Source organism: Streptomyces sp. NPDC007205 (genome assembly GCF_040634095.1).
Classification (GTDB): Bacteria; Actinomycetota; Actinomycetes; order Streptomycetales; family Streptomycetaceae; genus Streptomyces.
The window spans coordinates 115,165-226,446 of sequence record NZ_JBEYEW010000003.1 but is presented as its reverse complement, the minus strand read 5'-3'; the positions used below and the strand labels follow the sequence as shown (position 1 = coordinate 226,446).

The following is a 111,282-nucleotide window of genomic DNA, read 5'->3' as shown; positions in this document are numbered from 1 at the left end:
TCGAATAGGCATTCGATAGTCTGCGGCGGCAGTACGACAGCGACAGCAGCGAGTACGAGTACGGCAGTACACCGGTACGAGGCAGGCGGAGCTGGGGGTGCCAGGCCCATGGCGCGGCGCATGGACGTGACGGGAGCGGGCGGTGTGCGCCTGGCCGCCTGGGAGTTCGCCGACCCTCCCAAGAAGGGACTCGCCGGGGCGGACGGCAGCCCGGACCCGGGCCCCGGCGGTGCGGGCGTGCTGTTACTCCACGGCCTGATGGGCCGGGCCTCCCACTGGGCCTCGACCGCCCGCTGGCTCGCCGCCCGCCACCGCGCCGTCGCTCTCGACCAGCGCGGTCACGGCCAGAGCGAGAAGCCCCCGCCGGGGGCCTACACCCGCGAGGCCTATGTCGAGGACGCCGAGGCAGCCCTTGAGCAGCTCGGTCTCGCCCCCGCGCTCCTCATCGGCCACGCCATGGGCGCGCTGACCGCCTGGCAGCTCGCCGCGAAGCGCCCCGAACTGGTCCGGGGTCTGGTCATCTGCGACATGCGGGCCTCCGCGCTGGGGGCCGCCTCGCAACGGGAGTGGGCGGACTGGTTCGGGGCGTGGCCCGTGCCGTTCGCCACGCTCGCCGACGTACGCACGTGGTTCGGTGCGGACGATCCGTGGGTGGAGCGGCCGAGCCCTGCCCGCGGCGCCTTCTACGCCGAGGTCATGCACGAGTCCGCGGACGGCTGGCGCCCCGTCTTCGAGCCGGAGCAGATGCTGCGGACCCGGGAGAGCTGGGTGTACGACGCGCACTGGGAGGAGCTGGCGCAGGTGCGGTGCCCGACGCTGGTGGTGCGGGGCGTGGACGGGGAGCTGGGGCGGGCGGAGGCGCAGGAGATGGTGCGGGTGCTGCCGGCCGGGGAGTATGCGGAGGTTCCTGATGCCGGGCACCTTGCGCATTACGACATGCCGCGGGCCTGGCGGGAGGCTGTCGGGCCGTTTCTTGATCGGGTGCTCGGGGGCTGAGGCGCTTTCCCGACTGCCGGGCTGGTGTTTCGTCGGCGGGCGCGGGGCGTTCGCGGTTGACCGCGCCCACGCGGTCCAGCCGCATATCGGTACAGCCCCGCGCCCCTCGGGCACGCCCCCTACCCCTTGCTGACAGCCGTCAGGATCTCCGGCAGCCGTGCTGCCGTCCTCGGAGCTGCCAGGCGCAGGCCCAGCAGGGTCAGTCCCGCACCGTACGCGCCGCCCACCGGCAGGAGCAGCCACCCCCAGCCCTCCCCGCCCGCGCTCACGTGAAGCCAGATGGCGAGGGTGATGACCGGGGAGCACAGCAGGGCCGCCGCGATCATGCCGCCGAAGATGGAGATCCAGGCGAGACCCGCCTGGCCCGGGACGACGTTCTTGTGGCCCTCCTGGGGGATGGAGTACGGGAAGCGGGCCGAGGTCCAGCCGCCGGTCGCGAGCATCGCCCCGAGCAGTGCGAAGGACAGGCCGAGGACTTCCGGCAGCCGCGCCCAGGTGCCCAGCAGCGCTGCCGTCAGCACGGTCACGAGCGCCGCGTACGGCAGGGTGACCAGCAGCAGGGACAAGGCCCGGCCCCGTAGTTCGGCGTAGGCGTCCCGGGGTGAGGAGATGGTCGTGGCCACCATCCAGAACGCGGAGGTGTCCTGCCCGAACTGGTTGTACATCTGGATGCCGAGCATTCCGGCCGCGAAGCACGCGAAGTAGACCGATCCGGTGCCCTGCACGGCGTTGAGCACCGGCACGATCAGTCCGATCGCCAGCGCGGTGACCCAGGCGGCCTTGGTCTTCGGATCCCGCCAGAGGTAGCGCAGGCTGCGTTCCATGACCGTACCCGCGCGGCCCTGTGGCAGCAGCCGTCCGAGTCCGGCGGCCGAGCGGCTGCGCGTCCCGGCGTCGGCCGGCTGCAGGGTGGACGCGTCGGGCGCGGTCATCAGCCGGGTGAGGCTCCGCGCCCATCCGGCGATCAGTGCGGCCAACCCTGCCGCCGTCACGGCGAGTTGGGCGAGCGCGGTGCCGTACGAGCCCTCGCTCGCCGCGCGCACCGCCGCCACCGCCGACGCGGGCGGCACCCAGGACAGCACCTCCGCGACCGGCTGCAAGGGCCGCAGCCCGGCCGGACTCAGTTGCCGCGCCCCGAAGTTGACCAGCTGCGCCCCGACCGCGACCACCAGCCCGCTCAGAACGGCCAGATCGCGGCCCTTCCTGCTGCTCAGCAGCCGTACGTTGGCCGTGGCGACGGTCCGGGCCAGCGCCACGCAGACCAGCAGGGCGAGGACGACGGCGACGACGGCGCACGGATAGCCCGCCACGCCGTGCGCCACGGACAGCGCGCAGCCCGCGAGGACCAGCAGGGTGAACAGCGGGCCGGTGCCGACCAGGGAGGCCGCGAGCAGCGCCCGGACCAGCGGCCGGGGGCGCAGTGGAAGCATCACCAGCCGGGTCGGGTCCAGTGTCTCGTCGCCGGTCGGGAAGAACAGCGGCAGCACCGCCCAGCCCAGTGCCAGTACGGCCGTACCCGGTACGGCGACGGCGTCGGCGTGCGCGTGCCCGCGCAGCATGAGCAGTCCCAGCAGCTGCAGCAGCGCGAACAGGACCGTGACGACCGCCGAGGCGACGAACGCGGCCCGCCGGCCCGCGGACTGCCGCAACCCGTTCCGCAGCAGTGACAGTTTCAGCCGTACGAGGGTGGAGGTGAGGGTCGTCATCGGGCCGCCCCGCCGCCCAGCCAGTCCAGATCGGACCCGGTGTCCCGGCCGCTCGCCCCGACCAGCTCCAGGAACGCCCCCTGGAGCGTCGGATGCGTGCCGCGCACCTCGGCCAGCGGGCCGGTCGCGCGGATCCGTCCGGCCGCCATCACGGCCACCCAGTCGCACAGCGACTCGACCAGTTCCATGACGTGGGAGGAGAAGACGACGGTGGCGCCGGAGGCCGTGTACCGCTCCAGGACGCCGCGGATGGTCTGCGCGGACACCGGGTCGACGCCCTCGAACGGTTCGTCGAGGAAGAGCACGTCGGGATTGTGGAGGAGGGCGGCGGCGAGTCCGATTTTCTTGCGCATGCCGGTCGAGTAGTCGACGACGAGCTTGTGCTGGGACCCGGCCAGGTCGAGGACGTCCAGCAGCTGGGTGGCCCGCTCGTCGACCTCGGTCCCCGGCAGCCCCCGCAGCCGCCCCGCGTAGCCGAGCAACTCCCGCCCCGACAGCCGCTCGAACAGCCGCAGTCCCTCGGGCAGCACTCCGATCCGCGCCTTGACGGCCACCGGATCCCGCCACACATCATGACCGACGACCTCGACGGTGCCGTCATCGGGCCGCAGCAGCCCGGTCACCATGGAGAGGGTCGTGGTCTTACCGGCCCCGTTCGGCCCGACCAGCCCGATGAACTTCCCGGCGGGCAGCTCCAGATCGATCCCCCCGACGGCGACCTGCTGCCCGAACCGCTTCCAGAGCCCCCGCACGCGCACCGCAACTTCGGTCATGCATGAAGGCTACGGCGGCGATGCCAACCTCAGAATCCATGCGGACGGGACGGCTACCGATCCCGGCCGCACGCATAGGCGATCGGCGAGATCAACTCCTCCGCGTCCGGCAGCCACCGGTTCGCCGGCGTGGGCCGGCAAGCCCACTGCACAGCCCCCCGGGACCCGAACCGGGTCGGAGGAGCGGCCACGTACGCCCCCTCACCCAGGGCGACCAGATCCAGGGACGGAAGCGACCACCCCAGCTTCCGCACCAGCTCCGGCACCTTCGCGGACGCCCCCGGCAGCACGAAGAAGTTCATCCGCCGGTCCGGGCTCAGCGTGACCGGCCCCAGGGTCAACTGCATCCGCTCCATGCGGGCGAGAGCCAGAAACCCCGCGCTCTCCGGGACGGACAGCGCGTCGAACGTGCGCCCCGTCGGCAGCAGGATCGACGCCGTGGGCTGCTTCTGCCACATCCGGCGGGCGACGGTCGCGCTGCCGGTCGCCTGCGTCGCCCAGTCGGGGCGCGCGGGGTGCGCACCCGGCGCAGGGCAGGAGGCGTCGCTGCACGAGCAGCGCTGCTGGCCGGCGACCGCTTCCAGCCAGGTGCCCGGGAACACGTCCCAGTGCCGTTCCTCGGCGTAGCGTACGGCGGTTTCCAGCAGCGATTCCCCGCGTTGCTTCGGAATCTGACCGGCAATCTGAGTGTTCTGGGCGCCCGCGATCGTCTCTTCCACGCCCCTCTCAACTCCCGCGCCCACCTGGAGTTACGGCCGGGGTGCGCGCGGGGGTGGAGCATCGATTCCGCAGGCGGGGCGCATGGGTGCACGGGTGGGGGCGCGCGGGAGGAAGCACGGCGTGAGCTGGGTAGCCAGGGAGGGGGTTGGCAGCCGTCGTTACCCCGGCAAACCGCACATGTCGCGCATTGACGGTATGTCAGCTGGGCAGTGATCTTTGCGGAACCGGTCACGTCCAGGGGATCGCAACGCAGGGGGTAGTACATGGCCGCAAGGCCTCTCGTGGCGAGGCAGCCGAACGAACGGCTGCAGGCGCTCATCCAGGAAGCGGGGTGCTCGAACGCCGGGCTGGCCCGGCGGGTCAACATGTGCGGCGCCGAGCACGGCCTCGATCTGCGCTACGACAAGACGTCCGTGGCCCGCTGGCTGCGCGGTCAGCAGCCGCGGGGCCGGGCCCCGGCGATCATCGCGGAGGCACTCGGGCGCAAGCTCGGCCGTACGGTCACGATCGACGAGATCGGCATGGCCAACGGCAAGAACCTCGCCTCGGGGGTCGGTCTCCAGTTCTCGCCGACGGTACTGGGGGCCATCGAGCAGGTCTGCGAGCTGTGGCGCAGTGACGTGGGCCGGCGGGACTTCCTGTCCGGTTCCTCCGTCGCCGCCTCCGCGCTGGTCGAGCCCAGCCGCGACTGGCTGATCTCGGCGCCGGACGCCCAGGTGGCCCGGCAGGCCGGCCCGCGGGTGGGGCAGGCCGACGTGGCGGCCGTACGGTCCATGACGCAGGCGCTGACCGATCTCGACCACCAGTACGGCAGCGGGCATGTCCGCCCGGTCGTCGTGCACTACCTCAACAGCGTCGTCTCCGGGCTGCTTGCGGGCTCGTACCGGGAGACGGTCGGACGGGACCTCTTCGCGGCCGTGTCCCGGCTGACCGAGCTGGCGGGCTATATGGCGGTGGACACCGGGCAACCGGGGCTGGCCCAGCGCTACTACATCCAGTCGCTGCGGCTCGCGCAGGCCGCCGGGGACCGCGGGTACGGCGGTTACGTCCTGGCCGCGTCCATGAGCCACCTCGCCGCGCAGCTCGGGAACCCGCGCGAGATCTCCCAGCTGGCGCGGGCCGCGCAGGAGGGGGCGCGGGGGCAGGTGACCCCGCGTGTGGAGGCGATGTTCCACGCGGCCGAGGCACGCGGACACGCCCTGCTCAGTGACGCCCGCGCGGCGCAGGCGTCCATCGGGCGGGCGGTGACGGCGATGGAGCGGGCCGACGACTCCTCCGCCGACGACCCGGTGTGGATCCGGCACTTCGACGAGGCCTACCTGGCCGACGAGTTGGCGCACTGCCACCGCGATCTCGGGCAGGCCGAGCAGGCGGCCAGGTGTGCCGGGCAGTCGCTGGCCGGGCACCCCGAGACCCGGGTCCGCAGGCGTGCCATCGGCCATGTGCTGCTCGCCACGGCCCAGGTGCAGCAGCGTGAGATCGAACAGGCCTGCAGCACGGGCCTGAAGGCGGTGGAGCTGCTGGAATCGCTGCGCTCCAACCGGGGCGCGGAGTATCTGGAGGATCTGCAGCAGCGCCTGGAACCCTTCCGGGAGGAGGCGGTGGTACGGGAGTTCGGGGCGCGCCTCGATCTCCAGCAGGCGGCGTGAAGCCGGCCCCGCGGTTGCGTGAACGCACGGCGAACGGCACCCGGCGGCGTGCGGAGTGCCGCATGCCGTGCCATATACAGCGCACCGCGGGACGGTTTTGTTACCGCTGTCACAGGCAGGAAGATCGCGCCCTGAGCTGCGTGGCACCCGGCTCGGGGGACCCGGTAGCGTGAGTCCGATTCACAAGGTCCCCCATTAGTAGGAGTCCCGGTGACGCAGAGTGGACGGGGCGAGGAGCCCTCGGCGCAGCCCGCGCGCGAAGGCATCGTGCTGCCCTCCGACGGAGGCGAGCCCTTGCTGCCCGGCATGACCGGCGCGCCCGCGCCCGCCGCCCCGGCCGGCGGTCAGGCCTGGAGCGGCTCCTGGGGGCCCGGACAGCAGACGCCCCAGCAGGGCCAGGGCTGGCCCCCGGCGCCGGCCCAGCAGTGGCAGGCCCCGGACGCCCCGAACCAGCAGCTCCCGGCCGCGAACCCCGGCCCGCTGCCCCCGGAGGGCGCCCCGGCTCCGCCGTACGGCGGCCGGCCGCCGTCGTACGACCACCCCGGCGCCCAGGGCGGCGGCTACGGCGCCGGCCACCAGTCCGGGTACGGCACGCCGGCGCCGTACCCGCAGCAGCACGACCAGCAGCACCCGCAGCCGCCGGGCGCCGCCGCGCCGCTTCCGCCGGCCGTGCCGGACGCCTATCCGGCCGCCGGCGCCCCGCTGCCCCCGACGGCCGACGGCGCCACCCAGTACCTGCCGCCGGTCCCTGCTGCCCCCGCCGACGAGGGCGCGACGCAGTACATACCTCCCGTACCCGCGGCCCCCGCCGAGGGTGCCACCCAGTACCTGCCACCGGTGCCGGCCGCGGCGGACGAGGGCGCGACCCAGTACATCCCGCCGGTGGCCCCCGGCGCGCTGCCGCCCGAGTCGGCCGGCGAGGAGACGCGGTATCTGGGTCAGGTCCCGCGGCAGGCGCCCGTGCCGTCCGACTCGGAGGCCACCCAGTACATCCCGCCGTACGCCGCACAGGCGCAGGGCGGGGACCGGCAGCCGCCGGCCGAGTTCGACAACCTCTTCCGCGGTGGTCCGGCGGGCGGTGACGGCCCGGCCGGGTCCACCCAGCAGTTGCCCGTCCAGCGGCCGGACGCCCACTCCGGCCCGGTGCAGGCGTCGTACGGCTCGCAGCAGCCCTCGTACGGCACCCCCCAGCCGTCGTACGACTCCGGCTACGACGACGACCGGCCCCGTGGCCGCTCGCGGGTGCCGCTGATCGCCGCCGTCGGTGTCGGCATCGTCGTCATCGGTGTGGGCGCCGGCGTGCTGCTCAGCGGCGGTGGCGGCAAGGACCAGGGCAACGACGGCAAGACGGTCGCGGCGACCTCCCCGGCCGCCGGCCAGGACTCCTCCTCGCCCGCCGCCGACCCGGCCCGTCAGCAGGCGGTCGAGCTGGACAAGCTGCTCGCCGACAGCGGCAGCAGCCGCGCCTCGGTGATCAAGGCGGTGGCCGACGTCAAGAACTGCGACAACCTGGACCAGGCCGCCTCCGACCTGCGCGCCGCGGCCGGACAGCGCAGCGGGCTGGTCACCCGGCTCGGCAAGCTGAGCGTCGACAAGCTGCCGGCCAACGGCGACCTCACGGCCGCGCTGACCAAGGCCTGGCAGGCGTCCGCCGCGGCCGACAACCACTACGCGGCCTGGGCCGGTCAGGCCAAGGGACACAAGGTCTGCCGCAAGGGCCACGCGCGCGTCACGGACCAGACCCGGGCCGGCAACCGGGAGAGCGGCACCGCCAGCGAGCAGAAGGCGAAGGCGGCGGGGCTGTGGAACGCGATCGCGCGGAAGTACGGCCTGACCCAGCGCCAGCCCACCCAGCTGTGACCCGGGCTGCGACCCGGGCTGTGCCCTGGGCTGTGTCCCGGCCCTGAGGGACGCGCCGGCGGGCGTCACTGCACGTCGGCGTTCTCCAGCGTGTTCGTCATGTCGATGATCCCGCCCCGGCCGCCGATACCCCTGCGGGCCGCGACCAGCCTGCCGTCCTGCACCACCTGGAGGGTGACGTCGGCATTGACCAGCCGCGGGAAGCCGACCGCGGCGAGCTTGCCCTCGTAGGGCCAGCGCAGGGTCGGGGTGAGCCCGCCGGTGGAGACCCGCAGGCCGTCGTTGAGGGTGCGCCGCACGCTGTCGGAACTCATCTCGCCGTGGCCGATCCTCTCCAGTACGGCCTTCAGTACGGTGTAGGCGATCCAGGTGGTCTGCACTCCGGCGTCCGCGGGGTCGATGCGGTTGTCGCCGAAGGCCTCCTCGTTGATCACCTTCTTCATCGGGTCCCACCGGGCGTCGGACGCCGGCGGATACCAGCCGGTGATGTACGCCCCTTCGTACGGCCCGGACGCCCCGCCCGTGGCGTTGATCACGGTCTGGTCGACGCTGCCGAGCACGGTCCCGAGCCGCACCCCGGAGTAGTTCTCGCGTGCCCGCCGGAAGGAGTCCATGAAGGTGTCGGTGCGGTCGCCGAGCGCGGGCACCACACAGCCCTTCTTCAGTACGTCCTTGGTGGCGTACCGCAGCGCCTGATCGGCCTGGTCGCCGTACTCGGTGGCGTCCTCGGCGGCGAGGTGGTCGCCCGCGTTCGCGTGTCTGCCCTCCTTCAGGCCGGAGTCGAGCAGCGCGGGCAGCTCGTCGCCGGCGATGCTGTCCGGGCGGACCAGGGCGACATTGCCGCAGGTGTCGGCGAGGGCCCTGCCGAGACCGGCGAGCAGGGCGGGCTGACCGCCGTTGACCGGGTACGACATCTGGCCGGTGAACTCGTCGTTGGTGACGCCGTAGCCGCCGATGTAGGGGATGCCGGCGCCCTCCAGCGGGGCCAGGTAGGAGTCGCCGAACTGGCTGTACGAGCCGACGACCGCGACGACGTCCTCCTGGGCCGCGCGCCGGGCGCACTTGGCGGCGCCCACGCTGTCGTTGTGGTCGTTGCAGGTCAGGACCTGGAGCCGGTGGCCGTTGATGCCGCCGTGCGCGTTGATCCACCGGGCGTAGGCGAGGGCCATCGCGGGCATGCCGGGCTTGTTGGTGGCGTCGGTGTCCTGCGGGGCCCAGGTCATGACCTTGACCGGGTCGTCCCCCGCGCCCCCCGTGACGCCGGGGACGACCCCGCACCCGGCGGTGAGCGACGCACAGAGGGCCACGGCGCCGGCGGACAGCGCGGTGGCTCTGCCGGGGCGGAAGGTCGAGTGGAGGAACGTACTAACGGTGCGTCGCCTGCCGGTCATGCACACGCACGATTCCCTCACACCGCTAACCGGAGAGTGACCCTTGGTCAACGAAGGGTGACAACGAGGTGAATTGCGGGGGGTGGTGAGGCTGGTGTGACGGGGAACGTACGATCGATGACCGTGCAAGGTACGGAGAACTCTTCCCGTCGCGGCCGTCGCTCCTCCACCATGGGCGGCATGCCCCTAAGCGACATGCCGTGGTGGCGCTGGCGCAGCAATGTGCGCTCGGCGCTGCACATGCTCTCCGACCCGGTGTTCCAGCAGGACGTCTGGCTGGCCGGCGTGGACGGGTACGGCGACGTCACCGACGCCGTCTACCGGCTGGTGGAGGACACCTGGCTGGACAACTGGTCCGCGGAGAAATACGTCGGCACGATATTCCGGGACTCGCAGGAGGCGGCGCTCGTCGACACCGCCGTGCTGCGGGTGCTGCGGATCATGCACCAGGTCGGCCCGGACGCGCCGGTCTCCGCCTACCTCGACCACCAGGGGTGGCCGGAGGCGGTGCGGGCGGCGCGGGACGCACACATGCGCCTCGCGGCGAGTGACGGGGACGACCCCGACGCACCGCCGAAGAGTCTGGAAGTGCTGCGGATCCTGACGCGGACCGCGTAGGCGGGGGCTGTGCCCACCCGTCCCGCCCTGCGGGACGACTGCCCGCGGCGGGCGGCCGACGTGAGAACCTGTAGGGCATGAACGAGCAGTCCGCGTCCGTCGCCGCACCGGCCGACCAGTACGTCCTCACCCTCTCCTGCCCGGACAAGCAGGGCATCGTGCACGCCGTGTCGAGCTATCTGTTCATGACCGGCTGCAACATCGAGGACAGCCAGCAGTTCGGCGACCACGACACGGGTCTGTTCTTCATGCGCGTCCACTTCTCGGCCGAGGCTCCGGTGACGGTGGAGAAGCTGCGGGCGAGCTTCGCGGCGATCGGTGACTCCTTCCACATGGACTGGCAGATCAACCGGGCCGACGCGAAGATGCCCATCCTGCTGATGGTCAGCAAGTTCGGGCACTGCCTGAACGACCTGCTGTTCCGGGCCCGGATCGGTGCGCTGCCGGTGGAGATCGTGGGCGTGGTCTCCAACCACACCGATTTCGAAGAGCTGGTGGGCTCGTACAACATTCCCTTCCACCACCTTCCGGTGACGAAGGACACGAAGGCGGACGCCGAGGCGAAGCTGCTGGACATCGTGCGCGAGCAGGGTGTCGAACTGGTCGTCCTCGCCCGCTACATGCAGGTCCTCTCGGACGACCTGTGCAAGCAGCTCAGCGGCCGGATCATCAACATCCACCACTCCTTCCTGCCGAGCTTCAAGGGCGCGAAGCCGTATCACCAGGCGCACGCCAGGGGAGTCAAGCTCATCGGGGCGACCGCGCACTATGTGACCGCCGACCTGGACGAGGGGCCGATCATCGAGCAGGAGGTCGAGCGGGTGGGGCATGACGTCACACCGGACCAGCTGGTCGCGATCGGGCGGGACGTGGAGTGCCAGGCGCTGGCGCGGGCCGTGAAGTGGCATGCGGAGCGGAGGATTCTGCTCAACGGGCGCCGGACGGTGGTGTTCGCCTAGGGCCTGAGGGGCGGGGGGCCGGGGGGGCGGGGGTTCCGTCTCGTCGGGCGGCTGAACGCGACCGGCCCCTACATCCGGCTCAACGACGCGGCAGCGAACAGCACGTCTCTGATCGCATCCCGGTCCCCGAGCTGCCCCGCCGCTGCCTCCTCCGGAGGAATATGGCCGGCGGCCAGCTGACAGAACTCCGTGCCGTCCAGGGCCACATGCGCCACCTCCAGGTCCGCGGAGCCCCGTGCCGCCGGTGAGTCCAGGGGAATCAGCCACTCGCCGCCGCCCGAGCCCTCGATCTCCAGGCGCAGGCTGCGGCCGGGCTCTCCGGCGAGGCCCAGGTGGCGTCCCCGGGCGGGCGAGGCCAGCCCCTGCTGACGGCGTTCCGCCAGCGCGGCGGGCAGCATACGGGCCGCGAGGTCGATCATCTTGTTCAGGTGACGCGGCGCGGGCGGCAGGTACGGGTAGTCCACCGCCTCCGCGATGTCCTCGGCGTGGATCCAGCACTCGAAGGCCCGGTCCAGCATCGCGTCGTGCAGCGGCAGCTCGAAGTCGCCGTACGACACGGCGTGTCCGCCCGCGTGGCCGCCGGTGAAGGACACCGTCCGCACCAGGCTGTGGCTCTGCTCCCGCCAGGGCCCCCGCACCGAGCGAAGCGAGACGGGGTTGCCCCCGCCCGAAGGGTGGGGGACTGGGGGCGGGAAGCGGGAGGTCCGCCAGTACGCCTCGGTGCGCGCGGCCGGGCCCCTCGGGTGCTGCCCCGCCGCCCCGGTGACCTCGGCCCCGGTGACCTTGGCCCCGGTGACGTCGGCCAGCGGGTCCTCCAGGCCGAGCGCGACGGCGATCAGCCCGTCCACGGACAGCAGGTGTGCGATCACCCCGGCCACGGTCGTACGCCGGTTCTGCGCGGCGTCGGCCGCGAACCACCGCAGCCGCACCGGCGCATGCCACTCCGCGTCCCCGAAGTCCTGCAGCAGGGCGTCCAGGCGGGCGGTCTCGGCGTCGTACGGCGCCGCCCACTCCGGCACGGGTATGCGCGGCGGCCGGCGCTCCAGGCAGCTCTCCAGGACGCGGTTGCGCAGCCCGGGGTCCAGGTCGAGGCTCTCCGGCTGGTGCAGCAGGCCGACCGCCTCGCGCAGCCGGCGGGCCTCGTCGGCGCAGCCGCCGCAGGATCCGAGGTGGTCCTCGACGGCCGCGGTCTCCGCCGCCGAACAGGCCGCCAGCGCCCAGGCGCCGAGAAGCGACTTCAGGACGTCGTGCGGCAGGTCGAGCGGCACGGGCGCGAGGTCGGTGAGGTCGGGCAGCGGCAGCCCGCTGTCCTCGACGGAGGCGCGGGGCGTCGGTATGCGCGCGGGCCGGTCCGGCTCGGGTGCGCCGGTGCCGTCCGGGCCCTGTCCCGAGCCGCCGGCGCCGTCTCCGGTGGGGCCTTCGCCGCCCTGGCCGCCGATGCCGTCGTACCCCTCGCGCGGCTTCTCCTCCTCCTGTCCGTCGTGCTCCTGTCCGCCGTGCTCGTCGGGTGCCTCGAACCCTCCCGCTCCGCTCACACCGCACCTCCGTGTCCCGGCGGTGTCCCGGCGTCATGGGCGGTGGAGAGCAGTTGCAGGCCGAGGCGGAGCCGGCGCCGGGCCTCGTCCTCGGTGACACCGAGGCCGGCGGCGGTCTGGCGGTAGTCACAGCGCTGGAAGTAGGCCAGGTCGAGGGCGCGGCGCAGTGGGGCGGGCATGGAGTGGACGATGTAGTCGGCGCGGGCGGCGACCGAGGCGCGGCGCACCTTGCGCTCCAGCTCCGCCAGGGAGCCGCCGCCCTGGGGCAGCGCCGCGGTCTCGCTGTCGCGCAGCCGCTGCACGGCGAGCCGGTGGGTCACCCCGGCGACCCAGGTACGCAGCGGGCCCTTCCCGGGGTCGTAGGTCTCCGGGTGTTCCCACAGGTGCGCGAAGACCTCGCGGGTGAGGGTGTCGGCGGCCTTCTCGTCGCCGAGGACGCGGTGGGCGAGGCCGTGCACGAGCGAGGCGAACCGGTCGTACATCTCGCCCAGGGCGGCTGCCTCGCCGCGGGCGAGTCGCTGCTGCATCTTGCGGTCCCCGCGGGGCGGTACGTCCTTCGTGGCCATGCGGTCCCCTCCCCTCACCCGTGTCCAGCCTGTCGGCGCCGTCTTCCCGAATGTAGTCGGCACCTCTGACAGTGCACGCCCCGTTGTGTCAATGTGCGCCCCACGAAGCGCCGCTGGTGATAGTGCCCTTTTCACATAACCTTCACACAGACTGTGTGCATGCCTGATCGAACAGGACCGATAGTGACCGAAACAAGCCCCTTGTTGATCACGGCTGGTTTGCTGCTCGACGTTTCAGGGAACGGCCGCTGGGCAGCCGCGCGGAAGCAAGCGTAGGAACTGCTTCCGTTTCCGGGCGGTTCCTGGATCCGGCGAGCGGAGGGGCATGGCCGTGGCATTCAACGTGACCGGCGTCGAACAGGGCGAGTGGGCCGTGCTCCGGGTGTCCGGGGAACTGGACCTGATGACCTCGCCGGTTTTGCGCCAACGCGTGCACGACGTCGTCGCAGAGGGCCATCACAGCCTCGTGGTCGACCTCTCCGACGTGTTCTTCTGCGACTCCAGCGGGGTCGGTGTCCTCATCGCCGCCCGCAGGCTCATCCGCTCCTGCCAGGGCCGCCTCCGGCTCATCCTGCCCGACCGGGGCGCCGACGACGGTTCGCACGTCAACCGGGTCCTCGGCGCGCTCGGCATCCGCCGCCTCTTCGACGTCCGCCCCGATCTGAAGACCGCGACGACCGACGAGGCGGACCCGCTCTCCGCGTGAGAGCCACCGGAGTGTGCGCGACAAGGCCACACTGTTGTCGCGGAATTCCCCCGGTCTTGGCACAACCGCCGCATTCCCGCCGTCCGACGGCCCTCCGCGTCGTACGCTCCCTCGCAGATCGACCCCACGCAGACGTAAGGCGGCCCGAACAGACATGGTCAGCACCGAGTACGAGCGCAGGATCGCCGCCCGGTTCGCCACCTTCGACCAGGACGGCAACGGCTGGATCGACCGCGAGGACTTCAGTTCGGCGGCCAAGGCGCTGCTCGCCGAGTTCTCCGTCACCGCCCGCTCCGACAAGGGGCAGGCGCTGTACGCCGGCGCGGAGGCGTTCTGGCAGGGCATGGCCGGGATCGCGGACCGGGACGGCGACCAGCGCATCACCCGCGAGGAGTTCGTCACCGGCGCCGTCAAGCGCCTGCGCGACAACCCCGAGCGCTTCGCCGAGATCGCCCGCCCCTTCCTCCACGCGGCCCTGGCCGTGGGGGACACCGACGGGGACGGCCGGCTCACGGTCGCCGACACCGTGCGCGTGCTGCGGGTGTTCCACGTGCCGCAGGAGACCGCCCGGACGGTCGCCGCCGCACTGGACACCGACGGCGACGGCCTGGTGGGCGAGCCGGAGATCGTTCCGGCGTTCGCGCACTACTTCACCGTCCCGGCATAGCCGTCGTCCCCCTGCCGTCAGTCCGGCTCACCCCGGGCCGAGTACTTCGTCGGCGCTTCGGGGCTCTGTCCGCGGCTGCCGGTTGAGCTTGTGGCGTTGGATGGAGGAGTGCCGGTAGACCTCCTTGCGAGCCCGCATGATGTTGCCGAGGGGGGCGTGCGCGGCGGTGACCCGCCAGGGCGTGAAGGACAGTGAGTCCATCTTCTCCAGGTTTTCCGGGCTGGAAATGTCCTGCTGCGGCAGCCGCAGCCTGGCCACGGTGACGGACGGCGAGAGGCGCTCGGGCCACTCCACGGTGGTGTCCTCCACCGGCATCCGCTCCAGGTCGGTGCAGAGCTGGACCTGGATGTCGAAGGCGTAGGGCCGCTCCTGCAGTTCGGCCTGCAGCGCGGGCCGGAAGACCTCCGCCGCCGAGGACGGGTCGATGGTGCGCCGGACCACCGCGGCGGCGGAGTCCGGATCGGGGGTGATGCGCACCTTGGCGATGTAGTCCCCGTGCCGGACCGCGCCCATGGTCCAGTAACTCGACAGCAGCACGTTCGCCGGAGGGGTCTTTGCCAGGCGCAGGAAGGCCAGGAACTCGTCCCACGCCCAGTTTTCCTGGTCCAGCGTTCCCTTTCCGGTCAGGAACTCGGTGAAGAAGCGGTGTGCGCCGGGCCGGCCCTGGGAGAAGTAGGCCGGCGCGTTCAGGAACAGTTCCTGGATGAACAGGTAGTGCTCGACCGTGTTGCAGAAGAAGATCGGCCCGTTGATGTTGGCGTAGTCGAATGTGCCCGTGTCCGGTTCGTCTTCCAGCAGGGTCGGGCCGGGGATGCCGAACATCTTCAGCGCCAGTCCGGTGGCGGCGCCCAGCCGCGCGTCGGCCCCGGCGTGCGGCGAGCCGTTGGAGAATCGGATGAGTGCGTCGTGGGTTCCCGGTGTCGCGTAGATGCCCTGGGCGTACTCGGCGGGGAGCCCGTCCAGGATCTCCACCTGCCCTCGGACCAGTCCGTAGCCCTTGGCGTGAGCGTCGCGAAGGGCACGTCCGGTGCCACCGCCCTCGACCGAGTCGGCGATGTAGCTCTCGGTCTTCTCGATCACCGTCTGCACGTGCTGGTCGAAGTCCGGGTCCTTGACTTCGACGTCAGGCGTGTAGGGGACGAACTGTGCTGCCATGACTTCGGCCTCTCCTCGGCGACGGTGATCGGAATTTCGAAGGGCGGAAACTCCCCTCAGCCCTCCAGCTCGGCGAGCCAGCGCAGGGCACGCAGACCCGGCACGAAGCAGTACTCGCCGCCGCGGGTGACCACGAAGCTGGGCAGGTTCCGCAGGCGGCGCCGGATCGGCTTCTCCGGGATGGTGACGCTGCCGGTTCCGTCGTGGTGTCCGGCCACCGGGTCCTGCTCGCCGGGGTAGCCGATGAAATTGCCGTCGTTGACCCACTCGGCCTTGATGAATTCGAACTGCCGCTCAAGATGGGCCCCGATGAAGACGCCGACCAGGCCTCGGTCGGCACCGTCGTCCTCCAGTACGCCCTCGGGCAGCGGCGGGCCGTAGGTGGTGCCGCGGCGGATGAGACGGTGCATCCGTGCGTCGCCGACGATGGTGGCATCGCGGGGGTTGGTGCGCCGGATGTGCGCACCGGCGGGGCACCGCAAGCCGCGATCGTCGTTCTCCCGGTACATGAAGTTGTTGACGCGGTGCGGATCGGCCGCCAGTTCCGGATCATCGTGCTCCGGCGCCAGGGCCAACGGCGCCCCGCTGGGCCAGCGCCCGATCATCTTGGCCGCCAGGAGTGCTTCCTCCTCGGCACTGGAACTGTTCGCGCGCAGGTACCGGCGCCAGGCCGCCACGTTGGTGTGGACCTTGCGAACGGCCACGTAGGTTCCGTTGCGTCCCAGCACATCGGGGCTGGGCATGGGCGGCAGATTGCCGGTTTCGTCGGGGTAGCCGAGGATGAACTCACCGGCCTTGATGGGGGCTTCCTGCGGGTTGGAGCCGGGCAGCCCGACGCCCTCGATGTTGGGATGGCTGATGCCGTCACGGAAGCCGAGGGTGGTGCGCCCGGTCGGAAGCTGTTTCACCTCCTGCTGCCAGATCACCTGGACACCGGGCGTGTCCTCGTATGCGACCCGGGCCCGCTCCAGCTCCTTGTCCAACTGCTCCGCGTCGGAAGAGAGGGCGCTCAGCGCGATGTGGACATCGCCCGTTCCGAACGGTGCCTCCCAGTGAGCCGGGGCGTTCTCGCCCACGTCGCCGATCCGGTCCGCTCGGGCGGCCATGCCCTCACGGAACGCACGCGGGAAGCTGTCCAGCGATTCCTGAGGCACCCCCAGGGCCCTCAGCCCCTGGTAGGTGAACGCCACCGCCACCCAGGCATCCTGGCTCAGGTCCACGTTGGGCAGACCACCCGAGGTCACCGGAATCAGCCGCCGCAGCAGGGCCCGCCCGGCGTGGCGGTCGTCGACGCGCAAGAAGATGAACTTCCCCTCGTACGGGACCGGCCTCGGACGTAGTGCCCCGCTTTGGATGTCATCGATTTCAACGTGCACGCTGGCGGCGCTGCTGCTTGCCGTCGTGTTCATGGTTGCTTGTGCCTCCGCATCGGCCCCTGTTAGGCCGAGGCTTCTTCCAGCAGCTTCTGGAAGGCCGGCGTGGCCACCAACTCCGCATTGGCCGGGTTCTCCAGCGCCGCCCGGAACTCAGCGGTGTCCAGCACCTCCTCGAACGCCTCTTCCACTCGGTGGTCCTTCCAGATCTGCTGAACAGTCAGGTCGGGATAGGAACTCACGAAGACTCCCGCGGGCTCCTGGTGGGCGACGAACCAGTCCTTCACCCCTGGATCGCTGACCCCGGGGAACCCTTCGCTGTGCGCGAAGATTCTGTCGAAGTTCGCCCCGACCACGGTCTTGCCGAAGTCGTCGATGTAGGTGTCCCAAGAGCCGTCGAAGACGCTGGCGAACATGAACCGGGTGTCATTGTCGAAGATCACGTGCCGTGCGTCGTGCAGGGTGCCGATCTGGTGCAGCGCCTCACGGTTCTCCGTGCTGGCGATCCTGGCGAGATCCTCGCGCAGGGCATCCGCGTGGCCCGGCTTTATCTTGGTGAACACGGTGAACTCGCTGCAGACCCCGTCCGATCTGCCTGGGCGCTCGGGGTGAGCCGGTTGAGTTGCTCCCGCCGTTGCAGTCATGGTGAGACTCCCCTGCCATGGATCGGTGCGAGGGTCGCCAAGCGCCCGAACATGAGGCGCCATCGCCCTCACATATCGATCCTCTCTGCGGATGCGCTGCCTCGCATCTCGACCCAGGGGCGTCGGGCCCAGCCTGCCCGGTACGGCAGGGCGATGCCCGCGTCCACGCGTCCGAGCAGTTCCTGAAGACAGATCCGGCCAGCGGCAGGAAGATGGAACTGCTGGGATGTGCCGAGTACGGCGTTGTCACCGCCGTTCTCGGGCGGTGGCCCCGTGTGGCCGTGAGACAGCGGCGCAGCCGATCGCCCACTACCCCTGAGCCGCCCGAGCGGCCGGGGCGCCCACTCGCGCCGAGCCCTGCCCCGCCGGATCGCCACCCTGACCCTCACACGGAGGCAACCATGGGCAAAGTTCTCGGTGACGTGCTGGGTTTGGCGGCCGGTGTCGCGGTCAGCCCGCTTCCGATCATCGCCGTCATCCTCATCCTCGCCACGCCCCGGGGACGTCTCAACGGAGTCCTCTTCACCGTCGGCTGGATCCTCGGCCTGTCGGCATTGGGCGCGGTGATGCTGGCGATCGCCTCACCCGCGGGTGCCTCCGCCCACAAGAACCCGGCCACCTGGGTCGGGGCTCTCAAAATTGCTCTCGGCGTGCTCCTCCTCCTCTTCGGCGCCCGGCAATGGCAGCGGCGCCCAAAGGATCCCTCGCAGGCAAAGCTGCCGAAGTGGATGGGTGCGATCGACCGCCTCTCGCCGGTCAAGGTCTTCGGACTCGGAACGGCCTTGGCCGCCCTCAACGCCAAGAACGCCCCGCTGACCATCGCGGCGGGCGCCGCGATCGGCTCAGCCGGACTGCCGGTCGGACAGCAGATCGCATCGCTGGCGATCTTCGTCGTGATCGCCACGCTCGGCCTGCTGGTCCCGCTGGGAGTCTTCCTCCTTGGGGGAGAGCGGGCCAGGACCACGCTCGGGAACTGGAAGGACTGGGCAGCTCAGCACAATGTCGCCGTGATGGCCGTCCTGTTCTTCGTGCTCGGGCTGAAACTGCTAGGAGACGGCATCTCCATCCTCACCTCCTGACAGGCCCACGCGTGGCGGCCCTGAGCGGCCGGTCGTGAAAACCGTAGTGGCGTGAGAACGTCACCGCGGGTTCGAGTCCCACCGCCTCCGCTGGTCATAGACGTGCTGGTGAGAAGGGGTGTCCCTCAAGTGTGGGAAACCGCAACGCCGGTACGAGAAGAGTGACCATGGCACGGACCGAGTACTACGACGACCCGGCGGCACCGGAGCCGAACAGCTTGGTGGTCGCCGCGTCCGCCGTGGTGACCGACGACGAAGGGCGCGTGCTTCTTCAGCGCCGCCGGGACAATGATCTCTGGGCACTCCCCGGTGGCGGCATGGAGATGACCGACTCACTCCCGGGAACGGCCGTCCGCGAGGTGAAGGAGGGAGGAGGAGAAGAAGACCTGGCTGAGCGTGCCGGCCAAGGTCGCTGCGAGCGTGAGGGCGCGGCACATGTGGCGGCAGCCGACGGCGGCCGGCAGCGCGATGAGAACCGCAAGCGTCGTCCGACCAGCACACCGCGACAAGATCGTGTCACGAGCTCCGAGGAACCGGTCGTGAATACCGCTCCCGCAGCTTGTACTTGAGCACCTTCCGCAGCGTCTCGTTGCGCGGCAGCGCCTCCACCACCTCCAGCCGCTCCGGCAGCTTGTGCACGGACAGGCCCGCCGAGCGCAGGTACGAGACGACCTCCGGCAAGGTCAACACGGCGGTGTCCGAAGGCCGTTCGACGACCGCGCAGACCAGCTCGCCCCGTTCCGCGTCCGGCAGCCCGATCACCGCCACGTCCGCCACCGACGGGTGCGCGGCGAGCAGGTCCTCGATCTCCCTGGCCGAGATGTTCTCGCCCTTGCGGATGATCACGTCCTTGAGGCGGCCGGTGAGGACCAGGTGGCCGGAGGGCGTCAGATGGCCCAGGTCGCCCGTGCGCAGGAAGCCGTCGGAGTCGAAGGCGGTGGCCGTCTGCGCGGGGTCGAGGTAGCCCTGGCAGACGGCCTCGCCGCGGAGTCGGATCTCGCCGTCTGCGATCCGGATCTCCATGTCCGCCGGCGGGCGGCCCTCTGTCGTCGCCAGGTTCTCGACACTGTCCTGCGGATCCCCCATGGTGATCATCGGGACCTCGGTCATGCCGTAGCCGTGGGTGAGCTGGACGTTCATTTCGCGGACCACGGAGTGGTAGACCTCGGGCGGCTTGGGTGCGCCGCCGCCCGCCAGCAGGCGCAGGGAGGGAATCAGCTTCTCGCCCGGCTGTTTGCGCTGTTCGGCGAGGAAGAGGGAGTAGAAGGCCGTGGAGCCGCCGGCCACCGTCACCCCGTGCCGCCGGTACTCCGCCAGCGCGTCCGGCAGGGCGAAGTGCTCGAACATCACCGCCGGGAAGCCGTAGAGCAGGAGCATCACCAGGTAGTCGGGGCCGCCTATGTGCGCGTACGGGAAGGCGATCGAGCCCACGTCGGCCGCCGTGAGCCTCAGCGCATGCGCCAGGCAGGAGCCGCCCGCGATCAGGGAGCGGTCGGTGTGCAGTACGCCCTTGGGGTCGGAGGTGGTGCCCGAGGTCCAGTAGATCCAGCGGACCGAGGTGCCCTCGGTGGGGGGAGCGGGGAGCGTCGACGGGTCGCCGTCGGGGAGGGTGTCGTACGCCTCGAAGATCCCCTTCGCGCCCAGCCTGCGGGCCATCTCCGTGTGGTCGTGACCCCGCCACACGCCCGGGACCGCGAAGAACTCCGCTTTCGACTTCCGCAGCGCGAAGCCGACCTCCCGGTCGCGGTGGAAGGGGATGACGGGGGACTGGACGGCGCCCAGGCGGGCCAGCGCGAAGGACAGCAGGGCGGTCTCGATGCGGGTGGGCAGCTGCCAGGCGACCACCGTGCCGGGGCGTACGCCCATGCCGTACAGGCCGGCCGCCACCCGCTCGGCACGCGCGCGCAGCTCGCCGAAGGTGAGGGCCCGGTCCTCCTGGAGCAGCACCGGGCGGTCGGGGGTCAGGGCGGCGCGCCGGGTGACAAGGTCCCACAGCGTGCGGGCGGAGCTCAGGGCGTGCGGGGTCTCGTTCACGTGGGCCCCCTGACCGACTTGGCTGACGATCCGTCAGATGCCATGCTATCTGACGAACCATCAGATCAGTACCGTCCGGCGGAGGGGAAACCATGAGCGAACTGCCCCGCATCATCAGCGTCGACGACCATGTGATCGAGCCCGCCCACCTCTTCGAGACCTGGCTGCCGGCCAGGTACCGGGACCGGGGGCCCAAGCCGCTGACCGCCGGGATCGGGGAGCTGGCCTACGTCGGCGGCAAGTACCGGATCACCATGGACCCGGCGGGCCAGCCGACGGACTGGTGGATCTACGAGGACCTGAAGTTCCCTTACAAGCGCAACATCGCCGCCGTCGGCTTCGACCGGGACGAGATGACGCTGGAGGGGATCACGAGGGAGCAGATGCGGCGTGGCTGCTGGGACCCGAAGGCCCGCCTCGCGGACATGGACCTCAACCACGTCGAGGCCAGCCTCTGCTTCCCGACCTTCCCCCGCTTCTGCGGACAGACCTTCGCCGAGGCGCACGACAAGGAGGTCGCCCTCGCCTGCGTGCGTGCCTACAACGACTGGATGGTGGAGGAGTGGTGCGGGGACAGCGGGGGACGGCTGATCCCGTTGTGTCTCATTCCGCTGTGGGACGTGGAGCTCGCCGTCGCCGAGATCCGGCGCAACGCCGCGCGCGGGGTGCGGGCGGTGACCTTCTCCGAGATCCCCACCCACCTCGGGCTGCCCTCCATCCACTCCGGCTACTGGGACCCGTTCTTCGCGGTCTGCCAGGAGACGGGCACGGTCGTCAACATGCACATCGGCAGCAGCTCCCAGATGCCCGCCGCATCACCGGACGCCCCGCCCGCCGTCCAGGCCTCGCTCAGCTTCAACAACGCGATGGCCTCGATGATGGACTACCTCTTCAGCGGGGTCCTGGTGAAATTCCCGGCCCTCAGACTCGCCTACTCCGAAGGGCAGATGGGCTGGATCCCGTACGCCCTGGAACGCGCCGACGACGTCTGGGAGGAACACCGCGCCTGGGGCGGGGTCAGGGACCTGGTCCCGGAGCCGCCGTCGACGTACTACTACCGGCAGATCTTCTGCTGCTTCTTCCGCGACAAGCACGGAGTCGCCTCGATCGACGCCGTCGGCCGCGACAACGCCACCTTCGAGACCGACTACCCCCACGTCGACTCGACGTTCCCGCACACCAAGGAGGTCGCCCTCGACCATGTGAAGGGCCTCGACGACGAGACCGTCTACAAGCTGATGCGGGGCAACGCCATCCGCATGCTGGACCTCGGCCTGGACCGCTAGTGGACCTCTCCTACACGCCCGAGGAGGAGGAGTTCCGGGCCCGGCTGCGGGAGTGGCTCGCCAAGGTGCTTCCCACCCTCCCCGCCAAGCCGTCCCCGGACGACTGGCCCGCGCGCAGGGCGTACGACCTCGGCTGGCAGCGGATGCTGTACGACGCCGGGTACGCCGACGTCCACTGGGACGCCTCGCCGACCACCCGGCTGATCTTCCTGGAGGAGACGGAGAAGGCGGCCGCGCCCTATGTGGGCGCGAACTTCGTGGGACTGCTGCACGCCGGCCCGACGATCGCCGCCGAGGGCACTCCCGGGCAGCGGGCGCGCTGGCTGCCGCCGATCCTGCGCGGCGAGGAGGTGTGGTGCCAGGGGTTCAGCGAACCGGGCGCCGGCTCCGACCTCGCCGCGCTGCGCACGCGCGCGTGGCGCGACGGCGACGACTACGTGGTCACCGGGTCCAAGATCTGGACCTCCCACGCCGAGGTCGCCGACTGGTGCGAACTGCTGGTGCGCACCGATCCGGACGCGCCCAGGCACCGGGGCATCACCTGGCTCGCGATGCCCATGGACGCGCCGGGCATCACCGTACGGCCGCTGCGCACGCTCGCCGGACCGGCGGAGTTCGCCGAGGTGTTCCTGGACGAGGTCCGGGTGCCGGCGGCGGGCAGGGTGGGCGCGGAGAACGACGGCTGGCGCGTGACCATGGTGACCCTGTCCTTCGAACGCGGCACGGCCTTCGTCGGCGAGGTCGTCGCCTGCCGCCGGGTGCTGCGCGAACTCGCCCGTGCCGCCCGGGGGAACGGCCACTGGGACGACCCCGTACTGCGCCGCCGGCTCGGCCGGCTGGAGGCGGAGTTCCGGGCGCTGTGGCGGCTGACCCAGTGGAACGTGAGCGAGGCTGAGGCGAGCGGCGGAGTGCCGGGCGCCGGCGGCTCGGTCTTCAAGCTCCGCTACTCCCACGCCCGCCAGGACCTCTACGACACCGCGGCCGACGTACTCGGCCCGGACAGCCTCGACCTGGACCACCCCTGGGTCCTGGACCGCCTGTCGTCCCTGTCGTACACGATCGCCGCCGGCACCTCACAGATCCAGCGCAACATCGTGGCGGAACGGATCCTCGGCCTGCCGAAGGGGAGATGAGCGTGCGTTTCCAACTGAGCGACGATCAGCGCGTGTTGCAGGCCGGCATGCGGGCACTGCTCGACCGGCGGTTCGGGCGGGAGGCGTTGCGTGCGGCCGTCGACGCGCCGGGGCGGCTCGACCGGCGGCTGTGGCGGACACTCGGGGAAGCGGGGTTCTTCGCCCTGCGGCTGCCCGAGGCGGACGGCGGGGCCGGGCTGGGCCTGCCGGAGGCGGTCCTCGCGTTCGAGGAGGCGGGCCGTGCCCTTCTGCCCGGCCCCCTCGTGCCCACCCACCTGGCGGCCGGCACCGTCCCGGGCGCGGCCGCCGGCGAGACGGTCGTGACAGCCGTGGACGGGGAACTGGTGGAGTGGCTGGAGACGGCGGACGTCGTCCTCGGGGACACCGGGGGCGCCACCCCGTTGCGCTCGGTGGACCCGCTCACGCCACTGCATCGCGTCACCGCGGGCAGTCGTGCGGCTGGGGAGGCCGGCCTCCTCACCGCCGCCGAGCAACTGGGGACCGCCGTACGCGTGACCGAGCTCGCCGTTCAACACGCCCGCACCCGCGAGCAGTTCGGGCACCCCATCGGCACTTTCCAGGCCGTGCAGCACCTGTGCGCGGACCTCCTGGTACGAACCGAAACCGCCCGTGTCGCCGTCTACGCCGCCGCCGTCACCGCCGACCCCGCGGACATCGCCGCCGCCCGTCTGCTCGCCGACGAGGCCGCCGTACGCGGCGCCCGCGACTGCCTCCAGGTGCACGGCGGCATGGGGTTCGCCTGGGAGGCGGATGTCCATCTGCACCTGAAACGGGCCTGGGTGCGGGCCCGCCGTGGCGGCGGGAGCACGGAGAGTGAGGAGTTCCTCGCTGCCGGCCTGGCGGCCTGAAGGCCGGCGGCGCTCTGGGCTGCATCGGCGGCAAAGCCTTGGCCCAAGGTGTTGCGGATCGTGGCACGTCGGTGTCACGGAGCGTCGATATCGGGTTGTGTCCTTCGCGGGACTCGTCGCGACCCGGAGTCGGGCGTCCGCTCCGGTACCTTGTGTGGGATGCGAGTGGCTGTGAGCACGAGCTTGGCCGGCGATGCCCTTGGGGCAGTGCCGGGTCGCGCGGTGCGCGCCGCTGCTCGCGGGGCGGTTGTGGCTTCGGTCGCCGCCTGTTCGACTCCCTGGAACGAGCGTCGCACAGTATGCCCTGCGCGTACTCCTTCGCGCTGGAATATGCCTGAAGCGCTTGTTGGGGTGACTGTACGTCAACCATGCTGTCGCGTAAGGGAATCACGTTCCGTGACCCTTGCTCTGGCCGTTGTTCTGGCCATGCAGAAAATGGCTACGATCGTGGCCCTCGTGATCGTCGCCACGGCCCCGGCCGTGGCGGCCGGTCGGCGTGGGGTCATGTGTCCGCCGGTTCGGATGGTGTGAGCGGTGCAGGTGCTTCAAGTGCAGCTGGAAATCCGGCCCGATCCCACGGAGGTGGGGCGGGCGCGGAGGTGGGCCCGCTCGCGGCTCGCGGGGCTGGGGATAGCGGCCGACGAGCCACTGGCCGAGACCCTGATCCTGCTGGTCTCCGAGCTGGTGACCAACGCCGTGGTGCACACCGGGCACACGGCCGTACTGCGGCTCTCCCTGCCCGGCGCTACGGCCGGAACCGCCGATCCTGTCGCCACTGTTGACGCCACCGTGACCAATGCGGCCGTGACCAATGCGGCCGTGACGAATGCGGCCGTGACGAATGCGGCCGTGGCGACCGACGCCGCCGGCGCGACCGACGCCGTCGAGCCGCCCGCGGTGGCCACGGTGCGCGTCGAGGTGGCCGACAGTTCCTCCCGCGCCCCCGTGCCGCGCTGCGCCGGCAGTGACGCCACCGGCGGCCGAGGCCTGGCTCTCGTGGACTGCCTGGCCGATCGCTGGGGCTGGAGCCCGGAAGGTGCCGGCAAGAGCATCTGGTGCGAACTGGACCGCTGTGCGCAGCCCGGTCAGAGCGCAGAGATGGCGTACGGGAGCGGAGTGTCGGCGTACGAGGGTCTCGCCTTCGAGGCGGTGTAGCACCCGGCGCGGCGGTGCGCCGGGGATGCATCCGTGCGCGGGTGCCGCGAACAGGGCTTACGTAACAAACCCCCGTACCGGCGTTGACGACCCGTGACCGGCTGATCACGCTTGGGGGCGACGATTCGCCGCGAGGGGACGGCGGGGGCCTGGGCGACGGCGGTCCTCGTCGAGTGTGGGTCGCACCGGTGGGCGGCGCGTGCGCACGACCGTGGGGGGGAGGCGCGCCGCCGGCCGGTCCAGTGGAGCCACGGGTCTCTCAGAGGACGGCCACGGGTGCCACCGGTGTCCCCGTCGCGCCGACGAACGGCTCGGGCATCGCCGACAGCAGGAACGCGTACCGCCCCGCTTCTCCACAGGCTGTGGACAACTTTTCGAGATTCCAGTTCTGGCCCTGCAGCATCCCCATCTCCACCAGATCCAGGGCGTGCACGGGCAGCCAGAGATTCTCCGTCTCGGGCGGAAATATCTCAAAAGTGAGCGTGTCGTTCGCGACCGCCGCCACATCGCGCGCGTGGAACCACTCCGGCGTACGCAGGGACAGCCCCGGTGACGGATAGCCGTACCCATGCCTGTCCCCGGCCAGATACACCTGCACCTGCCCGGTACGGACGAGCACGATGTCCCCCGCCCGGACGCGCACCCCGCCGAACTCCTCCGCCGCCTCCAGATCCTCCGGCGTGACCGCGTGACCCCCCTCCAGCCGCTCGACGCCCCGCGCGCGTGCCACGTCCAGCAGCACCCCGCGCGAGACGATGTGCCGCGCCTTGTCGATCCCGCTGAACTCGGCACCGCCGTGCGCGGTGACGGTGTGCGCCGGGCGGCCGTTGTAGAGCTTCCCCGAGTGCGAGACATGGGTGAGGGCGTCCCAGTGGGTGCCGGCCTGCAGTCCCATGGTCACCGCGTCGTCGCTGCACGCCACCGTGCCCGGCCCGAACAGCTCCTGGTTGATCTGCACCATCGCGTGCAGCGGATTGACGCGGCCCGGGATCACGCCGGTCTGCACGCCGTCCTGCCGGAGCGGGAGCGCGAGGGGGACGCGGCGGCCGGTGCGGATCCCGGCGGCAGCCTGTCGTACGACCTCGTCCGTGATCAGGTTCAGGGTTCCGATCTCGTCGTCGGACCCCCAACGCCCCCAGTTGTTCACGCGCTTGGCGATCTCGTGGAACTCGGCGGGCAGCGACATCGGCCCTCCCCGGGGCTTGTCTCCGACGGTCTGACGGGTCATAAAATCTAACGGTCCGTCAGAAACCGCGGGAAGGGGCCGGGCGTGGGGAACTTCTTGGCAGGGAAGGCCGTCGCCGTGACGGGCGCCGGACGCGGCATCGGCCGGGCGGTGGCGCTGGCGGCCGCCGCCGAGGGTGCGAAGGTCGTCGTCAACGACTACGGCGTCTCCGTGGACGGAGCCTCGCCCACGAGCGAGGTCGCCGAGGCGGTCGTCAAGGAGATAGAGGCGGCGGGCGGCGAGGCGGTCGCGGTCGCCGACGACATCTCCACGATGGCGGGCGGGCAGCGGGTGGTGGACGTCGCACGGTCGGCGTACGGCCGGCTGGACGGGGTCGTGTGCGTCGCCGGGATCCTGCGCGAACGCATGCTGTTCAACATGACCGAGGAGGAGTGGGACCCCGTGGTCGCCACTCATCTGAAGGGGACCTTCACGGTGTTCCGGGCGGCGTCCGCGGTGATGCGGAAGCAGCGTTCCGGCACGCTGATCGGCTTCACCAGCGGCAACCATCAGGGGTCGGTGTCCCAGGCCAACTACAGCGCGGCGAAGGGCGGGATCATCTCGCTCGTCCGCAGCGCGGCTCTCGGTCTGCACAAGTACGGGGTGACCGCGAACGCGGTGGCGCCGGTGGCTCGTACGCGGATGTCCGCGAACGTTCCCATGGAGCTGACGGAGATCGGCGAGCCGGAGGATGTGGCCGCGCTGGTGGTGTACCTGCTCTCCGACGGGGCTGCCGCGCAGGGCGTCACCGGGCAGGTGTACACCGTCGCGGGCCCGAAGATCGCGGTGTGGGCGCAGCCGAGGGAACTCCGTTCGGTCTACGGGGAGGGGGGCTGGACGCCGGAGCGGATCGCGGAACTTCTGCCGGGGTCGGTGGGGGTGGATCCGATGCCCATGCTGTCCCAGCTCTCGGCGATGGAAGAGGCAGCGCGGGGTGAGGCTCGGCCGAACGCCTGACAGCTCGCGGCGCGTTGTCATTGGCCGGGTGCCGGTTCGTCGTGGCTTGCCGCGCAGTTCCCCGCGCCCCTTGTGGGGCGCTCAAGCTGAGGAAGCTTCATGGATTTCGGGTTCAGCCAAGAGGACGAAGAGTTCCGTACCGAGGCCCGCGCCTGGCTCACCGACAACGTCAGCCGGGCAACCAGCCGCCGTGCCTGGGAACGCACCCTCGGCCGAGCCGGCTGGACAGGCCTCGGCTGGCCGGAGGCGGGATACGGCAACCGGACCGCCCCCCTCACCCAGCAGGTCGTCTGGGCCGAGGAGTACGCCCGTTCCCCCGCACCACCCCGCTCCGGGCACATCGGTGAGAATCTGCTCGCCCCCACCCTCATCGCGCACGGCAGCGAAGAACAGAAGTCCCGTTTCCTGCCGCCGATCGCGGCCGGTGAGGAGCTGTGGTGTCAGGGGTACAGCGAGCCCGGTGCCGGGTCGGACCTGGCGGGGGTGCGGACCTCGGCCGTGCGGGAGGGGGACCGCTACCGGATCAGCGGGCAGAAGATCTGGACCTCGCTCGCCCATGAGGCCGACTGGTGCTTCGTACTGGCCCGCACCGACCCGGAGTCCAGGCGCCACCACGGCCTCAGCCTCCTGCTCGTGCCCATGGACCAGCCCGGCCGTGTCGAGGTCCGCCCCATCCGGCAGATGACCGGCACCAGCGACTTCAACGAGGTCTTCTTCGACGGGGCGTACGCGCGCGTGGAGCACGTCGTCGGGGGAGAGGGACACGGGTGGAAGGTGGCCATGAGTCTGCTCGGCTTCGAGCGGGGCGTCGCCACGCTCGCCCAGCAGATCGGGTTCGCACAGGAGTTGGGTGCCGTCGTCCGCGCGGCGGTGGACAGCGGGGCGGTCCGTGACCCCGTCGTACGGACGCGGCTCGTACGGCAGTGGGCCGAGCTGCGGACCATGCACCGGCATGCCCTGCGCACCCTCGGCGGATCGGCCGGTCCCGGCGCGCCCAGCGTGGCCAAGCTGTTGTGGGGCTCCTGGCACCAGCGGCTGGGCGAGCTCGCCGTACAGGTGCGCGGCGCGCGGGCCGCCGTCGGCCCCGCCGACTGGTCGCCCTCGGCGCCGTATGAACTCGGCGCCGACCAGCACCTGTTCCTCTTCTCCCGGGCCGACACGATCTACGGCGGCTCGGACCAGGTCCAGCGCACGATCATCGCCGAGCGCGTGCTCGGTCTGCCCAGGGAGCCCAAGGGAGCCGTGTGATGCGTGGAGTGGTGTTCGACGGCAAGCAGGTGCAGGTGGTCGACGATCTCGCGGTGCGGGAGCCGGCGGCCGGTGAGGTGCTGGTGGCGGTCGCGGCGGCCGGGCTGTGCCACAGCGATCTGTCCGTGGTGGACGGCACCATTCCCTTCCCGGTGCCAGTGGTGCTCGGACACGAGGGCGCGGGGGTCGTGGAAGCGGTCGGTGCGGGCGTCAGCCATGTCGTGCCCGGCGACCATGTGGCGCTGTCCACGCTGGCCAACTGCGGCACGTGCCCGGAGTGCGACCGGGGCCGGCCGACCATGTGCCGGCAGGCGATCGGGCGCCCGGGGAAGCCGTTCAGCCGCGGGAACTCGCCCGTCCACCAGTTCGCCGCCAACTCGGCCTTCGCCGAGCGCACGGTCGTCAAGGCCGTACAGGCGGTACGGATCCCGAAGGACATCCCCCTTCCGTCCGCCGCGCTGATCGGGTGCGGGGTGCTCACGGGCGTGGGCGCGGTGCTGAACCGGGCGCGGGTGGACCACGGGGACAGCGTCGTCGTCATCGGGACCGGCGGCATCGGGCTGAACGTGCTGCAGGGCGCGCGGCTCGCGGGAGCGCTCAGGATCGTCGCCGTGGACGCCGACCCGGCCAAGGAGGAGACGGCCCGACGGTTCGGCGCCACCGACTTCCTGACCTCGGCGGAGGGTGTGCGGGACATCCTGCCCACGGGTGCCGACCACGCCTTCGAGTGCGTCGGCCGGGTGGATCTGATCCGGCAGGCGATCGACCTCCTCGACCGGCACGGGCAGGCGATCCTGCTGGGGGTGCCCCCGGCCACGGCCGAGGCGTCCTTCCTCGTCTCCTCCCTCTACCTGGACAAGTCCGTCCTCGGCTGCCGCTACGGCTCCTCGCGCCCGCAGCGGGACATCACCCGCTACGCCGAGCTGTACCGCCAAGGACGCCTGCTGCTCGACGAGCTGGTGACGGCCGTCCATCCGGTGGAGGACTTCGCCAAGGCCCGCGCGGACGCGGAGGCGGGGCGGGTGGCCCGGGCGGTGCTCACCTTCTGACGACCGCCGTCCGGAACGTCCTGCGGTAGGCCGTCGGCGTCACCCCGAGCACCTGCTGAAGGTGCTGACGCATCGACTGGGCCGTGCCGAAGCCCGCCTCGCGGGCCACCTGGTCGACGGACAGGTCGGTGGTCTCCAGCAGATGGCGGGCGCGTTCGACCCGCTGCTGGGTGAGCCACTGGCCGGGGCTGACCCCGGTCTCCTCGCGGAACCGGCGGGTGAAGGTGCGCACCGACATGGCCTCCTGCTCGGCCATGTCGCGCAGCTGGATCGGCTCGTGCAGCCGGCCGAGCGCCCAGACGCGGGCGGCCGTGGTCGTGGCCAGCTGCGGATCCGGGACCGGGCGGTGGATGTACTGGGCCTGGCCGCCGTCGCGGTGCGGCGGTACGACCGTGCGCCGGGCGACGTCGTTGGCGACCGCCGTACCGAAGTCGCGGCGCACCATGTGCAGGCACAGGTCGATCCCGGCGGCCACCCCGGCCGAGGTCAGCACGTCGCCGTCGTCGATGAACAGCACGTCCGCATCGACCTTGATCCTCGGGAAAATCCGCTGGAAACGCTCGGCGTCGGCCCAGTGCGTGGTCGCCGGGCGGCCGTCGAGGTGTCCGGCGGCGGCGAGGACGTAGACGCCGGTGCAGATGGAGGCGAGCCGGGTGCCGGGGCGGATCCGGGCGAGGGCGGCGGCCAGCTCGTCGGTGAGCCGGCCCTCCTCGAAGACCGGGCCCAGCTCGTACGACGCCGGGACGATGACGGTGTCGGCCTCGGCGAGCGCCTCCGGGCCGTGGGCGACGTGGATGGCGAAGTCGGCGTCCGTCTCGACCGGGCCGGGCGGCCGTACCGAGCAGGTCACGACGTCGTAGAGATGCCGGCCCCGCTCGTCCTTCGGGCGGCCGAAGATGCGGTGCGGAATGCCCAGCTCGAACGGCAGCAGGCCGTCGAGGGCGAGGACGGCGACCCGGTGCGGACGGAACTCTCCGGAACCACTCATGGCCCGATCCTAACGAATGCTGTCCACCGGGCCACTCGATGCGCACGCATGGAGGAAGGACGCTGTATGACGTGACTCAGACAAGCCCCGCCGCAGCCCCCGTCCACGCCCCGCCCGTCCGGCGCCGCCGTGTGCACCGCGCCTGGTTCGTCGCCGCCGTCACCTTCGTCACGATCATCGGCGCGGCCGCCTTCCGTTCCCTGCCCGGTCTGCTCATCGACCCGCTGCACGAGCAGTTCGGCTGGTCGCGCGGCACGATCGGCGCGGCCGTCTCGCTCAACCTCGCGCTCTACGGCCTCACCGCGCCCTTCGCCGCCGCGCTGATGGACCGCTTCGGCATCCGCCGGGTGGTCGCCGTCGCGCTGACCGTGATCGCGGCCGGCTCCGGCCTGACCGTGTGGATGACGGCGGCCTGGCAACTGTGGCTGTGCTGGGGCCTGCTGGTCGGCCTCGGCAGCGGCTCGATGGCCCTGGCCTTCGCCGCCACGGTCACCAACCGCTGGTTCACCGAGCGGCGCGGCCTGGTCAGCGGCATCCTCACCGCCGCGTCCGCCTCCGGCCAGCTGATCTTCCTGCCGGTGCTGTCCTGGCTGACCGAGCACCACGGCTGGCGCCCGGCTGCCGTGACGGTCGCCCTCGCCGCCCTGGCCGTCGTCCCGTTCGTCTGGCTCCTGCTCCGCGATCACCCGGCGGACGTGGGCCTGGCCCCGTACGGCGCCCAGGAGTTCGTACCGAAGCCGCCACCGGTCACGGGCGCCGCCCGCCGCACCCTGAAGGTCCTCACGGCCTCGGTGCGCACCGGCACCTTCTGGCTGCTCGCCGGCACCTTCGCGATCTGCGGCGCCTCCACCAACGGCCTGGTCCAGACCCACTTCGTGCCCGCCGAGCACGACCACGGCATGCCCGTCACGACGGCGGCCTCGCTGCTCGCGGTCATCGGCGTGTTCGACGTGGCCGGCACCATCGCCTCCGGCTGGTTCACCGACCGCTTCGAACCGCGCCGCCTGCTGGCGGTGTACTACGCCCTGCGCGGTCTCTCCCTGTTGTTCCTCCCGATGCTGCTGGGCCCGTCCGTCCACCCCCCGATGCTCTTCTTCATCGTCTTCTACGGCCTGGACTGGGTGGCCACCGTCCCGCCGACCCTGGCCCTGTGCAGGGAGCAGTACGGCGAGGACAGCGCCATCGTCTTCGGCTGGGTGCTCGCCTCGCACCAGGTCGGCGCGGCCCTCGTCGCCTACCTCGGCGGCCTCGCCCGGGACGTCTTCGGCTCCTACGACCTCGTCTGGTACGCCGCCGGCACGCTGTGCGCGGCGGCGGCTCTGATGTCCCTGGTGATCCGCCGCCGCCCGGCCGGGCTCGCCCCGGCGGTATCCTGAACCCACGTATGACGAAGGGGAAGTTGATGACACTCGGCATGGTCCTCGGCGACGCGTTCCTCGTGCCCGCCCACGCAGGAACCACCTCCCGAGGAGCATGCCGTGTCCGTGTCCATGTCCGTGTCCGTGCCCTTGGTCCGCTGGACCGAGAACGCCCCCCTGTCCGCCCGCTGGCACTCTGAGAGCGGCTTCCCGCCGCCCCGCCGGCTGATCGTCGCCGACGACCGCATCCGCGCCGCCACCGCCCATCGTCTGCTGGCCGAGGGCACCGCCCTGCTCTGGCGGGGCGACTACCACGGCGCGCGCCAGTTGCTGGCCGCACTGTCCCGCCGTATCGACCGCAAGGCACCACAGCAGGCTCCCTCGGCGGCCGAGACCTTCCACCGCGGGCGCCGCTTCCGAGCCCACCGGGCCCGGGTCCTCGGCCGCCTCCTGGTCCTCCTCGAACCCGACCACAGCCTCGCCCTGCGCCGCGCCCCCGACGTCCGCAGCGCCTGCACCGACGCCTACGGCCCACCGTCCGGCCCGACCCTCGTCCCGCTCCGGGAACTCCTGGGCGTCCTCGGCGCCCACCAGTGGCGCGAGAAGGGCGTTCCCGTACCGGCCCTGGCCGACGCCCGGATCCACCCGCACTACGGGGTGTTCGCCCCGGTGCGGGGCGAGTACGTCGAGCTGGTGGCGGAGGCACCGCTGCCCACGGTCAGCCCAGGATGCGGTACCGCCTTCGACCTCGGCGACTCCGGCACCGACGCGGGTGCGCTGCCCGCAGGCCGTACCGGTCTGCCGTGCGGTACCGCCTTCGATCTCGGCACCGGCACCGGCGTGCTGGCCGCCGTGCTGGCCCGGCGTGGGGTGCGCCGTGTCATCGCCGCGGACCTCAGCCCACGGGCCCGCGACTGCGCCCGCGACAACCTCGGGCGGCTCGGCCTCGCGGACCGGGTCACGGTCACCGGTCCGGAGCTGTACCCGCCCGGCCGGGCCGAGCTGGTCGTCTGTAACCCGCCCTGGCTCCCGGGCCGCCCCGCCTCCGCGCTCGACCAGGGCGTGTACGACCCCGGCGGCGCCATGCTGCACGCCTTCCTGGCCGGTCTGCCCACGCACCTGGAACCCGGCGGCGAGGGCTGGCTGATCCTGTCCGACCTGGCCGAACACCTGGGCCTGCGCACTCGCGCCGAACTGCTCGGGGCGATCGAGGAGGCGGGCCTGAAGGTACTGGCCCGCACGGACACCCGCCCCCGCCACCCGCGCGCGACCGACCCGGGCGATCCCCTGCACGCGGCCCGGGCGGCCGAGGTGACGTCGCTGTGGCGGCTGGCTGTGCGCTGATCCTTGGCTCAACGCGGCCGTCGGCCGACCGCCAGCAGATGCGAACTCGCCGCCAGCAGATCCGGGTACAGCTCGGCCATGCGTGCCGCAGTCAGGGCCGACTCGAACAGGGCAGTGTCCCGGAAGCCGCCGCCGGTGTTGCGCTCGGCCGCCGCGAGCATCGACCAGGCCGGGCCTTCGACCCCGAAGACCTCGGCACCATCGAACCCGGCGGCGGTCACTTCGTCGCGCAGCTGCTCGCCGGTGTGGAAGTAGGCCGCTGTGAAAGCCTTTTTACCGTCGTGGATCTGGGAGGGCCGTGTTGTACCCGGCTGCCGAAATGACGAAGCCCGGCGACCGCTGACGCGGCCCCGAGCACGGCCAACGCTGCTGAGGAGCGTCGACATGGCGAACGTTACAGCCCCACCCGAGGACGGCCCACGGGGCGGCATGACGATCCGGATCTACACCGTGAACCACCACGGCACTGTCATCGCGGAGCGCGGCACGGTCAACGTCCCGCCCAGCGATGGGCCGCCACCGCTGAGCACGGCGTTTCCCGCATGCGGCTGCCCGAGCTGCCGCAGGACTCGGACGGCCGCGCAGTGAACGCCACGGCCGAGAGCGGCAACGCCGGCGTGCCCCCGGACATCGGGACGATCCGCGAGACGGCGGCCATCGCGCTGGGCCAGGTCCACGCTCGCCGGAACGCACCCTGATCTGCTCTCCGGGCCGTGTGATCCTTGGGAGTTCCGTCACGGCCCGGATGCGGCTGATGGGAAGACCGAGTCTTGAGCGCACTTCGGATCCGTATACACGTCGTACCAATTGTTCGGATTGGTCTCAGGGCACTTGTCTGGATGGAAGTCGGCATACAGGAAGTGCTGCGACCAGCGCCATCGGTCACCGAACCGTTCCATGTACGAGTAATTTGACCCCGCTTCGACCAATTCAGCCCACTGCCCCTTCACCACCACTTTCTCAAGGCGAGCGGAGCCGACTTTGTTCAGCGTTGATGAATCGGAGTCGTTGAACAGCTCTCCGACCGATTGCGCGCAGGTCCCTGATGCCCGATTCTCCAGCTCTTTGCGGAAGTCCGTGGTCATGAGAGCGCAGACTGTCTTCGCGTCTTTCGACTGGGTAGCTCTGGCCGTTGCAGTCCATGTGTCTCGCACACCAGCTTCCCCCGGGGCGGCGCCGATGTCGGCGACGTTGGACGCTGAGGTGCCCTTTGCCGCCCAGTACACGCCGCCTCCGACACCGGCGGTAAGCAAGGCTGGAAGCGCGATCCACCGCAGGAGTGGTAGTGCGATCCACCATCCGCTGATCTTTGTATTTCGGTTTTCGCTGATGTTGCCGATGCTGCCGGCAGCGATGCCACCGTTGGCGGTGATGGACGTGTTACCGACAGCTCCGTACGACTCGGCAGATGGGCCTGCGGTAGCGCCGGGTGCGGCTAGCCCTGATCCGGACCCGGCTGCCGAGGGTTTCCGGCTGACCCAATCGTCACGTCCCCCATCTTCAGCGCAGCCGCCGAGCCGCCCTCGGCGCGGATATCCACGTTTCCGCCGATGGCCTGGCCGTCGCGGGATGCCGACACTCCACCGCGTCCGGGTCCGGCACTGTCCTGAAGCTCCTTGACCAGATTCTCCAGCGCCTCGGCAAAAGCCGCGTCCCGCTCGCCCGCGTCCTCCAGGGCATCGGTCAGCCGCCGCTGCGTCCGATCCGAGGGCTCCGTCTGCCCGGCCTCGGCCTCCTCCCGGGCCCGTTGCAGCGCAGGGTCCTGCCCGAGCTTGCGGCTGACCAGATCGTGCAGGCGGTCCATCCCGGCATCCAGGCCCCGGTCCACCTCGGCATCCGCGCGCCCCGCCGCCCGGCGGGCTTTGGCCACCAGCCAGGCGAACACGTATCCGACCGCGATCTCCGCACCCGTCACCGCAACCCCCTGACTGCGCTGCCACGCTCCTGCCGCGTCGTGGCAAGCACTGCTAACGCCCGTTTCTGCATCCCCGGTTCTTCCCTCCCCGAAGACGATCTCGTCAGCACAGTAGCGCCCCATCCGGCGTTCGCGCAGCGTCGTGAGGCAACGCGCCGGTCCCTGGAGCCGGTTGTTGCGCACTGGGCACCTCGGCCTCTGTGAAGGCCCCTGGGGCCAACGCGGCCAGCTCTGTGATCAAGGGGGCAAAGAGAAGGACCCGTCAGGGACTGACCCGGGCGAAGCGTCCCCGGTGGAAGAGCAGCGGCTCGGTCGGTTCTTCCGTGGTGCCGAGGGTGTCCACCCGGCCCACGACGATCAGGTGATCGCCCCCGGTGTGCACGGCGTGGACGGTGCAGTCGATCCAGGCGGCGGTACCGGTCAGGCGCGGGGAGCCGGAGACGGGCGCCGCGTCGTACGCCACCCCCGCGAACTTGTCCGCGCCGCTCACCGCGAAGGCCCGGCACAGGTCGCTCTGGCCGGCGCTGAGGACGTTGACGCAGAAGACGCCCGCACGGGCGATGCGGGGCCAGGTGGTGGACGTACGGCCGACCATGAAGCAGACCAGGGGCGGTTCGAGGGAGAGGGAGGAGAAGGACTGGCAGGCGAAGCCGGCGGGGGAGCCGGAGCCGTCGGCGTCCGGTGCCGTGATCACGGCGACCCCGCTGGCGAAGTTCCCCAGTACCCGGCGGAACTCGGCCTGCGGCACCGGCGCCCGCTCGTCCTCCCGCACACACCGCAACTCGGGCCGTGGCAGCGCCTCCACGGGCCCAGGCCCCAGATACCGCACGGCGAAGGCCGCCGCTCCTGCGTGTCCCATCACCCTGCCATTGAAGCTGACGGTACGTCAGGTAACAAGGCTCAGTGGGCGATCGGTGCGCGGGAGGAGCAGAAGGGGTCGGTCGCACCGGGGCGCGGCACGCCAGTGCGATGCCGGTCAGGTGAGGGGGCTGACCGGAAGCGGCCCTCACCGCCCCCGGAACCCCGCCTCCCGGCGCTCCACGAACGCCCGCAGCCCCTCCTGGGCGTCCTCGGTCGCCAGGTTGAGCTCCTGTGCCCAGGCCTCCGCCGTGAACGCGGTGGTGCGGTCCGACTCCAGGGAGGTGTTCACCAGGTACTTGGTCAGGGCCAGGGCACGGGTGGGGCCGGACGCCAGGCGGGTCGCCCACTCGCGGGTCGCCTTCGGCAGGTCCGCGTCGGGTACCACCCTGTTGACCAGGCCCAGGCGTTCCGCGTCCGCCGCCGGCACCGCGTCGCCGAAGAACATCAGCTCCTTCGCCCGGTGCGGGCCCAGCAGGCGGGGGAGCAGGTAGGCGCCGCCGGCGTCCGGCACCAGGCCCCGGCGTACGAACACCTCGATGAAACGGGCCGACTCGGCGGCCAGGACCAGGTCGCAGGCGAACGCCAGGTGCGCGCCGAGGCCCGCCGCCGTGCCGTTCACGGCAGCCAGCACCGGCTTCTCGCAGTCCAGTACCGCCGCGATCAGGCGTTGGGCGCCCAGGCGCAGGACGCGGGCCACGTCGCCCGGGAGCCGGTCGTCGCCACCGGCCCCGCCCCGCAGGTCCGCGCCCGCGCAGAAGCCGCGGCCCGTGCCGGTCAGCACCACCGCCCGGACGTCCGGGGCGGCCGAGGCCGCCGTGAGCAGGTCGATCAGCCGGTCCCGCAGCGCCGGGGTGAGGGCGTTCAGGGCGTCCGGACGGTTCAGCGTCACATACGAGACCTGGTCGCGAACCTCATGCCCGATCCCGCTCACCGGCACACCACCAGCGCGTCCAGCGCCACCGCACCCTGTCCCCGCGGCAGCACCATCAGCGGGTTGATGTCCAGCTCCGAGATGAACCGGCCCAGTTCAAGCGCTATGCGCTGCACCCGCAGGATCACCTCCACCAGTGCCTCCCGGTCGGCCGGCGGGCGGCCCCGGACGCCGTCCAGCAGGGCCCGGCCGCGCAGTTCGGTGAGCATGGCGCGGGCCTGGTCCTCGCCGAACGGGGGGACGCGCACGGCGGCGTCGTGCAGGACCTCCACCAGCACCCCGCCCAGTCCGGCCGTCACGGTCGGGCCGAACAGGTCGTCGTGGGTCACCCCGACGACCATCTCCACGCCCTGCTCGACCATCTGGCACACCAGGATCCCGTCCAGCGAGACCCCCTCGTAGCGGGCGATGTCGGTCAGCTCGCGGTAGGCGTCCCGGACCTGGCTGGCGGACGTCAGCCCGATCTTCACCAGACCCAGTTCCGTCTTGTGGGCGATCTGGGCGCCGGACGCCTTCATCACCACCGGGTAGCCGACCTGGGCCGCGGCGCGTACGGCCGCCGCCGCGCTGGTCACCAGCTGCTCGCGCGGCACCCGGATGCCGTAGGCGCGCAGCAGTTGTTTGGCCGCGTGCTCGCTCAGCTGCTGGCCCGGGCGCATCAGCGCCTCCGCCTTGCGGTACGACGGTGACGGGGTGCGCGGGGCCTCGTCGAAGGGGGAGCGGTAGCCGCTCACGAAGGTGTGGTGGTCCAGCCAGGCGCGGACGGCCGTCAGACAGTTGCCCAGCGTGCGGAAGGTCGCCACGCGGGAGGAGCCGAGCAGCACCTCGCGGTACGCCGCCTCCGTGCCGACCGGCGAGCCCCACACCACGCACACCAGCTTGTCCGTCTCCTCCGCCGCCTCGACCAGGTCCGTCACGAGCTTGTCGCTCAGCGGCGGGAACGGGCCGGTGATCGGGCAGATCAGCGCCCCGATCGACGGGTCGGCGAGGAGAGCGTCGATGATCTTCCGGCCGCGGTGGTCGCCGACCGGGTGCCCGCCGTTGTCCACCGGGTTGGCCACGCTCAGGTACTCCGGTATCCACTGGTGCAGCTCGGCCTGCCTGGCCTCGGACAGCCGGGGGAGCCGCAGCCCGGCCGCCGTGGCCAGGTCGGCGGCGTGGGCGCCGGTGCCGCCGGAGATCGAGTACACCGCGATCCCGTCCGCCAGCGGCGCCCGGGCCCGCGCCAACAGGGCGGCGGTGTCCTGGAGTTCGTCGAGGCCGTCGACCCGTACGACCCCGAACTGGCGCATCGCCGCGTCCACCACGTCGTCGGCGCCCGTGAGCTTGCCGGTGTGCGAGGCGGCCGTACGCGCGCCGGTTTCCGTGCGGCCCACCTTCACCGCGACCACCGGCACCCTGCGGCGGGCGGCCCGGTCGGCGGCCAGCAGGAAGGCACGGCCGTCCTTCAGGCCCTCCATGTAACAGGCGATGGCGCCGACCTCGGGCCGCTCGGCGAACCAGGAGAGGAAGTCGGCGGTCTCCAGGTCGGCCTCGTTGCCGGTGGGCGCCCAGTGGGACAGCCGGATGCCCAGCTCCTGCAGGGCGAAGACGGGGCGGCCCTGGTGCCCGGACTGGGTGATGAGCGCGATCGCCGGGCCGGTCAGGTCGTCCCGGAAGCGCTCGAAGGCGTTGAGGTTGGTGTTGGGGCCGAGAAGACGCAGGCCCGAGCGGCGTACGGCGTCCGTGAGCCGCTGCTGCGCCTCGGCGCCCGTCTCGCCGGTCTCGGCGAACCCGGAGGCGAAGGCGACCGCGAACTTCACCTTGGTATCGGCCAGTTCCCCGATCACCGACAGCGGGTCGGCCACCAGCAGCACCGCCAGGTCGACCTGGTCGGGCAGCTCGGCGACGGAGGCGGCGCAGGGGATGCCGAAGACGGACGGGCGGGTCGGATGCACCGGGTGCACCCGGGCGCCGACGCGCTCCGCCCACGCCAGCAGCTGCCGGGTGATCCCGGTGTTCGGCCGCCCCTCCGCGTCCGAGGCGCCGATCACGGCGACCGACTCGGGCCGGAAGAAGCGGGTCAGGTCGGGTACGTCCGCGTACAGCGGGCGTCCGCTGACGTCGAGGTCGTCCACCCGGTCGTGGACGGCGGGGCCGGGCCGCTGCTCGCCGCAGGCGATGACCCGGGCCCGGCGGGAGTCGGTGGTGAGGGTGCCGTGGGTTGATCCAAGCATCGGTCCGCCCCGCTCCTGTGAGACAGCAAAGTAAACTGACGCTCTGTCAGATTACAAAAGTGATGCTCTGTCAGGAACGGGTCGGACCCGCAAAGTTACCGCCGGGTGTGCAGCTGCGCGGCAACCGATTTCGCGATCTTCCCGGCGTCGAGCGCCATCTCCCGGAACATGCCGCTGATCGGGTTGGTGTAACCCTGGAAGTAGAGGCCTGGCGCGTCGGCCGGGGTGCGGGAGCCGTGGACGACGGGTCTGCCCCGCCCGTCCAGCACCCCGAGGTGCCCCACCAGCCCCTCCAGTGCCCGGGTGTACCCGGTCGCCGCGATCACGGCGTCCGGCTCGATGCGGCTGCCGTCGGCGAGGGCGACCTTTCCGGGATTCCCGTCCTCGAAGGACTCTACGGCGGCCACGATCTCCACCCTCCCCTTGCGTACGGCGTCGATCAGGCCGACGTCCTGGACCGGGATGGCGCCCTGCCTGACCCTGCTGTACAGCCCGGTGTCCGGGCGGGGCAGGCCATGGGCGGACAGGTCCGGCACGCCCACCTTCGCCTGCAGCCGGCACAGCCGGTCCACGAGTCCCACCGGCAGCCGCCGTACCAGCACGCCCGAGTACTGCGCGGGCCAGCCGAGGGTCGAGCGGCGCACGATGTGCGGGACGGTACGGACCGCCAGCCGCACCCGCGCCGCCCCGCCCTCCACCAGGTCCACGGCGATCTCGGCGCCGGTGTTGCCGGCGCCGGCGACGAGGACGTCCCGGCCGGCGTACGGCTCGGCGTTGCGGTAGGCGCCGGCGTGCAGGAACTCCCCGCCGTACTCAGCGAGGCCCGGCCAGTCGGGGATGTGCGGGGTGTGGTTGTAGCCGGTGGCGACGACCACCGCGCTGCCGGTCAGCTCGCGCCCGCCGGAGGCGTGCAGCAGCCAGCCGGTGCCGTCCCCGGTCCGCTCGACGCGGAAGACCTCCACGCCGGTGACGATCTCCAGCTCGTGGTGCTCGGCGTACTTCTCCAGGTAGCGCACCACGTTGTCGCGGGACACCCAGCGCCCGTACTTCCGGGGGATCCTCAGGCCCGGCAGGGCGGACAGCCGTCGGGTGGTGTGCAGGCGCAGACGGTCGTAGTGGCCGCGCCAGGAGGCACCCACCCGGTCGGCCTTCTCCAGGACCACGGCCCGTATGCCCCGGGCCCGCAGCGCGTGGGCGGCGGCCAGGCCGCCCGGACCGGCGCCTATCACGTAGACCGGGCGGTCGGCGGGTGTGGCGGAGAGCGGTACGGAAGCGGAACGGGAGTCGGCCATGTTCGGAGCGTAATCACGCAGGCGGTTGATGGGTCTCGGTCAAGACCGGAATTGGTTGCGGATTGATCACGGGTGTAGGAGAAGTGGGTGGGGCCGGTGACGTAGGACATCTGGTTGTGGCCGTACGGCGATCGGCCCCGCCCTCGCGCCGGGTGCACTCGCAGGTGGGCTTTCCCGGTGATCTGACGTACCGTCAGATGCCATGGACTCGATATGGCTCGACGGCGCTCAGTGGCTGGCGGTGCTGCGGATCGGCCTCGGTCTGTGGTGGCTGGAGAGCTGGCGGCACAAGGACAAGAAGGCCTGGTTCGAGCGGCGCAGCGGCATCGCGTGGGCGGCGGAGATCGCGGAGAAACACCGCTGGGCGCCGGTGCGCTCGGGCTTCGAGACGGTGGTGAAGCCGCATCCGCAGCTGATGGCGTACGTCGTCGCGTACGCCGAACTCTCCCTCGGGCTCGGCCTGGTCCTCGGCTTCCTGACCCCGGTGGCCCTGCTCGGCGGGCTGCTGCTGAACGCGATCTACTTCGTGCTGATGATCCACGACTGGGCCGAGCAGGGCCAGAACTCGATGATGGCGCTGATCTCGCTCGTCGGCCTCTTCGGCATGGCGTGGCAGGCGTGGTCGCTGGACGCGTGGCTGGGCTGGTTCTGATGAGTGCGGTGCGCCACGACCTTCCCGAACCCGACGCCTTCACGCGCCCCTACTGGGAGGCGGCCGGGCGGGGCCGGCTGCTGATCCGCCGCTGCGGGGCCTGCGGCCGGGCCCACCACTACCCCCGCGAGTTCTGCCCGCACTGCTGGAGCGAGGAGGTGACCTGGGAGGAGGCGAGCGGCCGGGCCTCGCTCTACACCTGGTCCACGGTCCACCGCAACGACCTGCCGCCCTTCTGCGACCGCACCCCCTACGTGGCCGCGGTGGTCGACCTGGCGGAGGGCCCGCGGATGATGACGCAGGTGGTGGACTGCGCCGGGGAGGACCTGCGGGCCGGGCTGCCGCTGCGCGTGACGTTCGTGGAGGGGAAGCCGGTGTTCCGCCCGGAGGGCTGAGCTCCCGGGCGAAAACCGGTGTCCCGCCCGGAGGTTGGGGCCGATCATGGGCCGTATGCGCCCTGACGACTGGTATCTCACCGAGGACCTGGACGAGTTCCTCGCCCGCGCCGGCGACTTCCTGCGGTCCCGCCCCGCCCTGCACACGGTCCCGCTGACGGTGGCGGACGCGCTGCGCCGCCGCGGGCTGCACCTCTACGGCGGCCACGCCCCCCTCTTCGGCCTGCTGGCAGCGGACGACGGCACGGTACGGGCCACGCTGCTCCACACCCCGCCCTTCCCGGCCAACGTCACCGCGCTCACCCCGCGGGAGGCCGACGCCCTGGCGGTCCGGTTCGCCGAGCTGGGCCGCACACTCCCCGGAGTCTCCGGGCCGCAGGAGGCGGCGGAGGCCTTCGCGGCGGCCTGGCAGCGGCGCACCGGCACGGAGGTCGCCGTCGGCCGGCGGCAACGGCTCCACCGCCTGGGCGAGTTGACCGTACCGGAGCCCCGGCCGCAGGGGCGGGCGCGGATCGCCGGGCCGGCCGACCGGGATCTGCTGATCCGCTGGTTCGAGGAGTTCGTGGAGATCACCGGCGGCGTCGGCCAGGACACGGGCAACTGGGCCGACGCCCGTATCTCCTACGGCGGCCTCACCCTCTGGGAGGCGGCCGACGGCACCCCGCTCGCCATGGCCGGAGCCACCCCCGAAACGGCCGGGCAGGTCCGCATCGCCCCCGTCTACACCCCGGCCGGCCTGCGCGGGCGGGGATACGCCGGCGCGGCCACGGCGGAGGTGAGCCGGGCCGCGCGGGAGGCGGGCGTGGCGGAGATCCTCCTCTTCACCGACCTCGACAACCCGACGAGCAACGGGCTGTACCAGCGCATCGGGTACCGGCCGGTGGCGGACTTCACGGTGTGGCGGTTCGGGGGCGTTGAGGGATGAGCGGCGGCTCGAAGACGACCGACTGGGGGGACAGGGCGATGATCCTGGTGACCGGCGCGAGCGGAAGGGTCGGAAGGGCGCTGCTCACGTGCCTTCGGGCCGAGGGGACGGCCGTGCGGGCGGCGTACCGCGATCCGCGGACCACGGCCCGGGTGATCGAGGCGGGCGGTCGGGCGGTGACGCTCGACCTGGGCAGACCGGACACGCTCGGACCGGCACTCGACGGTGTCGGGACCGTGTTTCTGCTCGGCGCCACGGGCCCCGACCAGACCACGCACGAACTCAACATGGTCGAAGCCGCCCGTGCGGCGGGTGCCCGGGTGGTCAAGCTGTCCGTCTGGCGGGCCGACGAGGGACTCTCACCGATCGCCCGGCTGCACCGGCCCGTCGAACAGGCGCTGGCCGCGTCCGGACTGCCCTGGACCGTCCTGCGGCCCAACTTCTATCTGCAGAACTTCCTGGGCCAGCCGTCCATCCGTGACGCCGGGGAGTTCTCGCTGCCGCTGATCACCGCACCCATCAGCTTCGTCGACACCGGCGACATCGCCCGGGTCGCCGCGCGGGTCCTCACCACCGGGGGCCATGACGGCCGCGTCTACGACCTCACCGGACCGCGGGCACTGACCTACGCCGAGGCCGCGGAGGAACTGTCCGGCGTCCTCGGCAAGCCGGTGCGCTACGTGGGTCTGCCCGACGACCGGGCGCGCGCGGCCCTGCTCGGCCGGGGCATGCCGGAGTTCCACGCCGACGCCCTGATAGACGTCGCCCGCGCCTACCGCGACGGCGGCGCCGAGACCGTCACGACGGCCGTCGCCGATCTCACCGGCTCGGCACCCCTCGGCTTCGCCGAGTTCGTACGCCGGAACCGCCAGGTCTTCGAGTGACGAGCGCCCGTCCGGCGGGAGCGTCGCCGGCAGCAGACCTCACGGCCACAGCAGCGCCCTGCTCCAGCCGAACTCCGTACTGCGGTACTCCAGGCGTACATGGCGCCGGTCGGGGTCACCCTGGAAGAACTCCACCGTCTCGGGGCGCAGCCGGTACAGCGTCCAGGTCGGGGACGGCTCGGCCGGGTTCTCCCGGGCCCGCTCCCAGGCCGTCTCCGACGCCCGCCGCAGCTCCTCCAGCGAGGGCAGCTCCTCGCTCTGCCGGCCGGTGAGCGCCGCGGCCAGCGCCCCCGTCGAGCGGGCGTGCAGATCCGCCTGGCTCTCCCGGACCGGCGCCGCCGTCACCGGCCCGCGCACCCGCACCTGGCGGCCCAGCACCGGCCAGTAGAAGGCCAGTGCCGCGTACGGATGCGTGCCGAGGGCCCGGCCCTTGCGGCTGGAGCGGTGCGTGGCGAAGGACCAGCCGTCCGCGTCGGCGCCGTGCAGCATCACGATCCGTACGTCCGGCTTCCCCTCCCCGTCCACCGTGGCCAGCGACATCGTGTGCGGCTCCGGCTGCCCGGCCTCCACCGCGTCCGCGAACCAGCTCGTGAACAGCGCCAGCGGGGTCGGCGGGGCCGTGCCGGGGTCGAAGGGGCGCAGGTCCGTGACGTCCGGCTCCCATACCCGCAGCGAGCGGAGCAGTTCGTGGAGATCGTGTTGTGCCATGGGGCGAGTATCGCCCGGTGCCCCTCAGTCCCGGCCCAGCACCACCGTCCCCGACGAGCAGAACCACCCGCCGGTCCCGGAGGCGACGCCGAGGCGGGGCAACGAACCGTCCGGCGCGTGGACTTGACGCTCGCCGCCCTCGCCGCGCAGCTGCCGTACCGCCTCCACCAGCAGGAACAGGCCGCGCATGCCGGGATGCTGGGCGGACAGCCCGCCGCCGTCGGTGTTCACCGGCAGCTGTCCGCCCCGCACCAGCAGCCGGCCCTTCTCCACGAACGCCCCGCCCTCGCCCTTCGCGCAGAAGCCCAGGTCCTCCAGGGTCACCAGGGTCATGTAGGTGAAGGCGTCGTAGAGCTCCGCGAAGTCGATCTCGGCGGGGCGCACCCCGGCCCGTTCGAAGGCGAGACGGCCGCTCACCGCCGCCGGGGAGACGGTGAAGTCCTCCCACTCGGACATCGTCGCGTGGGAGACGTGCTCGCCGGTGCCGAGGATCCAGACGGGCCGCGTACGGCAGTCCCGCGCGTACTCCTCGGCCGCCAGCAGCACCGCCGCGCCGCCGTCCGAGCGCAGGCAGCAGTGCAGCTTGGTGAAGGGGTCGGCGATCACCGGGCCGGCGAGGACGTCGTCGACCGTGATCGGGTCGCGGAACATCGCCTCGGGGTTCAGCGCCGCGTTGGCGCGGGCCTGGACCGCCACCTCGGCCAGCTGCTCGATGGTCGTGCCGTGCTCGATCATGTGGCGGCGGGCGGCCATCGCGTACTTGGCGATCAGGGTGTGGCCGTAGGGCACCTCGAACTGCAGCGGTCCGCGGGCGCCGAAGGAGAGGTCGCCGGTCCTCCTGCCCGCCTTGATGTCCGCCCGTGCCGTCGAGCCGTAGACGAGGAGGACGGCGTTCGCGTGGCCCGCCGCTATCGCGTCCGCCGCGTGCGCCGCCATGACCTCCCAGGTCGAGCCGCCGACCGAGGTGGAGTCCACCCAGGTGGGGCGCAGGCCCAGGTATTCGGCGACTTCGGCCGGGGCCAGGGTGCCGAGCCCGGCGGAGGCGAACCCGTCCACCACCTCACGGCCGAGGCCCGCGTCGGCCAGGGCGCGGCGGGCCGCCTGCGCGTGCAGGGTGTAGGGGGTGGCACCGTCCACGCGTCCGCAGTCGGAGAGCGAGACGCCCACCACGGCGGCTTTCCGGCTTCCCGGAGTCATCAGAGCCCACCTTCCCCTGTGCATATCGTTCCCGGACTCCTAATATGACGGCCCGTCAGATATGGAGGGAAGAGCCATGGACACGCGCCTCACCGCCGAGCAGGGCGAGATCCGCCGCACCCTGCGCGAGCTGCTGCACAAGCGGTGCGGCCCGGCGGAGCTGCGGACCGCCGTCGACAGCCCGGCCGGCCACGACCCCCTCCTGTGGTCCGCCCTCGCCGACCAGCTCGGCCTGCCGGGACTCGCGCTGCCCGAGCGGTACGGCGGTGTCGGCTGCTCGGTCACCGAACTGGCCCTCGCCTGCGAGGAGACCGGCCGCAGCCTCGCCCCCTCCCCGCTGCTCGCCACCTCCGTCCTCACCGCCCCGCTGATCCTCGCCCTCGGCACCGAGGCCCAGCGCGCCGAGCTGCTGCCGCGCCTGGCCGCCGGCACCCGCACCGCCGCCCTCGCCGTCCCCGGCCCCGCCCTCACCACCGCCCTCGCCCTGACCGGCGACAACGGCGGCTTCGCCGCGGGCGGCGGACGGGCCGGCGGGGTCCAGGCCCGGCGCGCCGACGGCGACTGGCGGCTGTACGGGCAGGTCGACCAGGTACTGGACGGGCACAGCGCGGGGCTGCTGCTCGTCGCCGCGCACACTGGGGGCTTCACCCGGTCCCGGACCCTGCTGTTCCTGGTGCCGGGGGACGCGCCCGGTGTCGTACGGACCCGGCAGACCGCGCTCGACGCCACCCGGCCGCAGGGACGCGTGCAACTGCGTGACGTCGGGGCCGAGTTGCTGGGAGCGGAGGAGGCGGACGTGCTGCCGGCTCTGGCCGCGCTCGGGGAGTCGGCCGCGGCCGTGCTCGCCTGCGAGGCGGTCGGGGCGGCCGAACGGGTGCTGGAGCGGACCGTGGAGTACGTCGGACAGCGCGAGCAGTTCGGGCGGCCCGTCGGGTCCTTCCAGGCGGTGAAGCACCGGCTGGCCGATGTGTATGTGGCGGTGCAGGGGGCGCGGTCGGCCGCGTACTACGCCGCGTGGGCGGCCTCGCCGTCGGCGGCTTCCGGGTCGTCGGCCGGCGGTCAGGAGGAGCGGGCCGGCGGGCCGGCGCTCGCTCAGGCCCTGGAGGCGTTGCACCTTGCCGCCGCCGAGGGGATCCAGCTGCACGGTGGCATCGGGTTCACCTGGGAGCACGACGCCCAGCTGTACTTCAAGCGGGCGGCCGGGGACGAGCTGCTGTTCGGGCCCGTGCACCGGCTGCGGGACCGGGCGGCCGAGGCCGCCGGCCTCTTCACGGGCGGCGAGGTGGCGGTCTGATGGCCGGGCTCGGGGTGCGGTTCGTGCAGCGGGTGTCGTCCACCCGGGCCTTCGCGAGGGTCGCCCCGCATCTGGTCCCGCCGTTCGACCGCGCCGTGCACCGGCTCACCCGGGGCCGATTCCTGCTCAGCGCCCAGATGCTGCCCGGGGTGATCCTCACCTCCACCGGTGCTCGCAGCGGACAGCTCCGCAGGACTCCGCTGGCCTGTATGCCCGAGGGTGACGGCAAGAGCTGGATCCTGACCGGCTCCAACTTCGGCCGCACCGGCCATCCGGCCTGGACCCGCAATCTCCTGGCCCACCCCGAGGCGTCGATCAGCTGGAAGGGCCGGGATGTTCCGGTCACTGCTCGGCTGCTGACGGGGGAGGAGCGGGCGGCGGCCTGGCGGGCGGTCCTCGCGTTCTGGCCGCCGTACGCCGCGTACCAGGCCCGGGTGACGAGGGAGATCCGGCTGTTCCGGATCACTGCGGCTCCCTGAGGGGCACGGGGCTGTACCGATATGCGGCTCCACCGTGTGGGCGCGACCGGCCACGACGGCGCCGCTGCCGCTCGACGGCATGTCCCGGCACCCCCTGCGGCGCTAGACCGCGGCCAGGCGCTCCGCCAGGAGCAGCGCCCCGATCCCCAGCATCGCCGCCCCCGACGTACGGGTCACCGCACGAGCCGCGGCCGGCCTCGCGGAGAGCAGCGCGCGGGACAGGACGCCGACCGTGAGGTAGACCACCGCGCAGCACGCCATGTGGAGCAGGCCCATCGCCGCCGTCTGGACCGGGACCGGCAGGTGGGTGCCGCGCAGGGTGAGGAACTGGGGGAGGACGGAGAGGTAGAGCAGCAGGCCCTTGGGGTTCAGTCCGCTGATCGTGGCGCCCCGGAGGAAGAGCCTGCCCTCGGCCGGTGCGGTGTCGTCCGCGCCCGGTATGGCCGGCCGGCGCAGGACGCCCCAGCCCAGCCACAGCAGGTAGCCGGCGCCCGCCACCGTCAGGGCCGTCAGCAGCTGGGGCGAGCCCGCCACCAGGACCGCGAGGCCCGCCGTCGCCAGGGCCGTGTGCAGGGCATAGCCGCAGACCAGGCCGGCGACCGCGCGCGAGACGGGTCGGCCGCGCAGGGCGGTCGCGATGACATACGCCCAGTCGGCGCCCGGTACACACACCAGCAGCAGGTCCACGGCGAGGAAGGAGAAGAGCAGTCCCGAGTCCATGGTGGGGACATTAGGCGTGAATGGCCCGAAAGTGTTCCCGAAGTTTGCCCGTTCTCTCGCACTCTGAGGGAAGATTTGCCACATGGACGACGTGGACCGGAAAATCCTTGCCGAGCTGCAGCAGGACGGGCGGCTGACCGTGACCGAGCTGGCCGCGCGGGTGCGGCTCAGCGTCTCGCCCTGCCACCGCCGGCTGCGTGAGCTGGAGCGTTCCGGAGCCATCCAGGGCTACCGGGCGGTCGTGGACGCGGCGGCGCTCGGTCTGAACTTCGAGGCGCTGGTGTTCGTGTCCATGCGGCAGGAGGACCGGGACACGGTCGCCGGGTTCGAGCGGGCGGTCGGCGAGCTGGAACACGTGCTGGACGCCCAGCGGCTGTTCGGCGAGCCCGACTATCTGCTCCGGGTCGCCACCGCGGACCTCGCGGCCTTCCAGCGGCTGTACGACGAGCGGCTCGCGACCCTGCCCGGGGTGCAGCGGCTGACCTCGACGCTGGTGATGAAGCACGTCGTACGGGACCGGCCGCTGCCCGCATAGCAGAGCAGGCGGTGGCTCACCGCGCGTGAGACGCGAGTGAACCACCGCCTGCCAGACAGGACTTGGGGTTGGATAAGGGACGGTTCCCTACCTGCTCGGCTTCTTTCCGGTCACGCCCAGATGGACCAACAGGGCGAGATTCGGCTTGAGTTCGGCCTGCTTCACACCCCAGGACGAGAAACCCTTCTGGTGCGCCGCCACCGCCGCGAGCATCGCGACCAGTGAACCGGCCACCGCCGCCGGGTTCACGTCCTTGTCGACCCTGCCCTTGGACTGCAGCTCGGCGATGGAGTCGGAGAGGGAGTTGTTCACCGAGTTGAGGATCTTCATGCGGAGCTTGTAGAACCGTTTGTCCCCCTCCGCCGCGCCGAGGTCGACCACCCGCAGGATCGCGTCGTTCTTGCGCCAGAACTCCAGGAATCCGTCCACGAGTTCCTGAGCGGTCTGCCATCCCGACTTCCCGGCCCAGGACCGGCCCTCGAGCAGTTCGGTCAATCCCGCGCCCTCGGCCGCCATTTGCTCGGCGAGCTCCAGGACGGCGCCTTCGACGTCCGGGAAGTACTGATAGAAGGTCGCGGGCGAAGTACCCGCCTTCCGGGCGACATCGATGACCTTGACGTCCCGGTAGGGGGAGGAGCTGAGCATCTCGCTGAGGCAGTCGAGCAGCTTCTGCCGGGTCGCCTGCCCACGCCGGCCGGCCACGCGGCCGTCGACGGTACGCACTTGTCCTGTCATGCCGTCAGCTTACCGACGGGTGATCGGAGCGCGATTCGGCCGACTGCAAATGGGGTGCACGGGTGCTCTGAGGGTGGTGTGCCTGGTCTGCGCGGTACGCGCGGCCCGGTTACTTTGACGGCATGGCCGAAAACAGGGCATCCGGGAATGAAGCGGTGGAAGAGGCTGGAGAGGTGCGAGAGGTGTACGGGGAGGGCGTGCCCTGCTGGGTGGACGCCCAGCTCGCCGACGTCGAGGCCGGCAAGCGGTTCTACGGTGAGCTCTTCGGGTGGTCCTTCGAGGGCGCCTACGGCTCCTCGGTGTGGGCCCGGCTGGAGGGGGAGCCCGTCGCCTCGCTGGCCCCCAAGATCGACGGCCGTATGCCCACCGTCTGGACGGTCTCCTTCGCCACCCCGGACGCCCGAGCCCTCGGCCGGCGGATCACCGAGGCCGGCGGGCAGGTGGTGATGGCACCCTTCCCGGTGGGCGACCTCGGGGTCGCCGCCCTCGCCGCCGACCCCGAGGGCGCGGTGTTCGGGCTGTGGCAGCCGGGCCGGCACCGCGGCTTCGGCCGGCGGCACGAGCCCGGCACCTTCGTCTGGGCCGAGCTGTACACCCGGGACACCGCCGCCGCCAACGCCTTCTACGGCGACCTCTTCCACGAGGCCCTCTTCGGTGAGGGCGCGGAGCCCGACTTCGGGCGCGCCCACGTCACCGAGGTCTTCCCGGCCGAGATGCCCCCGCACTTCCTCGCCCACTTCCGGGTCACGGACCTCGACGACGCCCTCGGGGCCGTACAGCGGCTCGGCGGCCGGGTGCAGGCGCCACCCTTCGAGACGTCGTACGGACGCGTGGCCGTCGTCACCGACAATCAGGGGGCGTCGTTCGCACTGCTGCAGCGCTGATCCGTCCGGTTTGGTCGGATTAGTGGGGAGACACCCCTATTCTCACCGGGTTCGCAACCAGCGGCCCGGCCAGGAAGAATCGGGGTGCGTGCCGCCACGGCGGTGCGGTGGTGAGACGCTGCACTTCGGTCGCGTACATATGTGGGTGGCGCGGCTCGTACGGGGAGGTGGCAGGCAAGTGGTGGATCAGCTGACGCAGCACGATCCGCGGCGGATCGGGCCGTTCGAGGTGCTGGGCCGGCTGGGCGCCGGCGGCATGGGGCTGGTCTATCTCGCCCGCTCGGCGTCCGGCCGGCGCGTGGCGATCAAGACGGTGCGCACCGAGCTGGCCGAGGACCAGCTGTTCCGGGTCCGCTTCACCCGCGAGGTGGAGGCGGCCCGGGCGGTCTCCGGCTTCTACACGGCCGCCGTGGTCGACGCCGACCCGCGCGCCGCCGTGCCCTGGCTCGCGACCGCGTACGTCCCCGCGCCCTCCCTCGAGGAGATAGTGAACGACTCCGGGCCGCTCCCGGCCCAGGCGGTGCGCTGGCTGGCGGCGGGCGTGGCGGAAGCCCTGCAGTCCATCCACGGCGCAGGGCTCGTCCACCGCGACCTGAAGCCGTCCAACGTGCTCGTGGTCGAGGACGGCCCCCGGGTGATCGACTTCGGTATCGCCTCCGGCGTCTCGAACACCCGCCTGACCATGACGAACGTCGCGGTCGGCACCCCCGCCTACATGTCCCCGGAGCAGGCCAAGGACTCCCGCAGCGTCACCGGCGCCAGCGATGTCTTCTCGCTCGGCTCCATGCTGGTCTTCGCGGCCACCGGTCACCCGCCCTTCCACGGCGCCAACCCGGTCGAGACCGTCTTCATGCTGCTGCGCGAGGGCCCGGACCTCACCGGTCTGCCCGACGAGCTGCGCCCGCTCATCGAGGTCTGTATGCAGATGGAGGCCTCCGCCCGGCCCACCCCGGCCGACCTCCAGGCCCAGCTGGCGCCCCATCTCTTCGGCTCCGGCTCCGACGACAGCGGCACCGCCTCCGCCTGGCTGCCCGAGAAGGCGGTCGCCCTCATCGAGGCCCGGGGCCGTGGCGGCCGGCCCGCCGCCAAGCCCGCCCCGGCGCCGACCGGCGGCCCCCGCAGCGGCGGCCGTTCGGCCGTACCCCCGCCGCCCCCGTACGACCCGCCCCTCCCCGCCGGCGCTTCCTCCGTCGTCCCCGACACCGGCCCGGTCCGGCTGGCCGGTGCCCAGGCGCCCATCGGCCCGGGGCCGCGCGTCGCCGACGCCCGCGCCGCCGCCGTCAAGGCGCCCCCGCCGGAAGCCGGCCTGGTCGCCAGCTGGTCCCGCCCGCGCACCGGCGTCGCCGGCACAGACCCCGCCGTAGGCCCTGCCGTACCGCAGGCCCCGCCCCAGCCCCCGGAGACCGCGAGCGGCTGGCGGCCCTGGCGGTTCCGCATGTCCAACGAGGTCTGGGGCACCCCCGCCGTCGACGGCGACCTGGTCTACGTCACCTCCTTCGAGGTGCACGCCCTGGACGTGGGCACCGGCCGCCGCCGCTTCAAGACGAGGGACGTCGCCTGGTCGATGGCCGTGGCGGACGGCCGTATCCACGCCTCCGACGGCCCGACGCTGTTCGCCCTGGACGCCCGCGAGGGCACCGACCTGTGGCGGCTGTCCACGGACGCCTGGGTGTACTCCCTCAAGGCCGACCACGGCACGGTCGTCACCGGCACCCGCGGCGGCGGCGTCCAGGCCTGGGAGGCCGCGAACGGGCAGAAGCTGTGGGAGATCGCCGGCTGCCAGACCGACTTCGAGTCACCCGAGGCCGGCCCGCTCGTCCACGACGGCACCGTCTACGTCTGGCAGGACGCCCGGCTGCGCGCCCTGGAGGCCCGCACCGGCGAGGAGCGCTGGTCGTACCCGGTCGGCGAGGCCGCCTCCTGCGGCGGCGTACCCGTCCGCCTCGCCCCGGCGCCCGACGGCTACGTCTACGTCTCGGCCGGTACCCGCGTCCTCGCCATCGAGGCGGCCAGCGGCATGGTCCGCTGGCACTTCGAGGCGCCCGCGGTCTTCCTGTCCCCGCCCGCCTTCACCCCCGGCCCGGCGGTGACCGGCGGCGGCGTGTACCTCGCGGACTACCTCGGCACGGTCTACGCCCTCGACGCCACCGACGGCCGCGACCGCTGGCGCATCGCCACCGAGGCCCGCTCCTCCGTCGACCCGGTGCTCGTGGCGGCCGGCCACGTCCACGTCGGCAGCGGCAAGGGCCTGTACACCCTGGACGCGGTCACCGGCACGCCCAAGTGGCGCTTCCAGGCGGGCGGCGACGTGGTGGGCGCCCCCGCGGTGGCCGAGGGCCGCATCCACTTCGGATCCACGGATCACCTTCTGTACACGTTGAAGGCCGACGACGGCCGGCTCAGGTGGAAGCTCGCCACCGGCGGCGAGATCACCGGCTCCCCGGTCGTCAAGGACGGGGTGGTGTACGCCTGCAGCAAGGACCGGTGCGTGTACGCGCTGGACGCGGAGAAGGGGACGGGAACGGCACGCACCGCGTGAGGGGTGACGGAGGTGCGTGACGGCCGTCGTACCGGTGTGTCACGGAAGGGCTCCAGACGGCGGCCGTCCCAGGGCTGACGCTACCCCCGGCGTACGGCCGCCGCCACGTGGTCTCGCCCGGTCGATAGGGTCATGGGCATGCCCATGCAGACGCGGACGCGCACGCTCAGGTTCACGGCCGTACTGACCCTCGTGGTCCTCAGCCTCACCGGCTTCTCCACCGGCCGGCACCACAGCCGCCACGGCGGCTCCGGCGGAGGGGGCGGGTGCAGCAGCCCCCACCAGGACCACGACAGTTACGACAGCAGCAGCGGCGGCGGCACGAGTACGAGCGGCGGCACGAGTACGGTCGGCGGCACGAGTACGGTCGGCGGCACCTACCGTCGCCACCCCACGCACCGCGCCACCTCCACGCCGTCCGGCCGGGGCACGTCTTCGGCGGACGGGACGGCGAAACTGATCAGCTGCGCATCCGCCGCGAAGCCCTATGCGACGGTGCAGGTGACGAACCCCAACAGCCGCACGGCCACCTTCGAGGTCCAGGTCAGCTACATGGCCGACAGCTCCACCGGATTCAGCACGCGGTACGCGAAGGTCTCGGTGCCGGCCAAGGGCGAGAAGAGCGTCAAGGTCCCGTTCGACAAGGCCAACCTCGACCTGCTCGACCACTGCGAGACAAACCCGCGGGCCCGGCTCCAGGACTAGCGCAGCCGGAACTCCCGCCGCCTCCCGGCGAAGAGCTCCGCCTGCCGCTCGGCCGGCAGGTTCCCGAGCGCGATGAGATGCGGTGCCTGCGCGAACCCCTGCGCGAGCGCCGCCTCCCTGGCCGCCCACAACGCCCGCACGGTCCCCTGCACCCCCTCCGGCGGATAGCCGGCGATGACGGCGGCGCAGCGCACGGCGGCCGCCAACGCCCCGCCGGGCTCGGTCACTTCGGAGACCAGCCCGATCTCATGGGCCCGCCGGGCGGAGATCCGCTCGGCGGTGCCCATGAGCGTCATCCGGGCCGCTTCCCCGTACGGCATCCGCGCGGCCATCAGCATGGACTCGTAGGCGCTGACCATGCCGTAGGCCGTGTGCGGATCGAAGAACTCGGCGGACGCATCGGCGACGACGAACTCGCTCTCGCCCAGCAGATAGAAGGCACCCCCGCAGGCCATGCCCCGCACGGCGGCGACGACGGGCTTCCACAGATCGTTCGCCTTCGGCCCGATCCGCAGCAGCGGATCGTCCTGCGTGTACGGCGAGGAGGGCTGCGGCACGACGACGCCCCGGTCGATCCCGGTGCAGAACGCCCGCTCCCCGCTCCCGGTGAGCACGACGGCCCGCACCGAGTCGTCGAACCGCAACGCCCGCCACACTCCGGTCAGTTCGTGGACCATCTCCAGATCGACGGCGTTGAGCCGGTGCGGCCGGTCGAGGGTGACGACGGCGACCCCGCTGTCCTTGTCGGCCTCCACCCGCACAGTGCTCATGCGAGCACCCACTGCGGGAGCCCGCCGTCGCCGAAGACCACCTGGACCCGCGCGCCGATCCTCAGGTGCCGGGGATCGAGGGAGTCGAGCCGGGCCCCGGCCCGGCTGACCAGATTCCCCACCAGCCGGATCCGCGGGTGGTCCTCCAGCTCCACCACGACGACGTTGTACGGCGCCTGCTCGGCGTAGTCGGGCAGCAGCGGCGGGTGCGGCACGACGTACGACCAGATCCGTCCGCGTCCGCTGGTGAGCCGCCACTCGTTCGAGAAGGACTGGCAGTGCGGGCAGCAGGGGCGGGGCGGGAAGCGGGGTTCGTGGCAGTCGCCGCAGGCCTGGACGCGCAGTTCACCGCGGGCCGCGTACTCCCAGAAGGGGGCGCCGTCGGTGTCGGTGACGGGAGTCAGCATGCCGGATCAGCTCCTCAGCAGCAGAGCGGAGGTCGGGACGCCTTCCCCCGCGGTGACCAGGCAGGTGGCGGCCCCCGGAACCTGCGCGGTACTGGTTCCGCGCAGCTGCTTCACCCCTTCGGTGACGAGGTTGAAGCCGTGGACGTAGGCCTCGGAGAGCCCGCCCCCGCCGGTGTTCAGGGGCAGCCGCCCCCCGATCTCCAAGGCGCCCTGTTCGGTGAACGCGCCCCCCTCCCCCCGCCCGCAGAAGCCGTACCCCTCCAGGGAGAGCGGGACGAGGGCGGTGAACGCGTCATAGATCTGCGCCACGTCGACATCCTCCGGGGTGAAGTCGGCGTGCTTCCACAGCTGCCGGGCCGTGGTCCAGGCGGGGCCGGTGAGGGGGTCGTCGTTCCAGTAGTTGACCATGCCGTGGTGCTGGGCGGGCAGACCCTGGGCGGCGGAGTGGACGTACACGGGCTTCCTGGCGCAGTCCCGGGCGCGTTCCCTGGACACGAGGACGCACGCGAGGGCCCCGTCGGTCTCCAGACAGTTGTCGAAGAGGCACAGGGGCTCACTGATCCACCGGGAGGTCATGTACATCTCGCGGGTCAGCGGCCGGTCGTACATCACGGCGGCCGGATTCTGGTTGGCCCGGTTCCGGCAGGCGAGGGCGACGTTGAAGAGGTGATCGCGGGTGGCGCCGTACTCGTGCAGGTAGCGGCGGGTGAGCATGGCGATTTCGTCCGCCGGACGGAGGAGGCCGAAGGGGCGGGTCCACTGGGCCGGAGTGGGCAGCTGGACGGTGGTGTCGGTCCAGGGCCGGGGCCCGCTGCCGCGCTTGCGCGACCGCCAGGCGACCCCCACCGAGGCCTGCCCGGCGGCGATGGCGGCGGCGAGATGCGCGACGGTGGCACAGGAGCCGCCCCCTCCGTACCCCACCTTGCTGAAGAAGGTCAGGTCGCCGAACCCCACGGCCTTCGCCAGCTCCACCTCGTCGGTCTCCTCCATGGTGTAGGAGGCGAGCCCGTCGACCTCGCCGGGCGCTATCCCCGCGTCGTCGAGCGCGGCGAGCACCGCCCGGCAGGCGAGCGTCTTCTCGTCCTCCGCGAGGTGCTTGGCGAACGCGGTCTGCCCGATCCCGACGATGGCGGTGGCGTCCTTGATCCCGGTTCCTGCCATGGCGTCCCCCTCACAGCGTCCTGACAGCCCGTCAGATTACAGCTAATCTGACGGTTAGTCAGCTACTGGGTGCAGGGGGCCGGTGATGAGCGACTGGGGTGACCGGGATGACCGGGATAACAGGGGTGGCCGGGGCCATTGGGGGCCGTGGGGTCCCTGGGACACCATCCCTGAGCTGGTCCGGTGGTCGGCGGAGCGGTACGCGGACACGGAGGCGGTGGTCGAGGGCCGTGCCAGGATCACGTACGCGGAACTGGGCGCCCGGGTGGAGCGCGCGGCGGCGGCCTGCCTGGCCAGCGGGACACGGCGGGGCGACCGGGTGGCGGTCTGGGCCCCCAACTCCCTGGACTGGATCGTGTCGGCCCTCGGCGCGGTGACGGCGGGCGCGGCCCTGGTCCCGCTGAACACCCGCTTCAAGGGCACGGAGGCGGCGGACGTACTGCGTCGCAGCGGCGCCCGGCTGCTCTTCGTGACGGGCACGTTCCTGGGCACGTCGTACGTGGCGAGCCTGCGCAGGGCGGCGGGGGAGGGGCAACCGGAGGCGCCGGCCGGAGGGGGTGGCCGGGGCGGCCCGCTGCCCGGCCTGCCGGAACTGGAACAGGTGGTGGTCCTGTCGGAGGACGCGCCGCCGGACTTCCGTACCTGGAAGGACTTCCTGGCGGGAGGCGAGGGGATGTCGGCGGCTGAAGTGCTGGCCCGCTCAGGGCAGTTGGACGGTGGCGATGTCTCGGACATCATCTACACGTCGGGTACGACGGGCCGCCCGAAAGGCGCGGTGATCACGCACACCCAGACCCTCCGGGCGTACGAGATCTGGGCGGACCTGGCAGGCCTGCGCGCGACGGACCGCTACCTGATCATCAACCCCTTCTTCCACACCTTCGGCTACAAGGCCGGGGTGATCGCCTGCCTGATGCGCGGGGCGACGATGATCCCGCAGCCGGTGTTCAACGTGGAGACGGCACTGGCGAACATTGCGGCGGAGCGGGTGTCGGTGCTGCCCGGCCCGCCGACTCTCCACCAGTCCCTGCTGGACCACCCGTCCCGCAACGCCCACGACCTGTCGGCGCTGCGGCTGGTGGTGACGGGAGCGGCGGTGGTGCCGCTCCGGCTGGTGGAACGCCTGCGAGGCGAGCTGGGTGTCGACACGGTGCTCACGGCGTACGGCCTCTCGGAGGCGAGCGGCATCGTCACGATGTGCCGGCGCGGCGACGACCCGTCGGTGATCGCGTCCACCTCCGGCCGGGCGATCCCCGGCACGGAGGTGCGGTTGGTCGACGCTTCCGGCACTCCGGTGCCCACCGGCACCCCGGGCGAGGTGCTGGTCCGCGGCTTCAACGTCATGCGGGGTTACTACGAGGACGCGGCGGCGACGGCCGAGGCGGTCTCCCCGGACGGCTGGCTGGGCACGGGCGACGTGGGCGTCCTGGACGAGCTGGGCAACCTGCGCATCACGGACCGCATCAAGGACATGTTCATCGTCGGTGGCTTCAACGCCTACCCGGCGGAGATAGAGCAGCTGCTGGGCCTCCATCCGGACGTGCGCGAGGTGGCCGTCATCGGCGTACCGGACCCGCGGCTGGGCGAGGTGGCCAAGGCCTACGTCGTCCGCCGCCCCGGCTCCCCCCTCACCGCCGACGACCTGATCGCCTGGTCCCGCCGCGAGATGGCGAACTACAAGGTGCCGAGGCTGGTCGAGTTCGTGCAGGAGCTGCCGAGGAACGCGAGCGGCAAGGTGGTGAAGGGGGATTTGCGGCGGAGGGAGTGAGAGCCGGCCTGACCGGACTGGCCCCTGCCCCGCCCCCCTCTTTCGTTACGCAAGGGGAGCAATGGGCAGATCTGTTCCGCCCTCTCTGGGCCGACAACTCGGCTCCAGACGCACGTCGGCCGCGACGGCTCCCCCTCGGCGCCGTCGCGGCCGGTCCCCCGTGCGAGAAGGTCAGGACTTGGTCGGCTTGAAGGGCTCCGACGTGGCGTGCAGGTCCTTGGTCTCGATGGGCTCCTCGGTTGCGTGCAGGTCCTGGGGCGTCGCGGGCGCATCCGTGGCGTGCAGGTCCGCGGGCGACACCGTGGCGTCCTTCGTGCCGGTGGCGTGCAGGTCCTGCGGCTTGACCTCGTCGCTCATGTGCGTCAACTCTCCTTGAGAAGGTGCAAGTAGGTGGATCGGCAGGACCCGTCCGGTCACTCCCCCGAGTCCGGCCGGACGGGTCCTTCCGGGCCGCTCACCCTAGTTCGTCAGTGCGAGGGCCTCTCCGGTGACCCGCCTGCCCCCCGACACGGCGGATCGACTGCTTCGAGGATGCCGTGAGGCGATAAACGAATGATGAACGGCCCCGCCCGGGCTCAGGCCGCCCGGACCGGCGGCAGCAGCGCGCGCACGTCCGCGGCCTCGGGCGAGCCCAACTCGTCGTAGATGTGCACTGCTTCCTGCCAGCAGACCCGCGCTCGGCCGTGCTGCCCGATACCCGCGAGTGCCCGGCCCAGAACGGTCAGGACGTTACCTCGCCGCCACTCCCCGCCGATGCCGCGCAACACGGTCAGTGCCATCTCGGCGTTGGCTGCGGCCTGAGCGGCCCGCCCGGCGGTGAGGTCGACCTCGGCCAGGCGGAACAGGCTCATGCCCTCCCACAGGCGCTGCCGGCTGTCACGGAACACGTCCAGGGCTTCCTGCAGCCGGTTGGCCGCGCACACCAGCTCGCCGCTCTGGGTGAGCGCCAGCCCCAGTGCATAGCGGGCGTTGGCGCCGCGCATGGAGTTCCCCATGGCGTCGTATATGTCGATGCCCTGCTGTGCGAGCGCGACCGCGCTGGCCGTCCGGCCGGTGGCGAGGTGGATGCGGGAGAGGTTGCACAGGGCGCTGGCCTCGCCAGGGCGGTCACCCAGCACGCGGAAGTGTTCGATGGCCTGGGAGAGGTGTTCCTCGCCGTCCTCGTGGCGGCTCTGGTAGAGCGCGATGATTCCTCGGGCATTTCGGGTCCAGCAGACGGGCAGCAGGTCCTCGGTCTCCTGCGCGAGGGCTGTCGCACGCTCTGCCTCCTGGTCGGCGAGCTCGAACCGACCGCTCACGTGGTGCACGTTCACGAGGGTCGTCAGGGCCCTGGCCTCCGCTCGCGCAAGTCCCATCGACCGTGCGGAGTCCAGCAGCGCGTTCGCAGTGGCCTCGTACTCCTTGGAGTTGGCGCCCGATTCCGACAGATCGTGGGCGGACCACAACAGGTCGATGGATCTGACGAGGGTGTGGCTGCTGCCCGTGTTCTGGCGCACGCAGGCCAGCAGGCAGATCGCCTCCGCATACAGCCAGTCCTGAGCGCGGTGCCGGTCCTCGAAGCTCAACCCCGGATACTCGGTCGGCTCCAAGTGATCGACCAGCCGATCGCCAGGCCGTTCGATGGCGTACACCTGAGCCGCCGTAGCCAGATAGAAGTCAAGCAACCGCGACATCGCGGCCTCCCGCTCGCCCGGCGGCTGCTCGTCCCTCTCCGCGCACGCACGCGCGTAGAGCCGGACCAGGTCGTGGAAGCGGTAGCGGCCGGGGGCGGCGGACTCCAGCAGGGACGTGTCCACCAGGGACTCCAGGACGTCCTCCGTCTCCTCCACCGGGAGGTCGAGGACCGCCGCCGCGGCGGACAGGGAGATGTCGGGGCCGTCGGCCAGGCCCAGCAGGCGGAAGGCTCGGGCCTGCGCAGGCTCCAGCTGGCCGTAGCCCAGTTCGAAGGTGGCCTTGACCGCCAGGTCGCCGGCCTGCAGTTCGTCCAGGCGGCGCCGCTCGTCCGCGAGCTTGGCCGCCAGCACCGAGACCGTCCAGGTGCGGCGGGCTGCCAGGCGGGACGCCGCGATGCGGATCGCCAGGGGGAGGAAGCCGCAGGCCGCCACCACGTCCAGGGCCGCTTCACGCTCCGCCGCCACCCGCTCCTCGCCCACTATCCGCGTGAAGAGGGACAGCGCCTCGTCGGGAGACATCACGTCCAGGTCGACCAGGTGTGCGCCGGCCAGGTCGACCATGCGGACGCGGGACGTCACCAGGGCCGCGCAGCCCTCGGTGCCGGGCAGGAGGGGGCGGATCTGGGCCGCGTCCTTCGCGTTGTCCAGCAGGACCAGGACCCTGCGGCCGTCCAGGACGGAGCGGTAGAGGGCGGCGCGTTCCTCCAGGCTGTCCGGGATCGCCGAGTCCGACGTGCCCAAGGCGCGCAGGAAGGAGCCCAGTACCGTTTCCGGTTCCGCGGGGCGGGGGCCCGCGCCCTGGAGGTCCACGTAGAGCTGGCCGTCCGGGAAGGTCCCCCGCGCCCGGTGGGCCACATGCACCGCCAGGGTCGTCTTGCCGACGCCGCCGATGCCGGCCAGTGCCGAGACCGCCATCACCCGGCTCGTCGTCCCCGATGCCTCCGACGCCGACGACAGCACCTCGCTCAGTTCGTCGACGAAGGCCGCGCGGCCGGTGAAGTCGGGGACGGAAGCGGGGAGCTGGGCGGGGCGGACGGGGACCACCGCGGCTTCCGCGGCGGGGGCCGACGGCTCCGCCAGGGCCGGGTCCGCCTGGAGGATGCGTTGCTGCAGCTCGCGCAGGCCGGGGCGGGGGTCCACGCCCAGTTCCTCGGTCAGCAGGCGGCGGGTGTCGGCGTACACCGCCAGGGCCTCCGCCTGCCGGCCGCTGCGGTACAGGGCCAGCATCAGGAGCTCGCGGAGGCGTTCCCGGAGGGGGTGTGCCGCCGTGAGGGCTGTCAGTTCCGAGACCGCCTCCGCGTGGCAGCCCTGCTCCAGGTCCATGTCCAGGCGGGATTCCAGCAGGCCCAGGCGCCATTCCTCCAGGCGGACCCGCTGGGTCTCGGCGTACGGGCCGGGGACACCCGCGAGTACCTCGCCGTCCCACATACCGAGGGCCCGGTTCAGCAGGTCGCGGGCCCGGCACAGGTCGCCGGCGGCCCGGGACTTCTCCGCCTCCGCCGCCAGGTCCTGCGCGACCGCCAGGTCCACGGCGCCCTCGCCCAGCGAACGCACCGCGTAGCCGCCGGACTCGCTGACCAGCACACCGGGGGGCAGGATCTTGCGCAGCCTGGAGGCGTACGTGCGCAGCGCCGCCAGCGCCTGCGAGGGGGGCTCGGTGCCCCACACCGCGTCGATCAGCTCCGGTGCCGTCGCCGTACGGCCCTCGCGCAGCAGCAGGGCGGCCAGCAGGGCGCGCTGCTGGGGGGAGCCCGTGCTGAGCTGTTCCTCGCCGCGCCAGGCCCGCACCGGACCGAGCACGCCGAACCGCAGCGCCTCCTGCTCCGTGACGGTCACGGAGCCGGGACGCCGCTGTTCAGGCACTCGCGGCCCACCATCCATGCGCTCGTCCCCCTCGACATCTCGAACAACCCCGTCAGTTTGCCTTGTTCGGGGCGGTTCCGTCAGCCGGGGGAGGCGTCGATCGCGAGGTGGTGCGACTCGGTCCACAAAGCCCTCACAGCTCCGTCCACAAAGCCCTCACACCCTCTTCGCAGCCCCGGGGGTTCGAACGCGGGAGCTGACGGAGCGTCAGATCGGCGCTACCTTGAGGCCATGGAGACCACACAGTTCCCGCTGATCATCTCCGTCGACGACCACACCGTGGAGCCCGCCGGTGTGTGGCAGGACCGGTTGCCGAGGAAGTACCGGGACGCCGGACCCCGGATCGTGCGCGCCCCGCTGAAGGAGATGACCTTCCTCGGGGGGCGGTTCAAGCCCGTCATGGGTGAGCCCGGCAGCAGCGAGGGGCCCCTCGGCGACTGGTGGGTCTACGAGGGCCTGCGGCGGCCCCTCACCCGCCTCGACACCGCCGTCGGGTGCGACCGGGACCAGGTCAGGCTGGAGGTCATCACGTACGAGCAGATGCGGGCCGGGTCGTACGACGTGCCCGCCCGGCTCGCCGACATGGACGTCAATCATGTGCAGTCCGCCCTGTGCTTCCCCACCTTTCCCCGCTTCTGCGGGCAGACCTTCACGGAGGCGGAGGACAAGGACCTCGCGCTGCTCTGCGTCCGCGCCTACAACGACTGGATGGTGGAGGAGTGGTGCGGGCCCGACGCGCACGGCCGGCTCATACCGCTCACCCTCATTCCCCTCTGGGACGCCGCCCTGGCCGCCCAGGAGGTCCGGCGGAACGCGGCGCGAGGCGTGCGGGCCGTCGCGTTCTCCGAGATACCCCCGCATCTCGGTCTGCCGTCCGTCCACACCGACGACTGGGACCCGTTCCTCACGGCCTGCGACGAGACCGGCACGGTCGTCGCCATGCACATCGGCTCCAGCAGCCGTATGCCCTCCACCTCGGCCGACGCCCCGCCCGCCGTCGGTTCCACCATCACCTTCGCCAACTGCTGCTTCTCGATGGTCGACTGGTTGATGAGCGGCAAGTTCGAGCGCTTCCCGAACCTCAGGGTCATGTACGCCGAGGGGCAGATCGGATGGATTCCGTACATCCTTGAGCGCGCGGACGTGGTGTGGGAGGAGAACCGGGGGTGGGGCGGGGTCGCCGGCAAGGTCACCCGGCCGCCGTCCGAACTGTTCGCCGGGCACGTCTACGGCTGCTTCTTCGACGACGCCTTCGGGCTCAGGAACCTGGACGCCATCGGCACGGGCAACGTGCTGTACGAGACCGACTACCCCCACTCCGACTCGACCTGGCCCAAGTCCCGTGAGGTCGGCGAGGCGCAGATGGGGCATCTGCCGGCGGACGTGGTCGAGCGGATCGTACGGGGGAACGCCATCGAGCTGCTGGGGCTCACACCGGAAGGCCTGTGGCGGTGAGCGCCCTGGCGTACGGCATCCAGCTGCCCGTCCAGTCGCAGAGCACCCTGTACGCGGAAGGCTGGGAGGCCGCCGCCGGGCCGGAGGACCTGGTGGCCGTCGCGCGGGCCGTGGAGCCGGCCGGGTTCGCCTACCTCGCCTGCTGCGACCATGTGGCCGTCCCGCGCCGGCTCGCCCCGGCCATGAGCACGGTCTGGTACGACCCCGTCGCCACCCTCGCCCACCTCGCCGCCGTGACCGAGCGCGTCCGGCTGCTCAGCCATGTGGCCGTCGTGGGGCTGCGGCACCCGCTGCTCACCGCCAAGCAGTACGCCACCCTCGATCACCTCTCCGGCGGCCGGCTGGTCCTCGGGGTGGGGGCCGGGCATGTGCGGGAGGAGTTCGAGGCGCTCGGGGTGGAGTTCGAGCGGCGGGGGGCCGTGCTGGACGAGGTGATCGACGCGCTGCGGGCCGCCCTGGGGGCGGAGGAGTTCCCCGAGCATCACGGGAAGCTCTACGACTTCGCCGGGCTCGGCCAGCGGCCCCGGCCCGCGCAGCCGTACGTCCCCCTCTGGGTCGGCGGATCCTCGCCCGCCGCCGTGCGCCGGGCCGCGCTCAAGGGCGACGGCTGGCTGCCCCAGGGCGATCCACGGGAGCGGCTGCCCGCGCAGATCGCCCGGCTGCGGCAGCTGCGGGAGGAGGCGGGTGCAAAGGGGCCGTTCACCGTCGGCGCGATCACCGAGCCGCTGTATGTCGGGCGGCCCGGCTGGGAGGTCGGGCGGCGGACCCTCGCCGGGACGCCGGAGGAGATCGCCGAGTCGCTGCGGGCGTACCGGGCGATGGGCGTGGACCAGATCCAGGTGCGGTTCCGCAGCCGGAGCCGTGCCGAACTCATCGAGCAGATCGGGCTGTTCGGGGCGGAGGTCGCACCCCGGCTGCAGTGAGGAGGGCACCATGGGCAAGCTGGACGGGCGGGTCGTCATCGTCACCGGGGCGGCACGCGGACAGGGCGAGCAGGAGGCGCGGCTCTTCCGGGCGGAGGGCGCGCGGGTGGTCGTCGCCGATGTGCTGGACGAGCAGGGGAAGGCCCTGGCCGAGGAGATAGGCGCGTTGTACGTCCATCTCGACGTGGGCGACGAGGAGGGGTGGCGGGAGGCCGTCGGGGTCGTCAAAGAGGCGTACGGGCGGATCGACGGGCTGGTGAACAACGCGGGCATCCTGCGGTTCAACGCCCTCGTGGACACCCCGCTGGACGAGTTCATGCAGGTCGTGCAGGTCAACCAGGTCGGCTGTTTCCTGGGGATGAAGGCGGTGGCGCCGGAGATGGCCGACGGGGGCACGATCGTGAACACCGCGTCGTACACGGCCCTGACCGGTATGGCGGCCGTCGGGACGTACGCCGCCACCAAGCATGCCGTGCTGGGGCTGACCCGGGTGGCCGCGCTGGAGCTGGCGGCCCGGAGGATCCGGGTCAACGCCATCTGTCCGGGCGCCATCGACACCCCGATGTCCAACCCGGCCCGGCTGGACCCGGACGCCGACCCGGAGGAGATGAGCCGGGCGCTGGACGAGCTGTACCGCAGGCTCGTGCCGCTCGGCCGGGTCGGGCAGCCGGAGGAGGTGGCCCGGCTGGCGCTCTTCCTCGCCTCGGAGGACTCGTCGTACATCACCGGGCAGCCGTTCGTGATCGACGGGGGATGGCTGGCGGGAGTCTCGATTATCTGACTGACTGTCAGCTATTGACGGTCCCCGCACTCGGTGCGACAGTCGGCCGACGGAACGCATCTGACGGAGCGTCAGAAAACTGGGGAAGGTGAACCGCCTTGGAATTCGGGCTCTTTGTACAGGGATACGTGGGCAAGCGCGCCGAGACCGACCCGCTGGCCGAGCACAAGGCGCTGATGGAGGAGACCGAGTACGTCATCCAGGCGGACAAGTCCGGCTTCAAGTACGCCTGGGCCTCCGAGCACCACTTCCTGGAGGAGTACTCGCACCTGTCGGCCAACGACGTGTTCCTGGGCTACCTGGCGCACGCGACCGAGCGGATCCATCTGGGATCGGGGATCTTCAACCCCCTGGCCCAGGTCAACCACCCCGTGAAGGTCGCCGAGAAGGTCGCCATGCTGGACCACCTCAGCGAGGGGCGCTTCGAGTTCGGCAGCGGGCGGGGCGCCGGCTCGCACGAGATCCTCGGGTTCATACCGGGTGTGACCGACATGAACTACACCAAGGAGATCTGGGAGGAGACCATCGCCGAGTTCCCGAAGATGTGGCTCCAGGACGAGTACGCCGGCTTCCAGGGCAAGCACTGGCAGCTGCCGCCGCGCAAGGTCCTGCCGAAGCCGTACGGGAAGTCCCACCCGGCGATGTGGTACGCGGCCGGATCGCCGCCGTCGTACGCCATGGCCGCGAAGAAGGGGCTCGGCGTGCTCGGCTTCAGCATCCAGAAGGTCTCCGACATGGAGTGGGTGCTGGAGCAGTACAAGACGGCGATCGTCAACGCTGAGCCCGTCGGGGACTTCGTGAACGACAACGTGATGGTGACGACCACCGCGATCTGTGCGCCCACTCACGCCGAGGCGATCGACATCGCCGTGCACGGGGGGCTGCACTATCTGCCCTCGCTGGTGTTCCGGTACCACGACACCTTCCCCCGGCCCGAGGGCTTCCCCGTGTGGCCGGAGACGCTGCCCGCGTACACGCCGGAGTTCGTGGAACTGCTCGTGGAGGAGGAGCTGCTCATCTGCGGCGACCCCGACGAGGTACTGCGGCAGTGCAAGCGGTGGGAGCAGGCGGGAGCCGACCAGCTGAGCTTCGGGCTGCCGGTGGGGGTGCCGAAGGAGGAGACGCTGCAGACGATCCGGCTGATCGGGGAGCATGTGATTCCCAGGATCGACACGGATCCCGTGCACCGGACGACTCGGTTCCGTCAGGCCGTCTGAGGGGGTTCCGCGCATGTTGGACCACCTGATCAAGGGCGCCACCGTCGTGGACGGGACGGGCGCACCCGCCCGCACCGCCGACGTCGGCATACGGGACGGCCGTATCGCCCGCATCGGCCGGATCACCGAAGGTTCCCGCACCACCGAGGACGCCGCCGGCCTCGTCCTCACCCCCGGCTTCGTCGACCCCCACACCCACTACGACGCCCAGCTCTTCTGGGACCCGTACGCCACGCCCTCCCTCAACCACGGGGTGACGACGGTCGCCGCCGGGAACTGCGGGTTCACCCTCGCGCCGCTCCACCCGTCCCGCCCCGAGGACGCCGACTACACGCGCCGCATGATGTCCAAGGTGGAGGGGATGTCCCTGGTGGCGCTGGAGGAGGGGGCGCCCTGGAGCTGGCACTCCTTCGGGGAGTATCTGGACGCCCTGGAGGGGCGGATCGCCGTCAACGCGGGTTTCATGGTGGGGCACTGTGCCCTGCGGCGGTATGTGATGGGGCCGGATGCGGTCGGGGGACAGCCCTCCGAGGAGCAGCTCGGCGCGATGGTGGGGCTGTTGCACGCGGCCATGGACGCCGGGGCCTGGGGGCTGTCCACCACGCAGTCGTCGACCCACTCCGACGGGGACGGACAGCCCGTCGCCTCCCGGCATGCGAAGCCGGCGGAGCTGCTGGCGCTCTCCCGTGCCGTCGGTGAGCACGAGGGGACGCAGATCGAGGCGATCGTCGCCGGGTGCCTGGACCAGTTCAGCGACGACGAGATCGATCTGCTCGTGGAGATGAGCGTGGTGGCCGGGCGGCCGTTGAACTGGAACGTGCTCACCGTCGACGCGGCCGTACCGGAGCGGGTGCCACGGCAGCTCGGCGCCAGTGAGCGGGCCCGGAAGGCCGGCGGGCGGGTGGTGGCGCTCACCATGCCGATCCTCACGCCGATGAACATGTCCCTGGGCACGTTCTGCGCGCTCAATCTGATCCCGGGCTGGGGGCCGGTCCTCGGGCTGCCGGTGCCGGAGCGGATCGCCAGGCTGCGGGACCCCGCCGTCCGGGAGGAGATGCTGCGGCGGGCCCGGTCGAAGGAGGCGGGCGTCTTCCGGCGGCTGGCGAACTTCGGCCGGTACGTCATCGGGGACACCTACAGCGCGGCCAACCGCGGCCTGACCGGCCGGGTCGTCGGGGACATCGCCGAGGAGCGGGGGCTCGACCCCTTCGCCTGTCTGGTGGAGATCTGCGCGAACGACGAGCTGCGTACGGTGCTGTGGCCGATGCCCACCGACAACGACCCGGCCTCCTGGGCGCTGCGCGCCGAGACCTGGCAGCACGAGGACGTGCTGCTCGGCGGCTCGGACGCGGGGGCGCACCTGGACCGGATGTGCGGGGCGCCGTACACCACCCGGTTCCTCGGGGACTGTCTGCGCGGCCGGAGGCTGGTCGGGCTGGAGCAGGCGGTGCGGATGCTGACCGACGATCCGGCGCGGCTGTTCGGGCTGCGGGACCGGGGGCGGGTGCGGGAGGGCTGGCACGCGGATCTCGTCCTGTTCGATCCCGAGCGGATCGACGCCGGACCGGCCCGGCTGGTGCACGACCTGCCCGGTGACAGTCCCCGCCTGGACTCCGCGGCGATCGGGGTGCGGGCCGTGTGGGTCAACGGGGTCGAGGCGATCCGGGACGACGTGGTGACGGGGGCCGTACCCGGGAAGGTGCTGCGGTCGGGGACCGACACCCGGACGGTGAGGACACGGTGAGCTCGGTGAGCGACGGGCAGCGGCTGTTCGTCGGCGGGGAGTGGGTCGAACCGGACGGCGGGCACTATCCGGTGACCGACCCGGCCACCGAGGAGACGGTCGGCCGGGCGCCGGAGGCTTCACCGGAACAGGCGCGTGCGGCCTGCGCGGCGGCCCGGGAGGCGTTCGGGGCGTGGTCGCGGACCCGGCCGGAGGAGCGGGCGGCGGTGCTGGCGCGGGCGGCCGACCTCATCCGGGGGCGGACGGAGCCGTACGCCGAACTGGCCCGGGCCGAGACCGGCGCGACGACGGGCACCGCCCGCACGATGCAGGTGGGGGTGGCCGCCGCCCGGTTCCGCCGGTACGCGCGCGTGGAGCCCGCCGAGTGGGCCATCGCCCCACAGATCAACGAGGCCGGGCCGATGGGGCGGGCGGTGGTGGTGGGCGCCCTGGCGGTACGGCAGCCCGTCGGCGTCGTCAGCTGCATCACCTCCTACAACAACCCCTGGGCCAACGCGGCCGGCAAGGTCGCGCCGGCCCTGGCCATGGGCAACACGGTGGTCGTCAAGCCCGCCCCGCAGGATCCGCTGTCCGTGTACCGGATGGCCGAGGCGCTGGAGGCGGCCGGGGTGCCGCCAGGGGTCGTGAACGTCGTCTCGGGGCGGTCGGTGGCCGTGGGGGAGGCGGTGGCGGGGTCCGACGACGTCGACATGGTCAGCTTCACCGGGTCCACGGCCGTCGGCCGGCGGATCGCCGAGGTGTGCGGGCGGGACATGAAACGGCAGCTGATGGAGCTGGGCGGCAAGGGCGCGGCGCTCGTGTTCGACGACGCGGACCTCGGCTCGGCCGTCGCCGGCATCGGCACCACCTTCTCCTTCTACAGCGGGCAGATCTGCACGGCACCGACACGGGTGCTGGCCCAGCGCGGGGTGTACGAGCGGCTGGTCGAGCAACTCGCCGGATATGCGCGCCGGTTGAAGGTCGGCGATCCGCGAGAGCCGGACACGGTCGTCGGGCCGGTGATCTCGGCGGAGCACCGGGCGCGGGTCGAGTCGTACGTCGAACTCGGGCGCAAGGAGGGCGCGTCCGTGGTCACGGGCGGTGAACGGCCCCCGCTCGACCGCGGCTTCCACGTGGCGCCCACCCTGCTCGCCGAGTGCACCAACGACATGCGGGTGGCCCGGGAGGAGATCTTCGGGCCGGTCGTCGTGGTCGTCCCCTTCGACGACGAGGAGGAGGGCGTGGCCCTCGCCAACGACTCCGACTACGGCCTCATCGACTACGTCTGGTCCGGCGACGTGGCCCGCGCCTTCCGGGTGGCCCGGCAGCTGCGCGCCGGCGGCGTCGGCATCAACACCGTCGGCCGCAGCATGGAGGCCCCGTTCGGCGGCTTCAAGAAGAGCGGCGTCGGCCGCGACGTCGGCTCCTACGCCCTGCACGCGTACAGCGAGGTGCAGGCGATCGTGTGGCCGGGATAGGGGCCACCGTCCGGCAGCGCCTAGAGGTCGAACACGGCACGGAGCCCGATCTCGACCGCGTCCATGACGCGCCCGTCGGGTAGATCAGCACGCAGGTGGCGCACTTGTTCACCGTGACCGTCGGCAGCGTGTACGGCCTGCCGTTCCTTCAGTCCCGCAGGTCCACCCGCACCGTCAGCAGGTCCGTGCCGAAGGCCCGTACCGCCGCGCTGTTGAAGCGGGGCAGGGAGCGCAGGCGGGTCACCGGGTCGTCGTCGGGCAGGAGGTGCGCGGTGCCGTGGTGCCAGCGGCCGGCGATGCGGACACGCACCCTGGGGTCGGCCTGGATGTTGCGCACGTACTGCGACTTGTGGCCGAACTCGGAGACCAGCCAGAAGGACTCCCCGACGCGGCGTCCGCCGACCGGTGTCCGCCGGGGCAGGCCGGAGGTGCGGCCGGTGGTCTCCAGGAGGGTCTGGAACGGCAGCCGCCGGTTCAGCGGGTTGGCGAGGTGCCGCTGGAAGCGGGTCACGAGGAGGTGCTTGAGGTCACTGCGGTCCGCCATGTCGCTCGCTGCTCCTGTTTCCCGGGCGCGGACGGCGCCCCGCGTGGATGCTGTGTCGGCCTCGTGCGCGGCCTGTGACGCACGGAAGGCCGTACGACGTACGCGTGTTAGCCTCCCCCGCGGACATCAGCCGGCGCAAACGGGGGAGCGTGATGGGCGCGTCTTCGGACGGTTACACGGTCAGGTCCGGCATGTCCGGCCAGGCGAACGAACTGGACGGCGCCGGCGACGACGCGGGACACATACACAAGGCGATCGTCGCCGACGCGTGTTACACACAGGACGCCCTGGGCGGTGCGGAGTCGGCGGCGGCGTTCGACGCGTTCGCCGCTGCCTGGCTGGAGGACGCGGCCACGCTGGAGTCGGCACTGCACGAACTCGCGGACAAGGTGCGCCTCGCCAAGCGCGCCTACAAGGGCTCCGACCACGCCGTGGCGACGCGCGCCGCGGCCGTGTCCACCGGCGGGGCGGGCATCGGGAGCGGAATCACCACCATGCCGACGCCCGTGGGAAACGCGTACGTCACCACCATGCCGACGCCCGCCACAGGCCCGGACCCCACCACCATGCCGACGCCCGCCGGACCCGGCGCGGTCACCACGATGCCCGTGCACGCCGACCGTCCGTCGGCCCTGACCAGGTACTGAGGGCGGGCCGATGGGACTCTTCGACCTGAACCCGCTCGGCGCCCTGGAGACGCCGGCCGGCCGCCGCGCCTGGCTGGCCGGCCTGTGCACGAGCATTCCCAGGGCCGGGGACAAGAACGACCTGCTGGACCAGATCGACGACGCGCTCCTCGTCTCCGCGCCGGTCGGCGACACGGCCACGCTCGAAGCGCTCGGCAAGCGCTACCGCGACCAGATCCACAACGCCGGTGATGTGCACGACCGGGTGAACAAGGTGGCCCACAAGGGGCTGCCGGAGGTCTGGGTCGGCGACACCAGCGTCCTCGCCTCCCACGGTGTGGCCGCCGCCGCCCGCGCCGCGACCAAGATGTCCGAGGCGTTCCAGGGCGGCGCGAAGGCGCTGCACGCGCTGGCCGACGCGCTCGGCACCGCGAAGAAGCAGGACGCCGACGGCCGCGCCAAGATGCAGCAGGCCAAGCAGAAGCTCGGCCCCCCGGACAGCTTCTTCGACGTCGGCAGGATGATCGAGACCGACCAGGAGAAGGCGGAGAAGAAGGCGGCCCTGGCCGCGGGCCGGACCCTCGCCACCGACGGGGTCGAGCTGATGCACAAGGCCGCCGTCGCCGCGGACGACGCCGTGCGCGCCGCGGCCCGCGACCTGAACAAGTGGGCGGCCGAGGCGCGCGCCGGGAAGATGCACACCGGCCGGCTGTCCGCGGTGGACCGGCTGATGCTCGCCGACACCAGCGGCAAGGCCGGCGCGGCCGACTACAACGAGATCCTCACCGCGAACGACCTGGAACGTTCCGGCCGGGCCATGGACAAGCTCTCGCCGGCCGACCGGGCCCGGATGGACCGGCTCCTCGCGGGCGCGAAGACCCCGCAGGAGAAGGCGTACCTGATGAAGGCCCTCGCCGCGGGGCACGGCGTCGACGACATCCAGACGTTCGACGGCAAGATCCACGGCAAGGACCCGGCCTGGCTGCAGCGGCACCTGTCGCCGATCGTCACCGGGGCGGACAGCCTCAGGGACGAGGGCACGGACCCGATCAAGGGCGCCAACCTCAACACCGAACTGCAGGACTTCGACGGCCAGGAGTGGGCCCAGGGCGGCTACGGCCAGGAGGGTACCTGCGTCGCCTCCACCACGGTCACCGCGCGCGCCTTGGTCGACCCCGTCTACGCCCTCTCGCTCACCGGCGGCCCCGGCGGGCAGGAGGACGACCCGGATGCCTTCCGGCAGCGCCTGGTGGCCGAACAGCACCGGGTGCACGTGGAGGGCCACGGCGACGCCAACTGGGACGGCATGGACCTGCAGGGCCAGGAGGTGATCTCCAACAAGGAGATCAGCCCGGAGACCGGAAGCTCCTACGCACTGCACGAGGTGCGGGACGCGGACTCCCGCCGCACCATCCTGCCGGACATCGAGAAGGCGGTGGCGGACGGCAAGCCGGTGCCCTTCGACGCCGAGGGGTACGAAGCGGACGGCACACGGCACGGGCACTCCATGATGATCGTCGGCCAGGAGGGCGACAAGCTGGAGATCTACAACCCGTGGGGGAAGACCACCTGGGTCAGCGAGGACGACTTCGTCAACGGCGGCATGGCGAAGGCCAGCGACAACCGGCTGCCGAACGCGTACGCCGTGCACCTGCCGCAGGGCTGAGAGACCCAGGACCGAGAGACCGAGGAACGAAGACCGGCCATGACTTCACGCGCACCACTCATCGGCTCGGCCGTGCTCGCCTGCCTGCTCGCCCTCACCGGCTGCGGGAAGGGGAGCGGGTCCGGCGGCACCGTCACCCCGCGCGTGACGGCGACGCCCAGCACGCCGGCCACCACCGGCGGGGACGCCGGTGCCGTGTACGGCATCGATCACCGGGCCGTCACCGTCGAGCCGGGCAAACGGTTCTCGCTCACCGTCCCGTCGGCCGCGACCCTGGGCGAGCACTGGTACCTCGCCGGCCCCGAGCCGGACGCGGCCGTGCTGAGGTACCGGGGGGTACGGGAGTCCGGCGACGACAGCGACCTCGTCGGCAGCACCGGCGGTACCCAGTCCTTCGACTTCACCGCCCTGGCCAAGGGCAAGGCCACGGTACGGCTGCTGCACTGCCCCCTGGACACGTGCACCGGTCCCGGCCCCCACGACCGGTCCACCCTGGGCCCCGGCCCCGACGGTACGGCGTCCCCCTCCCCGTCCTCGTCCCCGTCTCCGTACCCCACCCTGACCGCCGACCCGCACGCCCACGTCGGCGCCGGCTTCTACGTCTTCACGATCACGGTCCGCTGACCCGGCGGACGACCGCAACCGAGGCCCGCATGCCCCCTTCGCCCGACTCCCGCACCGACGACGAGGTCCTGGCCGCCACCGACGTCACCATGCTGCTGCGCTACGGCCTGACCCAGGAGGCCTTCCACACGGCCCTGTTCGGGGACGGTGCCATCGCCGCCGCGGTCACCCTCGACCGGCTGGGCGTGCTGCCGCGCTCGCTGGTGTTCGTCGCCGAGATCGTCCGCTCCGCCGGCCTGGCCTACGCGGCCGATCTGCCCGAGCCGCTGCCGTCCCCGGAGCCCGCCGAGCTCCTGCGCGACTGGCTCACCGGCGCCGCGCAGACCGCGACCACCCCGGAGGCCGAAACCCGCGCCGCCCGCTGGCTGGGGGCGGTGGCCGAGATCATCGCCTTGCGCCGGGCCACCCGCGAGAAGGCGTCCCGGGGCGGGTCGTAGCGGCTGCGGGGAGGCGGCGGTCACCGGACGGTCTGTCCGGCGGGCCGGGCCTTTGCCCGGGCGTGGGCGACGCAGCGGACGCCGCGAGCACCGCGAGCACCGCGAAGGAGACGAGATGTCCCGGGAGGGGCACGCGATGCGGCGGGAGTGGGCCGAGTGGGCGGCCGAGCAGATCAGGCAGGCGTGAGGAAGACCGGGTTGGTGAAGGCGGCCAACGCCCCCGGCAGCGGCCCGAGGGCGGCCTCGTGCCGCAGCTCGGCGCGCACGTACGCCGCGCAGGCGGGCGTCGTACGCCACTCGACCGTGCCCGTGCCCGACACCGGCAGCGGATCGCTGGTGAACAGCACACCCTGGTCGGTGACGAAACGGACCGAGCAGCGCGGGGCACCGGAGACCTCCAGCCGGACCGTCACGGGGGTGTCGGCGGGCAGGGCCAGCCGCTCGCCGATGCCCGCCTGCTGCCCGCGCCCGCCCGTCACCGTGAAGGCGAGGGTCACGTTCTTCGACTCGGCCACGTACGAGCGTCCCGCGCGGATCCCTTCCTGGATCGCCTCCCGGGTCAGGTCGTCGGCGAGGACGACCGTCTGCGGCATGCCGACCGCGTCGGGGTCGCGGTGGGCGTCGCTGTTGCCCATCGCCGGGAGCCAGGGCCGCCCGTGCCGCACGGAGGCGACCAGCTGGTTGTCCCAGTCGGCCAGCGTCACCTCGTCGTCCGGGGTGTAGGGGCCGTTCCACACCTCCACGGCGTCCGCCTCGCCGAAGCCGAACTTCCAGCCGCAGCCGACGCAGGTGGCGTGCGGGTGGGCGGGGACGACCAGGCCGCCGGCGCGGCGGATCTCCCGTGCGAAGCGGGCCCAGCGGTTGTCGCGGGCCCGGTAGCGCCAGTCCACGAACGTGCCGGGACCGGTGCCGAGCGCCAGCACGTGGCCGTTGCGGGTGGTGACCTCCTCGCCGAGCATGATCAGCAGGTCGTCGCCCGCCTGGTCCGCCCAATGGGGGTGCGAGGAGTTGGTGTTGTGGTCCGAGGAGTTGATGAAGTCCAGGCCCGCCGCCCGGGCGAGGGCCGCGATCTCGGCCGGAGTGCGGCGGCCGTCGGAGTACCAGGAGTGCAGATGGCAGTCGCCCCGGTACCAGGCCCGGCCCCGCCCCTTCGCCCGGGAGGGCGGGTACACCGGCCTCGGGGTCCCGCCCGGCTCGCCGTAGGTCAGCGTGATCGTCAGCTCGTACGTCAGGCCCTGCGGCGCCACCGTGTAGGGGCCCAGCGCGACGTACCAGGTGCCCTCCCGTACCGGGCCGGGGAGGTAGCCCGGCGTCGCGTCGTCGGCGCGGACGAAGAACTCCGTGCGCGCGCCGCCCGACCAGCCCCGAAAGCCCCGGCCGCCCAGCTCGGTGCCGCGCTCGTCGAAGAGCCCGATGTCGAGTGCGTTGCCCTGGGTGCCGGCCGGGACCGAGGGCTTGTCGTAGGTGTAGGAGACCTTGATCTCCCGTACGCCGGCGGGGATTTCGACCGGCACGTAAACGAAGTCGGGGGAGCCGGGTGGCAGGGTGCCGTGCACCGTCCGGGTCTCCTCGCGCTGACCGTCCGCCGCTGCGAAGCTCACGCTTCCCAACGTAAGGGCAGCGGCCGCGCCCGTCACGAACAGCGCGCGCCTGCCGATCCCGTGAGCCTGATCGTGCGTGTCTTCACCCATGGTGGTCACTCTCCCGTCCGAGCGTGAACTCCCGTGAAAGAGGAGGCGATTGGCACCCCACAATGTGTCATGCGCGCGACGTTCAGGGCCACGGTGCGTCTCCAGGGGGCGCCGATCGTAGCGGGCGCCTGGCAAGGAAGACTCTTCTGTCATGAGGAGAATCGTCTGGCTCGTGTGGATCGCACTGCACTTCAACGAGTACGGCTACAGCCAGGGTCCGCTGCGCGGCACGGTCGGCACGGTCGTCGTACTGCTCACCGCGCTGCTGGTCGGCTACGCGCTGCACCGCCACCGGCCCGCCGCCCTGACCGCCGCCGCCCTCACCTGCGCCGCCGGCATCGGATGGCTGGCCTTCCACTGAGAGGTGTTCCCCGGCGACTCGGAGCAGGGCCGGGCGGCTGCTCTCCGGCCTGATCAACCCGAACGTATGCTCAAAGAATGACGACTTCCGCGACCCCCGGAACCGGCCCGACCGAGAACTCCATGCGTCGCGCCCTCAAACGCGCCCGGGACGGCGTCACCCTCGACGTCTCCGAGGCGGCGGTGCTGCTCCAGGCCCGCGGCGAGGACCTGACCGGCCTCGCCGCGTCCGCCGCCCGGGTGCGGGACGCGGGTCTCGAACAGGCGGGGCGTCCCGGGGTCATCACGTACTCGAAGAGCGTCTTCGTCCCCCTCACCCGGCTGTGCCGGGACAAGTGCCACTACTGCACCTTCGTCACCGTCCCCGGCAAGCTGCGCCGGGCCGGCCACGGGATGTTCATGTCCCCGGACGAGGTGCTGGACATCGCCCGCAAGGGCGCCGCCCTCGGCTGCAAGGAAGCCCTGATCACCCTGGGTGACAAGCCCGAGGACCGCTGGCCCGAGGCGCGCGAGTGGCTCGACGCGCACGGCTACGACGACACCGTCGCGTACGTCCGTGCGATCTCCATCCGCATCCTGGAGGAGACGGGGCTCCTGCCCCACCTCAACCCGGGCGTGATGACGTGGACGGACTTCCAGCGCCTGAAGCCGGTGGCTCCCTCCATGGGCATGATGCTGGAGACGACCGCGACCCGGCTCTGGTCCGAGCCCGGCGGCCCGCACCACGGCTCCCCGGACAAGGAACCGGCCGTACGGCTGCGGGTGCTGGAGGACGCCGGCCGTTCCTCCGTGCCCTTCACCTCCGGTCTCCTCATCGGCATCGGCGAGACGTACGAGGAGCGTGCCGAGTCCCTCTTCGCGCTGCGCAAGGTCTCCCGGGCCTACCACGGCATCCAGGAGCTGATCATCCAGAACTTCCGCGCCAAGCCGGACACGGCGATGCGCGGCATGCCGGACGCCGAACTGGACGACCTGGTCGCCACGGTGGCCGTGGCCCGGCACATCATGGGCCCGTCCGCCTGTCTCCAGGCCCCGCCGAACCTGGTCGACAGCGAGTACGAGCGGCTGATCGGCGCCGGCATCGACGACTGGGGCGGGGTGTCGCCCCTGACCATCGACCACGTCAACCCCGAGCGCCCCTGGCCGCAGATCGAGGAACTCACCGAACGCTCCCGGGCGGCCGGCTTCGAACTGCGCGAACGCCTCTGCGTCTACCCGGAGTTCGTGCGGCGCGGCGAACCCTGGCTGGACCCGCGGCTGCGCCCGCACGTGAGCGCGCTGGCCGACCCGGAGACGGGCCTCGCCCTCCCGGACGCGCCGGTCGAGGGCCGTCCGTGGCAGGAGCCGGAGGAGTCCTTCGTACCGGCCGGCCGTACGGACCTGCACCGCACGATCGACACCGAGGGCCGCACCGCCGACCGGCGTGACGACTTCGACGAGGTGTACGGCGACTGGGAGGCGCTGCGCGAGGCCGCCGCGCCCGGTATGGCGCCGGAGCGCATCGACACGGACGTACGGCAGGCGCTGCGCACCGCGGCCGACGACCCGACGAAGCTGACCGACGGCGAGGCCCTGGCCCTCCTCCACGCGGACGGCCCGGCGCTGGACGCGCTGTGCCGGGTGGCCGACGACGTGCGCCGGTCGGCGGTCGGCGACGACGTGACGTACATCGTCACCCGCAACATCAACTTCACCAACGTCTGCTACACGGGTTGCCGCTTCTGTGCCTTCGCGCAGCGCAGGACGGACGCGGACGCGTACACCCTCTCCCTCGAACAGGTCGCCGACCGCGCCCAGCAGGCCTGGGACGTGGGCGCGGTCGAGGTGTGCATGCAGGGCGGTATCCATCCGGATCTGCCCGGGACGGCGTACTTCGACATCGCCCGGGCGGTGAAGTCCCGCGTCCCCGGGATGCATGTGCACGCCTTCTCGCCGATGGAGGTGGTGAACGGCGCGACCCGCACCGGTATGCCCGTCCGCGAGTGGCTCACGGCGGCCAGGGAAGCCGGCCTGGACACCATCCCGGGTACGGCGGCGGAGATCCTGGACGACGAGGTCCGCTGGGTGCTGACCAAGGGCAAGCTGCCGACGGCCACCTGGACCGAGGTGATCACGACGGCGCACGAGCTGGGTATCCGCTCCTCCTCGACGATGATGTACGGCCATGTCGACCAGCCCCGGCACTGGCTCGGTCACCTGCGCACGCTGGCCCGCATCCAGCGCGAGACGGGCGGCTTCACGGAGTTCGTCACCCTCCCCTTCATCCACACGAACGCCCCGGTGTACCTGGCGGGCATCGCCAGGCCGGGTCCGACGACGCGGGACAACAGGGCGGTGACGGCGATGGCCCGCCTCCTGCTCCACCCGTGGATCCCCAACATCCAGACGAGCTGGGTCAAACTGGGCACGGAGGGTGCGGCGGAGATGCTCCGCTCCGGCGCGAACGACCTGGGCGGCACCCTCATGGAGGAAACGATCTCCCGCATGGCGGGCTCGTCGTACGGCTCGTACAAGTCCGTCCGCGAGCTGGTCGCCGTGGCCGAGGCGGCCGGCCGTCCGGCGAAGCCGCGCACCACGCTCTACGGCGAGGTGCCTCAGGAACGGCAGCGGGCGGCGGAGGCCTCCGACGGCCACCTGCCGGAACTGCTGCCCGTCCTGGACTGAGTACGATGATCCGACCCTCGACCTGACGAGGGGCCCCGTAGCGGAGGAGATGCGTACCCGTGGCTGCCCGACTGCCCTCGTGGGCCTGGGTCACCGGCCTGACGGCAGGCGCGACCGCGGCCGTCGTCGCCCTCGCCGTACAGGCGGACCACGGGCCGCATCCCACGGCCGCCGTGGCCAAGCCGAGAGCGTCCGCGTCGGCGAGCGCCCACACGTCCACGACTCCGAAGGCGCCGGCCACGCCCGCCGTGCCGGACGCCTCCGGCACGGGCCGCCGGATCGTGTACTCGGTGGGTGAGAAGCGCGTGTGGCTGGTGGACGCGACGGGCAGGGCGACCCGCACGTTCACGGTGTGGCCGGGCTCGGTGAGCCCGCAGCCCGGCCGTTACTCGATCACCCTGCGAAACCAGTCCCACAAGGGCTCGGACGGCGTGGAGGTGGAGCACATCATGTACTTCACCGTCGTGTCCGGCGTGAACATAGCCTTCTCCAACGCCCTCGACGGTGCCTCGCCGCCACCGGCGGACGGCCAGAAGCTGGGCGGCATACGCATGCACAAGGAGGACGGCGCCGCCCTGTGGGCCTTCGGCGACAAGGGGACGACGGTGGCCGTGGTCAGCTAGCGGTCTCCTGCCGGGTAGGCAGCTGGTTGACGATCAACGCGACCCCGCTGAGCACGAGGATCCGGGTCGCGGCGTCCAGCCCGTTCCAGCTCTTCGACTGCCACATCGCGAACCACTCACCACCGATCGCGATGAATCCGGCCCCGAAGAGGAGCAGCAGCATCAGCAGCCCGTAGGTGGAGACGCGCCGGGCGAGGTCGTGATCGCGCCGCGCCCAGAGATACGTGCCCCGGACGAGCACGAGGGCCGCCACCGTCTCCCACACGATGATCGCGACATAGGCGGTGTCCTGGAGCCCGGTGCTGGTGATCGCCCGCCACATCAGATCGGGATCCTTGAACGTGGTGTCCATCGCCAGCACATGCCGTACGAACTGCTGGTTGGTGCCGAAGTCGGTGATGTTCCCGAGGGCGACCAGGGCGATGTAGAGGGCGAGTATGCCGGTCAGGACGCCGGCGGCCAGAGTGAGGCCCGTGTTGCGTGTGGGGGTGGTGGTCATGGCTTGATTCTCTCTCGGCGGGACCGCCAACTCCCCCCTGCTTTGCGCCAGAACGCACGCGACCGCCCGCCGTCACGTACCGCGCCCCTCGACCGGGCCGGTGCCGCGACTGCCGTACGTCATCCATGGCCGTGGCATGAGCGCCGCGTCACCGTCGTACCGCCGAGGCCACCGGTACCGTACGAGGATCGAGCCACTCGCACCGTAGGTCACCGTGAGCGCCCAGACCGACGGCCCGTACGGACCGCTGATCCCCATGCCCGAGCTGACGCCGGACGCGTTGCGGGCGGCGGTCGCGCGCATCGCTCCGAGTCGGATTCCGGCGCTGACGCAGCACCTCTTCGAAGCCACGACCAACGCCCAGCAGACCCAGAGCCTTGCGCCGCTGCGTGCCTTCGTTCTCCCCCAGAGGGGGCACCCCCACCTGGGCCGTCTTCGTCGCCATCGAACGACATCCGGAACGAGCTGCTCGCCTGCACGAACTGGAGCGCATCGTGGACGCGGGGGAGCAGGACCCTACGACGGCCATCGCAGAGATCCGCGCGATCCGCGAGACGGCCGAGGCGGAGGCCGGGCTGTGACGGGCTGGGCTTGGGACTACAACCCGAGCGCCGAGTACGTCACCGGAGGGCTCCCAAACCGGGGGTGGTGGCGGAGGTGGAGCGACTCGCGACCGAGCTGGCGGCCTTGGGCCACGACGCCGTCAAGGTGGGGCGGCCTGCCGACCGCGAGGGCGGGCTGCGCGAGTTCGACATCCTCGGTGGGCGCGGTTTCATCAGCTTCCTCGCCGTACCCCGCCACGAGTGCGTCTACGTCTGCAACGTCACCTGGTACGGCTGACCCCGCACTGACGTCCCTGCCTCAGCGCACCGCCTCCCCCGTCACCACCGGCCGGACCTTCGTCAGCAGGAGGTTCAGGAACTGGTCGGGGTGGCGGAACGATGCGAAGTGGCTGGCGTTGCTGATGAGGGCGAAGTCCTTCACCGGGGCCGTGACCTCCTCGTAGAAGCGGCGGGCCGGCTCAGGCGGAGTGAGGACGTCGCTGTCGCCCTGGAAGAGGAAGACGGGGAGGCGGAAGGCGGTGCCCTCGGCGTATTCGTCGACCGTCATCGCCTGGGGGCCCAGGGGCTCCGAGAAGGTCTGGGCCTTGAGGTAGGTGCGCAGGTCGCGCAGGGTGTGGAGCGGGGAGAACCAGAGGGAGCGGATCACGACCGTCTTCATCGTGCCGTAGGTCAACGGGTCGGTCGTCACCACCGTCTTCGCGTACTCCGCCCACTCGTGGGCCGACCAGGCGGAACGGTCCGGGCCCATCGTCACCAGCTGCGCCAGCTGCTTCTTCTTGCCTGCCTTCTCCAGCCGCGCCAGCAGCGCCTCGTAGGCGGTGGTGTCACGGCCGCCGCCGATGATGTTCTGGTCGGTGCCGACGTACGCCGCGTACAGCTCGGGGTGGTTGCGGGCCAGGCGGAGGCCGGTCACCGTGCCGAAGCTGTTGGCGAGGAGGACCACCTTGTCCACGCCCAGGCGGGTGCGGATGTGCTGGGTGACCTCAAGGGCGTCCTGGTAGAGACGGTCGAGGGTCGGCTCGCCCTGGCCCCCGGGGCCGCCCGCCGCGAAGGTCCGGCCGGCGCCGCGCATGTCCCAGCGGACGATCGTGAAGTGCCGCTCCCAGGCGCGGGTGCGCGGGATGAAGATCAGGTTGGAGGCGCCGGGGCCGCCGTGGATCTCCAGGATCACGGGGTTCGTCCGGTCCTCGCCGCGGACGGAGATCCACTGGTCGATGCCGCCGATGCGGACGTACGAGGACTCGTCGATGCCGTTCGGCGTGGTGATCGCCAGTTTCTTGGCGAGAGCGCGGCGCTTGAGGGCGCGGTAGGTCAGCAGCATGGTGTTCCCCCTAAACTGTTTATGTCATCAGCTGTTTGCTGACGAGGTTTACGGTATATACAGTTGTCTGTGGAGTCAACGGGCTCCGCCGAAGTCGATGGGAGGGGCCCAGTGGCCGGACGGAGCAAGGAGCGACCCCGGGACGAGAACGGCGGTCCGCGAGCGACCCTCGCGCTGCTGTGGGGCGAGCAGGAGAAGCCCACCCGGGGGCCCAAGCCGAAGCTCACCCCGCAGCGCATCGCCACGGCAGCCGCCGAACTCGCCGACCGGGAGGGGCTGGATGCCGTATCCATGAGCAAGGTCGCCGGCGAGTTCGGGGTCTCGGCGATGGCGCTGTACCGGTACGTCCCCGGCAAGACCGAGCTCGTCGAGCTGATGGTGGAGGCCGTGCTGGAGGAGGGGCCGGACCTGGCCGGAGTGCCGGAGGGGGACTGGCGGGCGGCCGTACGGGAGTGGACCCGGCAGTGCGCGCGCGTCTACGCGGCTCACCCCTGGCTCCTCGGCGCCACCGCGCTGCGCCGCCAGATCATGGGGCCCTGCCAGCTGCGCTGGCTGGACGCGGCGCTCGCCGCCCTGGAGCCCGCCGGACTCGACGGGGCCCGGCGCCACCAGGTCTTCCTGCTCCTGATCGGACTCGTCCGCAATCTCGCCCAGCAGCAGAGCGACTACGACGAGACGCAGGACGCCGAGTGGAACCGGCTCTCCGCCGAGCTGCTCGCCCGGCACGCCGACCGCTTCCCGGCCCTCACCAGGGCCGTGGCCGAGGGCGCGTTCGAACCGAACGGCATCGATCCGCTTCAGTTCGGGCTCGACCGGATCCTCGACGGAGTCGAAGCGCTCGTAGCTGGGCGGGAATGACCCATGGAGGCTGATTTGCCCCCGTGAACGGACCATTCCCCGTCGATTACAGTGCCTAGCGTCGTACGGACGGACGGTGCCCTGAGGAGGTCTGCGTGGGTGCGACATCCGGCGCCGTCTGGGGCCGAGCCGAACAGCAGGACTTCCGCAGCCGGGTGCGCGGCGCCCTGCTCGGGGCCGCCGTGGGCGATGCGCTGGGCGGTCCCGCCGATCCGCTGTCCCTGGAGGAGATCCGGACCGCCTACGGCCCCGAGGGGCTGCTCGACCTGGCCTTCGGAGCGGGGCGGCGCGGTACGGTCACCCACCACACGCAGCTCACGCTGTTCACCGTCGACGGACTGATACGCGCCCAGGTACGGCGGGACACCGGCGCCTGGCATCCGCCGACCGATCTGCACCGGGCGTACCTGCGCTGGGCGGCCACCCAGCGGGACTGGGGGCCCGACGAGCGGCGCAAGGACGACGGCTGGCTCGCGCGCGAGGAGTGGCTGTACGCCCGGCGCGAGCCGACCCGGGCGCTGCTCCTCGGGTTCGGCGACGAGACCATGGGCACGCTGGAGTCGCCGAAGAACCCCGGTGAGCTGGGCCCGGAGGCGGTGGCACGGTCGGCGCCGTTCGGGCTGCTGGTCGGCTGGGAGCCGCAGCTGGTCGTACAGCTGGCGGTGGAGTGCGCGGCGCAGAGCCACGGGCATCCGATCGCTTATCTGTCGGCGGGCGCGTACGCCGTGATCGTGCACGGGCTGGCCCGGGGCGACAGCCTGGACGGTGCCGTGCAGCGGGCCCTGGCCCTGCTCGCCGCCCGGCCGGGCCACCAGCCCGTCTCGGACGCGCTGCAGCACGCGCTGGGGGCGGTGCGGCAGGGGATTCCCGGTCCGACGCGGGTGGAGGAACTGGCCGGCGACGGTACGGCGGACGGGCTGCTGGCGGCGTCCGTGTACTGCGCGCTGGTGGGGGAGGATGTGCGGCACGGGCTGTGTCTGGCGGTGAACCAGAGCGGGCCGTCGGCGGCGGCGGGCGCCCTGACCGGCGGTCTGCTCGGCGCCCTGCACGGCGAGACGGCCCTCCCGCCGGGGTGGCTGACGGAACTGGAGGGCCGTCCCACGGTGCTGGAACTCGCCGACGACTTCGCCATGGAGATGACCCAGGGCCCGGCCCTGCACGGGCCCGCCGGATCGTCGCCGGGGTGGCTGGCCCGGTATCCACGGGCCTGAGCGGGCACGGACGCCGGCGGGCAGGCGGGGATGTGACGACAGGGCCTAAGCCCGGGTGCAGGTGTGCTCCGTCGTGCTGCCGTTCTCGTCCACGTGCGTGATGTGCAGGACCCCGTTGGCGTACATCACCTCCAGCCGCTGACCGGAACCGGTGCCGGCCGTCCCGGGCGGCTGCCAGGGGAGGACCTGGTGCGCGTAGGTGCCGACCGACGCGGGGACGTTGGAGGCGGCGGCGCTCTGTCCGCCGGAGCTGTCACCGCCCATGTCCTCGGGGACGCTCATCACCAGTCGCCCGCCCTCGAGCGCCCAGGTGCCCTTGACCGACTTCCCGCTGCCGTTCATCGACCATGTGCCGTCGGCGATGTCCATGGAGTAGGAGAAGGGGGCTCCGGAGGAGGGCTTCGAGGTGACCTTCCATGAGCCACGGACGAACGCCGCGAACGCCTTTCCGGTCACCCCGGGTGCCGGGGACGCTCCGTTCCCCTTGTTCTCGTCGTTCCCCTTGCACGCCGCCAGCAGCGATGCGCCGACACCGACGGTGAGATAGCGCAGGGTGGTACGGCGGCCCACCAGCCGGGATGCCGCCCGCCACGCTTCGATGCTCATTCGTTCCCCGTTCCTGCCGATCAATGTCAACGGGCAGGCTACACAGACTGGTTGGGTGCTCCCACCACGTCGTCCCCGGCACTCGCCGGCACCGGTAGCGCGGCCATCGCAGCGCCGTCGGTGTTGACCTTCTCGATGATCGCCAGGCGTTCCGGTGTGTCCTCCGGCTTCACCCAGCCGATGACGATGTACAGGACGAGGGACACCGCCAGCGGGACGGAGACCTGGTACTGGAGCGGGACTCCGCCGGAGACGGTCCCGTTGACGGGGTAGTTGACCAGCCAGAACGCCAGCAGGCCCGCCGCCCAGCTGGTCAGCGCCGCCGTGGGGCCGGAGCGGCGGAACGGGCGGAGCAGGCCCAGCATCATCGGGATCGCGATCGGGCCCATCAGCCCGGCCACCCACTTGATGACGACGGTGATGATGTCCTTGAAGGCGGGGGAGTCGACCTGTGTGGCCACCGCCATGGACAGCCCGAGGAAGACGACCGTCGTCACGCGGGCGGCGATCAGTCCCGACCGCTGTCCCCAGGCCCGCGCGCGAGCGGACAGCACCGGTGCCACGTCGCGCGTGAACACCGCCGCGATCGCGTTCGCGTCGGAGGAGCACATGGCCATCGTGTGGGAGAAGAAACCGACGACGACCAGGCCCAGCAGACCGTGCGGCAGGAGCTGTTCGGTCATCAGGCCGTAGGAGTCGGAGCCGTCCGGCTTCCGGGCGTGGACCAGGAGCGGGGACATCCACATGGGGAAGAAGAGGACGACCGGCCAGACCAGCCACAGGACCGCCGACAGACGGGCGCCGCGCTCGGCCGCGTACGCGCTGCCCGTCGCCATGTAGCGCTGCGCCTGGTTGAGCATGCCGCCGTTGTACTCGAAGAGCTTGATGAAGAGGAAGGCGAGGAGGAAGACCGTGCCGTAGGGGCCGGCCAGCGGCTTGCCGTGGCCGTGCAGGGCCGGCTGGTTCCAGGCGTCGAGGAAGCCGATGTGCTGGTCGTCGAGCTTCAGGACCACGGCGGCGAACATCGAGACGCCGGCCAGCAACTGGATGACGAACTGGCCGAGTTCGGTCAGCGCGTCCGCCCACAGGCCGCCGATCGTGCAGTACACGGCCGTGATCGCACCGGTGATGAGGATGCCCTGGTTCAGGGACACGCCTGTGAACACCGACAGCAGGGTGGCGATGGCCGCCCACTTCGCGCCCACGTCCACGATCTTCAGGAGCATGCCGGACCAGGCGAGCGCCTGCTGCGTGGGCAGGTTGTAACGGTTCTTCAGGTACTCCAGCGGCGAGGCCACATGGAGTCGGGAGCGCAGTCGGTTGATGCGCGGTGCGAACAGCCTCGACCCGATGGCGATGCCGAGCGCGATGGGGAAGGACCAGGTGACGAAGGAGGTGACGCCGTAGGTGTAGGCGATACCCGCGTACCCGGTGAACATGACCGCGCTGTAGCCCGACATGTGGTGCGAGATGCCGGACAGCCACCAGGGCATCTTCCCGCCGGCCGTGAAGAAGTCGGAGACGTTGTCCACGCGCTGGTGCGACCAGACGCCGATCGCGACCATCACACCGAAGTAGCCGATGAGCACGGCCCAGTCGAGACTGTTCATGTGCTCGATCGTGAGTGTGGTCACATGAACGCGACAAGCAAGTGTGAGGTCAAGTCACTGCAAAATCGTTCGACTTGATGGCTGACGTTCAGACATATGAACGCCGGTGTGGCACGTCAGTTGCCTCAGCGCATCAGCTCTCCCGCGTTGACCAGCAGGGACTGCCCGGTGATGGCCCGCGACCGGTCCGAGGACAGGAACACCGCCGCGTCCGCCACATCCCCGTCCGTCGCCAGCTCCGGCAAGGCCATCCGCTCCGTCAGGCGGGCCAGGACCTCCGCCTCCGGCACCCCCTCCGTCTGCGCGGTGAAGGTGACGTAGGCCCGCACCGGCGGCCCCCACATCCAGCCCGGCAGGACGGTGTTGACCCGGATCCGGTGGGGTCCGAGTTCCCGTGCCAGTGAGTACATCGCGGCGGTCAGCGCCCCCTTCGAGGCGGCGTACGCGGCCTGCTTCACCTGAGAGGGGGCGGCGACGGCCGACTGGGTCCCGACGAAGACCACCGAGCCGCCCCCGCCCGCCTTCAGCGCCGGCAGACAGGCGCGGGTCATCCGCAGGGTGCCGAGCAGGTTCACGTCGATGACCGACTGCCAGGTCGCGAAGTCCGCGTCCTCCAGGCCGCCGAAGTGGGAGTCCCAGGCGGCCACGTGCACCACCGCGTCGATGCCGCCGAACCGGGCCCGCGCGAGCTCCGCCAGCGCCGCGCACTGGGCCTCGTCGGTGATGTCCGCAGTCCGGTACGCCGTACGCGTGCCGTCCGGGTCGATCTCGGCCGCGCTCTTGGCGAGGTTCGCCTCGGTGCGCGCCCCGAGCACCGCGTTCCCGCCGTCCCGCACGACGGCCGCGGCGACCTGATGGCCGAGCCCGGCGCCGACCCCCGAGACGACCACGGTCTTGCCTGTGAGCAGGGACATCGATGCCTCCCGCGGTATGGCACTTCATCTGACGGGGCGTCAGAGTAGGGCGCACCACAGGAAAGGGGAAGCGCATGAGCGAGGACACCCGCAGCGAGCTGTACGGCGAGCTGGCCGCCGTCGGCCCGTACGGCGTCCGCCCGGGCCACGCCCTGATCACCATGGTCGAGCCGCACCCCGGCCACGAGTACGCCTACAACCGCTGGTACGAGGACGACCACTACTACGCCGGCGCGATGGCCATGCCCTGGATGTACGCCGGCCGCCGCTGGGTCGCCACCCGGGACCTCCAGCTCCTGCGGTATCCCGAGAAGTCGGCGGTCGCCCGGCCCGTCACCACCGGCTGCTACCTCTCCACCTACTGGATCACCGGCGGACGCTACGACGAGCACATGAAGTGGACCGTCGGCATCAACAAGCGCCTCAACCGAGACGCCCGGGTGTACCACGACCGTACCCACGTCTTCACGGCCTTCCAGGACCACGAGACGACGGTGTACCGGGACGGCGCGGCGGGCCCCAGGGACTTCCACGCCCTGGACCACCCCTACGCCGGGCTGGTGCTGGAGGTGATCGACAGCGAGTCGGCCGGGCAGCGGGCCGAGCTGCTGCAGTGGCTGCGCGTCCGGCACCTGCCGAAGCGGCTGTCCGGCTCCCCGGCAGCGATGGTGACCGTGTTCCGGCCCACCCCGCTGCCCGGCGACCGCATGACCTACGTCCGGCAGGTCGAGGGCGTGGACACCCGGCTGACCCTGCTGTGGTTCCTGGAGGCCGACCCGAGGGAGTGCTGGACGGAGCACTTCACCGGGCCGGCCGCGGACGTGTCCGACTCGGGGCTGGGCAGGGTGGAGCTGGTGGCGCCGTTCATCCCGACGATCCCGGGCACGGACACCTATGTGGACCGGCTCCGCTGAGGTTCAGGCCGTGCCGGGGCTCAGGGCGTCTTCAGCGCGTCCGGGCAGGGCGTGCCCCGGGGCAGCTGGTACGGCGCCGCCAGCCGGTAGGTACCGGGTTTCGGCGCCAGCAGCATCGTCCACTTGTCGCCCTTGGCGTCCTCCGGCGTCTCCATCAGGCACCCGTTGACGTTGACGTACGTCTTCGCCTTCGTCTCCTGCGGCGCCTTCAGGCTCTTGCCGTGCTCGTCGACGACGCTCAGCCACGGCGAGTACGGGATCCTGATCAGGATCCGCCCGGCCTTGCGCACCTGAAGCGTCATCTCGCCCTGCCCGGCGCGGTCCACCACCGCGTCGGGCTCGGCGAGCGGCGTCGGATCGGTCACCTGGAACAGCTGCCAGTTGGCGTCGCCCCAGACCTGCTTCAGATACGGCATCCCGCGCCGGAGCAGTTCCACCTCACGCTCGCCGCCGTCGCCGTCCGGGTCGTCCTTGGGCAGCACCACGAAGTGGACGGCCCAGCGCTGCAGCCACTCGTGGTAGTTCGCCGAGTTCAGGGTGTCGTCGTAGAAGAGCGGGTTGCGCTCCATGTCGGCCTGCCGGTTCCAGCCGCGCGCCAGGTTGACATACGGCGCGAGCGCGGACGCCTCCCGGTGCGAACGGGCCGGCACGACCTCGACGCGGCCCTTCTCGGCGCCGGCCTTCTGCAGCTGGTGGACGAGGGGGGCGAGCTCCCGGGCCCAGGACGCGGCCGGGGTCGTGTGCATGATGTCGTCGACCGTCTTGAAGCCGATCCAGCCGAGGAAGCCGAGGAGCGCCAGCACGGTCGCGTACCACCTGCGCGACCGGCGCACCGTGAACGGCAGCGCGGCGATGAGCGTCGCCCCCGCGAACAGCATCGGCAGCCGCGAGATGTTCGACCCGATCTGCGAGTTGATCAGCCACACCAGGAGCACGCCGACGCTGTAGACGGCGGCGGTCAGCCGGACGGTCACCCACTCCTTCGGCACCAGGAACAGGCACAGCAGGCCGTAGAGCAGGGGCAGTATCACCGACCCTATGGTCATCGGCTGGGTACCCGAGAACGGGAAGAGGAAGTAGGAGGCGGCGACCACCGCTGTCGGGGCGAGCCCCAGCGCCCAGGCGCCCGGCCGCCGCTTCTGCAGGAACAGGGCGACCGCGACCAGGCCCACGAACAGCCCCGAGACGGGCGAGGACATGGTGGAGAGACCGGCCAGGGGGGCGGCCGCCACCGCCTTCGCCCAGCGTTTGTGCCGCCACCGGTACGGCCAGCAGAAGACGGCCGCGACGGCGCCGAGCGCGAACATCGTGCCGAGAGCGAAGGTCACCCGGCCCGAGATCGCGTTGCACAGCAGCGCGAAGATCCCGGCGAGCGAGGCCCACAGCGGGTTCTTCACCGCCCGGCTGCGGATCATGACCAGGGTCAGCAGGCCCGCCGAGACGGTCCCGGCGATCATCATCGTCGTACGGACGCCGAGGACGGCCATCAGATACGGCGACACCACGCTGTACGACACCGGGTGCATGCCGCCGTACCAGGCGAGGTTGTACGCCGAGTCCGGGTGCCGGCCGACGAACTCCGCCCAGGCGTCCTGGGCCGCGAGATCACCGCCGCTGTTCGCGAAGGTGAAGAACCAGACGATGTGCAGGACCCCCGCGAGGGCCGTCATGGACAGCACGGGGTGGCGGAGCATCCGCTGCCGGAGGGGTTCGGCGGCGGTGAGGAGGCCCGCGAGCCGGCGCCGGCCGATGCCGTGACGATCACGCTCCGTGGCGCCGTCCGGGCGGGCGGCGCGACCGCCGGGCAGGCCGGGGCGACCGTCCGGGCGGTCGGTGCGACGCTCCCGGTCAGCTGTGGACAGGCGTATTCGCGGGCCGGATCCCGAGCCCGGATCGGCGTCGTCGGCGCGTGTCGGCTCCGCTGTGGCCACCTGAAGGCACTCCCCGTGTCCCGTCTTTTGTTCTCGGCCGTGGTCCGTGGTCTTCCGGCCGCTTCTGTTCCCGGCCGGGTCCCCTGGTGTTCCCGGCCGCGTTCCGTTCAGTTCGCGGTCGTGTCCCGTGACCGGCGAGCTGCCCCGATTCGTGACGCTAGCACGCAGCCCGCCGCGGGGCTCCCGGGTGGGGGCTCCGCGGCGGGCTGCACGGGGGGGCAGGGCGTGGTGCGATCAGCCCAGGCGGGTCAGCTTGGCGCCGAAGCCGGGCTGAGCCAGGTCCTTCTGCAGGGCCACCGGGACCTTGACGGAGCCGGCCGAACCGTCACCCACGGTGAGTGCGCCCACCCGGGTGCCGGCCTTCGCGGTGTGCGGCACCTTGCCGGAAGTGAAGGACAGCTTCACCTTCAGGCCCGCCCAGCCGACGGCCGGGACGTCCTTGGTGAGCACGACCGGGGTCTGGCCGCCGAGCTGGTCGTCCACATAGCCGACCACGTCGCCCTTCTTCAGGATCTTCACCGAGGTCAGCGCGTTCTGGGCGGCGAGCAGCGCGGTCTTGCTGACGTCGTTGACCGTTCGGAGGATCGACGTCCCCCGGTGCTGGCCGAGGATCGCGCCGACGATCGTCACCGTCTGGCCGCCGACCTGCTTGCGGGAGGCGAAGAGCAGGTTGCCGCCCGCTGCGGTGGTGCTGCCGGTCTTGATGCCGATCGCGCCGATGCGGAACGGCAGCTCGTTGACGTTGTTCCAGAAGTGGCCGGTGGGGTCGGTCCAGCTGGCCGCGCTGGTGATGGCGACCAGAGCCGGGATCTTGGTGACCGCACGGCCCAGCTTCACCTGGTCCTCGGCCGTGGAGACGGTGGACGGCGTCAGCCCCGAGGGGTCGGTGTACTTCGTGCTGGTCATCCCCAGCTCCTTGGCGGCGGCGTTCATCTTCTTCACGAACGCCGCCTCCGAGCCCGCGTCCCAGCGCGCCAGCAGCCGGGCGATGTTGTTCGCGGAGGGGATCATGACGGCCGACAGGGCCTGCTTCTCGGTGAGGTGGTCGCCGGCCTTGACGGTGTTGAGTGTGGACTCGCCGCCGCTCTTGTCGTAGCCGCCCTCCTTCTCCGCCTGCGGGTCCACCTTGATCCTCGGGCCCTCCTGGCCCGCCTTCAGCGGATGGTCCCGGAGGATGATGTACGAGGTCATCGTCTTGGCGACCGAGCCGATGGCCACGGGCGTCTGCTTGCCGAAGTGGCCCATCGTGCCGATGCCGTCGCCGTCCATCCAGCCCTGTCCCTCGCTCGGCCAGGGCAGGCTGGTCGTGCCGTCGAAGGTGTAGCTGTCCCTGGCGGTGAGCGCGAGGGCGGGGGACGGCAGCGGGCGGAGGGTCTGTACGACCGCGAAGACGACCGCCAGGAGCAGGACCAGGGGGGTCCAGATCTTCACCCGGCGCACGATCGTGCGGACCGGGGTCTCCGGGGGCGGCGGAGTGTTCGTCAGCTCCGCCAGGAGGTCCAGCGGGGGCTTCGGGGGCAGGGGCTGCTGGGTGGTGCGCTCGGGGCCGACCTGGGGGACGGGGGTGGTGACGTCCGGCTTGGCGGCGGGCTTGGCCGCCGGTGCCATGTCGTTCTTGAGCGCGACGAACGTGCTGGTGCGCTCGGGGTCGGACTCGGGGGTCCTGGGGGTGTCCGGCTTGCTGCCGAGCTTGAGCATGGTCGTCGGCTGGTCGACCTGCGGGGCCGGCTTGGGCGGTATCGCCTTGAAGACGGTGGTGGGCTGATCGACGGCTGCGTGCGGGGCTTTGGCGGCGTGGGTGCCCTCCGCCTCGGCTTCGCCTTCGGCGTCGGTGTCGTTCCCACCCGCACCACCCGTGCGGGTCTCGTCGTCGGCCGCGGGTGGCCCCTCCGGGGCGTCCTCGCCGTCGGCGTCCTCGGGCCCGCCCTCGTCCCCCTCCGCCTCGGCTTCGCCGCCGCCCGCCTCAGCCTCGGCTTCGGCGCCGCCGGCCTCCGCCTTCGTGTCGGCTTCGCCTTCGGCGGTCCCGGCCTCGGCCTTAGCGTCGGCTTCGACGCTGCCGGCCTCCGCCTTAGCGTCGGCTTCGCCTTCGCCGGTCTCTGCCTTCGCGTTGGCTTCGCCTTCGCCGGTCTCTGCTTTCGCGTCGGCTTCGACGCTGCCGGCCTCCGCCTTTGCGTCGGCTTCGCCTTCGGTGGTCTCGGCCTTCGTCGTCTCAGCCTTCGTCGTCTCAGCCTTCGTCGTCCCGGCCTTCGTCGTCCGGGCCTTCTCCGTCCCGGTCTTCGCGTCAGTCTCTGCGTTGCCGTCCGTGTCGGCCGCGGAGTCCGGTTCTGCCTTCGCTTCCGCGGCGGCCTTCTCGTCGTCCGTGTCCGGCTTCTTCTCCGCCTTTGCCTTCACGTTCGCTTCTGCGTCGGCCTTCTCGGTGTCGTTACCGGCCCGGTTCTGATCGGCCGTCGCGTCGTTCTCGGGGGTGTCCGCCCCGCGTACCCATGCCGAGACCGCTTCGCGGAGGGCGGTGTCCTCCTCGGGGGTTTCGCGTATCGACAGGATCTTCGTCGCGGTGTCCACGCCGCCGGAAGAGGAATCCTTCTCGCGGGAGACCGCGAGGCGCGGATCGCGGGCCTCGGGAACCGGACCCGCGCTCCCCGACGTCGGTTCTGCCGACGACTGACGCTGCTTCGACCTGTCGGGGGACTCGCCCGCCACCGATGCCTCCTCCATGCGCCGCACGCCCACGCGCGCGCCCTGTCCGAACCATGTACCAGTGTCCTGTGTGAGGGCTTGGCCCCTGCGGTAGACGAGAACGACATACCTGCCGGTTCCCTCACGAACCGGTCACGCACCCTCGACAGACCAATGTGAGAGGGGTCACCCTGTCATTCATCCACGCGGGGAGGCATGGATGGGCAGGAGCCGCAGAACACTTCCGGAGGAGCTTCTGTTGCTCGCACTGGACCCGGCCACGGGTACCACTGCGCAGCCGCAGTCGCTCGACCTCGGTCTGGCCGGTGCACAGCTAGTGGAGCTGGCGCTGGCCGGACGGATAGCCCCAGACGGGGATCGTATCGCCGTGGTGGTGCCACGGCCGACTGGAGATCCGACTTTGGACTGCGCGTTGGAGTTGCTGCGACGGCGTGGCGCTCCCGTGCGGGCTGTTCACTGGATCGGCGGGCCTCGGCTGGGGCTCCGTCAGACCTACCTCTCGCATCTGGAGCGGTGCGGCATGGTGCACGCCGTGGCCGGTCAGATGTGCGGGGTACTGCCGACGACTCGCTATCAGGCGACGGACAACGAGATCAGCCGGGAGATCCGAGCCCGGCTGGACTCCGCGATCCGCACCGGCGTTCCGCCGGACCCGCGGACCGCGGCGCTCGCCGCCCTGGCGCACGCCGTCGGCCTCGGCAAGCATCTGTATCCGGGGAACGAGGGCAGGTCCTCGCGTTCCCGGTTGCGGGATCTGATCCGGCACGACCCCATGGGGGGTCTTGTCGCGCATGCCGTGATGGACGTACAGAACGGCGCTGCCGCGCAGCCGCGCCGTGGACCGGCCGCCACCGGTCGGCAGGGCGCGGCCGGTGCCAGGCCCGCGGTGGAACCCGCACGCGGGGTTCCGATGCAGCCGCACCGTGGATCCATGGCACGCGCCGTGGCCCACTGAGCCGTAACCCCCGTCCCCCAGGCCCGGTTCGGGAGCCGCTGGTCCGAGCGGGGCGGTGAGATCCTCGCGGTCTCACCGCCCCGCTCGACTGCTTCCCGGCCCCCATCGGGTGGCGAGCCATGGCGAACTGACGCGTACGCGCCGCATATCCACCATTTCCCAGCGGTAGAAAGCACCTTGGTGGCAGTCTGCTCAGCAGCAGATACGGAAAGTGTTAAGCAACAGGCAGGCAGCCGGAGGTGCACGTCCCGTGGCGTCCAATGTCAATCCCACCGTCAGGCGGCGCCGGCTGGGCCAGGAGCTGCGCAGGCTCCGCGAGCTCAAAGGCATGACGGCCGAGGAGGTGGCCGAGCGACTGCTCGTGTCGCAGTCGAAGATCAGTCGGCTGGAGAACGGCCGCAGAAGCATCAGTCAGCGCGATGTGCGCGACCTGTGCGGAGTGTACGAGGTCGAGGACCAGCGGATCGTCGACTCGCTGATGGAGATGGCGCGGGACTCGCGGCAGCAGGGGTGGTGGCACACCTTCGGGGACATCCCCTACAGCGTGTACATCGGGCTGGAGACCGACGCCGAGTCGCTGCGGGTCTATGAACCCCAGCTGGTGACGGGCCTGTTGCAGACGCGTGCCTACGCGGAGGCGCTGGTGCAGGGCGCGCTGCCGGAGACGTCGACCGCCGAGATCGAGAAGCGGGTCCAGGTGCGGATGCGCCGACAGGAACGTATCACCGCCGAGAACAACCCGCTCCGGCTCTGGGTCGTGCTCGACGAGGCGTCGTTGCGCCGGGTCGTCGGCAGCAAGCTGGTGATGCGCGAGCAGCTGGAGCATCTGATCGAGATGTCCCAGCTGCCGCACGTCACCGTGCAGGTGCTGCCGTTCGAGGTGGGCGCGCATCCGGGGCTCAACGGCCAGTACGCGATCCTGGAGTTCACCGACGCGGCCGACTCCAGCGTGGTGTACCTGGAGGGCGTCACCAGCGACCTGTACCTGGAGAAGGCCCAGGACGTGCAGAGGTACGCGGTGATGTACGAACATCTGCGGGCGCAGTCCCTCAATGTGGAGCAATCCCGGCAGTACATTGCGAAGGTGGCCAAGCAGTACGCCGAATGAGCCGCTGTCGCGGAGGGCGCCGGATCGTACACCGTCGGTCGGCTTCAGCGGAAGGCCCCCTGGAATATGCCATCCGGTTGAGTGAACGACTACTCCAGCAGTGGCAGTTGCCCGGTAGCGTCGATCACGCCAATCAGACGACACGGTTGGCGTGAACCGCACTATCGCAACTCGCAACAGGAGTGGACATGGCACTGATTCAGGGCGCTTCGGAGACGTGGATGAAGTCCTCCTATTCCGCGGGCAACGGCGCCTGCGTCGAGGTCAAGTCGCCCACCGACGCCGCCGAGCTCGCCGTCCGTGACTCCAAGGCCCTCGAAGGCCCGATCCTGGCCTTCCCCGCTGACGCGTGGAACGCCTTCGTGGCCTCGGTCAAGGCCTAGGGGGCACTCCCTGACCTTCGTCCGTAAAGCCTCCCCGAGGAAGACAACTTCACAAGCACCACCAGAAGAGCCCTCTCGACCAGTCGCCGTCCTTGCCGAGGGGGCTCGGTCGCGCCCGGCCAACGCGCCGATGCCACCGGGCGGATCCTCGCCGCCCGGTGACAGGGACGTCCGGCCCTGCCCCGGGGGCAAGGCCGAGCCGGGCTCAGCCGAGCTGGGCCTCGATGGCCGTCACAACCGCGTCCGCCTCCGGCTCGGTCTGCGGCGAGAAGCGGGCGACGACCTGGCCGTCCCGGCCGATCAGGAACTTCTCGAAGTTCCAGCAGATGTCGCCGCTGTGCCCCTCCGCGTCCGCGAAGCCGGCCAGCTGCTCGTACAGCGGGTGCCTCCCGTCGCCGTTCACCTCGACCTTCTCGGTGAGCGGGAAGGTCACGCCGTACGTCGCCGAGCAGAACTCGGCGATCTCCTCGGCGGTGCCGGGCTCCTGCCCGAGGAACTGGTTGCAGGGCACGCCGAGCACGGTGAAGCCGCGTGCGGCGTAGCGTTCCTGCAGCTTCTCCAGTCCCGTGTACTGCGGGGTGAGGCCGCACTTGGAGGCGACGTTCACGATCAGGACGGCCTTGCCCTGGTACTGGGAGAGGTCGGCGGGGCCGCCGGTGAGGGCGTTGATTTCTACGTTCAGCACGTTGGTCATGCCTGGATGCTAGGCGCTCCGCGGGGCGGGCCGTCGTTCGGCTGCGGGTCCGCTGCGGTTGCTCGCTCCCCTTACCGGCGCTGTCCTGCCGCCTCCATCAAGACGTCACCTGCCGCTGTCCTCGTGTACAGGACCGAGCGGCCTGCTCTGCGCCTCTCCACCAGGCCCGCCTCCCGCAGCACCTTCAGATGGCGGCCCACCGAGCCCAGGGTCTGGCCGGTCACCGCGGTCAGGTGGGTGGTGCTCATGGGGGCGGCGAGGAGGAGCAGGACCTCGGCGCGGGAGGTGCCGAGGAGCGCGGACAGGGCTGACGGGACGGTGCCGGAGCCGGTGTCGGCGAGGGCGCCTGCGCAGGGGTAGATCGCCGCGTAGCGCACCCCGTCCTCCCAGGCCACCCAGCCCGCCCGCTGGACGGTCACCGGCACGAAGAGCAGTTCGGCGCCGGAGATCTCGCGGGGCGGGTACGCGTGGAGGTTGATCTGGAGGCGGTTCTCGCCGAGCCACCGGGTGCGTCCGGGGCGCAGGGCGTCGAGCACGCTCACCCAGCCGCCCCGGCTCACCTGCGCGGTCCGGGCGACCACGTCCGCCTCCAGCACCCGGCGGCGCCGCTCCCAGGACGGCCGTACGGTCTCCTCCCACACCCACTCCAGGAGTACGGCCGCCCGCTCGGGCAGGTCGTCGCGGTCCAGTTCGGCGGGGAGCGGGCCGGCGAGCGCGGTGCGCAGATGGGCGCGGGCCGCGTCGGGCGGGGTCGCGCGCACGCGGGCCACCTCGTCGGGGAACCGCTCGCCGTCGCGGGGCGCGGGCGTCAGGAAGTCGGCGATCCAGTTCCGGCCGAGACCCGCCCGTACCAGCCGTGCCGTCACCGGGTCGGCCCGCAGGCGCGCCCGGTAGGCGGGGAGGTGGGAACGCAGCCACCGCTGCTCACCGGGATGCGCGGCGTCCCCCGCGTGCAGCAGCTTCAGGCAGGCGAAGGTCTCGGCGAGCGGCGAGATGACGAACCGGCTGCGGGCGAGCGTGTCCGCGTTGAGCCGCCACCAGCCCACCTGGGCACCCCCTTGCGGTCGTACGGCCTTTCGCGCTGCCGCGAAACAATAACGGTGGTGTGCGTGCCGCCCGAGACTCCGGGGCATGCCCAGTTACCGATCGCTGTTCCGTACCCCGGAGTTCGGCCCGCTCTTCCTCGGCTCGGCCGCGCAGACCGCCGCGCAGACCGTCGGCGGGCTGGCCCTGGCCACGCTCGTGTACCGGGCGACCGGCTCGCCGCTGTTGTCGGCGGTGAGCATGTTCGGTCCCTCGCTCGCCCAGGTGCTCGGCGCCACCTTTCTGCTGTCCGGCGCCGACCGGCTGCCCCCGCGTACGGCGCTCGGCGCGGTCGCGCTGGTCTTCGCGGCCGGGACGGCGGCGCAGGCGCTGCCCGGACTGCCGGTCGGCGCGGTCTTCGGTGTCGTGCTGGCGCTGGGGCTCGTGGCCTCGCTCGGCGGCGGGGTCCGCTGGGGGCTGCTGAACGAGGTGCTCGGCAGGGACAGCTATCTGCCGGGGCGTTCGCTGTTCAACATGATGAGCGGGCTCATGCAGATCGCCGGGTTCGCCACCGGGGGTGCTTTGCTCGCCGCGCTCTCCCCGCGCGTGTGTCTGCTGCTGGCGGCGGCCCTCTATCTCACGGCCGCGCTGGTGCTGCGGCTCGGGCTGACCGCGCGTCCGCCCCGGGCCACGGGCCGTCCCTCCGCCTCGGCCACCTGGCGCACCAACGCCCTGCTGTGGTCGTCCCGTGCACGCCGTCTCACCTACCTGGGCCTGTGGCTGCCCAACGGAATGGTCGTCGGCTGCGAGTCGCTGTACGTGTCGTACGCGCCGCACGCCGCCGGCACGCTGTTCGCCTGCGGTGCGTTCGGGATGTTCGCCGGGGACGTGACGGTCGGCCGACTGCTGCCGCCCGCCGTACGGCGCCGGCTGGCGACCCCGCTTCTGCTGCTGCTCGCCACGCCGTACCTGGTGTTCTGGGCGTATCCGCCGCTGCCCGTGGCGATGGTGTGCGTGGCGGTCGCCTCCGCCGGGTTCGGTGCGAGTCTGGTCCAGCAGGAACGGCTGATGGAGCTCACCCCGGGCGGACTCGCCGGTCAGGCCCTCGGATTGCACTCGGCGGGGATGCTGACCTTCCAGGGGGTGAGCGCGGCGCTGGCCGGGGCGGTGGCGCAGGTCACCTCGCCCGCCGCGGGGATGACGGTGATGGCGGCGGGCTCGGTGTGCGTCACGCTCGCGCTGGCTACGGCCGGCCGTCGCTCTCCGGAGCCGGTGCAGGTGCAGGGGCAGGGGCACGGGCAGGGGCAGGAGCCTGCCGGGGCACGCCCAGGTCGGCGTCGATCTTCTGGACGGCCCGGTCGAAGTAGCGGAGAAGCTCGACCGGGAAGGGCATGACGAGGGTCGAGTTCTTCTCGGCTGCCACCTCCACGACGGTCTGGAGCAGGCGCAGCTGCATGGCCTCGGGGGTGTCGGACATGATCCTGGAGGCGTTGGCGAGCTGCTGGGCCGCCTGGAACTCGCCGTCGGCGGTGATGACCCGGGCCCGCCGCTCCCGCTCGGCCTCGGCCTGACGGGACATGGACCGCTTCAGCGACTCCGGCAGCTGGACGTCCTTGATCTCGACGCGGTCGATGTGGACGCCCCAGCCGGCGGCCGGGCTGTCGATCATCAGGGCCAGTCCCTCGTGCAGCCGCTCCCGGTCGGAGAGGAGGTCGTCGAGGTCGCTCTTGCCGATGATGGAGCGCAGCGAGGACTGGGCGACCTGGCCGACGGCGAAGACGTAGTCCTGGACCTCGATGGCCGCGCGCACCGGGTCGGTCACCCGGAAGTAGACGACGGCGTCGACCTTCACCGACACGTTGTCCCTGGTGATGCCCTCCTGCGTGGGCACGGGCATGGTCACGACCTGAGTGTTCACCTTGCGCATCCGGTCGGCGAACGGGATCAGGAAGGTGATGCCGGGCTGCCGGTGCTCCGGCAGCGCCTTGCCCCAGCGGAACACCACCCCGCGCTCCACCTGGTTGACGACCCGCATCCCGCTCTTCAGCACGAGCAGCAGGAGCAGCACTATGACGACCACTGCGACGACGGTGCCTTCCATCGGCACTCCCATCTCCGACGCGTTTTCCGTCCGGTACAGGACAACGGGGAGGACACCGTGGCGGGGGTCGGCGGATGCGGCCGGGGCGTCAGGGAAACGTAAAGAAAGCCGGGCGCCGCACGCGGCGGGCCTGTCGCCCGGCTGACCGGGCCTCCAGTGGGCCTGGAGCGGGAGCGGGCAGCGTGGGGGTAGTCGGGCCGCCGGAGCCGGGTGGCCGTTGTCACTGAGGGGAGACGCCGTGTCCCAGGCGGTCAGGAAGACGTATGCGCAGGTCTCCGGGGAGGTCTATGCCGAGGTCCGGACGTTCTACGCATGGCAGATGCGCCGGGTCGACGCGCTGGACATCGAGGGGTTCGCCGCCACGTTCACCGAGGACGGGGAGGTCGTGCACGCGGGCGGGGCCGTGCAGCGCGGGCGGGAGGAGATGCTCGCGGGGATGCGGGCCGCGCTGCCCCGCTACCGCGACATCGCGGTACGGCACTGGTTCGACCACGTGCTGATCGAGCCGGACCCGGCCGACGCGGACACCCTGCACGTGTCGTACTACTCGCTCGTCACCCAGACCGACCGCGAGGGCAACGTCGTCTTCGAGCCGACCTTCACGGTCGAGGACGAGCTGGTGCGCCGGGGCGGAGTCCTCTACACCCGGCGCCGGGTGATCCACCGTGACACCCCGGTGGAGCCGCCCGTGCACGCCGGCTGAGCCCGGGAGGACGACGAACGGGGATGCGCCGGGCGGTCGTACACCGTCCGGCGCATCCCCGTTGTGCTGCCCGGTGGCTCAGGCGTGGCAGGCGGGCAGGCCGCCGTGGAAGGCGACCATCTCCTTGAAGGACGCCACGACGTCGAGCCGGGCGCCCGGGGCCAGGCCCTGCTGTTCGGCGTAGGCGCGGTGCAGATTGCCCACCAGACGCTCGGCGTCGACCAGATCGGCGAACTCGCCGAGGCCGGCGCGCTCCGCGGCCTGGAGCGGGGTCAGGCCGTCGCGCAGGCCGTCCGCGGCCAGGCCCTCCAGCAGCCGCAGATACGCCTCCGTGAAGTCCAGCAGCTCCGGGCCGCCGACCGGTCCGTGCCCCGGGACCACGGTGCGCGGGCCCAGCGCGCGCAGCCGCCGCAGAGCCTCCAGCGAACCGCTGACCGAGCCCATCAGGACGTACGGGGTGACACCCGACCACACGACGTCGCCGGTGAACAGCACCGCCCGCTCGGGGACCCACACCACCACGTCGTTCGCGGTGTGCGCGGGGCCCACATGGAGCAGTTCGGCCCGCAGGCCGCCCGTGTGCAGCGTCAGCGTGTCCTCGAAGGTGAGCGAGGGCAGGGTGAGCGGCGTCTCGCCCCACTCCACCTGCGGCCACAGTCCGCGCAGGTGCAGACCCGCCTCCGCGCTGTCCGCCCGGGTCCCGGCATGCGCGACGACCAGCGCCCGGGGCGTGAACTGGCCGTTGCCGAAGGTGTGGTCGCCGTGGAAGTGGGTGTTGACCACGAAGTCCACCCCGCCGGGCACGACCCGCTCGACGGCCTCGCGCAGCCGCCGGGTACGGGCCTCGGTGGCCGCCGTGTCGACGAGGACCGCGCGGTCCTCGCCGACCACCAGGCCCGCGTTGTTCACGCACCATCCGCCACCGGGCTGCACATACGCGTACACCCCCTCCGCCACCCGCTCCAGTGACGGCGGCGCCTGGACCGGAGCGCTCATGCCGCCCTGCCCCGGTCCACCGCGGCCGGCGCGGCAGCGGCGAGGTGCGCGTACGCGCCGCGGTGGAAGACGAGCGGCTGCGCCTCACCGGGCCGGTTGTGCACGGTCACCACCCGGCCGATGAGCAGGACGTGGTCGCCGGCCTCGTGCTCGTCGTACAGCTCGCACTCGAAGTACGCCTCGGCCGAGGGGACCACGGCGTGACCGAGCACCCCCTCGACCGCGCCGAGACGCGCCATCGCGGCCCGGCCCGCCGGGCGGTCCGGACGGCAGAACTCCTGGGCGAGGTCGCGCTGCGGCTCGCCGAGCACGTTCACGGCGAAGCCCCCGCCGCGCACGATGTGCGGACGCATCCGGCCGTCCGCCTTGACCGATACCAGCAGCAGCATCGGATCGAGGGACACCGAGGTCAGACTGTTCAGGGTCATGACGATCGTGTCGTCGCCGCTGCCCCGCGTGAGCAGGGTGACCCCGGTGGGGAAGCGGCCCATCGCGGCCCGGAAGGCGGCGACGTCGGTGGTGGGTTCGGCGAGCAGCGTGCCACCGGTGTCGGTCATCGGTCAGGCTCCGTCTCTCGTAGCGGGGTCGGCGGCGGTCGGAGGGAATCAGTAGTTGCCCAGGCCGCCGCAGACGTTGAGCGCCTGGGCGGTGATGGAGGCGGCGGTGTCCGAGGCGAGATAGCCGACCAGGCCCGCCACCTCCTCGGGCGTGGAGTAACGGCCCAGCGGGATCTTCGCGTTGAACTTCGCGAGCATGTCCCGCTCGCTCACGCCGTAGTGGTCGGCGTAGCCCTGCCGGACCCGCTGTGCCATCGGCGTCTCGACATAGCCGGGGCACACCGCGTTCACCGTGATGCCGGTCTTCGCCAGCTCCTTGCCCACGGCCTTGGTGAAGCCCACGACGCCGTGTTTCGAGGCCGAGTAGGGCGCGGCCAGCTCGACGCCCTGTTTGCCGCCGGTGGAGGCGATGTTGATGACGCGGCCCCAGTCGCCGTCCCGCATCCGCCCGGTGCTCAGCACCTCGCGGGTCACCCGGAACGTGCCGTTGAGGTTGGTGTCGATCACGTCGAGCCACAGGGCGTCCGGCAGCTCGGCGGTGACGCCGCCGCCGCCCCGGCCCGCGTTGTTGACGAGGATGTCGATCCGCCCGTACGCGGCCACCGCCGCCTCCACGGCGGCCTTCACCTGCTCGCTGGAGGTGACGTCGCAGACCGCGCCGGAGACCTCCAGGCCCTCCTCGCGCAGCCGCTTCACCATCGCGCTGACGCTTTCCTCGGCGCGCGCCACCCCGAACACCGCCGCCCCCTGCCGGGCCAGCAGCTCGGTCACGGCCAGCCCGATCCCGCTGGTCGCGCCGGTGACGAAGGCAACCCGTCGTCCCGCTTCTGTCATCGTGCTCTCCCAAGAGGTCGTGGGCCGGGAACGGGACGACCGTGACCGGGGGGCCTAGGACGCGGCTTGCCTCTGGCCGGAGCGGGTGCGGGCCGCGCCCCGAAAGGGGCGCGGGGAACTGCGCGACCGGCCACGACGGCGCCGCAGCCGAAAGACGACCCATCGCGGCACCACCGGCGGTCCGGCGCATATCGAGCCCCACACGCCAGCGTGAGCGAACCTGTGCAGCCCCTGACGAGGAGGACCCGTGCCCGAAAAGACACAAACCATCCCCGATGTGCGCAAGTCGGTGACCGTCGAGGCCGGCGCAGCGGACTGCTTCCGGGTGTTCACCGAGCACCCCGCCGAGTGGTGGCCGCCCTCCCATGTGCTGGTCAAGAAGGAGCGGGCCGGGCTCGCCTTCGACCCGGGTGTGGGCGGCCGGTACTACGAGTGGGACGTGGAGGGCACCGAGATCGCCTGGGGCCGGGTCCTGGAGTGGGAGCCGGGCCGCCGGCTCGTCATGACCTGGCGCATCGACGGCAACTGGCAGTCCATCCCGGACGACGAGCGGGCCAGTGAGATCGAGGTCGACTTCGAGCCCGTCGACGCCACGCACACCAGGGTGTCGCTCGCACACGTCAAGCTGCACCGGCACGGCGAGGGCGCCGAGCGGATCTTCCGCGCCCTGGACGGCCCCAGCCCGGGGGAGACCCTGGAGCGCTTCGCGCAGGCCGTCGCGCGCGGCGTCTGACCGGTCTCGTCACGACAGGAGGTCACAGGGATGGGACACGACTCCGACAACGCAACAGGACTGCTGCCCGCCGCCGACAAGCTGGCGCTGCTCGCGGCCGAGCACGCCCCCGAGGCGGACCGGCGGCGCGCGCTCGCCCCGGCGGTCACCGGGGCACTGACCGAGGCCGGGTTCGCCCGGCACTTCGTGGCCGGGCGGTGGGGTGGCAGCGAGGGCACGTTCGGTGAGCTGACCCGTGCGGTCCTCACCGTCGGCGAGGGCTGTGCGGCCACCGCGTGGTGCGCGTCGCTGGCCGCGTACTCGGCGCGGTTCGCCGCCCACCTGCCCGCCGAGGGGCACCGGGCGCTGTGGGGCGAGAGCCCGGACACGGTCATCGCCACGGGGCTCATGCCGGCGGGGCGGGCCCGGCCGGCCGACGGCGGCTGGCGGCTCGCCGGCCGCTGGGCGTACGTCAGCGGCATCGACTTCGCCGACTGGGCGCTGCTGTGCGCGGCGGTGGCCCCGCCGGACGGTGACGGGCCGGCGGAACTGCGGTTCTTCGCGCTGCCCCAGGACGCGTTCAGCGTCGAACGGACCTGGGACAGCGTGGGGATGCGGGCCACCGGCAGCCACACGGTCGTCGTGGACGACGTCCTCGTACCGGACCATCTGTCGTTCGCCCGTGCCGACATGCTCAGCGGACGCAACGCCACCTCCGACGTGCCGGCCCACAACGTGCCGTTCCAGGCCGTCGGCGGGCTGACCTTCATCGCGCCCGTGGTGGGCGCCGCCGCCGGTGCGCTGCGGGCGGCAGGCGGGCTGCTGACCGGGCGCAAGCGCACCGTCACCGCCGAGACCAAGCTGGTACGGGCCTCCGGGCGCATCGACGCGGCCCGGCACCTCGTCGAGCAGAACGCCGACGTCCTCGACACCCGCGCCTTCACGCCCGAGCTGATGGCACGCAACGAGCGCAATGCCACCTTCTCCGCCGAACTCCTCCAGGAAGCCCTGGAGTTGCTGGTCCGCGCCACCGGCACCGGCGGCCTCGGCGAGACGCACGCCCTGCAGCGGATATGGCGGGACGTCACCTCGGCCACCAGCCATGTCGCCCTGCAGTACGACACCGCGGCCCGCAGGACCTACTCCACGGTGCTGCTCGGCCCCGCCGACGCCTGAGGACGCCGGACGCCTGGGGGCACCCGGCACCGGACCGGCTCCAGTTCCAGCCGACTTGGTCTCCATCACCGGTTCCTACGGTGGTGGAGACCTTGGCGGCTACAGCGAAGGAGTCACGGTGACTGCCCTTCAGGAATCCGATGTGTACCCCCTGCCCGGTTCGTCGTACCGGGGACCGGCACCGCGTTACGCGGAGCTGCGCCAGACCCGGCCGGTGGTCAAGGTGCGCACCACGGGCGGGGTGGACGCCTGGCTGGTGACCCGCTACCAGGACGTGCGGGAGCTGTCCGCCGATCCCCGGCTGAGCCGGGCCATGGCCTGCGGCGAGGGCGCCCCCCGGATCGGCGGCACCATGCACACCACCCCGGAGATGATCATCTCGCTCGACTCGCCCGAGCACTCCCGGCTGCGCAAGCTGGTGGCCGGAGCCTTCACGATGCGCCGGATCGAGCGCATGCGGGACAACGTGCAGAAGGTCTGCGACGAACTGCTCGACGCCATCCAGGCCCGCGGCGGCACCGCCGACCTGGTGCAGGAGTTCGCGGTGCCGCTGCCGCTGACCGTCATCGGTGAGCTGCTCGGCGTACCCGCCGAGGACCTGCGGACCTTCGAGAAATGGGCCCGTGCCTTCGCCACCGTCGACGAGCGGGCCGGCGGCAAGGAGTCCCTCGACGGGCTCGCCAAGCTCAGCGAGTACATCGTCGGCCTCATCGCCGAGAAGCGGGCCAACCCCACCGACGACATGCTCTCCGAGCTGATCGCCGCCCGCGACAACGACGACCGGCTCAGCGAGCAGGAGCTGGTCACCTTCGGTTTCACGCTCATCGGCGCGGGCTTCGACACCACCGCCAACCAGCTCGCCAACTCCGTGCTCGCGCTGCTGGTGGACGCCCGCGACAAGTGGGACTGGCTGCGCGAGGACCACTCCCGGATCCCGGTGGCCGTCGAGGAACTCCTGCGGCACGTCAACCTGTTCGCCACCGACACCTCCGGGTTCCCGCGGATCGCGGCCGAGGACATCGAGGTCGGCGGCGTGACCATCCGCAAGGGCGACGCGGTGCTGCTCGCCCTGGCCTCCGCCAACCGGGACGAGGCCGTCTTCACCGACCCGGACCGGCTCGACCTGGCCCGCGCGCACAACCCGCACATCTCCTTCGGCCACGGCCTGCACTACTGCCTGGGCAAGCACCTGGGCCGCATGGAGCTGGTGATCGCCATCGAGGGCCTGGTGTCCCGCTTCCCCGACCTGCGTCTGGCAGTGCCGGAGTCCGAACTGCCGTGGCACGTGGGCGAGATCAACCACACGCTGACCAGCCTGCCGGTGGTCTGGGGGGACTGAGCGCAGCCGCCCCGCGGACAGCACACAAGAGCCGGTCCCGGAACCCGCCAGGGGTCCCGGGACCGGCTCTCCGGCTACGGCGGTCAGCTCGCGGCGGCGCCGGCGTCCTTGACCGGGCCCATCACCGCGAACCGCGCGCCCTGGTCGTCGGCGACGAGGGCGGAGCGCCCGAACGGGCTGTCCGACGGCTCACGGCTCACGCTGCCGCCGAGCTCCAGCACCTTCGCCACCGTCTCGTCGGTGTCGGCCACCGAGAAGTAGACGAGGGCGTGCGCGGGGACCTCGGCCGGGATGAACTCGCCCATCTGCAGGCGCCCGGCGACCGGCTGCGGGTTGCCCTGCTGGAACCACAGCTTGAAGTCGAAGGGGCCCTCGGAGATCTGCTGGCCGGTGAAGCCGAACACGGTCTCGTAGAACGGGTCGACGGCGGCCTTGTCCCGGGTGTAGATCTCCGGCCAGAAGAACGAGCCGGGCACCCCCTGGACGTCGAACCCCGCACGCGTGCCCGGCTGCCAGGCGCCGAAGTGCGCCCCGCCCGGGTCGGTCGCCACCAGCAGGGTCCCGGCGTCGCCGATCGCGGTCGGCTCCACCACGACCTTGCCGCCGGCCTCCCCGATGCGCCGGGCCAGGTCCTGTGCGTCCGGGGTGGCGAAGTACAGGTTCCAGGCGGCGGGGGCACCGCCCTGCGCGGCCGCGAGGGCGGCGACGTTCCCGCCGTCCTTCAGCGCCGGCGTGTAGAAGCCGAACCGCTCGTCACCCGGCTCGAAGGTCCAGCCGAGGAGCGCCCCGTAGAAGCGTCGCGCGGCGTCCAGGTCGGGGACGCTGACGTCGACCCAGCACGGGGATCCGGCGGCGAATGCGGTCATGTCTGCCTCATTTCGTTGCAGCGGGGGGTACACAGGCGTGGTCATGACGCACGCTAGGGGAGTCCGGTGGAGCGGCGGACGAGAACGGCCCGCGCCCGGCTCGAGGGGAAGGAGCCGGGCGCGGGCCGTGGGCGCGGTGGGGGCGCGGGGGTCAGGGCGTCCGGGTGCCGCGCGCGCTGACCGTGATGGGGCCGAGGCGGGCACCGGTCTTCTCGACGACGGTGAACGCGACGGCGGTCGTGGTGAAGGTGTCGCCGCAGACCCGGCCCTGGTGGACCGCGTACACGGTGCCCGGGTAGGTGCCGCCGCCGTCGGCCACGTCGGGCCCGCCGTGCGTGATGGAGAACGCGAACGAACCGTCGGGCCGCGCCGTCCAGTACCCGGTGCCCGGGTACTGGGGCTTGCCGTCCGGGCCGGGCGCGCCGTCCGTGGTCAGTGTGTGGTCGGCGGCGAAGGTGAAGTGCGAGGTCGAGGTCACCGCGTCCGGCCCGGTGCCGATGGTGACGGCGGTGGTCCAGGTGCCCACCGGGGACACCGCCGGGGAGCCCTCGTCGGCGGACGCGGTGGAGGCGGCCCCGGTGAGTACCGCGGCCACCAGGACGAGCCACAGGCCGAGGGCTCGCAGGGTGGCGCGGCGGGGCCGCACAGGAGCGGTCGTGCGGGTGTCAGACATGGGGGGAACCTCTCGACGTGGGGCGGAGTCTGACCCGGGTCAGCCGCGCCGGCCCGCGCGGCGTGGGTCACTGGGTGGTGGCGTCGGACACCTTGACGGCCTGTGCGCTGACCGAGATCGGGCCCTGCGTGGTGCCGTCCTGCTGGGTGGTGAACGCGTAGGCGTGGGTGCTGAAACGGGTGCCGTGACGGCTGAGGTGCCCGATGTGCTCGGCCTGCACGGCACCGAGGTAGGCGCCGTCCGGACGGCCGTTGTGGTTGATGTACATCGCGATGTCGCCGCGGTCGTCCTCGTTCCAGAAGCCGTGGGCGACGTAGGCGGGCACGCCGTCGCTGTCCTTCGGGCCCTCCGCCGACAGCCGGTGGTCCGGGGCGAACACGAAGCGCGGCGTGGTGACCGCCGCGCCGCCGTCCGGCGTGGTGACGGACACCGTGAGGTCCCAGGTGCCGACCAGGGAGTCGGTGCCGGGAGCCGCGCCACTGGGCGCCGCCGACAGGGTCAGCGCCCCGGCGATCGCGGCGGACACGGTCAGCGACGCCAGCAGGGTGCGGCGGGATCTCGGGGTGCGGCGGGTACGGGCGGCTACGGTCGGTCTGGTCTCGGACATGTGGGGACAGCCTCTCTCGTGCTGGTGCCGGTTGCTGGTGCTCCGGTCCGTCTGGTCGGTGGACGGGGTCATGCGTGGGCCGGGGCCGGTGAAGTCGGCTTGATGACGAAGGACTTGAGGTCGAAACCCGGGGTGCGGGCCTCGGCGGGGGAGGGACCGGTGCCCGACGCCAGCAGGCGGCGGGCGATGGCGTGGTCCGCGGGCCTGCCGACCGACTCGACGCCGGTCAGCCGGCCCTGGCGGAAACCGAGCACGGAGAAGCGGGCCCCGTCGGGATCGCCGACGGTCACCGTCTCGTCGTGCCCCGCGGTCAGTCCGGCCATCTGCAGCCGCAGCGCGTACTGCTCGGACCAGAACCAGGGGACCGCGGTGTACGGGGCGGACTCGCCGCAGATCGCGGCGGCCACGCACCGGGCCTGGTCCGACGCGTTCTGCACCGACTCCAGGCGAATGTGGCGCCCTTGCCGGGCGCTGGGGAAACGGGCGCAGTCGCCGATCGCGTACACGGACCGGTCGTCCGTGCGCAGCCACTGGTCGACGATGACGCCGTCACCGACGAGGAGCCCGGCCTCGGCGGCGAGCCGGGTCTCGGGCAGCGCGCCGACACCGACGATCACAAGGTCCGCGGGCAGCCGCCGGCCGTCCAGCAGCTGCACCCCCGCGACCTCGCCCGCGGGCGTTCCGTGCAGGGCCGTGACCTCCGCGCCGAGCAGCAGCCGTACTCCCTGTCGCCCGTGCCGGCCGGCCAGCCAGGCGGACATCTGCGGGGTGAGCGCGCGGGCGAGGACGCGGCGCTGCGCCTCCACCACCGTGACGTCGTGACCCAGGCCGCGTGCGGTGGCGGCCGTCTCCAGTCCGACGAACCCGGCGCCGAGCACGACGACCTGCCGGGGCGGCCCGGAGAGCAGACCGCGCAGCGCCTCCGCGTCGGCGAGCGTGCGCAGCGTCAGCACACCGGACAGGTCCATGCCGGGCACGGGCAGGGTGCGTGGCCGGGAACCGGTGGCGAGGACCAGCTTGTCGTAGCGGAGCGTGCCGCCCGAGGCCAGCCGGACCCGCTGCACGTCCACGTCGATGCGCTCCGCACGGTCTCCGCAGACCAGGGCGATGTCCTGGGCGGTGAAGAACGACTCGGTGCGCAGCGTCAGTTCGTCGTGGCCGGTGGCGCCGGTGAGGAAGCCCTTGGACAGCGGCGGCCGCTGGTACGGCGGCACCGGCTCCTCGCCGACCAGGGTGACCGGTCCGCCGTAGCCCTTGGCGCGCAGCGCGGCCGCCGTGTCCAGGCCGCCCTGTCCGGCGCCGATGACGACGACCCCCCGGGCGGCCATCAGCTCTGCGCCTCGGGCAGCTGCACCACGAGCCCGTCGAGCTCCTCGGTGACCGGAAGCTGGCAGCTGAGCCGGCTGTTCTCCCGGCGGGGGCAGGCCGTGCCGTACAGCACGTCGTCCTCGACGGAGTCCATCGCCGGCAGCGGCACGGTGGTGTCCTCGTCCACGTAGACGTGGCAGGTGCCGCACTGCGCGGAGCCGCCGCACTGCGCCTCGATGCCGTCGATGTTGTTGAGCTTCGCGCCGCGCATGACCGTGTTGGGTGCCTGGACGTCGACGACGGTGGCGGTGCCGTTCGGATGCAGATAGGTGATCTTGGCCATGGCGCTCTCCTCGGGGAATGTCGTCCGGCCCTGCGGCGGTACGGGATCCGGTCTGCGGCGGCAGCGGATCCGCCCCGCTCACGTACGGAGGGGGACTGTGGGCGCCCGGTCTTGAGACGCCCTTGAGCGCTCCTCAGGCGGATGGCCGGATCCGTACGGCTCGACCCGGCCGCGATCGGCCGTCGACCGTCCGGGCGCAGCGTGCCCGCATGACCGCTTCGACCGTGCGCCCCGCCGCGACGCCCGTCCGCACCGGGCCGCGGCTCGGGCTCGTCCTCGCCGCCTGCTGCCTGGGCCAGTTCATGAACGTGCTCGACGCCTCGGTGGTCAACGTGGCACTGCCCGCCATCGCCGGGGACCTGCACTTCGACCGGCACCACCTGCAGCTGGTCAACAACGCCTACACCGTCGTCGTGTGCGGCTTCCTGCTGCTCGGCGGCAGACTCGCCGACCTGTTCGGGCAGCGCAGGATCTTCCTCGCCGGTGTCGGCCTGTTCACGCTCGCCAGCGCCGTCGGCGGGGTGGCGCACAGCCCCGCGACCCTGATCCTGGCCCGCGCCTTCCAGGGCCTGGGCGCCGCCGTCATGGCGCCCGCCACGCTGACCGTGCTCGGTACGACGTTCACCCGGCCGGAGGCACGGGCGAAGGCCTTCGGCTGGTGGAGCGGGGTGTCCGGGGCGGCGGGGGCGGTCGGGGTGCTGGCCGGCGGGGCGATCACCGAGTGGCTGTCCTGGCGCTGGACCCTGCTGGTCAACGTGCCCATCGGGCTGGTCCTGTGCGCGGCCGTCCACTGGGTCGTGCCGCGCGGGCCGCGCCGCGACGGGCCGCGCCCCCGCCTCGACGTTCCCGGTGCCGTCACCGTCACGCTCGGTCTGATGGCGGTGGTCTGCGCGGTCGCCGAGGCGGACACCTACGGCTGGACGTCGGCGGCCGTCCTCGCCCCGCTCGTCGGCGGGACCGCGCTGCTCGTGCTGTTCGTGCTGATCCAGGCACGGTTCGCCCGGCATCCGCTGGTGCCGCTCGACGTCTTCCGGATCCGCTCGGTGGCCGCCGCCAACCTGGTCGCCTTCTTCGGCGTCGCGGCACTGTTCAGCACCTTCTACTTCTTCACGCTGCTGCTGCAGCAGGTCCTCGGCTACAGCCCCGTACGCACCGGCCTGAGCTACCTGCCGCTGTCGGTGGGCATCGCCCTCGGCGGCTGGGGTGTCTCCGGGCTCGTCCCGCGCACCGGGCCGCGGCCCGTGCTGCTGGCCGGGCTGTCGCTGTCCTGCCTCGGCCTGCTGTGGCTGGCGCAGGCGGACGCGGACGCGGCCTACGTCACGGACCTCCTGGGCCCCGTGCTGCTGCTCGGCTTCGGCATGGGCGCGGTGCTCAACGCGACGACGAACGCCGCCACCGCCGGCCTGCCCGCCCACCAGGCCGGCCTGGGCTCCGGGCTGCTCAACAGCACGCGCCAACTCGGCAGTGCCCTCGGTCTGGTGACGCTGGCCGCGCTGTCGGCCCACCGCATCGACGAGGCGTCGTCCCCCGGCCCGGCGCCCTCCCCCCACGCCCTCGCCTCCGGCTACGGCCTCGCGCTGACCGGCGCCGCCGTCTTCGCGGCCCTCGGCCTCCTCGCCGCGCTGGCGGTGCCGGGGCGCAGGGCTGTGTAGACACGCGGCTCCGCCGCGGGGAGCGAGCAGCCGTCCAGAGCGTCTCGAGCCACTGACGGGACGCTGAACCTCCTGACCAGAACGGAGGTTCGCGGTGCTCACCGACTTCTACGCCCAGCGACCGCAGTGGTCGCCGGACCCCGACGACGAGCTGCTCGAACACGCGACGATCCAGGTGCCGCGCGACTACGCGGACCCGGGCGGCGAACGGATCGAGATCGCCCTCAGCCGCCGCCGCGCGACAGCGCCGACGCGGCGCCGGGGCATCCTCCTCGGGGTCAACGGAGGCCCCGGCGGCGACTGGGGCGCCGGCCGCCGGCTGCCCGACGAGTACGCGGGTACGCCGCTGCACGAGGTGTACGACCTGATCGGGTTCGACCCGCGCGGCACCGGCGCGTCCACCAGCCTGCTCGCCGAGGTGACCGTTCCCAGGGCCCCGTTCGACTCCCGTCCGCCCGACACGCTGTTCGGGCAGCTCGCCGAGGACATGCGGCTGCGCGAGGAGGCCTGCGCCCGCGCGGGCGGCGAGCTGCGCCGCCACATCAGCACCCCCAACACCGCCCGCGACATGGACGTGATCCGCGGCGTGCTCGGCGAGGAGAAGATCAACTTCGTCGGATACGCCTACGGGGCGTACGTCGGAGCCGTGTACGGCACGCTGTTCCCCGCCCGCCTCGACCGCAGCGTCCTCGACTCGTCCGTGCACCCCGACTGGACCTGGCGCGAGCAGTTCCTGTGGCAGGGCGACGCGGTGCGGCGCAACGTCGAGCGGTGGGCCGAGTGGACGGCCGCACGCCATCTGCACTTCGGCCTGGGCGACGCACCGGAGAAGGTGTTCACCCGCGTCGAGGACGTCGTCGTACGCCTCGACGGCCTCGGTCAGGGCCCGCACCTGCGCACCCTGTTCGACGGCGCCGTCGGCAACCGCGCGGCCGACCGCGGCCGGTGGGCCGAACTCGGCACGCTGGTCGGCGAGCTGGACAAGGCCGCCGCTGCGGGCGACGCCGAGGCCTGCCGGCGGCTGCTGCAGGAGCAGGGCACCTGGCGCCCCGACGACAGCGAGGGCTCGCTGCGCTGCGGCGTCCTGGAGGCCATCACGCTGGAGCACGCCTGGCCCGCCGACCTGGAGGTCTACTACCAGGACATGCGGAAGTTCCGGGAGCGCTACCCGTACGGCTACGGCGTGCTGCGCGCCCAGCCCTGGGTGGGCGCCTTCCGCGCCTTCCAGCCCGCCGAGCCCCCGGTCGTGCCGGTCCGCGACGGCTACCCGGTGGGCCTGGTGGTGCAGGCCGACGGCGACCCGATGGACCACTACGCGGGCGGCGTGGCGATGGCGGAACGCCTCGGCCACCATCTGCTCACCGTCGAGGACTCCGGAGAGCACGAGGTGTACGTGCTCGGCGGCAACCCGTACGTCGACGCGGTCGTCCACCGCTACCTGGTCTTCGGCGAGCTGCCGGCCCCCCGCGCCACCTGCCCGGGCCGCACCCCGCGCCCGGACATCGCCGCCGACCCGGCCTGACGCCGGCATCGACAGGCATGAGCGAGGGGCCCGGTACCGAAGCGGTACCGGGCCCCTGGCCGTCCTGGGACGGGCCTCACCACACGACGGGCAGCTCCCACAGGCCGTAGATGACGGCGCCCTCCTTGCGCGGGATCTCCAGGAACGGCTTGGCCAGCTTCAGCGTCGGAACGCGCTGGAACAGCTTGCTCCACACGATCTCCAGCTCAAGGCGGGCCAGGTCCGCGCCGATGCAGTGGTGCACGCCGTGCCCGAAGCCCAGGTGCTTGCGGCTGCCCCGGGTGATGTCGAGCTTCTCCGGCTCGGGGAAGACCTCCGGGTCGCGGTTGGCGGCGAGCCCCAGGCAGAGGATGCCGTCGCCCTTGCGGATGACCTGGCCGCCGATCTCGATGTCCTCCAGCGCGACGCGCGGTACGGCCGTGTCGCCGATGGTCGCGTAGCGCACCAGCTCCTCGACGGCCGGCTTCACCAGCGACGGGTCGTTCAGCAGCAGCTCCAGCTGGTCGGGGTTCTCCAGCAGACAGGCCGTGCCCAGCGAGATCTGGCTGGCGGTGGTCTCGTGGCCGCCGTTCATCAGCAGCCGCACCATGTTGAACAGGTCCCGGTCGGTGTACTCCTCGCCGGACTCCGCGTAGTCGGCCATGGCCCGGCTCAGCAGGTCTTCGCCCGGCTCGCGCCGCTTGAGCTGGATCAGTTCCCGGATGTAGGCGTTGACCTCGACGATCGCGGCCTGCCGCTCCTCGGTGCTGCTGTGCCCGCCGAGCAGGGCCGTGCCGTGCTTGATGAAGAAGTCGTGCTGGTCCTGCGGGATGCCGAGCAGTTCGCAGATCACCGTCATGGGCACGGCGAGCGAGAACACGCGGTGGAAGTCCGCCGGGGGCTGCAGGGCGAGGAGCTTGTCGAGGTGGTCGTCGACGATCTCCTCGACGCGCGGACGCAGCCGCTGCACCTGCCGGTTGGTGAAGGTCAGCGCCGCCTTGCGCCGCGTGGAGCTGTGCTCCTTGCCGTCGTAGCCGATGAACGACGTCTCCGTGCGGTACTCCGGCGGGGCGATGAAGTAGAACGGGAAGTTGGCGTGCCTGCGGGAGGCGCTGACCCGCGGATCGGTGAGCAGCGTCTTGATGGTCTGGTAGCCCGTCACCGTCCATATGCGCAGACCCGATCCGGTCAGGGTGACCTGCGATACGTCCTTGCCGATCATCTCCGTGTACTCGGCGGGCGGGGTGAACGGGCAGGTGCGCG

At 71.8% G+C, this 111,282-nt stretch carries 104 protein-coding genes and 4 pseudogenes (1 of these 108 only partly in view); 58 read left to right on the top strand and 50 right to left on the bottom strand.

The features are described from left to right. Window positions 1-108 precede the first annotated feature (108 nt). A complete protein-coding gene (locus ABZ624_RS07435) occupies window positions 109-996 on the top strand; it encodes an alpha/beta hydrolase (protein ID WP_360083600.1) in 888 nt (295 codons plus the stop codon). Between the two features lie 119 nt (window positions 997-1,115). On the opposite strand, the gene ABZ624_RS07430 is transcribed toward ABZ624_RS07435, so the two are convergent. From ABZ624_RS07430 to ABZ624_RS07420, 3 genes are read right to left on the bottom strand one after another with little or no spacing between them, the layout of a single operon-like run. Next, window positions 1,116-2,702 (bottom strand): transporter, encoded by a 1,587-nt coding sequence (locus tag ABZ624_RS07430; RefSeq protein WP_360083598.1) that lies wholly within the window; start codon window positions 2,700-2,702, stop codon window positions 1,116-1,118. Then, complete coding sequence (locus ABZ624_RS07425) at window positions 2,699-3,475, bottom strand: ABC transporter ATP-binding protein (protein ID WP_360083596.1); 777 nt, start codon at window positions 3,473-3,475, stop codon at window positions 2,699-2,701. Before ABZ624_RS07425 ends, ABZ624_RS07430 begins: the two co-directional genes overlap by 4 nt. 53 nt (window positions 3,476-3,528) lie before the next feature. Beyond that, window positions 3,529-4,194, bottom strand: coding sequence for a bifunctional DNA primase/polymerase (locus ABZ624_RS07420; protein ID WP_360083594.1), 666 nt, complete (start codon window positions 4,192-4,194; stop codon window positions 3,529-3,531). A gap of 264 nt (window positions 4,195-4,458) precedes the next feature. Between ABZ624_RS07420 and ABZ624_RS07415 the strand changes: the two genes are divergently transcribed. Further along, window positions 4,459-5,844, top strand: coding sequence for a transcriptional regulator (locus tag ABZ624_RS07415; protein WP_360083592.1), 1,386 nt, complete (start codon window positions 4,459-4,461; stop codon window positions 5,842-5,844). Between the two features lie 210 nt (window positions 5,845-6,054). After that, entirely contained in the window at window positions 6,055-7,704 is a 1,650-nt protein-coding gene (locus tag ABZ624_RS07410; RefSeq protein ID WP_360083590.1) for a hypothetical protein, read from the top strand. A 65-nt stretch (window positions 7,705-7,769) separates the two neighbouring features. Here the strand turns inward: ABZ624_RS07410 and ABZ624_RS07405 are convergent, their stop codons facing one another. Further along, window positions 7,770-9,095, bottom strand: coding sequence for an ABC transporter substrate-binding protein (locus ABZ624_RS07405; RefSeq protein WP_360083588.1), 1,326 nt, complete (start codon window positions 9,093-9,095; stop codon window positions 7,770-7,772). A 117-nt stretch (window positions 9,096-9,212) separates the two neighbouring features. On the opposite strand from ABZ624_RS07405, the gene ABZ624_RS07400 reads away from it, so the two are divergent. Then, entirely contained in the window at window positions 9,213-9,713 is a 501-nt protein-coding gene (locus ABZ624_RS07400; RefSeq protein WP_360083586.1) for a hypothetical protein, read from the top strand. Between the two features lie 77 nt (window positions 9,714-9,790). Then, on the top strand, window positions 9,791-10,672 hold the full coding sequence (purU, locus tag ABZ624_RS07395) for a formyltetrahydrofolate deformylase (protein ID WP_360083584.1): 882 nt from the start codon (window positions 9,791-9,793) through the stop codon (window positions 10,670-10,672). Window positions 10,673-10,740: 68 nt separating this feature from the next. On the opposite strand, the gene ABZ624_RS07390 is transcribed toward purU, so the two are convergent. Further along, window positions 10,741-12,207: an MDMPI N domain containing protein gene (locus tag ABZ624_RS07390; RefSeq protein ID WP_360083582.1), complete on the bottom strand. Its 1,467-nt coding sequence runs from the start codon at window positions 12,205-12,207 to the stop codon at window positions 10,741-10,743. After that, window positions 12,204-12,773 (bottom strand): sigma-70 family RNA polymerase sigma factor, encoded by a 570-nt coding sequence (locus tag ABZ624_RS07385; RefSeq protein ID WP_360083580.1) that lies wholly within the window; start codon window positions 12,771-12,773, stop codon window positions 12,204-12,206. The genes ABZ624_RS07390 and ABZ624_RS07385 overlap by 4 nt, the downstream gene beginning before the upstream one ends. A 325-nt stretch (window positions 12,774-13,098) precedes the next feature. Here ABZ624_RS07385 and ABZ624_RS07380 point away from each other — a divergent pair, with 325 nt between their 5' ends. Continuing rightward, complete coding sequence (locus ABZ624_RS07380; protein ID WP_360083578.1) at window positions 13,099-13,479, top strand: STAS domain-containing protein; 381 nt, start codon at window positions 13,099-13,101, stop codon at window positions 13,477-13,479. 154 nt (window positions 13,480-13,633) lie between these two features. Beyond that, entirely contained in the window at window positions 13,634-14,146 is a 513-nt protein-coding gene (locus ABZ624_RS07375; RefSeq protein ID WP_360083576.1) for an EF-hand domain-containing protein, read from the top strand. Window positions 14,147-14,173: 27 nt separating this feature from the next. Here the strand turns inward: ABZ624_RS07375 and ABZ624_RS07370 are convergent, their stop codons facing one another. The 3 genes from ABZ624_RS07370 to ABZ624_RS07360 form a co-directional block, all read right to left on the bottom strand. Continuing rightward, a complete protein-coding gene (locus ABZ624_RS07370) occupies window positions 14,174-15,301 on the bottom strand; it encodes a catalase family protein (protein WP_360083574.1) in 1,128 nt (375 codons plus the stop codon). 56 nt (window positions 15,302-15,357) lie between these two features. Then, window positions 15,358-16,599: a Dyp-type peroxidase gene (locus ABZ624_RS07365; RefSeq protein WP_360083572.1), complete on the bottom strand. Its 1,242-nt coding sequence runs from the start codon at window positions 16,597-16,599 to the stop codon at window positions 15,358-15,360. Window positions 16,600-16,739: 140 nt separating this feature from the next. Beyond that, a complete protein-coding gene (locus ABZ624_RS07360; protein ID WP_360083570.1) occupies window positions 16,740-17,237 on the bottom strand; it encodes a hypothetical protein in 498 nt (165 codons plus the stop codon). Window positions 17,238-17,719: 482 nt separating this feature from the next. Between ABZ624_RS07360 and ABZ624_RS07355 the strand changes: the two genes are divergently transcribed. After that, on the top strand, window positions 17,720-18,397 hold the full coding sequence (locus ABZ624_RS07355) for a GAP family protein (protein WP_360083568.1): 678 nt from the start codon (window positions 17,720-17,722) through the stop codon (window positions 18,395-18,397). A gap of 167 nt (window positions 18,398-18,564) precedes the next feature. Then, window positions 18,565-18,765, top strand: a pseudogene (locus ABZ624_RS07350) (NUDIX domain-containing protein); the annotation flags it as partial. A gap of 148 nt (window positions 18,766-18,913) precedes the next feature. Here the strand turns inward: ABZ624_RS07350 and ABZ624_RS07345 are convergent. Further along, a complete protein-coding gene (locus ABZ624_RS07345) occupies window positions 18,914-20,431 on the bottom strand; it encodes an AMP-binding protein (RefSeq protein WP_360083566.1) in 1,518 nt (505 codons plus the stop codon). A gap of 92 nt (window positions 20,432-20,523) precedes the next feature. Here ABZ624_RS07345 and ABZ624_RS07340 point away from each other — a divergent pair, with 92 nt between their 5' ends. The 4 genes from ABZ624_RS07340 (at window position 20,524) to ABZ624_RS07325 (ending at window position 24,874) form a co-directional block, all read left to right on the top strand. Next, window positions 20,524-21,717, top strand: coding sequence for an amidohydrolase family protein (locus ABZ624_RS07340; RefSeq protein ID WP_360083564.1), 1,194 nt, complete (start codon window positions 20,524-20,526; stop codon window positions 21,715-21,717). After that, a complete protein-coding gene (locus ABZ624_RS07335; RefSeq protein WP_360083562.1) occupies window positions 21,717-22,850 on the top strand; it encodes an acyl-CoA dehydrogenase in 1,134 nt (377 codons plus the stop codon). Before ABZ624_RS07340 ends, ABZ624_RS07335 begins: the two co-directional genes overlap by 1 nt. 2 nt (window positions 22,851-22,852) lie before the next feature. Then, complete coding sequence (locus tag ABZ624_RS07330) at window positions 22,853-23,719, top strand: acyl-CoA dehydrogenase family protein (protein ID WP_360084067.1); 867 nt, start codon at window positions 22,853-22,855, stop codon at window positions 23,717-23,719. Between the two features lie 549 nt (window positions 23,720-24,268). Then, on the top strand, window positions 24,269-24,874 hold the full coding sequence (locus ABZ624_RS07325) for an ATP-binding protein (RefSeq protein WP_360083560.1): 606 nt from the start codon (window positions 24,269-24,271) through the stop codon (window positions 24,872-24,874). 259 nt (window positions 24,875-25,133) lie between these two features. Here the strand turns inward: ABZ624_RS07325 and ABZ624_RS07320 are convergent, their stop codons facing one another. Further along, window positions 25,134-26,060 (bottom strand): cyclase family protein, encoded by a 927-nt coding sequence (locus ABZ624_RS07320; RefSeq protein WP_360084065.1) that lies wholly within the window; start codon window positions 26,058-26,060, stop codon window positions 25,134-25,136. Between the two features lie 84 nt (window positions 26,061-26,144). Between ABZ624_RS07320 and ABZ624_RS07315 the strand changes: the two genes are divergently transcribed. From ABZ624_RS07315 to ABZ624_RS07305, 3 genes are all read left to right on the top strand, one after another. Further along, window positions 26,145-27,056 carry an SDR family NAD(P)-dependent oxidoreductase gene (locus ABZ624_RS07315; RefSeq protein ID WP_360083558.1) on the top strand — a complete coding sequence of 304 codons (912 nt, stop codon included), beginning with the start codon at window positions 26,145-26,147 and terminating at the stop codon, window positions 27,054-27,056. Between the two features lie 99 nt (window positions 27,057-27,155). After that, entirely contained in the window at window positions 27,156-28,304 is a 1,149-nt protein-coding gene (locus ABZ624_RS07310) for an acyl-CoA dehydrogenase family protein (RefSeq protein ID WP_360083556.1), read from the top strand. Further along, window positions 28,304-29,353, top strand: a complete 1,050-nt coding sequence (locus ABZ624_RS07305; RefSeq protein WP_360083554.1) for a Zn-dependent alcohol dehydrogenase — start codon at window positions 28,304-28,306, stop codon at window positions 29,351-29,353. The genes ABZ624_RS07310 and ABZ624_RS07305 overlap by 1 nt, the downstream gene beginning before the upstream one ends. Here the strand turns inward: ABZ624_RS07305 and ABZ624_RS07300 are convergent. Further along, a complete protein-coding gene (locus ABZ624_RS07300) occupies window positions 29,343-30,341 on the bottom strand; it encodes a helix-turn-helix domain-containing protein (protein ID WP_360083552.1) in 999 nt (332 codons plus the stop codon). The genes ABZ624_RS07305 and ABZ624_RS07300 overlap by 11 nt on opposite strands. Window positions 30,342-30,412: 71 nt before the next feature. Here ABZ624_RS07300 and ABZ624_RS07295 point away from each other — a divergent pair, with 71 nt between their 5' ends. Next, entirely contained in the window at window positions 30,413-31,717 is a 1,305-nt protein-coding gene (locus ABZ624_RS07295; RefSeq protein WP_360083550.1) for an MFS transporter, read from the top strand. A 114-nt stretch (window positions 31,718-31,831) separates the two neighbouring features. Then, window positions 31,832-33,043 (top strand): methyltransferase, encoded by a 1,212-nt coding sequence (locus ABZ624_RS07290; RefSeq protein WP_360084063.1) that lies wholly within the window; start codon window positions 31,832-31,834, stop codon window positions 33,041-33,043. Window positions 33,044-33,051: 8 nt separating this feature from the next. Here ABZ624_RS07290 and ABZ624_RS07285 read toward each other — a convergent pair. Beyond that, a pseudogene (locus ABZ624_RS07285) lies at window positions 33,052-33,336 on the bottom strand (SAM-dependent methyltransferase); the annotation flags it as partial. Between the two features lie 249 nt (window positions 33,337-33,585). On the opposite strand from ABZ624_RS07285, the gene ABZ624_RS07280 reads away from it, so the two are divergent. Beyond that, window positions 33,586-33,741 carry a hypothetical protein gene (locus tag ABZ624_RS07280; protein WP_360083548.1) on the top strand — a complete coding sequence of 52 codons (156 nt, stop codon included), beginning with the start codon at window positions 33,586-33,588 and terminating at the stop codon, window positions 33,739-33,741. A gap of 36 nt (window positions 33,742-33,777) precedes the next feature. Here ABZ624_RS07280 and ABZ624_RS07275 read toward each other — a convergent pair whose 3' ends face one another. The 6 genes from ABZ624_RS07275 to ABZ624_RS07250 form a co-directional block, all read right to left on the bottom strand. After that, window positions 33,778-34,128 carry a hypothetical protein gene (locus ABZ624_RS07275; RefSeq protein WP_360083546.1) on the bottom strand — a complete coding sequence of 117 codons (351 nt, stop codon included), beginning with the start codon at window positions 34,126-34,128 and terminating at the stop codon, window positions 33,778-33,780. A 350-nt stretch (window positions 34,129-34,478) separates the two neighbouring features. Beyond that, entirely contained in the window at window positions 34,479-35,141 is a 663-nt protein-coding gene (locus ABZ624_RS07270; RefSeq protein WP_360083544.1) for a hypothetical protein, read from the bottom strand. 79 nt (window positions 35,142-35,220) lie between these two features. After that, on the bottom strand, window positions 35,221-35,817 hold the full coding sequence (locus tag ABZ624_RS07265; RefSeq protein WP_360083542.1) for a flavin reductase family protein: 597 nt from the start codon (window positions 35,815-35,817) through the stop codon (window positions 35,221-35,223). Window positions 35,818-35,964: 147 nt separating this feature from the next. Continuing rightward, window positions 35,965-36,756, bottom strand: a complete 792-nt coding sequence (locus ABZ624_RS07260; RefSeq protein ID WP_360083540.1) for an enoyl-CoA hydratase-related protein — start codon at window positions 36,754-36,756, stop codon at window positions 35,965-35,967. Continuing rightward, window positions 36,747-38,966, bottom strand: a complete 2,220-nt coding sequence (locus ABZ624_RS07255; protein WP_360083538.1) for an acetate--CoA ligase family protein — start codon at window positions 38,964-38,966, stop codon at window positions 36,747-36,749. The genes ABZ624_RS07260 and ABZ624_RS07255 overlap by 10 nt, the downstream gene beginning before the upstream one ends. 95 nt (window positions 38,967-39,061) lie before the next feature. Then, the gene (locus tag ABZ624_RS07250; RefSeq protein ID WP_360083536.1) at window positions 39,062-40,258 is read right to left on the bottom strand and encodes an NAD(P)/FAD-dependent oxidoreductase; all 1,197 of its coding nucleotides are present in this window, start codon (window positions 40,256-40,258) and stop codon (window positions 39,062-39,064) included. Window positions 40,259-40,460: 202 nt separating this feature from the next. Here ABZ624_RS07250 and ABZ624_RS07245 point away from each other — a divergent pair, with 202 nt between their 5' ends. Genes ABZ624_RS07245 through ABZ624_RS07230 form a run of 4 tightly spaced genes read left to right on the top strand, consistent with a single transcriptional unit; the run spans window position 40,461 to window position 43,114 of the window. Next, window positions 40,461-40,910: a DoxX family membrane protein gene (locus ABZ624_RS07245; RefSeq protein WP_360083534.1), complete on the top strand. Its 450-nt coding sequence runs from the start codon at window positions 40,461-40,463 to the stop codon at window positions 40,908-40,910. After that, window positions 40,910-41,305, top strand: a complete 396-nt coding sequence (locus tag ABZ624_RS07240; protein WP_360083532.1) for a Zn-ribbon domain-containing OB-fold protein — start codon at window positions 40,910-40,912, stop codon at window positions 41,303-41,305. The genes ABZ624_RS07245 and ABZ624_RS07240 overlap by 1 nt, the downstream gene beginning before the upstream one ends. Window positions 41,306-41,360: 55 nt before the next feature. Next, window positions 41,361-42,230, top strand: coding sequence for a GNAT family N-acetyltransferase (locus ABZ624_RS07235; RefSeq protein ID WP_360083530.1), 870 nt, complete (start codon window positions 41,361-41,363; stop codon window positions 42,228-42,230). After that, the gene (locus ABZ624_RS07230) at window positions 42,227-43,114 is read left to right on the top strand and encodes an NAD(P)H-binding protein (protein WP_360083528.1); all 888 of its coding nucleotides are present in this window, start codon (window positions 42,227-42,229) and stop codon (window positions 43,112-43,114) included. Before ABZ624_RS07235 ends, ABZ624_RS07230 begins: the two co-directional genes overlap by 4 nt. A gap of 39 nt (window positions 43,115-43,153) precedes the next feature. Here the strand turns inward: ABZ624_RS07230 and ABZ624_RS07225 are convergent, their stop codons facing one another. Beyond that, on the bottom strand, window positions 43,154-43,822 hold the full coding sequence (locus tag ABZ624_RS07225) for a pyridoxal 5'-phosphate synthase (protein ID WP_360083526.1): 669 nt from the start codon (window positions 43,820-43,822) through the stop codon (window positions 43,154-43,156). A 24-nt stretch (window positions 43,823-43,846) separates the two neighbouring features. Then, the gene (locus ABZ624_RS07220) at window positions 43,847-45,019 is read right to left on the bottom strand and encodes an acetyl-CoA acetyltransferase (protein WP_360083524.1); all 1,173 of its coding nucleotides are present in this window, start codon (window positions 45,017-45,019) and stop codon (window positions 43,847-43,849) included. 76 nt (window positions 45,020-45,095) lie between these two features. Between ABZ624_RS07220 and ABZ624_RS07215 the strand changes: the two genes are divergently transcribed. Both ABZ624_RS07215 and ABZ624_RS07210 read left to right on the top strand, forming a co-directional pair. Further along, complete coding sequence (locus ABZ624_RS07215; protein ID WP_360083522.1) at window positions 45,096-46,313, top strand: acyl-CoA dehydrogenase family protein; 1,218 nt, start codon at window positions 45,096-45,098, stop codon at window positions 46,311-46,313. Beyond that, complete coding sequence (locus ABZ624_RS07210) at window positions 46,313-46,792, top strand: nitroreductase family deazaflavin-dependent oxidoreductase (protein WP_360083520.1); 480 nt, start codon at window positions 46,313-46,315, stop codon at window positions 46,790-46,792. Before ABZ624_RS07215 ends, ABZ624_RS07210 begins: the two co-directional genes overlap by 1 nt. A 102-nt stretch (window positions 46,793-46,894) precedes the next feature. Here the strand turns inward: ABZ624_RS07210 and ABZ624_RS07205 are convergent, their stop codons facing one another. Continuing rightward, window positions 46,895-47,512, bottom strand: coding sequence for a LysE family translocator (locus ABZ624_RS07205; RefSeq protein WP_360083518.1), 618 nt, complete (start codon window positions 47,510-47,512; stop codon window positions 46,895-46,897). A gap of 82 nt (window positions 47,513-47,594) precedes the next feature. Here ABZ624_RS07205 and ABZ624_RS07200 point away from each other — a divergent pair, with 82 nt between their 5' ends. Then, window positions 47,595-48,047 (top strand): Lrp/AsnC family transcriptional regulator, encoded by a 453-nt coding sequence (locus ABZ624_RS07200; RefSeq protein ID WP_360083516.1) that lies wholly within the window; start codon window positions 47,595-47,597, stop codon window positions 48,045-48,047. Between the two features lie 87 nt (window positions 48,048-48,134). Here the strand turns inward: ABZ624_RS07200 and ABZ624_RS07195 are convergent, their stop codons facing one another. After that, window positions 48,135-48,782 carry a TetR family transcriptional regulator gene (locus ABZ624_RS07195; protein ID WP_360083514.1) on the bottom strand — a complete coding sequence of 216 codons (648 nt, stop codon included), beginning with the start codon at window positions 48,780-48,782 and terminating at the stop codon, window positions 48,135-48,137. Between the two features lie 122 nt (window positions 48,783-48,904). Here ABZ624_RS07195 and ABZ624_RS07190 point away from each other — a divergent pair, with 122 nt between their 5' ends. The 3 genes from ABZ624_RS07190 (at window position 48,905) to ABZ624_RS07180 (ending at window position 52,910) form a co-directional block, all read left to right on the top strand. After that, window positions 48,905-49,666: a VOC family protein gene (locus ABZ624_RS07190; RefSeq protein WP_360083512.1), complete on the top strand. Its 762-nt coding sequence runs from the start codon at window positions 48,905-48,907 to the stop codon at window positions 49,664-49,666. Window positions 49,667-49,844: 178 nt separating this feature from the next. Beyond that, window positions 49,845-52,205: a serine/threonine-protein kinase gene (locus tag ABZ624_RS07185; RefSeq protein WP_360083510.1), complete on the top strand. Its 2,361-nt coding sequence runs from the start codon at window positions 49,845-49,847 to the stop codon at window positions 52,203-52,205. Between the two features lie 138 nt (window positions 52,206-52,343). Continuing rightward, window positions 52,344-52,910 carry a hypothetical protein gene (locus tag ABZ624_RS07180; protein ID WP_360083509.1) on the top strand — a complete coding sequence of 189 codons (567 nt, stop codon included), beginning with the start codon at window positions 52,344-52,346 and terminating at the stop codon, window positions 52,908-52,910. Here the strand turns inward: ABZ624_RS07180 and ABZ624_RS07175 are convergent. Genes ABZ624_RS07175 through ABZ624_RS07165 form a run of 3 tightly spaced genes read right to left on the bottom strand, consistent with a single transcriptional unit; the run spans window position 52,907 to window position 55,248 of the window. Further along, on the bottom strand, window positions 52,907-53,680 hold the full coding sequence (locus ABZ624_RS07175; protein WP_360083507.1) for an enoyl-CoA hydratase/isomerase family protein: 774 nt from the start codon (window positions 53,678-53,680) through the stop codon (window positions 52,907-52,909). The two genes, ABZ624_RS07180 and ABZ624_RS07175, sit on opposite strands and share 4 nt — an antisense overlap. Beyond that, complete coding sequence (locus ABZ624_RS07170) at window positions 53,677-54,087, bottom strand: OB-fold domain-containing protein (RefSeq protein ID WP_360083505.1); 411 nt, start codon at window positions 54,085-54,087, stop codon at window positions 53,677-53,679. Before ABZ624_RS07170 ends, ABZ624_RS07175 begins: the two co-directional genes overlap by 4 nt. Before the next feature lie 6 nt (window positions 54,088-54,093). After that, window positions 54,094-55,248 carry a lipid-transfer protein gene (locus tag ABZ624_RS07165; protein WP_360083503.1) on the bottom strand — a complete coding sequence of 385 codons (1,155 nt, stop codon included), beginning with the start codon at window positions 55,246-55,248 and terminating at the stop codon, window positions 54,094-54,096. A gap of 85 nt (window positions 55,249-55,333) precedes the next feature. On the opposite strand from ABZ624_RS07165, the gene ABZ624_RS07160 reads away from it, so the two are divergent. Beyond that, window positions 55,334-57,016, top strand: coding sequence for a FadD3 family acyl-CoA ligase (locus ABZ624_RS07160; protein WP_360083501.1), 1,683 nt, complete (start codon window positions 55,334-55,336; stop codon window positions 57,014-57,016). Window positions 57,017-57,187: 171 nt separating this feature from the next. Here the strand turns inward: ABZ624_RS07160 and ABZ624_RS07155 are convergent, their stop codons facing one another. Both ABZ624_RS07155 and ABZ624_RS07150 read right to left on the bottom strand, forming a co-directional pair. After that, complete coding sequence (locus tag ABZ624_RS07155; RefSeq protein ID WP_360083499.1) at window positions 57,188-57,373, bottom strand: hypothetical protein; 186 nt, start codon at window positions 57,371-57,373, stop codon at window positions 57,188-57,190. Between the two features lie 218 nt (window positions 57,374-57,591). Next, complete coding sequence (locus ABZ624_RS07150) at window positions 57,592-60,570, bottom strand: BTAD domain-containing putative transcriptional regulator (RefSeq protein WP_360083497.1); 2,979 nt, start codon at window positions 60,568-60,570, stop codon at window positions 57,592-57,594. Between the two features lie 213 nt (window positions 60,571-60,783). Between ABZ624_RS07150 and ABZ624_RS07145 the strand changes: the two genes are divergently transcribed. The 6 genes from ABZ624_RS07145 to ABZ624_RS07120 all read left to right on the top strand — a co-directional run bounded on the left by ABZ624_RS07145 (window position 60,784) and on the right by ABZ624_RS07120 (window position 68,129). Next, complete coding sequence (locus tag ABZ624_RS07145; protein WP_360083495.1) at window positions 60,784-62,007, top strand: amidohydrolase family protein; 1,224 nt, start codon at window positions 60,784-60,786, stop codon at window positions 62,005-62,007. A gap of 5 nt (window positions 62,008-62,012) precedes the next feature. Continuing rightward, entirely contained in the window at window positions 62,013-62,930 is a 918-nt protein-coding gene (locus ABZ624_RS07140) for an LLM class F420-dependent oxidoreductase (protein WP_360084061.1), read from the top strand. 10 nt (window positions 62,931-62,940) lie between these two features. Next, window positions 62,941-63,711 (top strand): SDR family oxidoreductase, encoded by a 771-nt coding sequence (locus ABZ624_RS07135; protein ID WP_360083493.1) that lies wholly within the window; start codon window positions 62,941-62,943, stop codon window positions 63,709-63,711. 98 nt (window positions 63,712-63,809) lie between these two features. After that, complete coding sequence (locus ABZ624_RS07130) at window positions 63,810-64,928, top strand: LLM class flavin-dependent oxidoreductase (RefSeq protein WP_360083491.1); 1,119 nt, start codon at window positions 63,810-63,812, stop codon at window positions 64,926-64,928. A gap of 13 nt (window positions 64,929-64,941) precedes the next feature. Then, window positions 64,942-66,672, top strand: coding sequence for a D-aminoacylase (locus ABZ624_RS07125; RefSeq protein WP_360083489.1), 1,731 nt, complete (start codon window positions 64,942-64,944; stop codon window positions 66,670-66,672). Then, complete coding sequence (locus tag ABZ624_RS07120) at window positions 66,669-68,129, top strand: aldehyde dehydrogenase family protein (RefSeq protein ID WP_360083487.1); 1,461 nt, start codon at window positions 66,669-66,671, stop codon at window positions 68,127-68,129. The genes ABZ624_RS07125 and ABZ624_RS07120 overlap by 4 nt, the downstream gene beginning before the upstream one ends. A gap of 148 nt (window positions 68,130-68,277) precedes the next feature. Here the strand turns inward: ABZ624_RS07120 and ABZ624_RS07115 are convergent, their stop codons facing one another. Beyond that, window positions 68,278-68,673 carry a nitroreductase/quinone reductase family protein gene (locus ABZ624_RS07115; protein ID WP_360083485.1) on the bottom strand — a complete coding sequence of 132 codons (396 nt, stop codon included), beginning with the start codon at window positions 68,671-68,673 and terminating at the stop codon, window positions 68,278-68,280. Window positions 68,674-68,825: 152 nt separating this feature from the next. On the opposite strand from ABZ624_RS07115, the gene ABZ624_RS07110 reads away from it, so the two are divergent. The 4 genes from ABZ624_RS07110 to ABZ624_RS07095 are packed head-to-tail and all read left to right on the top strand — an operon-like array spanning window position 68,826 to window position 72,026. After that, entirely contained in the window at window positions 68,826-69,320 is a 495-nt protein-coding gene (locus ABZ624_RS07110; RefSeq protein ID WP_360083483.1) for a hypothetical protein, read from the top strand. Window positions 69,321-69,330: 10 nt separating this feature from the next. Next, window positions 69,331-70,965, top strand: coding sequence for a peptidoglycan-binding protein (locus ABZ624_RS07105; protein WP_360083481.1), 1,635 nt, complete (start codon window positions 69,331-69,333; stop codon window positions 70,963-70,965). A 39-nt stretch (window positions 70,966-71,004) separates the two neighbouring features. After that, entirely contained in the window at window positions 71,005-71,589 is a 585-nt protein-coding gene (locus tag ABZ624_RS07100) for a protease inhibitor I42 family protein (RefSeq protein WP_360083479.1), read from the top strand. Between the two features lie 29 nt (window positions 71,590-71,618). Further along, the gene (locus ABZ624_RS07095; protein ID WP_360083477.1) at window positions 71,619-72,026 is read left to right on the top strand and encodes a hypothetical protein; all 408 of its coding nucleotides are present in this window, start codon (window positions 71,619-71,621) and stop codon (window positions 72,024-72,026) included. Window positions 72,027-72,199: 173 nt separating this feature from the next. On the opposite strand, the gene ABZ624_RS07090 is transcribed toward ABZ624_RS07095, so the two are convergent. Continuing rightward, the gene (locus ABZ624_RS07090) at window positions 72,200-73,717 is read right to left on the bottom strand and encodes a CehA/McbA family metallohydrolase (protein ID WP_360083475.1); all 1,518 of its coding nucleotides are present in this window, start codon (window positions 73,715-73,717) and stop codon (window positions 72,200-72,202) included. Window positions 73,718-73,868: 151 nt separating this feature from the next. Between ABZ624_RS07090 and ABZ624_RS07085 the strand changes: the two genes are divergently transcribed. The 3 genes from ABZ624_RS07085 (at window position 73,869) to ABZ624_RS07075 (ending at window position 77,364) form a co-directional block, all read left to right on the top strand. Further along, window positions 73,869-74,078, top strand: a complete 210-nt coding sequence (locus tag ABZ624_RS07085) for a hypothetical protein (RefSeq protein ID WP_360083473.1) — start codon at window positions 73,869-73,871, stop codon at window positions 74,076-74,078. A gap of 77 nt (window positions 74,079-74,155) precedes the next feature. After that, window positions 74,156-76,741, top strand: coding sequence for a bifunctional FO biosynthesis protein CofGH (locus tag ABZ624_RS07080; protein WP_360083471.1), 2,586 nt, complete (start codon window positions 74,156-74,158; stop codon window positions 76,739-76,741). A gap of 59 nt (window positions 76,742-76,800) precedes the next feature. Further along, window positions 76,801-77,364: a hypothetical protein gene (locus ABZ624_RS07075; protein ID WP_360083469.1), complete on the top strand. Its 564-nt coding sequence runs from the start codon at window positions 76,801-76,803 to the stop codon at window positions 77,362-77,364. Here ABZ624_RS07075 and ABZ624_RS07070 read toward each other — a convergent pair. Next, window positions 77,357-77,863, bottom strand: a complete 507-nt coding sequence (locus ABZ624_RS07070; RefSeq protein ID WP_360083467.1) for a DUF2165 domain-containing protein — start codon at window positions 77,861-77,863, stop codon at window positions 77,357-77,359. The two genes, ABZ624_RS07075 and ABZ624_RS07070, sit on opposite strands and share 8 nt — an antisense overlap. A gap of 72 nt (window positions 77,864-77,935) precedes the next feature. Beyond that, window positions 77,936-78,166 (bottom strand): hypothetical protein, encoded by a 231-nt coding sequence (locus ABZ624_RS07065; protein WP_360084081.1) that lies wholly within the window; start codon window positions 78,164-78,166, stop codon window positions 77,936-77,938. Between ABZ624_RS07065 and ABZ624_RS07060 the strand changes: the two are divergent. Both ABZ624_RS07060 and ABZ624_RS07055 read left to right on the top strand, forming a co-directional pair. Beyond that, a pseudogene (locus ABZ624_RS07060) lies at window positions 78,078-78,444 on the top strand (hypothetical protein). The gene ABZ624_RS07065 and the pseudogene ABZ624_RS07060 overlap by 89 nt on opposite strands. A gap of 76 nt (window positions 78,445-78,520) precedes the next feature. Continuing rightward, window positions 78,521-78,703: a hypothetical protein gene (locus ABZ624_RS07055; RefSeq protein WP_360083465.1), complete on the top strand. Its 183-nt coding sequence runs from the start codon at window positions 78,521-78,523 to the stop codon at window positions 78,701-78,703. Window positions 78,704-78,724: 21 nt separating this feature from the next. Here the strand turns inward: ABZ624_RS07055 and ABZ624_RS07050 are convergent, their stop codons facing one another. Further along, the gene (locus ABZ624_RS07050; RefSeq protein ID WP_360083463.1) at window positions 78,725-79,747 is read right to left on the bottom strand and encodes an alpha/beta hydrolase; all 1,023 of its coding nucleotides are present in this window, start codon (window positions 79,745-79,747) and stop codon (window positions 78,725-78,727) included. Window positions 79,748-79,858: 111 nt separating this feature from the next. Between ABZ624_RS07050 and ABZ624_RS07045 the strand changes: the two genes are divergently transcribed. Then, window positions 79,859-80,605, top strand: a complete 747-nt coding sequence (locus ABZ624_RS07045) for a TetR/AcrR family transcriptional regulator (protein ID WP_360083461.1) — start codon at window positions 79,859-79,861, stop codon at window positions 80,603-80,605. A gap of 95 nt (window positions 80,606-80,700) precedes the next feature. Next, complete coding sequence (locus ABZ624_RS07040; RefSeq protein WP_360083459.1) at window positions 80,701-81,816, top strand: ADP-ribosylglycohydrolase family protein; 1,116 nt, start codon at window positions 80,701-80,703, stop codon at window positions 81,814-81,816. 45 nt (window positions 81,817-81,861) lie between these two features. On the opposite strand, the gene ABZ624_RS07035 is transcribed toward ABZ624_RS07040, so the two are convergent. The 3 genes from ABZ624_RS07035 to ABZ624_RS07025 form a co-directional block, all read right to left on the bottom strand. Continuing rightward, window positions 81,862-82,422 carry a hypothetical protein gene (locus ABZ624_RS07035; RefSeq protein ID WP_360083457.1) on the bottom strand — a complete coding sequence of 187 codons (561 nt, stop codon included), beginning with the start codon at window positions 82,420-82,422 and terminating at the stop codon, window positions 81,862-81,864. Between the two features lie 38 nt (window positions 82,423-82,460). Beyond that, complete coding sequence (locus ABZ624_RS07030) at window positions 82,461-84,032, bottom strand: sodium:solute symporter family protein (protein ID WP_360083455.1); 1,572 nt, start codon at window positions 84,030-84,032, stop codon at window positions 82,461-82,463. Window positions 84,033-84,157: 125 nt separating this feature from the next. Then, entirely contained in the window at window positions 84,158-84,946 is a 789-nt protein-coding gene (locus ABZ624_RS07025; protein ID WP_360083453.1) for an SDR family oxidoreductase, read from the bottom strand. Between the two features lie 74 nt (window positions 84,947-85,020). Here ABZ624_RS07025 and ABZ624_RS07020 point away from each other — a divergent pair, with 74 nt between their 5' ends. Then, entirely contained in the window at window positions 85,021-85,860 is an 840-nt protein-coding gene (locus ABZ624_RS07020; protein ID WP_360083451.1) for a hypothetical protein, read from the top strand. A gap of 20 nt (window positions 85,861-85,880) precedes the next feature. On the opposite strand, the gene ABZ624_RS07015 is transcribed toward ABZ624_RS07020, so the two are convergent. Further along, window positions 85,881-87,791, bottom strand: a complete 1,911-nt coding sequence (locus tag ABZ624_RS07015; RefSeq protein WP_360083449.1) for an MFS transporter — start codon at window positions 87,789-87,791, stop codon at window positions 85,881-85,883. A gap of 234 nt (window positions 87,792-88,025) precedes the next feature. Then, a complete protein-coding gene (locus ABZ624_RS07010; RefSeq protein ID WP_360083447.1) occupies window positions 88,026-90,506 on the bottom strand; it encodes a D-alanyl-D-alanine carboxypeptidase in 2,481 nt (826 codons plus the stop codon). 181 nt (window positions 90,507-90,687) lie between these two features. On the opposite strand from ABZ624_RS07010, the gene ABZ624_RS07005 reads away from it, so the two are divergent. From ABZ624_RS07005 to ABZ624_RS06995, 3 genes are all read left to right on the top strand, one after another. Continuing rightward, on the top strand, window positions 90,688-91,443 hold the full coding sequence (locus ABZ624_RS07005) for a GPP34 family phosphoprotein (RefSeq protein ID WP_360083445.1): 756 nt from the start codon (window positions 90,688-90,690) through the stop codon (window positions 91,441-91,443). Window positions 91,444-91,693: 250 nt separating this feature from the next. Next, entirely contained in the window at window positions 91,694-92,551 is an 858-nt protein-coding gene (locus ABZ624_RS07000; protein WP_351239292.1) for a helix-turn-helix transcriptional regulator, read from the top strand. Between the two features lie 188 nt (window positions 92,552-92,739). Next, the gene (locus ABZ624_RS06995; RefSeq protein WP_360083443.1) at window positions 92,740-92,934 is read left to right on the top strand and encodes a DUF397 domain-containing protein; all 195 of its coding nucleotides are present in this window, start codon (window positions 92,740-92,742) and stop codon (window positions 92,932-92,934) included. Between the two features lie 205 nt (window positions 92,935-93,139). On the opposite strand, the gene ABZ624_RS06990 is transcribed toward ABZ624_RS06995, so the two are convergent. Next, window positions 93,140-93,628: a glutathione peroxidase gene (locus ABZ624_RS06990; RefSeq protein WP_360083441.1), complete on the bottom strand. Its 489-nt coding sequence runs from the start codon at window positions 93,626-93,628 to the stop codon at window positions 93,140-93,142. Window positions 93,629-93,699: 71 nt separating this feature from the next. Further along, on the bottom strand, window positions 93,700-94,674 hold the full coding sequence (locus tag ABZ624_RS06985; protein ID WP_360083439.1) for a helix-turn-helix domain-containing protein: 975 nt from the start codon (window positions 94,672-94,674) through the stop codon (window positions 93,700-93,702). An 85-nt stretch (window positions 94,675-94,759) separates the two neighbouring features. On the opposite strand from ABZ624_RS06985, the gene ABZ624_RS06980 reads away from it, so the two are divergent. Then, window positions 94,760-96,046: an MFS transporter gene (locus ABZ624_RS06980; RefSeq protein ID WP_360083437.1), complete on the top strand. Its 1,287-nt coding sequence runs from the start codon at window positions 94,760-94,762 to the stop codon at window positions 96,044-96,046. On the opposite strand, the pseudogene ABZ624_RS06975 reads toward ABZ624_RS06980, so the two are convergent. After that, a pseudogene (locus ABZ624_RS06975) lies at window positions 96,003-96,752 on the bottom strand (slipin family protein); the annotation flags it as partial. The gene ABZ624_RS06980 and the pseudogene ABZ624_RS06975 sit on opposite strands and share 44 nt — an antisense overlap. Window positions 96,753-96,990: 238 nt before the next feature. Here ABZ624_RS06975 and ABZ624_RS06970 point away from each other — a divergent pair. Continuing rightward, complete coding sequence (locus ABZ624_RS06970) at window positions 96,991-97,455, top strand: nuclear transport factor 2 family protein (protein WP_360083435.1); 465 nt, start codon at window positions 96,991-96,993, stop codon at window positions 97,453-97,455. A gap of 78 nt (window positions 97,456-97,533) precedes the next feature. Here ABZ624_RS06970 and ABZ624_RS06965 read toward each other — a convergent pair whose 3' ends face one another. From ABZ624_RS06965 to ABZ624_RS06955, 3 genes are read right to left on the bottom strand one after another with little or no spacing between them, the layout of a single operon-like run. After that, window positions 97,534-98,451: an MBL fold metallo-hydrolase gene (locus ABZ624_RS06965; protein WP_360083433.1), complete on the bottom strand. Its 918-nt coding sequence runs from the start codon at window positions 98,449-98,451 to the stop codon at window positions 97,534-97,536. After that, on the bottom strand, window positions 98,448-99,008 hold the full coding sequence (locus ABZ624_RS06960) for a flavin reductase family protein (RefSeq protein WP_360083431.1): 561 nt from the start codon (window positions 99,006-99,008) through the stop codon (window positions 98,448-98,450). Before ABZ624_RS06960 ends, ABZ624_RS06965 begins: the two co-directional genes overlap by 4 nt. A gap of 48 nt (window positions 99,009-99,056) precedes the next feature. Further along, window positions 99,057-99,842 (bottom strand): SDR family NAD(P)-dependent oxidoreductase, encoded by a 786-nt coding sequence (locus ABZ624_RS06955; RefSeq protein WP_360083429.1) that lies wholly within the window; start codon window positions 99,840-99,842, stop codon window positions 99,057-99,059. A 247-nt stretch (window positions 99,843-100,089) separates the two neighbouring features. Here ABZ624_RS06955 and ABZ624_RS06950 point away from each other — a divergent pair, with 247 nt between their 5' ends. The 3 genes from ABZ624_RS06950 to ABZ624_RS06940 all read left to right on the top strand — a co-directional run bounded on the left by ABZ624_RS06950 (window position 100,090) and on the right by ABZ624_RS06940 (window position 103,069). Then, window positions 100,090-100,575 (top strand): SRPBCC family protein, encoded by a 486-nt coding sequence (locus tag ABZ624_RS06950; protein ID WP_360083427.1) that lies wholly within the window; start codon window positions 100,090-100,092, stop codon window positions 100,573-100,575. Between the two features lie 30 nt (window positions 100,576-100,605). Then, complete coding sequence (locus ABZ624_RS06945; protein ID WP_360083425.1) at window positions 100,606-101,730, top strand: hydrolase; 1,125 nt, start codon at window positions 100,606-100,608, stop codon at window positions 101,728-101,730. Window positions 101,731-101,848: 118 nt separating this feature from the next. Continuing rightward, window positions 101,849-103,069: a cytochrome P450 gene (locus tag ABZ624_RS06940; RefSeq protein ID WP_360083423.1), complete on the top strand. Its 1,221-nt coding sequence runs from the start codon at window positions 101,849-101,851 to the stop codon at window positions 103,067-103,069. 83 nt (window positions 103,070-103,152) lie between these two features. Here the strand turns inward: ABZ624_RS06940 and ABZ624_RS06935 are convergent, their stop codons facing one another. The 5 genes from ABZ624_RS06935 to ABZ624_RS06915 all read right to left on the bottom strand — a co-directional run bounded on the left by ABZ624_RS06935 (window position 103,153) and on the right by ABZ624_RS06915 (window position 106,866). Then, entirely contained in the window at window positions 103,153-103,935 is a 783-nt protein-coding gene (locus tag ABZ624_RS06935; RefSeq protein WP_360083421.1) for a VOC family protein, read from the bottom strand. Between the two features lie 151 nt (window positions 103,936-104,086). Beyond that, entirely contained in the window at window positions 104,087-104,608 is a 522-nt protein-coding gene (locus ABZ624_RS06930) for a hypothetical protein (protein WP_360083419.1), read from the bottom strand. A 67-nt stretch (window positions 104,609-104,675) separates the two neighbouring features. Further along, window positions 104,676-105,215, bottom strand: a complete 540-nt coding sequence (locus tag ABZ624_RS06925) for a hypothetical protein (RefSeq protein WP_360083417.1) — start codon at window positions 105,213-105,215, stop codon at window positions 104,676-104,678. Window positions 105,216-105,283: 68 nt separating this feature from the next. Next, window positions 105,284-106,543, bottom strand: coding sequence for an FAD-dependent oxidoreductase (locus ABZ624_RS06920; protein ID WP_360083415.1), 1,260 nt, complete (start codon window positions 106,541-106,543; stop codon window positions 105,284-105,286). Then, window positions 106,543-106,866 (bottom strand): 2Fe-2S iron-sulfur cluster-binding protein, encoded by a 324-nt coding sequence (locus ABZ624_RS06915; RefSeq protein WP_360083413.1) that lies wholly within the window; start codon window positions 106,864-106,866, stop codon window positions 106,543-106,545. Before ABZ624_RS06915 ends, ABZ624_RS06920 begins: the two co-directional genes overlap by 1 nt. 209 nt (window positions 106,867-107,075) lie before the next feature. On the opposite strand from ABZ624_RS06915, the gene ABZ624_RS06910 reads away from it, so the two are divergent. Both ABZ624_RS06910 and ABZ624_RS06905 read left to right on the top strand, forming a co-directional pair. Next, the gene (locus ABZ624_RS06910) at window positions 107,076-108,518 is read left to right on the top strand and encodes an MFS transporter (protein ID WP_360083411.1); all 1,443 of its coding nucleotides are present in this window, start codon (window positions 107,076-107,078) and stop codon (window positions 108,516-108,518) included. A 94-nt stretch (window positions 108,519-108,612) separates the two neighbouring features. After that, window positions 108,613-110,040 (top strand): alpha/beta fold hydrolase, encoded by a 1,428-nt coding sequence (locus tag ABZ624_RS06905; RefSeq protein ID WP_360083409.1) that lies wholly within the window; start codon window positions 108,613-108,615, stop codon window positions 110,038-110,040. A gap of 76 nt (window positions 110,041-110,116) precedes the next feature. On the opposite strand, the gene ABZ624_RS06900 is transcribed toward ABZ624_RS06905, so the two are convergent. After that, window positions 110,117-111,282, bottom strand: the 3' portion of a protein-coding gene (locus ABZ624_RS06900) for a cytochrome P450 (protein ID WP_360083407.1). It continues 67 nt past the right edge of the window; the window shows 1,166 of its 1,233 coding nt (coding positions 68-1,233); the start codon falls outside the window, past its right edge — the gene reads right to left on this strand; it ends in the stop codon at window positions 110,117-110,119.

Coding starts and splice junctions, on each gene's coding strand:
- ABZ624_RS07210 (WP_360083520.1), top strand. CDS start 46,313: ATGGCCGGGCTCGGGGTGCGGTTCGTGCAGCGGGTGTCGTCCACCCGG.
- ABZ624_RS07275 (WP_360083546.1), bottom strand. CDS start 34,128: ATGACCACGGACTTCCGCAAAGAGCTGGAGAATCGGGCATCAGGGACC.
- ABZ624_RS07110 (WP_360083483.1), top strand. CDS start 68,826: ATGGGCGCGTCTTCGGACGGTTACACGGTCAGGTCCGGCATGTCCGGC.
- ABZ624_RS07355 (WP_360083568.1), top strand. CDS start 17,720: ATGGGCAAAGTTCTCGGTGACGTGCTGGGTTTGGCGGCCGGTGTCGCG.
- ABZ624_RS06990 (WP_360083441.1), bottom strand. CDS start 93,628: ATGACCAACGTGCTGAACGTAGAAATCAACGCCCTCACCGGCGGCCCC.
- ABZ624_RS07415 (WP_360083592.1), top strand. CDS start 4,459: ATGGCCGCAAGGCCTCTCGTGGCGAGGCAGCCGAACGAACGGCTGCAG.
- ABZ624_RS07115 (WP_360083485.1), bottom strand. CDS start 68,673: ATGGCGGACCGCAGTGACCTCAAGCACCTCCTCGTGACCCGCTTCCAG.
- ABZ624_RS06920 (WP_360083415.1), bottom strand. CDS start 106,543: ATGGCCGCCCGGGGGGTCGTCGTCATCGGCGCCGGACAGGGCGGCCTG.
- ABZ624_RS07155 (WP_360083499.1), bottom strand. CDS start 57,373: ATGAGCGACGAGGTCAAGCCGCAGGACCTGCACGCCACCGGCACGAAG.
- ABZ624_RS07375 (WP_360083576.1), top strand. CDS start 13,634: ATGGTCAGCACCGAGTACGAGCGCAGGATCGCCGCCCGGTTCGCCACC.
- ABZ624_RS07220 (WP_360083524.1), bottom strand. CDS start 45,019: ATGACTCCGGGAAGCCGGAAAGCCGCCGTGGTGGGCGTCTCGCTCTCC.
- ABZ624_RS07385 (WP_360083580.1), bottom strand. CDS start 12,773: ATGGCCACGAAGGACGTACCGCCCCGCGGGGACCGCAAGATGCAGCAG.
- ABZ624_RS07230 (WP_360083528.1), top strand. CDS start 42,227: ATGAGCGGCGGCTCGAAGACGACCGACTGGGGGGACAGGGCGATGATC.
- purU (WP_360083584.1), top strand. CDS start 9,791: ATGAACGAGCAGTCCGCGTCCGTCGCCGCACCGGCCGACCAGTACGTC.
- ABZ624_RS07430 (WP_360083598.1), bottom strand. CDS start 2,702: ATGACGACCCTCACCTCCACCCTCGTACGGCTGAAACTGTCACTGCTG.
- ABZ624_RS07340 (WP_360083564.1), top strand. CDS start 20,524: ATGAGCGAACTGCCCCGCATCATCAGCGTCGACGACCATGTGATCGAG.
- ABZ624_RS07435 (WP_360083600.1), top strand. CDS start 109: ATGGCGCGGCGCATGGACGTGACGGGAGCGGGCGGTGTGCGCCTGGCC.
- ABZ624_RS06980 (WP_360083437.1), top strand. CDS start 94,760: ATGCCCAGTTACCGATCGCTGTTCCGTACCCCGGAGTTCGGCCCGCTC.
- ABZ624_RS07085 (WP_360083473.1), top strand. CDS start 73,869: ATGAGGAGAATCGTCTGGCTCGTGTGGATCGCACTGCACTTCAACGAG.
- ABZ624_RS07310 (WP_360083556.1), top strand. CDS start 27,156: ATGGATTTCGGGTTCAGCCAAGAGGACGAAGAGTTCCGTACCGAGGCC.
- ABZ624_RS07265 (WP_360083542.1), bottom strand. CDS start 35,817: ATGGGACACGCAGGAGCGGCGGCCTTCGCCGTGCGGTATCTGGGGCCT.
- ABZ624_RS06930 (WP_360083419.1), bottom strand. CDS start 104,608: ATGTCTGACACCCGCACGACCGCTCCTGTGCGGCCCCGCCGCGCCACC.
- ABZ624_RS07090 (WP_360083475.1), bottom strand. CDS start 73,717: ATGGGTGAAGACACGCACGATCAGGCTCACGGGATCGGCAGGCGCGCG.
- ABZ624_RS07020 (WP_360083451.1), top strand. CDS start 85,021: ATGAGCGAGGACACCCGCAGCGAGCTGTACGGCGAGCTGGCCGCCGTC.
- ABZ624_RS07030 (WP_360083455.1), bottom strand. CDS start 84,032: ATGAACAGTCTCGACTGGGCCGTGCTCATCGGCTACTTCGGTGTGATG.
- ABZ624_RS07305 (WP_360083554.1), top strand. CDS start 28,304: ATGCGTGGAGTGGTGTTCGACGGCAAGCAGGTGCAGGTGGTCGACGAT.
- ABZ624_RS06910 (WP_360083411.1), top strand. CDS start 107,076: ATGACCGCTTCGACCGTGCGCCCCGCCGCGACGCCCGTCCGCACCGGG.
- ABZ624_RS06945 (WP_360083425.1), top strand. CDS start 100,606: ATGGGACACGACTCCGACAACGCAACAGGACTGCTGCCCGCCGCCGAC.
- ABZ624_RS07165 (WP_360083503.1), bottom strand. CDS start 55,248: ATGGCAGGAACCGGGATCAAGGACGCCACCGCCATCGTCGGGATCGGG.
- ABZ624_RS07240 (WP_360083532.1), top strand. CDS start 40,910: ATGAGTGCGGTGCGCCACGACCTTCCCGAACCCGACGCCTTCACGCGC.
- ABZ624_RS06915 (WP_360083413.1), bottom strand. CDS start 106,866: ATGGCCAAGATCACCTATCTGCATCCGAACGGCACCGCCACCGTCGTC.
- ABZ624_RS07105 (WP_360083481.1), top strand. CDS start 69,331: ATGGGACTCTTCGACCTGAACCCGCTCGGCGCCCTGGAGACGCCGGCC.
- ABZ624_RS07250 (WP_360083536.1), bottom strand. CDS start 40,258: ATGGCCGACTCCCGTTCCGCTTCCGTACCGCTCTCCGCCACACCCGCC.
- ABZ624_RS07300 (WP_360083552.1), bottom strand. CDS start 30,341: ATGAGTGGTTCCGGAGAGTTCCGTCCGCACCGGGTCGCCGTCCTCGCC.
- ABZ624_RS07225 (WP_360083526.1), bottom strand. CDS start 43,822: ATGGCACAACACGATCTCCACGAACTGCTCCGCTCGCTGCGGGTATGG.
- ABZ624_RS07405 (WP_360083588.1), bottom strand. CDS start 9,095: ATGACCGGCAGGCGACGCACCGTTAGTACGTTCCTCCACTCGACCTTC.
- ABZ624_RS06935 (WP_360083421.1), bottom strand. CDS start 103,935: ATGACCGCATTCGCCGCCGGATCCCCGTGCTGGGTCGACGTCAGCGTC.
- ABZ624_RS07255 (WP_360083538.1), bottom strand. CDS start 38,966: ATGCTTGGATCAACCCACGGCACCCTCACCACCGACTCCCGCCGGGCC.
- ABZ624_RS07145 (WP_360083495.1), top strand. CDS start 60,784: ATGGAGACCACACAGTTCCCGCTGATCATCTCCGTCGACGACCACACC.
- ABZ624_RS07125 (WP_360083489.1), top strand. CDS start 64,942: ATGTTGGACCACCTGATCAAGGGCGCCACCGTCGTGGACGGGACGGGC.
- ABZ624_RS07175 (WP_360083507.1), bottom strand. CDS start 53,680: ATGAGCACTGTGCGGGTGGAGGCCGACAAGGACAGCGGGGTCGCCGTC.
- ABZ624_RS07005 (WP_360083445.1), top strand. CDS start 90,688: ATGGGCAGGAGCCGCAGAACACTTCCGGAGGAGCTTCTGTTGCTCGCA.
- ABZ624_RS07400 (WP_360083586.1), top strand. CDS start 9,213: ATGACCGTGCAAGGTACGGAGAACTCTTCCCGTCGCGGCCGTCGCTCC.
- ABZ624_RS07065 (WP_360084081.1), bottom strand. CDS start 78,166: ATGCGCGCGACCGCCGCCCGCAACGCGTCCGGCGTCAGCTCGGGCATG.
- ABZ624_RS07205 (WP_360083518.1), bottom strand. CDS start 47,512: ATGGACTCGGGACTGCTCTTCTCCTTCCTCGCCGTGGACCTGCTGCTG.
- ABZ624_RS07100 (WP_360083479.1), top strand. CDS start 71,005: ATGACTTCACGCGCACCACTCATCGGCTCGGCCGTGCTCGCCTGCCTG.
- ABZ624_RS06925 (WP_360083417.1), bottom strand. CDS start 105,215: ATGTCCGAGACCAGACCGACCGTAGCCGCCCGTACCCGCCGCACCCCG.
- ABZ624_RS07215 (WP_360083522.1), top strand. CDS start 45,096: ATGGACACGCGCCTCACCGCCGAGCAGGGCGAGATCCGCCGCACCCTG.
- ABZ624_RS07245 (WP_360083534.1), top strand. CDS start 40,461: ATGGACTCGATATGGCTCGACGGCGCTCAGTGGCTGGCGGTGCTGCGG.
- ABZ624_RS07095 (WP_360083477.1), top strand. CDS start 71,619: ATGCCCCCTTCGCCCGACTCCCGCACCGACGACGAGGTCCTGGCCGCC.
- ABZ624_RS07070 (WP_360083467.1), bottom strand. CDS start 77,863: ATGACCACCACCCCCACACGCAACACGGGCCTCACTCTGGCCGCCGGC.
- ABZ624_RS06995 (WP_360083443.1), top strand. CDS start 92,740: ATGGCACTGATTCAGGGCGCTTCGGAGACGTGGATGAAGTCCTCCTAT.
- ABZ624_RS07290 (WP_360084063.1), top strand. CDS start 31,832: ATGTCCGTGTCCGTGCCCTTGGTCCGCTGGACCGAGAACGCCCCCCTG.
- ABZ624_RS07425 (WP_360083596.1), bottom strand. CDS start 3,475: ATGACCGAAGTTGCGGTGCGCGTGCGGGGGCTCTGGAAGCGGTTCGGG.
- ABZ624_RS07195 (WP_360083514.1), bottom strand. CDS start 48,782: ATGACAGGACAAGTGCGTACCGTCGACGGCCGCGTGGCCGGCCGGCGT.
- ABZ624_RS07150 (WP_360083497.1), bottom strand. CDS start 60,570: ATGGATGGTGGGCCGCGAGTGCCTGAACAGCGGCGTCCCGGCTCCGTG.
- ABZ624_RS07035 (WP_360083457.1), bottom strand. CDS start 82,422: ATGAGCATCGAAGCGTGGCGGGCGGCATCCCGGCTGGTGGGCCGCCGT.
- ABZ624_RS07200 (WP_360083516.1), top strand. CDS start 47,595: ATGGACGACGTGGACCGGAAAATCCTTGCCGAGCTGCAGCAGGACGGG.
- ABZ624_RS07190 (WP_360083512.1), top strand. CDS start 48,905: ATGGCCGAAAACAGGGCATCCGGGAATGAAGCGGTGGAAGAGGCTGGA.
- ABZ624_RS07135 (WP_360083493.1), top strand. CDS start 62,941: ATGGGCAAGCTGGACGGGCGGGTCGTCATCGTCACCGGGGCGGCACGC.
- ABZ624_RS07160 (WP_360083501.1), top strand. CDS start 55,334: ATGAGCGACTGGGGTGACCGGGATGACCGGGATAACAGGGGTGGCCGG.
- ABZ624_RS06960 (WP_360083431.1), bottom strand. CDS start 99,008: ATGACCGACACCGGTGGCACGCTGCTCGCCGAACCCACCACCGACGTC.
- ABZ624_RS06965 (WP_360083433.1), bottom strand. CDS start 98,451: ATGAGCGCTCCGGTCCAGGCGCCGCCGTCACTGGAGCGGGTGGCGGAG.
- ABZ624_RS07280 (WP_360083548.1), top strand. CDS start 33,586: ATGCGGCTGCCCGAGCTGCCGCAGGACTCGGACGGCCGCGCAGTGAAC.
- ABZ624_RS07080 (WP_360083471.1), top strand. CDS start 74,156: ATGACGACTTCCGCGACCCCCGGAACCGGCCCGACCGAGAACTCCATG.
- ABZ624_RS07180 (WP_360083509.1), top strand. CDS start 52,344: ATGCCCATGCAGACGCGGACGCGCACGCTCAGGTTCACGGCCGTACTG.
- ABZ624_RS06955 (WP_360083429.1), bottom strand. CDS start 99,842: ATGACAGAAGCGGGACGACGGGTTGCCTTCGTCACCGGCGCGACCAGC.
- ABZ624_RS07380 (WP_360083578.1), top strand. CDS start 13,099: ATGGCCGTGGCATTCAACGTGACCGGCGTCGAACAGGGCGAGTGGGCC.
- ABZ624_RS07025 (WP_360083453.1), bottom strand. CDS start 84,946: ATGTCCCTGCTCACAGGCAAGACCGTGGTCGTCTCGGGGGTCGGCGCC.
- ABZ624_RS07320 (WP_360084065.1), bottom strand. CDS start 26,060: ATGTCGCTGCCCGCCGAGTTCCACGAGATCGCCAAGCGCGTGAACAAC.
- ABZ624_RS07170 (WP_360083505.1), bottom strand. CDS start 54,087: ATGCTGACTCCCGTCACCGACACCGACGGCGCCCCCTTCTGGGAGTAC.
- ABZ624_RS07235 (WP_360083530.1), top strand. CDS start 41,361: ATGCGCCCTGACGACTGGTATCTCACCGAGGACCTGGACGAGTTCCTC.
- ABZ624_RS07050 (WP_360083463.1), bottom strand. CDS start 79,747: ATGCTGCTGACCTACCGCGCCCTCAAGCGCCGCGCTCTCGCCAAGAAA.
- ABZ624_RS07370 (WP_360083574.1), bottom strand. CDS start 15,301: ATGGCAGCACAGTTCGTCCCCTACACGCCTGACGTCGAAGTCAAGGAC.
- ABZ624_RS07010 (WP_360083447.1), bottom strand. CDS start 90,506: ATGGAGGAGGCATCGGTGGCGGGCGAGTCCCCCGACAGGTCGAAGCAG.